Source organism: Sphingomonas sp. P2_B6, assembly GCF_056404755.1.
This window is the reverse complement of the sequence record NZ_JBFUDK010000007.1, coordinates 112489-227184: the sequence shown is the minus strand read 5'-3', so window position 1 is coordinate 227184 and position 114696 is coordinate 112489. Positions and strand designations below refer to the sequence as shown.

General features: G+C 66.3%; 101 protein-coding genes and 2 riboswitches (2 of these 103 cut by a window edge). Of the genes, 46 read left to right on the top strand and 55 right to left on the bottom strand.

The annotated features are described in order from the left end of the window. The 5 genes from AC1DX5_RS12630 to AC1DX5_RS12610 form a co-directional block, all read left to right on the top strand. Nucleotides 1-336, top strand: the 3' portion of a protein-coding gene (locus tag AC1DX5_RS12630) for a hypothetical protein (protein ID WP_465172335.1). The gene continues 150 nt to the left of window position 1, outside the view; the window shows 336 of its 486 coding nt (coding positions 151-486); its start codon lies off the left edge, out of view; it ends in the stop codon at nt 334-336. Nucleotides 337-402: 66 nt separating this feature from the next. Next, entirely contained in the window at nt 403-828 is a 426-nt protein-coding gene (locus AC1DX5_RS12625) for an endonuclease domain-containing protein (RefSeq protein ID WP_478015768.1), read from the top strand. A gap of 2 nt (nt 829-830) precedes the next feature. Then, nucleotides 831-1751 carry a DMT family transporter gene (locus AC1DX5_RS12620; protein ID WP_478015766.1) on the top strand — a complete coding sequence of 307 codons (921 nt, stop codon included), beginning with the start codon at nt 831-833 and terminating at the stop codon, nt 1749-1751. Between the two features lie 31 nt (nt 1752-1782). After that, entirely contained in the window at nt 1783-3150 is a 1368-nt protein-coding gene (locus tag AC1DX5_RS12615) for an MFS transporter (RefSeq protein ID WP_478015764.1), read from the top strand. A 107-nt stretch (nt 3151-3257) separates the two neighbouring features. After that, nucleotides 3258-3713, top strand: coding sequence for a hypothetical protein (locus tag AC1DX5_RS12610; protein ID WP_465172339.1), 456 nt, complete (start codon nt 3258-3260; stop codon nt 3711-3713). A 30-nt stretch (nt 3714-3743) separates the two neighbouring features. Here AC1DX5_RS12610 and AC1DX5_RS12605 read toward each other — a convergent pair whose 3' ends face one another. Further along, nucleotides 3744-4187 (bottom strand): DUF3617 domain-containing protein, encoded by a 444-nt coding sequence (locus AC1DX5_RS12605; protein ID WP_465172340.1) that lies wholly within the window; start codon nt 4185-4187, stop codon nt 3744-3746. 83 nt (nt 4188-4270) lie between these two features. On the opposite strand from AC1DX5_RS12605, the gene uvrB reads away from it, so the two are divergent. The 3 genes from uvrB (at nt 4271) to AC1DX5_RS12590 (ending at nt 7172) form a co-directional block, all read left to right on the top strand. Further along, nucleotides 4271-6463: an excinuclease ABC subunit UvrB gene (gene uvrB, locus AC1DX5_RS12600; RefSeq protein ID WP_465172341.1), complete on the top strand. Its 2193-nt coding sequence runs from the start codon at nt 4271-4273 to the stop codon at nt 6461-6463. 78 nt (nt 6464-6541) lie between these two features. Next, complete coding sequence (locus AC1DX5_RS12595) at nt 6542-6907, top strand: type II toxin-antitoxin system RelE/ParE family toxin (protein ID WP_465172342.1); 366 nt, start codon at nt 6542-6544, stop codon at nt 6905-6907. Continuing rightward, nucleotides 6882-7172, top strand: coding sequence for an addiction module antidote protein (locus AC1DX5_RS12590; protein WP_465172343.1), 291 nt, complete (start codon nt 6882-6884; stop codon nt 7170-7172). The genes AC1DX5_RS12595 and AC1DX5_RS12590 overlap by 26 nt, the downstream gene beginning before the upstream one ends. Nucleotides 7173-7243: 71 nt before the next feature. On the opposite strand, the gene AC1DX5_RS12585 is transcribed toward AC1DX5_RS12590, so the two are convergent. From AC1DX5_RS12585 to AC1DX5_RS12575, 3 genes are read right to left on the bottom strand one after another with little or no spacing between them, the layout of a single operon-like run. Then, entirely contained in the window at nt 7244-7690 is a 447-nt protein-coding gene (locus tag AC1DX5_RS12585; RefSeq protein WP_478015762.1) for a carboxymuconolactone decarboxylase family protein, read from the bottom strand. Then, nucleotides 7687-8088 (bottom strand): cupin domain-containing protein, encoded by a 402-nt coding sequence (locus AC1DX5_RS12580; RefSeq protein WP_478015760.1) that lies wholly within the window; start codon nt 8086-8088, stop codon nt 7687-7689. Before AC1DX5_RS12580 ends, AC1DX5_RS12585 begins: the two co-directional genes overlap by 4 nt. Next, nucleotides 8075-8908, bottom strand: coding sequence for a catalase family peroxidase (locus tag AC1DX5_RS12575; RefSeq protein WP_478015810.1), 834 nt, complete (start codon nt 8906-8908; stop codon nt 8075-8077). The genes AC1DX5_RS12580 and AC1DX5_RS12575 overlap by 14 nt, the downstream gene beginning before the upstream one ends. Nucleotides 8909-8917: 9 nt before the next feature. Here AC1DX5_RS12575 and AC1DX5_RS12570 point away from each other — a divergent pair, with 9 nt between their 5' ends. The 3 genes from AC1DX5_RS12570 (at nt 8918) to AC1DX5_RS12560 (ending at nt 14519) form a co-directional block, all read left to right on the top strand. Next, a complete protein-coding gene (locus tag AC1DX5_RS12570) occupies nt 8918-10078 on the top strand; it encodes a helix-turn-helix domain-containing protein (protein WP_478015758.1) in 1161 nt (386 codons plus the stop codon). A 246-nt stretch (nt 10079-10324) separates the two neighbouring features. Then, on the top strand, nt 10325-12460 hold the full coding sequence (locus AC1DX5_RS12565) for an outer membrane protein assembly factor BamB family protein (RefSeq protein ID WP_478015756.1): 2136 nt from the start codon (nt 10325-10327) through the stop codon (nt 12458-12460). A 505-nt stretch (nt 12461-12965) separates the two neighbouring features. Further along, a complete protein-coding gene (locus AC1DX5_RS12560; protein ID WP_478015754.1) occupies nt 12966-14519 on the top strand; it encodes a PQQ-dependent sugar dehydrogenase in 1554 nt (517 codons plus the stop codon). Here AC1DX5_RS12560 and AC1DX5_RS12555 read toward each other — a convergent pair. Further along, nucleotides 14505-14879: a PRC-barrel domain-containing protein gene (locus AC1DX5_RS12555; RefSeq protein WP_465172351.1), complete on the bottom strand. Its 375-nt coding sequence runs from the start codon at nt 14877-14879 to the stop codon at nt 14505-14507. The two genes, AC1DX5_RS12560 and AC1DX5_RS12555, sit on opposite strands and share 15 nt — an antisense overlap. A gap of 19 nt (nt 14880-14898) precedes the next feature. Further along, a complete protein-coding gene (locus tag AC1DX5_RS12550) occupies nt 14899-16173 on the bottom strand; it encodes an MFS transporter (protein ID WP_478015752.1) in 1275 nt (424 codons plus the stop codon). 117 nt (nt 16174-16290) lie between these two features. Here AC1DX5_RS12550 and AC1DX5_RS12545 point away from each other — a divergent pair, with 117 nt between their 5' ends. The 4 genes from AC1DX5_RS12545 to AC1DX5_RS12530 all read left to right on the top strand — a co-directional run bounded on the left by AC1DX5_RS12545 (nt 16291) and on the right by AC1DX5_RS12530 (nt 19400). After that, nucleotides 16291-16830, top strand: a complete 540-nt coding sequence (locus AC1DX5_RS12545) for a hypothetical protein (RefSeq protein WP_478015750.1) — start codon at nt 16291-16293, stop codon at nt 16828-16830. Nucleotides 16831-16877: 47 nt separating this feature from the next. Further along, nucleotides 16878-17027 (top strand): hypothetical protein, encoded by a 150-nt coding sequence (locus AC1DX5_RS12540; RefSeq protein ID WP_465176042.1) that lies wholly within the window; start codon nt 16878-16880, stop codon nt 17025-17027. A 2-nt stretch (nt 17028-17029) separates the two neighbouring features. Next, entirely contained in the window at nt 17030-17305 is a 276-nt protein-coding gene (locus AC1DX5_RS12535; protein ID WP_478015748.1) for a DUF3175 domain-containing protein, read from the top strand. Between the two features lie 517 nt (nt 17306-17822). Beyond that, the gene (locus AC1DX5_RS12530; RefSeq protein WP_465172356.1) at nt 17823-19400 is read left to right on the top strand and encodes an amidase; all 1578 of its coding nucleotides are present in this window, start codon (nt 17823-17825) and stop codon (nt 19398-19400) included. A gap of 119 nt (nt 19401-19519) precedes the next feature. Here AC1DX5_RS12530 and AC1DX5_RS12525 read toward each other — a convergent pair whose 3' ends face one another. The 3 genes from AC1DX5_RS12525 to AC1DX5_RS12515 all read right to left on the bottom strand — a co-directional run bounded on the left by AC1DX5_RS12525 (nt 19520) and on the right by AC1DX5_RS12515 (nt 21574). Further along, a complete protein-coding gene (locus tag AC1DX5_RS12525) occupies nt 19520-19888 on the bottom strand; it encodes a DUF4345 domain-containing protein (protein WP_478015746.1) in 369 nt (122 codons plus the stop codon). Nucleotides 19889-19920: 32 nt separating this feature from the next. Then, entirely contained in the window at nt 19921-20418 is a 498-nt protein-coding gene (locus AC1DX5_RS12520) for a DUF2721 domain-containing protein (RefSeq protein ID WP_478015744.1), read from the bottom strand. Between the two features lie 76 nt (nt 20419-20494). Continuing rightward, nucleotides 20495-21574, bottom strand: a complete 1080-nt coding sequence (locus tag AC1DX5_RS12515) for a 50S ribosomal protein L11 methyltransferase (RefSeq protein WP_478015742.1) — start codon at nt 21572-21574, stop codon at nt 20495-20497. A 261-nt stretch (nt 21575-21835) separates the two neighbouring features. On the opposite strand from AC1DX5_RS12515, the gene AC1DX5_RS12510 reads away from it, so the two are divergent. Next, on the top strand, nt 21836-22483 hold the full coding sequence (locus AC1DX5_RS12510) for a PilZ domain-containing protein (RefSeq protein WP_465172360.1): 648 nt from the start codon (nt 21836-21838) through the stop codon (nt 22481-22483). A gap of 31 nt (nt 22484-22514) precedes the next feature. On the opposite strand, the gene AC1DX5_RS12505 is transcribed toward AC1DX5_RS12510, so the two are convergent. The 4 genes from AC1DX5_RS12505 to lnt all read right to left on the bottom strand — a co-directional run bounded on the left by AC1DX5_RS12505 (nt 22515) and on the right by lnt (nt 26890). After that, nucleotides 22515-23147, bottom strand: coding sequence for a hypothetical protein (locus tag AC1DX5_RS12505; RefSeq protein ID WP_465172361.1), 633 nt, complete (start codon nt 23145-23147; stop codon nt 22515-22517). A gap of 46 nt (nt 23148-23193) precedes the next feature. Then, nucleotides 23194-23874, bottom strand: coding sequence for a tRNA (guanine(46)-N(7))-methyltransferase TrmB (gene trmB / locus AC1DX5_RS12500; protein WP_465172362.1), 681 nt, complete (start codon nt 23872-23874; stop codon nt 23194-23196). Nucleotides 23875-23983: 109 nt separating this feature from the next. After that, the gene (metK, locus tag AC1DX5_RS12495) at nt 23984-25201 is read right to left on the bottom strand and encodes a methionine adenosyltransferase (protein ID WP_478015740.1); all 1218 of its coding nucleotides are present in this window, start codon (nt 25199-25201) and stop codon (nt 23984-23986) included. A gap of 72 nt (nt 25202-25273) precedes the next feature. Continuing rightward, complete coding sequence (gene lnt, locus AC1DX5_RS12490; protein ID WP_478015738.1) at nt 25274-26890, bottom strand: apolipoprotein N-acyltransferase; 1617 nt, start codon at nt 26888-26890, stop codon at nt 25274-25276. A gap of 144 nt (nt 26891-27034) precedes the next feature. On the opposite strand from lnt, the gene AC1DX5_RS12485 reads away from it, so the two are divergent. Beyond that, nucleotides 27035-27454 carry a VOC family protein gene (locus tag AC1DX5_RS12485; protein ID WP_478015736.1) on the top strand — a complete coding sequence of 140 codons (420 nt, stop codon included), beginning with the start codon at nt 27035-27037 and terminating at the stop codon, nt 27452-27454. Between the two features lie 11 nt (nt 27455-27465). After that, complete coding sequence (locus tag AC1DX5_RS12480) at nt 27466-27768, top strand: polyhydroxyalkanoic acid system family protein (protein WP_465172366.1); 303 nt, start codon at nt 27466-27468, stop codon at nt 27766-27768. Nucleotides 27769-27789: 21 nt separating this feature from the next. On the opposite strand, the gene AC1DX5_RS12475 is transcribed toward AC1DX5_RS12480, so the two are convergent. Together AC1DX5_RS12475 and AC1DX5_RS12470 are read right to left on the bottom strand one after the other, a co-directional pair. Continuing rightward, nucleotides 27790-28275 (bottom strand): winged helix-turn-helix transcriptional regulator, encoded by a 486-nt coding sequence (locus tag AC1DX5_RS12475; RefSeq protein WP_465172367.1) that lies wholly within the window; start codon nt 28273-28275, stop codon nt 27790-27792. 269 nt (nt 28276-28544) lie between these two features. Then, a complete protein-coding gene (locus tag AC1DX5_RS12470; RefSeq protein WP_478015734.1) occupies nt 28545-29870 on the bottom strand; it encodes a PQQ-dependent sugar dehydrogenase in 1326 nt (441 codons plus the stop codon). Between the two features lie 172 nt (nt 29871-30042). Between AC1DX5_RS12470 and AC1DX5_RS12465 the strand changes: the two genes are divergently transcribed. Continuing rightward, complete coding sequence (locus tag AC1DX5_RS12465) at nt 30043-31662, top strand: NAD(P)/FAD-dependent oxidoreductase (RefSeq protein WP_478015732.1); 1620 nt, start codon at nt 30043-30045, stop codon at nt 31660-31662. A gap of 222 nt (nt 31663-31884) precedes the next feature. Here AC1DX5_RS12465 and katG read toward each other — a convergent pair whose 3' ends face one another. Further along, nucleotides 31885-34113, bottom strand: coding sequence for a catalase/peroxidase HPI (katG, locus tag AC1DX5_RS12460; RefSeq protein ID WP_478015730.1), 2229 nt, complete (start codon nt 34111-34113; stop codon nt 31885-31887). 303 nt (nt 34114-34416) lie between these two features. On the opposite strand from katG, the gene AC1DX5_RS12455 reads away from it, so the two are divergent. Then, entirely contained in the window at nt 34417-37425 is a 3009-nt protein-coding gene (locus tag AC1DX5_RS12455) for a TonB-dependent receptor (RefSeq protein WP_478015728.1), read from the top strand. A gap of 71 nt (nt 37426-37496) precedes the next feature. After that, nucleotides 37497-38303: a DeoR/GlpR family DNA-binding transcription regulator gene (locus AC1DX5_RS12450; RefSeq protein ID WP_478015726.1), complete on the top strand. Its 807-nt coding sequence runs from the start codon at nt 37497-37499 to the stop codon at nt 38301-38303. Here AC1DX5_RS12450 and AC1DX5_RS12445 read toward each other — a convergent pair. Together AC1DX5_RS12445 and AC1DX5_RS12440 are read right to left on the bottom strand one after the other, a co-directional pair. Next, nucleotides 38279-39631 (bottom strand): MFS transporter, encoded by a 1353-nt coding sequence (locus tag AC1DX5_RS12445; protein ID WP_478015724.1) that lies wholly within the window; start codon nt 39629-39631, stop codon nt 38279-38281. The two genes, AC1DX5_RS12450 and AC1DX5_RS12445, sit on opposite strands and share 25 nt — an antisense overlap. Before the next feature lie 71 nt (nt 39632-39702). Next, complete coding sequence (locus AC1DX5_RS12440) at nt 39703-41769, bottom strand: phosphocholine-specific phospholipase C (protein WP_478015722.1); 2067 nt, start codon at nt 41767-41769, stop codon at nt 39703-39705. A gap of 621 nt (nt 41770-42390) precedes the next feature. Here AC1DX5_RS12440 and AC1DX5_RS12435 point away from each other — a divergent pair. From AC1DX5_RS12435 to AC1DX5_RS12415, 5 genes are read left to right on the top strand one after another with little or no spacing between them, the layout of a single operon-like run. Continuing rightward, nucleotides 42391-42921, top strand: coding sequence for a DUF4402 domain-containing protein (locus tag AC1DX5_RS12435; RefSeq protein ID WP_465172375.1), 531 nt, complete (start codon nt 42391-42393; stop codon nt 42919-42921). A gap of 30 nt (nt 42922-42951) precedes the next feature. Next, complete coding sequence (locus AC1DX5_RS12430; protein ID WP_465172376.1) at nt 42952-43374, top strand: hypothetical protein; 423 nt, start codon at nt 42952-42954, stop codon at nt 43372-43374. A 26-nt stretch (nt 43375-43400) separates the two neighbouring features. Next, nucleotides 43401-44360 (top strand): hypothetical protein, encoded by a 960-nt coding sequence (locus tag AC1DX5_RS12425; RefSeq protein WP_478015720.1) that lies wholly within the window; start codon nt 43401-43403, stop codon nt 44358-44360. 16 nt (nt 44361-44376) lie between these two features. Then, nucleotides 44377-47058 (top strand): hypothetical protein, encoded by a 2682-nt coding sequence (locus AC1DX5_RS12420; protein WP_478015718.1) that lies wholly within the window; start codon nt 44377-44379, stop codon nt 47056-47058. Next, on the top strand, nt 47055-48056 hold the full coding sequence (locus tag AC1DX5_RS12415; RefSeq protein WP_478015716.1) for a DUF4402 domain-containing protein: 1002 nt from the start codon (nt 47055-47057) through the stop codon (nt 48054-48056). The genes AC1DX5_RS12420 and AC1DX5_RS12415 overlap by 4 nt, the downstream gene beginning before the upstream one ends. 36 nt (nt 48057-48092) lie before the next feature. Here AC1DX5_RS12415 and AC1DX5_RS12410 read toward each other — a convergent pair whose 3' ends face one another. The 19 genes from AC1DX5_RS12410 to AC1DX5_RS12320 form a co-directional block, all read right to left on the bottom strand. Continuing rightward, nucleotides 48093-49070: a phosphoribosylaminoimidazolesuccinocarboxamide synthase gene (locus tag AC1DX5_RS12410; RefSeq protein WP_478015714.1), complete on the bottom strand. Its 978-nt coding sequence runs from the start codon at nt 49068-49070 to the stop codon at nt 48093-48095. A gap of 192 nt (nt 49071-49262) precedes the next feature. Continuing rightward, nucleotides 49263-50189: a hemolysin family protein gene (locus tag AC1DX5_RS12405; RefSeq protein WP_465172381.1), complete on the bottom strand. Its 927-nt coding sequence runs from the start codon at nt 50187-50189 to the stop codon at nt 49263-49265. Nucleotides 50190-50198: 9 nt separating this feature from the next. Continuing rightward, on the bottom strand, nt 50199-50711 hold the full coding sequence (ybeY, locus tag AC1DX5_RS12400; protein ID WP_478015713.1) for an rRNA maturation RNase YbeY: 513 nt from the start codon (nt 50709-50711) through the stop codon (nt 50199-50201). 120 nt (nt 50712-50831) lie between these two features. After that, nucleotides 50832-51065 (bottom strand): hypothetical protein, encoded by a 234-nt coding sequence (locus tag AC1DX5_RS12395; protein ID WP_478015711.1) that lies wholly within the window; start codon nt 51063-51065, stop codon nt 50832-50834. Next, the gene (locus AC1DX5_RS12390) at nt 51058-52053 is read right to left on the bottom strand and encodes a PhoH family protein (RefSeq protein WP_465172384.1); all 996 of its coding nucleotides are present in this window, start codon (nt 52051-52053) and stop codon (nt 51058-51060) included. The genes AC1DX5_RS12395 and AC1DX5_RS12390 overlap by 8 nt, the downstream gene beginning before the upstream one ends. A 312-nt stretch (nt 52054-52365) precedes the next feature. Then, on the bottom strand, nt 52366-53688 hold the full coding sequence (miaB, locus tag AC1DX5_RS12385; RefSeq protein WP_478015709.1) for a tRNA (N6-isopentenyl adenosine(37)-C2)-methylthiotransferase MiaB: 1323 nt from the start codon (nt 53686-53688) through the stop codon (nt 52366-52368). A gap of 97 nt (nt 53689-53785) precedes the next feature. Beyond that, the gene (locus AC1DX5_RS12380; RefSeq protein WP_465176062.1) at nt 53786-54679 is read right to left on the bottom strand and encodes a lysophospholipid acyltransferase family protein; all 894 of its coding nucleotides are present in this window, start codon (nt 54677-54679) and stop codon (nt 53786-53788) included. Between the two features lie 3 nt (nt 54680-54682). Then, nucleotides 54683-55105, bottom strand: coding sequence for a Fur family transcriptional regulator (locus AC1DX5_RS12375; RefSeq protein ID WP_372853105.1), 423 nt, complete (start codon nt 55103-55105; stop codon nt 54683-54685). 115 nt (nt 55106-55220) lie between these two features. Further along, entirely contained in the window at nt 55221-55640 is a 420-nt protein-coding gene (locus AC1DX5_RS12370; protein WP_465172388.1) for a Ros/MucR family transcriptional regulator, read from the bottom strand. Between the two features lie 108 nt (nt 55641-55748). Further along, nucleotides 55749-56225, bottom strand: a complete 477-nt coding sequence (locus AC1DX5_RS12365) for a GNAT family N-acetyltransferase (RefSeq protein ID WP_465172389.1) — start codon at nt 56223-56225, stop codon at nt 55749-55751. Continuing rightward, nucleotides 56222-56869 (bottom strand): tRNA (adenosine(37)-N6)-threonylcarbamoyltransferase complex dimerization subunit type 1 TsaB, encoded by a 648-nt coding sequence (gene tsaB, locus AC1DX5_RS12360; protein ID WP_478015707.1) that lies wholly within the window; start codon nt 56867-56869, stop codon nt 56222-56224. The genes AC1DX5_RS12365 and tsaB overlap by 4 nt, the downstream gene beginning before the upstream one ends. Further along, nucleotides 56862-57458: a malonic semialdehyde reductase gene (locus tag AC1DX5_RS12355; protein WP_478015705.1), complete on the bottom strand. Its 597-nt coding sequence runs from the start codon at nt 57456-57458 to the stop codon at nt 56862-56864. Before AC1DX5_RS12355 ends, tsaB begins: the two co-directional genes overlap by 8 nt. A 27-nt stretch (nt 57459-57485) precedes the next feature. After that, nucleotides 57486-58061 carry a NifU family protein gene (locus AC1DX5_RS12350; RefSeq protein WP_465173885.1) on the bottom strand — a complete coding sequence of 192 codons (576 nt, stop codon included), beginning with the start codon at nt 58059-58061 and terminating at the stop codon, nt 57486-57488. A gap of 94 nt (nt 58062-58155) precedes the next feature. After that, on the bottom strand, nt 58156-59385 hold the full coding sequence (locus tag AC1DX5_RS12345) for a DUF1501 domain-containing protein (protein ID WP_465172392.1): 1230 nt from the start codon (nt 59383-59385) through the stop codon (nt 58156-58158). Between the two features lie 15 nt (nt 59386-59400). Further along, a complete protein-coding gene (locus AC1DX5_RS12340; RefSeq protein WP_478015703.1) occupies nt 59401-60945 on the bottom strand; it encodes a DUF1800 domain-containing protein in 1545 nt (514 codons plus the stop codon). A 164-nt stretch (nt 60946-61109) separates the two neighbouring features. Continuing rightward, on the bottom strand, nt 61110-61952 hold the full coding sequence (locus tag AC1DX5_RS12335) for a phytanoyl-CoA dioxygenase family protein (protein ID WP_478015702.1): 843 nt from the start codon (nt 61950-61952) through the stop codon (nt 61110-61112). Beyond that, nucleotides 61949-62803: a phytanoyl-CoA dioxygenase family protein gene (locus tag AC1DX5_RS12330; RefSeq protein WP_478015700.1), complete on the bottom strand. Its 855-nt coding sequence runs from the start codon at nt 62801-62803 to the stop codon at nt 61949-61951. Before AC1DX5_RS12330 ends, AC1DX5_RS12335 begins: the two co-directional genes overlap by 4 nt. After that, nucleotides 62800-63420: a 7-cyano-7-deazaguanine synthase gene (locus AC1DX5_RS12325; RefSeq protein WP_478015698.1), complete on the bottom strand. Its 621-nt coding sequence runs from the start codon at nt 63418-63420 to the stop codon at nt 62800-62802. Before AC1DX5_RS12325 ends, AC1DX5_RS12330 begins: the two co-directional genes overlap by 4 nt. Further along, nucleotides 63417-65345, bottom strand: a complete 1929-nt coding sequence (locus AC1DX5_RS12320; protein ID WP_478015696.1) for a RiPP maturation radical SAM C-methyltransferase — start codon at nt 65343-65345, stop codon at nt 63417-63419. Before AC1DX5_RS12320 ends, AC1DX5_RS12325 begins: the two co-directional genes overlap by 4 nt. Before the next feature lie 86 nt (nt 65346-65431). Here AC1DX5_RS12320 and AC1DX5_RS12315 point away from each other — a divergent pair, with 86 nt between their 5' ends. The 3 genes from AC1DX5_RS12315 (at nt 65432) to AC1DX5_RS12305 (ending at nt 68540) form a co-directional block, all read left to right on the top strand. Beyond that, on the top strand, nt 65432-65752 hold the full coding sequence (locus AC1DX5_RS12315; RefSeq protein WP_465172398.1) for a hypothetical protein: 321 nt from the start codon (nt 65432-65434) through the stop codon (nt 65750-65752). A gap of 150 nt (nt 65753-65902) precedes the next feature. Beyond that, the gene (locus tag AC1DX5_RS12310) at nt 65903-66283 is read left to right on the top strand and encodes a 6-carboxytetrahydropterin synthase (RefSeq protein WP_465176067.1); all 381 of its coding nucleotides are present in this window, start codon (nt 65903-65905) and stop codon (nt 66281-66283) included. A 184-nt stretch (nt 66284-66467) separates the two neighbouring features. Continuing rightward, nucleotides 66468-68540: a TonB-dependent receptor plug domain-containing protein gene (locus AC1DX5_RS12305; protein WP_478015694.1), complete on the top strand. Its 2073-nt coding sequence runs from the start codon at nt 66468-66470 to the stop codon at nt 68538-68540. 382 nt (nt 68541-68922) lie between these two features. On the opposite strand, the gene AC1DX5_RS12300 is transcribed toward AC1DX5_RS12305, so the two are convergent. Beyond that, on the bottom strand, nt 68923-69783 hold the full coding sequence (locus tag AC1DX5_RS12300) for an aspartyl/asparaginyl beta-hydroxylase domain-containing protein (protein ID WP_465172401.1): 861 nt from the start codon (nt 69781-69783) through the stop codon (nt 68923-68925). Nucleotides 69784-69996: 213 nt separating this feature from the next. On the opposite strand from AC1DX5_RS12300, the gene AC1DX5_RS12295 reads away from it, so the two are divergent. Then, the gene (locus AC1DX5_RS12295; protein WP_478015692.1) at nt 69997-72888 is read left to right on the top strand and encodes a M16 family metallopeptidase; all 2892 of its coding nucleotides are present in this window, start codon (nt 69997-69999) and stop codon (nt 72886-72888) included. 191 nt (nt 72889-73079) lie between these two features. On the opposite strand, the gene AC1DX5_RS12290 is transcribed toward AC1DX5_RS12295, so the two are convergent. From AC1DX5_RS12290 to AC1DX5_RS12280, 3 genes are read right to left on the bottom strand one after another with little or no spacing between them, the layout of a single operon-like run. Next, nucleotides 73080-74864 (bottom strand): AMP-dependent synthetase/ligase, encoded by a 1785-nt coding sequence (locus AC1DX5_RS12290; protein WP_478015690.1) that lies wholly within the window; start codon nt 74862-74864, stop codon nt 73080-73082. Nucleotides 74865-74914: 50 nt separating this feature from the next. Beyond that, nucleotides 74915-76585: a gamma-glutamyltransferase gene (gene ggt / locus AC1DX5_RS12285; protein WP_478015688.1), complete on the bottom strand. Its 1671-nt coding sequence runs from the start codon at nt 76583-76585 to the stop codon at nt 74915-74917. 30 nt (nt 76586-76615) lie between these two features. Next, nucleotides 76616-77662 carry a quinone-dependent dihydroorotate dehydrogenase gene (locus AC1DX5_RS12280; RefSeq protein WP_478015686.1) on the bottom strand — a complete coding sequence of 349 codons (1047 nt, stop codon included), beginning with the start codon at nt 77660-77662 and terminating at the stop codon, nt 76616-76618. A gap of 215 nt (nt 77663-77877) precedes the next feature. On the opposite strand from AC1DX5_RS12280, the gene AC1DX5_RS12275 reads away from it, so the two are divergent. From AC1DX5_RS12275 to AC1DX5_RS12240, 8 genes are all read left to right on the top strand, one after another. Further along, nucleotides 77878-78768 carry a helix-turn-helix domain-containing protein gene (locus AC1DX5_RS12275; RefSeq protein ID WP_478015685.1) on the top strand — a complete coding sequence of 297 codons (891 nt, stop codon included), beginning with the start codon at nt 77878-77880 and terminating at the stop codon, nt 78766-78768. A 224-nt stretch (nt 78769-78992) separates the two neighbouring features. Beyond that, nucleotides 78993-79409: an SUF system Fe-S cluster assembly regulator gene (locus AC1DX5_RS12270; protein ID WP_465172407.1), complete on the top strand. Its 417-nt coding sequence runs from the start codon at nt 78993-78995 to the stop codon at nt 79407-79409. Then, nucleotides 79409-80872, top strand: coding sequence for a Fe-S cluster assembly protein SufB (gene sufB / locus AC1DX5_RS12265; RefSeq protein ID WP_478015683.1), 1464 nt, complete (start codon nt 79409-79411; stop codon nt 80870-80872). The genes AC1DX5_RS12270 and sufB overlap by 1 nt, the downstream gene beginning before the upstream one ends. Before the next feature lie 152 nt (nt 80873-81024). Then, nucleotides 81025-81768, top strand: coding sequence for a Fe-S cluster assembly ATPase SufC (gene sufC / locus AC1DX5_RS12260; RefSeq protein WP_478015681.1), 744 nt, complete (start codon nt 81025-81027; stop codon nt 81766-81768). A 145-nt stretch (nt 81769-81913) separates the two neighbouring features. Then, nucleotides 81914-82666, top strand: a complete 753-nt coding sequence (locus AC1DX5_RS12255; RefSeq protein WP_465176075.1) for a SufD family Fe-S cluster assembly protein — start codon at nt 81914-81916, stop codon at nt 82664-82666. Between the two features lie 168 nt (nt 82667-82834). After that, nucleotides 82835-84016: an aminotransferase class V-fold PLP-dependent enzyme gene (locus AC1DX5_RS12250; RefSeq protein WP_465176076.1), complete on the top strand. Its 1182-nt coding sequence runs from the start codon at nt 82835-82837 to the stop codon at nt 84014-84016. Nucleotides 84017-84025: 9 nt separating this feature from the next. Next, nucleotides 84026-84493 (top strand): SUF system Fe-S cluster assembly protein, encoded by a 468-nt coding sequence (locus AC1DX5_RS12245; protein WP_478015679.1) that lies wholly within the window; start codon nt 84026-84028, stop codon nt 84491-84493. 132 nt (nt 84494-84625) lie between these two features. Then, the gene (locus AC1DX5_RS12240) at nt 84626-84979 is read left to right on the top strand and encodes a HesB/IscA family protein (RefSeq protein WP_478015677.1); all 354 of its coding nucleotides are present in this window, start codon (nt 84626-84628) and stop codon (nt 84977-84979) included. A gap of 42 nt (nt 84980-85021) precedes the next feature. Here AC1DX5_RS12240 and AC1DX5_RS12235 read toward each other — a convergent pair whose 3' ends face one another. The 9 genes from AC1DX5_RS12235 to AC1DX5_RS12195 form a co-directional block, all read right to left on the bottom strand. Continuing rightward, nucleotides 85022-85393 carry a hypothetical protein gene (locus AC1DX5_RS12235; protein WP_465176078.1) on the bottom strand — a complete coding sequence of 124 codons (372 nt, stop codon included), beginning with the start codon at nt 85391-85393 and terminating at the stop codon, nt 85022-85024. Between the two features lie 219 nt (nt 85394-85612). Further along, nucleotides 85613-86677: an alpha/beta hydrolase gene (locus tag AC1DX5_RS12230; RefSeq protein WP_465172415.1), complete on the bottom strand. Its 1065-nt coding sequence runs from the start codon at nt 86675-86677 to the stop codon at nt 85613-85615. A gap of 588 nt (nt 86678-87265) precedes the next feature. Beyond that, nucleotides 87266-87718 carry a MaoC family dehydratase gene (locus tag AC1DX5_RS12225; RefSeq protein ID WP_465172416.1) on the bottom strand — a complete coding sequence of 151 codons (453 nt, stop codon included), beginning with the start codon at nt 87716-87718 and terminating at the stop codon, nt 87266-87268. After that, complete coding sequence (locus tag AC1DX5_RS12220) at nt 87718-88497, bottom strand: SDR family oxidoreductase (RefSeq protein WP_465172417.1); 780 nt, start codon at nt 88495-88497, stop codon at nt 87718-87720. The genes AC1DX5_RS12225 and AC1DX5_RS12220 overlap by 1 nt, the downstream gene beginning before the upstream one ends. 21 nt (nt 88498-88518) lie before the next feature. Further along, nucleotides 88519-88974 carry an N-acetyltransferase family protein gene (locus AC1DX5_RS12215; protein ID WP_465172418.1) on the bottom strand — a complete coding sequence of 152 codons (456 nt, stop codon included), beginning with the start codon at nt 88972-88974 and terminating at the stop codon, nt 88519-88521. Continuing rightward, nucleotides 88971-90923 carry an acetyl/propionyl/methylcrotonyl-CoA carboxylase subunit alpha gene (locus tag AC1DX5_RS12210; RefSeq protein WP_478015675.1) on the bottom strand — a complete coding sequence of 651 codons (1953 nt, stop codon included), beginning with the start codon at nt 90921-90923 and terminating at the stop codon, nt 88971-88973. Before AC1DX5_RS12210 ends, AC1DX5_RS12215 begins: the two co-directional genes overlap by 4 nt. Nucleotides 90924-90925: 2 nt before the next feature. After that, on the bottom strand, nt 90926-91399 hold the full coding sequence (locus AC1DX5_RS12205) for a nuclear transport factor 2 family protein (RefSeq protein ID WP_465172420.1): 474 nt from the start codon (nt 91397-91399) through the stop codon (nt 90926-90928). 35 nt (nt 91400-91434) lie between these two features. Then, a complete protein-coding gene (locus AC1DX5_RS12200; protein ID WP_465176082.1) occupies nt 91435-91776 on the bottom strand; it encodes a hypothetical protein in 342 nt (113 codons plus the stop codon). A 3-nt stretch (nt 91777-91779) separates the two neighbouring features. Then, the gene (locus tag AC1DX5_RS12195; protein ID WP_478015673.1) at nt 91780-93381 is read right to left on the bottom strand and encodes a carboxyl transferase domain-containing protein; all 1602 of its coding nucleotides are present in this window, start codon (nt 93379-93381) and stop codon (nt 91780-91782) included. Between the two features lie 171 nt (nt 93382-93552). Between AC1DX5_RS12195 and AC1DX5_RS12190 the strand changes: the two genes are divergently transcribed. Further along, nucleotides 93553-95610 carry a M13 family metallopeptidase gene (locus AC1DX5_RS12190; protein WP_478015671.1) on the top strand — a complete coding sequence of 686 codons (2058 nt, stop codon included), beginning with the start codon at nt 93553-93555 and terminating at the stop codon, nt 95608-95610. 20 nt (nt 95611-95630) lie between these two features. After that, the gene (locus tag AC1DX5_RS12185) at nt 95631-96269 is read left to right on the top strand and encodes a glutathione S-transferase family protein (protein WP_478015670.1); all 639 of its coding nucleotides are present in this window, start codon (nt 95631-95633) and stop codon (nt 96267-96269) included. Here the strand turns inward: AC1DX5_RS12185 and AC1DX5_RS12180 are convergent. Beyond that, nucleotides 96257-97135, bottom strand: coding sequence for an SDR family oxidoreductase (locus AC1DX5_RS12180; protein WP_478015669.1), 879 nt, complete (start codon nt 97133-97135; stop codon nt 96257-96259). The genes AC1DX5_RS12185 and AC1DX5_RS12180 overlap by 13 nt on opposite strands. A gap of 102 nt (nt 97136-97237) precedes the next feature. Between AC1DX5_RS12180 and AC1DX5_RS12175 the strand changes: the two genes are divergently transcribed. Both AC1DX5_RS12175 and AC1DX5_RS12170 read left to right on the top strand, forming a co-directional pair. After that, nucleotides 97238-98092 carry a helix-turn-helix transcriptional regulator gene (locus AC1DX5_RS12175; RefSeq protein WP_478015667.1) on the top strand — a complete coding sequence of 285 codons (855 nt, stop codon included), beginning with the start codon at nt 97238-97240 and terminating at the stop codon, nt 98090-98092. A gap of 43 nt (nt 98093-98135) precedes the next feature. Next, nucleotides 98136-98223: riboswitch (glycine riboswitch) on the top strand. Between the two features lies 1 nt (nt 98224). Next, nucleotides 98225-98290: riboswitch (glycine riboswitch) on the top strand. Nucleotides 98291-98333: 43 nt separating this feature from the next. Further along, nucleotides 98334-99746: an L-serine ammonia-lyase gene (locus tag AC1DX5_RS12170; RefSeq protein ID WP_478015665.1), complete on the top strand. Its 1413-nt coding sequence runs from the start codon at nt 98334-98336 to the stop codon at nt 99744-99746. A gap of 195 nt (nt 99747-99941) precedes the next feature. Here the strand turns inward: AC1DX5_RS12170 and AC1DX5_RS12165 are convergent, their stop codons facing one another. Next, nucleotides 99942-104141 (bottom strand): translocation/assembly module TamB domain-containing protein, encoded by a 4200-nt coding sequence (locus AC1DX5_RS12165; protein ID WP_478015663.1) that lies wholly within the window; start codon nt 104139-104141, stop codon nt 99942-99944. Beyond that, the gene (locus tag AC1DX5_RS12160; protein WP_478015661.1) at nt 104141-106267 is read right to left on the bottom strand and encodes an autotransporter assembly complex protein TamA; all 2127 of its coding nucleotides are present in this window, start codon (nt 106265-106267) and stop codon (nt 104141-104143) included. The genes AC1DX5_RS12165 and AC1DX5_RS12160 overlap by 1 nt, the downstream gene beginning before the upstream one ends. A gap of 299 nt (nt 106268-106566) precedes the next feature. On the opposite strand from AC1DX5_RS12160, the gene AC1DX5_RS12155 reads away from it, so the two are divergent. Genes AC1DX5_RS12155 through AC1DX5_RS12140 form a run of 4 tightly spaced genes read left to right on the top strand, consistent with a single transcriptional unit; the run spans nt 106567 to nt 111174 of the window. Next, nucleotides 106567-107037 (top strand): MarR family winged helix-turn-helix transcriptional regulator, encoded by a 471-nt coding sequence (locus AC1DX5_RS12155; RefSeq protein WP_478015659.1) that lies wholly within the window; start codon nt 106567-106569, stop codon nt 107035-107037. Continuing rightward, nucleotides 107028-108437, top strand: a complete 1410-nt coding sequence (locus AC1DX5_RS12150) for an efflux transporter outer membrane subunit (RefSeq protein WP_478015657.1) — start codon at nt 107028-107030, stop codon at nt 108435-108437. The genes AC1DX5_RS12155 and AC1DX5_RS12150 overlap by 10 nt, the downstream gene beginning before the upstream one ends. Next, nucleotides 108434-109639 (top strand): EmrA/EmrK family multidrug efflux transporter periplasmic adaptor subunit, encoded by a 1206-nt coding sequence (locus AC1DX5_RS12145; RefSeq protein ID WP_478015655.1) that lies wholly within the window; start codon nt 108434-108436, stop codon nt 109637-109639. The genes AC1DX5_RS12150 and AC1DX5_RS12145 overlap by 4 nt, the downstream gene beginning before the upstream one ends. Beyond that, complete coding sequence (locus AC1DX5_RS12140) at nt 109639-111174, top strand: DHA2 family efflux MFS transporter permease subunit (RefSeq protein WP_478015653.1); 1536 nt, start codon at nt 109639-109641, stop codon at nt 111172-111174. Before AC1DX5_RS12145 ends, AC1DX5_RS12140 begins: the two co-directional genes overlap by 1 nt. 6 nt (nt 111175-111180) lie before the next feature. On the opposite strand, the gene AC1DX5_RS12135 is transcribed toward AC1DX5_RS12140, so the two are convergent. Both AC1DX5_RS12135 and AC1DX5_RS12130 read right to left on the bottom strand, forming a co-directional pair. Next, entirely contained in the window at nt 111181-112728 is a 1548-nt protein-coding gene (locus AC1DX5_RS12135; protein ID WP_478015651.1) for a tryptophan halogenase family protein, read from the bottom strand. Between the two features lie 103 nt (nt 112729-112831). After that, nucleotides 112832-114696: the 3' portion of a TonB-dependent receptor gene (locus AC1DX5_RS12130; protein ID WP_478015649.1), read on the bottom strand. 1084 nt of this gene lie beyond the right edge of the window; the window shows 1865 of its 2949 coding nt (coding positions 1085-2949); the start codon falls outside the window, past its right edge; the stop codon is at nt 112832-112834.

The window sequence follows — 114696 nt, the reverse complement described above, 5'->3', positions numbered from 1 at the left end:
AACATCCAGAACAGCTTCCAGACCAGCCTGACCGCGACGATGGAGCCCGCCGGTGGCGGCACCCGGATCGAGGGCAAGATCGGCACCCCGGCCAGCGCGCGGCTGTTCATGGGGTGCTGGTTCGGGTTCCTGACATTGTTCCTGGGGCTGGCCGGTGGCAGCATGATCGCGTCCGGCGCGCCGCTCGGCGAGATGCTGCCGTTCCTGGCGATCCCGCTCGGCATGATGGCGTTCGGGGGATTGCTCTGGCGGCTGGGCACCTGGACCGCGAAGAAGGACGAAGCGGCGATTCTGGCATTCCTCGCAACAACGGTGGCGGCGCGGGTGGTGGATTGACCACGTCACCTTTCCTCCCCATCGCAGATGGGGAGGGGAACCGCGCTCTTGCGCGGTGGAGGGGAAATGCCGGCCAGCCGCAAGATTGTGGAACGTGCGAGGAAATTACGCCGCGTGATGACGGCGCCGGAGGTGCAACTGTGGCAATGGCTGCGTGGCCGGCCCGATGACTTCAAGTTTCGGCGGCAGCACCCGACAGGGCGATATGTTCTCGATTTCTACTGCCCGGCGGCGCGGCTCGTCATCGAGGTGGATGGGGAAGCGCATAATCGAGGAGATCAGCCCGCGCGCGACATCGAGCGCGACGCGTGGTGTGCTGAGCAGGGCTTCCGGGTCCTGCGCATTCCCGCGACCCTGGTGATGAACGATCTGGACAGCGTTACCCGCGGGATAATGGCCGTATGTCACGAACAATTGTCCCGCCTTCCCCTCCACCATTCGCCGGAAGAGGCGAATGGTCCCCCTCCCCATGCTTCGCATGGGGAGGAATAGGGTTGATCACCTCTCCCATCTGGCTGCCGGCGACCGTCGTCGCCGGCGCGCTGCAGGCGTGGCGGACCGCTGTGCAGAAGCGCGTCAGCCACGGCATGTCGGTGAACGCCGCCGGGCTGGTGCGTTATCTCTATGGCCTGCCTTTCGCCCTGATGCTGGTCGCGGGGTACGAGCTGGTTTTTGCGTCGGGTGGCTTCCCGGCGCTGGGTCATCGCTTCCTCCTGTTCTGCGCCGCCGGCGGGCTGGCGCAGATCGTGGCGACCAATTTGCTGCTCCTGGCATTCGGCTATCGCAACTTCGTCGTCGGCACCGCCTATTCGAAGACCGAGGCCGTGCAGGGCGCCATCCTGTCCTTCCTGCTGCTCGGCGAAAGGCTGAGCCCGCTGAGCTGGGCCGGCATCGGCTGCGGCGTCATCGGCGTGATGGTGCTGTCGACCGGCGGCAAGCGCATGGGGCCGGTGGATTTCCTCCGCGCGCTCGGCCAGCCCGCGGCCTTGTGCGGCATCGCCTCGGGCTTCTTCTTCGCGCTGACCGCCATCGCCATTCGCCGCGCGACGCGGGAGGTGGCGACCCCCGATCCGATCCAGGCCGCGCTGATCGTGCTCGCGGTGACGGCCAGCCTGCAGGTGCTGATGCAGGGCAGCTATCTGATGCTGCGCGAACGCGATCAGGTCCGCACCGTGTTCGCCGAATGGCGTGTTGCGGGGCAGGTCGGGCTGCTGTCCTCGCTCGGATCGGCCTGCTGGTTCACCGGCTTCGCCACCGCGCCGGTGGCGCTGGTGCGCATCGTCGGCCAAGTCGAGGTCGCCTTCACCTTCGCCTTTTCGCGCTTCTATCTCGGCGAGCGCATGATGCGCAGCGAAGGGCTTGGCCTGATCCTGGTGGTGACGGGTGTGGTCCTGGCGCTGGCCGGCGCGTTATAGCGTGAACACCATGAGAACCGGGAGCTGATCGATGACGGACGCGGGCCGGAAGGCGGGGAGCACCGGCGCGCTGATCGCCACCGTGCTCGGGTCGAGCGTCGCGATGATCGACGGATCGGTGGTCAATGTCGCGCTGCCGGCCATCGCGCGCGGCCTCGGCGCCGACAGCAGCGGCGTCCAGTGGATCGTCAACGGCTTCATGCTGCCCCTGTCGGCCTTGGTGCTGATCGGCGGGGCGCTGGCCGACGGGGTCGGGCGCAAGCGGACCTTTCTCTGGGGCTTGCTGGCCTTCGCTATCACCACGCTCGGCTGCATGGCCGCGCCGACGCTCGGCTGGCTGATCGCCGCGCGGATCGGACAGGGGATCGGTGCCGCGCTGCTGGTGCCGGCCAGCCTCGCGATCCTCGGCGCCGATTTCCAGGGCGCGGCGCGCGCCCGGGCGATCGGCACCTGGGCCGCGGCCGGCGCGATCGGCGGCGCGATCGGCCCGGTACTCGGCGGCTGGCTGGTAGACCATGTCGGCTGGCGCTCGATCTTCGCGCTGATCCTGCCGATCGCGGCGGCCGCCTTCGTGATGGGGTGGCGCTATGTCCCGGGCGGGCATGACAAGGATGCAACCCCGCCCGACTGGTACGGCGCGGCGCTCGCCACGGTCGGGCTCGGCCTGCTCGTCTGGGGCCTGACGCTGATGACCGCGCATGATCGCGGCACCGGCGCCGCGATGATCGGCGGCGGCACGATCGCGCTGGTCGCGTTCGTCGCACTCGAGGCGCGGCTTGGCGACCGCGCGATGGTGCCGCTCGCTTTGTTCGGCACGCGGACCTTTACCGGCCTGACCCTGCTCACGTTCCTGCTCTATGCCGCATTGTCGGGCTCGCTGTTGCTGCTCCCCTATCTGCTGATCGCGCATGGCTGGAGCGCGGCGGCGGCGGGCACGGCGGTGCTGCCCCTGCCGCTGATCATGGGCCTCGGTTCCCGCAGCATCGGCGCGCTGGCGGCGAAGGTCGGCGCCAGGCCGCTGCTGGCGATCGGGCCGATGGTGACGGGCGCCGGCTTCGCGCTGTTCGCGACGATGCCGGGTGAGGGCATCGACTATGTCCGCCACGTGCTGCCGGGCATGATGCTGGTGGGGATTGGCATGACGACGGCGGTCGCCCCCCTCACCACGACCGTGATGGCCGCGGTCGATCACCGCCACACCGGCGCTGCCTCGGGCGTCAATAACGCGACCGCGCGGATCGGCGGCATGATCGCGGTGGCGCTGATCGGACTGGTGCTGACCGGCGACGGGCGCGGCGTGTCGCTCGGCGCGTTCCACGGCGCGGCGCTCGCGGCGGCGGCGATGGCAGCAGGTGCGGGGCTGTGCGGGTGGCTGCTGGTGCGGGTTAAGCAGGTCTAGCCCCGCGTTCGTTCGAGCGACGCCGAGGAACCGGGAGGAACCCGAAACGGAGGGGCTTGGGCCCGGCGCGCCGCGGTGATATGCAACCGGCACCGGGGGGAAGGACATTGGCCGAGCGGGTCGCGCTGCGCGGATATGACACGACATTGGATCGCGCCGGGCTGTCGCTCGGCGCGGGTGCCCTGATGGGCGGCGCGTTCGCCAGTATCCTGGTCGCGATCGGCGGGCCGCCGTCGCTGCTCGGCGTCGCCGTCGGGTTCGTCATCGGTATGGTGATTACGGTAATGACGGCGGTCGCGGTCGCCGCGCCCTTGTGGCTCGTCGCGCATGCCCTGAACCGGCGCGGCCCGGCCACCGCCGCGCTGATCGGCGGGCTTTGCGGGGTCGCGCTGTTCCTCGGCGGCCAGACCTATGGCTTCGGCCTGTTCGCCCTGCCCGCGACCGACACGTACACCTTGCTGTTCCGCTGGATCGGCGCGATCGCAAGCTGCGTGATCCTCGCGGGCATGTCGGCGGCGATCGGGCTGGTGATGTGGCGCGTCGCCTATCGGCGGACCGGCTGAACGGCCCGAATCAGGCGCCGCCGATCCGGTTCAGCAGGCGCCGATGCGCCGGGCGACCGTATGCGTCCTGGTCGTCATGCGCATCCTGCCCGTCATCACCGACGTGCCGCTGATGTCGAGCGACGTCGCCGTATAGGTCCCGTTCGACGTGACGGTCATGCCGCCGCTGCCGAAAGTGCAGGCCATCACCCCGGTCAGCCGGCCGCCGCTCGCGTTGAAGCTGGTGTACTGGCACTTGCCCTTGCTCGCCTCCATCACGCTGCGCGGCCCGTTCGCTGCCTGTTGCGGCGTGACGCACGCCGTGGCGACCTGCGGCGGCTGGCCGCGCATCCCGGCGGCTACGCCCGGAGGCCCGCCCTCCATCTGGACGTCGAGAATGGTGACCGTCGTCTGCCATTTGCCCGGCTGGATCGGCAGGCTGCCCGAGGCGGCGAGGAGGAGCAGCAAGGGCGCGGCGGCAAGGAACCTGTTCATCGCATTTTACTCCGAAACGGAAGTGACACGCGACCGATCCCGTTCGTTGCGGGTTGGCGTCTTCCTCCCCATATTCGCTGACTATGGCAATCCAGATTCGCACCAGCCTCGAAGAGCCCGAAACGGGCGTCAGCTTCGTTCCGCATCGGCCCGCGCGCCCGCCCAAGGCGGAGGGCGGCAAGAAGTTCAAGCTCGTCTCCGAATATACGCCCTCGGGCGACCAGCCGACGGCGATCGCCGAGCTGGTCGAACAGACCGAAGCGGGCGAGCGCGATCAGGTGCTGCTCGGCGTGACCGGATCGGGCAAGACCTTCACCATGGCCAAGGTGATCGAGGCCGTGCAGCGCCCGGCTTTGGTGCTCGCCCCGAACAAGATCCTCGCGGCGCAGCTCTATGGCGAGTTCAAGAGCTTCTTTCCCGAGAATGCCGTCGAATATTTCGTCAGCTATTATGATTATTACCAGCCCGAGGCCTATGTGCCGCGGTCGGACACGTACATCGAGAAGGAAAGCTCGGTGAACGAATCGATCGACCGGATGCGCCATTCGGCGACGCGCGCATTGCTCGAACGCGACGACGTGATCATCGTCGCCTCGGTCTCCTGCCTCTACGGCATCGGCTCGGTCGAGACCTATTCGGCGATGATCTTCGACCTGAAGAAGGGCCAGACGGTCGACCAGCGCGAGATCGTGCGCAAGCTCGTCTCGCTCCAGTACAAGCGCAACGACGCGGCGTTCCAGCGCGGCAATTTCCGGGTGAAGGGCTCCAACCTGGAGATCTTCCCGTCGCATTATGAAGACACTGCCTGGCGCGTGTCCTTCTTCGGCGACGATATCGAGGAGATCGTCGAGTTCGATCCGCTGACCGGCAAGAAGGTCGCGAGCCTCGATTATGTGCGCGTCTATGCCAACAGCCACTACGTCACGCCCGGCCCGACGCTGAAGCAGGCGATGGAGGCGATCAAGCACGAGCTCGCCGAGCGGCTGAAGGAGCTGATCCCCGAAGGAAAGCTGCTCGAGGCGCAGCGGTTGGAGCAGCGCACCAATTTCGATCTCGAGATGATCGCGGCGACCGGCAGTTGCGCTGGTATCGAGAATTATTCCCGCTTCCTCACCGGGCGTATGCCGGGCGAGCCGCCGCCGACCCTGTTCGAATATCTGCCCGACAATGCCCTGCTGTTCGTCGACGAAAGCCATGTCACGATCGGCCAGATCAACGGCATGTCGCGCGGCGATCACCGGCGGAAACTGACGCTCGCCGAATATGGCTTCCGCCTGCCCTCGGCGATCGACAACCGGCCTTTGCGCTTCAACGAATGGGAGGCGATGCGCCCCCAGACCACTTATGTCTCGGCGACGCCCGGCGGGTGGGAGATGGAGCAGACCGGCGGCGTCTTCGCCGAGCAGGTCATCCGCCCCACCGGGCTGATCGATCCGCCGATCGAGATCAAGCCGGTCGAGGAGCAGGTGCAGGACCTGATCGTCGAGGCAAAGAAGACGGCGGAGGCAGGGTATCGCACCCTGGTCACGACCTTGACCAAGCGCATGGCGGAGGATCTCACCGAGTTCATGCACGAGGCGGGCATCAAGGTCCGCTACATGCATTCCGACGTCGAGACGCTGGAGCGTATCGAACTGATCCGCGACCTCCGGCTCGGCGTCTATGACGTGCTGGTCGGCATCAACCTGCTGCGCGAGGGGCTCGATATCCCCGAATGCGGGCTGGTCGCGATTCTCGACGCCGACAAGGAAGGGTTCCTGCGCTCCGAGACCTCGCTGATCCAGACGATCGGCCGCGCGGCGCGCAACGTCGACGGGCGGGTGATCCTCTATGCCGATCGTATCACGGGCTCGATGGAGCGCGCGATGAACGAGACCAACCGGCGCCGCGAGAAGCAGCTGATCTACAATGAAGAGCACGGCATCACCCCGCAGACGATCCGCCGCAACATCGGCGACATCATCCAGGATGTGGCAAGCCGCGACCAGGTCACGATCGAGATCGACGAGGACCGGCCGCACATGGTCGGCCACAATCTGCGCGCCTATATCGAGGACCTCGAAAAACAGATGCGCGCGGCGGCTGCGGACCTCGAGTTCGAAACGGCCGGCCGCCTGCGCGACGAGATCAGGTCGCTGGAAGCGGAGGAGCTAGGCTTGCCGGCAGACGAGCACCGTGCCCCGGTGATGGGCCGCTCCAACGAGGGCAAGCCGGGCACACGCAAGACGCGCTACGGCAAGAGCCAGAAGATGCGGATGGGTGGGGGAAGGCGTTGATGTTCTCTATTTGTTCGGATATACTGATTTCCCTCCGCTGACGGAAATCCATTCCGCAGAATCGTCCGGGATGATTGCATGTCCGACGAGTTTGATATTTCCTCGTTTGTCCTGTATAAAGGACAAAAGTACGCGATCGAGCAGTCGGAGGATTTCGGCCGGTGGCTTACCAGCCTGCGTGATCGTGTCGGGCGTGCCCGCATCCTCGCACGGCTTCGGCGCCTCGCCGACGGCAATATCGGGGATGTGAAATCGGTCGGTGAAGGTGTTTACGAACTGAGGATGTTCTTTGGCCCAGGGTATCGGGCTTATTTCATGTACGTCGGCGATGTGGTGGTCCTGCTGCTTGCTGGTGGCGAGAAGGACAGTCAGAACCGGGACATCCGGGCAGCGATTCAATTGGCGGAGCGAGCGCGAGATGGCACTCAAGACGACACCGTTTGATCCGGCGGAATACCTCGAGACCGAAGAGGATATCATTGCTTACCTCGACGCGTCGATGGAGGGCGGCGACCCCGGAGCCATTGCCCAGGCTTTGGGAGATGTGGCGCGGTCGAAGGGCATGACCGAATTGTCCCGTAAAACGGGCGTGGGTCGCCAGGCGCTGTACGCCGCCCTTTCGGCAAACGGCAATCCGACGCTGGAGACGTTGACCTCGGTATTGGCCGCGATGGGGTTGCGGTTGAGCGTCGGCAGGGCGGCTGCCTGATCGCGGCCGCGCGTCTCCGCGTAGATCTGCTGCCGTCGGCATATCGAGTTTGGCGGCAGTCGCCGGCGGGATCAGGGGCGGGCGTCAGGGCCGCGTCGGAAGCTGATGGCGATCCGGTTATAGGCGTTGATGAGACCGATCGACAGGGTCAGATCGGCGACTTCCTTTTCGGAGAACTGCGCGCTGACGGTCGCGAACAGCTCGTCGGTGATCCGGGTACCCGCCACCAGCGTCACCGCCTCGGTCCAGGCGAGTGCTGCACGCTCGCGCTCGCTGAAGAGGGGGCCGGCCTCGCGCCAGGCGGAGACCAGCAGCAGCTTCTCGACCGGCACGCCCGCGGCAAGGAGGTCGCGGCTGTGGCTGTCGATACAATAAGCGCAGCCGTTGATCTGCGAGGCCCGCAAATAGACCAGGTCGACGAGTGCCTTGGGCAGTCCGCAGCCACTCACATACATGTAGACGCCGCCAAGCGCTTTCATGCCGTTCGGCGCCAGGTGCTGATAGTCGAGCCGCATCATGGGTGGCCGTCCGTGATCTTGAGCGGTTCGCCGTCGCTGGAAACGAAGGTCACCAGCAGGCGCGCGGGCCGGGTCGCGCTGGCGTTGGCGGTGAGGAGATGATGCGCGCCGGGCTGCTCGGTCCAGCCCTGGCCCACGCGGTAGGTGCGCGCAGGCTCGCCCGCGAGCCGGCTCCGCACGGTGCCCGCGAGCACATAGGCGTAGACGAAGGCGCTTCCATGCCGATGGGGCGCCGCGCGCGCGCCCGGCGGAAAGGTTACGACAGCCGCCGTGAACCGCTTACCTAGGACGCCGGGAAGCGCCTGCGAGACGAGCGGCGCTACGCTTTCCTCGGGCACCGGCCCGGCGACCGGCGCAGCCAGGAGGAGGAAGAGGGCCGCGACGCTATTGGCGTTCATGGAAGGACACCGGATAGGCCGAATTGCGGATCGTGACCATTGGGTCGGCGATGCCGATGCCCGGCGGCAACGCGCCGGGCAGGAACAGCAGGTCCCGGTCGGCAGCCGCCGAGTTGGACGCGGCCTGGTCGATCGTGATGACGCCGAGCTTCACCAGGCGCCGGTTCTCGGGCCATGCCACCGACGGATCATCGATCTTGTCGGTGGCCTCGCCGATTTGCGCGAACCAGGTGAACCGGACCGGGGCCCTGACGACGCGGGCAGTGATGTCATCCATCAGATAGGTCGGGGTGCGTCCCTGCAGCGCTGCGTCACTGAGATAATGCTCGCCCGCCTGGGGCACGAAGCGATATCGCACGGGCCGGCTTTTCCCCGCCGCGTCGGTGAAGAAGAAGGCGTTGACCCCGAAGAACGCAGTGGTTGCGAAGCTCTCCGGCGGCGGCTTCTGGGTGGTGAAGAAGGTTTTTGCCGCGGCGTGCGACCCGAGGAATGTCTCGAACGGCGTCGGCGAGGCCGTGCCTGCGGGGCTGTGGCCGAGCGCCTGCAGAAGCGTGCTGAACTCTGCCGCTGTCTTCACCGGAAAGCCGTTGAAGCTGTGGTTGACGATGTCGAGGTTCGACCCATCCGCAATCAGGAACTTGACCGCGAAACCGCGCGGGTTGGCGCTGCCGCTGGTATCCGGAATATCCGGCAGGCCCGTGAAATCCGAAAATCGGACGATCACCGGTACCGGGTGCGTGAATACCGCGGCGATCGACAAGCTGCTGGCATCGCGGCTGGGCTCGAAATGGCCCCGCAAGATGACGCCCTTGGTGTGGATGGCACGCGCATGATGGTCGCCAAAGGCCCCATGGAAGTCCTCGACCAGCTGGGCCGGGAGGCGTTTGGGAGGAGCCTGTTCCGTCTGCGCGTTCGCCGAGAGGGAGGCGAAGCCCAGCGCCGCGATCGTGGTCGCCATCAAGCGAATAGCCAAGAAACTTCTCCCCGGTCGTTCGATCGATGCTGCGCCGGCGGGCCGCTCAAGTCTGTTCCCAAATTGCTATTTTGGGCCGATACCGATTTCTGCTCCGGCGGAGTTCTGGTGATGCAACTGGAAGATCAAGGCGGAGCCAAATATGGGGCCAGGGATATCCTGGCCTCGTCCGCTGCTCGCGAGTGGCGGGGACTGGCGGTGGATCATCGCCATCATCCGAAAGGCGAGGTGGGGTCCTTCCAGCCGCTGCATCTGGAAATCGCCATCGCGACGGGATGTGATCCGGATTGCGTCGTCAGCCGGACCGGCGATCGCATCCGCCAGCATACGCGGGTGGAGCCAGGGACACTATGGTTCTGCCCGGCAGGCGTGCAGGAAGACGATATCGTCTTGTCCGAATGGCACGATGCGCTTCACATCTACCTGCCTCCGGCTCGCTTCGTCGACCTTTCCGAGGTGCGCGGCGGCGCGGCCTGTCGTCCCGAGGCCGTACCGTATCTCGGCGGCTTCTATGACGAACGCCTCCGCCGCATCGGCGCGGGGTTGCTCCGCGAGCTCCACGCGCCCAGCGCGGCGGGCTCCGTATTGATCGACACGCTATCGACCGAACTGACCGCTTGCGTCGTCGATAGCTATTCCGCCGACGCGCGCAGCCCGGGAAGCGATGAGGGCGGCCACAAGCTTGACGGCAGACGGCTGCGCCGTGTCTTCGACTATATGACCGCCCATCTCGAGGACGATGTCGGACTCGAGGATCTGGCTCAGGCAGCGTGCTTCAGCACTTTTCACTTCATTCGGATGTTCACCAGCACCACCGGCGTGCCGCCACACCGCTATCTGAGCCGCATGCGTCTCGAACGCGCCAAGACATTGTTGTCGCTGCGGACGATGCCGATCGCCGAGATTGCGCTGGCCTGTCGCTTCTCGTCCCAGTCGTCCTTCACCCGCGCCTTCCGCCGCGCCACAGGAACGACACCGCAGATCTATCGTCAGCAATCATGGTGTCCGCCCCGCTGACGCGTGGGCCGACCGGCGTCCCCGGTTAGCTGCCGCCAGGAGCGGGTCGATCACGGTATTTCGCGTCGATTTTCAAAAGCCATTCACCGATCGGCGCCCTCCGCACGGCGAGCCCAGAATCATATACTATACAATCCCATTGCGTGCGGCGGTGACTCATGCATATTCGCGCCGCCGGCGCTTTCGCGTCGTCCGACGCTCCTGGTGGACCTTGGGCGTTATCATTCGCGCTTGTTGAAAGTGACCATGACGACTCCCATCAGCCGCCGCCAAGCTCTCCTGTCCACCGCTGCCGCACTCGCCGTCGCCCCCTGGGCGGCCCGCGCCGAGGCGCAAGCTGCGCTGACCGGCGGCACCGGTACCGCACCCGCCAAACCGCCGGCGGACACCGACTGGATCGGTTATGGCAATGATCTGGCCTCCACCCGCTATGCCGGCCTGGACCAGATCCATGCCGGGAATTTCAACAATCTGGAGGTCGCCTGGCGGTTCAAGACCGACAATTTCGGGGCTCGCAAGGATTCCTATTTCAACGCCACCCCGACCGTGGTGAAGGGTCGCCTCTACGGGACCGTTGGCGTGGACCGCTATCTGGTCTGCATGGACGCCGGCACCGGGCAGCTCATCTGGACCTACCGCCACGACGAGAAGGGCCGGCTCGGCGCCCGCGGCGGCTCGGGCTGGGGTGTCGGCTATTGGACCGACGGCACGGTCGAGCGGATCCTGTACGTCACCCGCAGCTATCAGCTGATCTCGATCGATATCAAGACGGGCCTGCCCGATCCCGCGTTCGGCACGGGCAATGAAGTGGATCTCCGGCTCGACTGGGATCACGAGGTCGATCCCAAGGCGCCGGTCGTCGGGCTGCACGCGCCGCCCCTGGTGGTGAGGGACACCGTCGTCGTCGGTACCGCGTCGTCCTCGACCGGCCCCGGCTATCTGCGCGGCTTCGACGTGCGCACGGGCAAGCGGAAGTGGATTTTCCACACCGTGCCGAAAAAGGGCGAGTTCGGCTACGACACCTGGATCAAGCCGGGACAGGCCGAGACCGCGACCAACACCGGCGTGTGGGCGATGATGTCCGCCGATCCGGAGCTGGGTCTCGTCTATGCCGGGGTCGAGCTGCCCCAGGCGGACTGGATGGGCCTCACCCGGCACGGCGACGCACTGTTCACCGAGACCCTGGTCGCGCTCGATATCGAAACGGGCGAGCGCCGCTGGCATTTCCAGACCGAGCATCACGGGCTGTGGGATCGCGACATCGCCTGCGCGCCCGTCCTGATGGATGTCCGCCAGGGCCGGAAAGTGATCAAGGCGCTGGCCCTGCCCAGCAAACAGGCCTTCCTGTTCGTGCTCGACCGCGCGACGGGCAAACCGGTCTGGCCGATCCGCGAGGAGAAGGTGCTGCCCGGCGACGTGCCCGGCGAATATTATGCGCCGACTCAGCCCGTGCCGTCGCGCCCGCCGCCGTTCGATCACCAGGGCGTCACGGCTGACGACGTGATCGACTGGACGCCCGAGCTGAAGGCACGCGCGCTCGAGATCATCAGCCACTACCGGCTGGGCGGGCTCTACCGGCCGCCGACCATCGCGAAGCCCGAGGGGCCGTGGGGCACGCTGATGACGCCGGAAAATCAGGGCGGCGCGAACTGGGCCGGCGGCGGCTGCGATCCGGAAACCGGCATCTTCTATATCTATTCGAAAACCGTGCTGCAGAATTACGCGATCAGGCAGCTGCCCAATGGACGTCTTGTCCCCGGAGGCAGTACGTCGCGCGGCACGAACGACAATATGGGTGCGGCCTTTGGCGGATCGGCGAATCCGGGCGGACGCGCGGGGCTCGGCGGGCCCGTCGCGCCCAACGTGAAGGACGGACTGAACGACCCGATCACGCCCGATCTGCTCACCATCGGCGGCATGCCGATCCTGAAGCCGCCTTACGGCCGGATCACCGCCCTCGACCTGACGCACGGCACCAAGCTCTGGCAGGTCGCGCACGGCGAAACGCCCGACTTCATCCGGAACAACCCGCTCCTCAAGGGCGTGACGATCCCGCGCACCGGCCAGTCCGGCATCCTCGGCGTCCTGGTGACCAAGACCCTCGTCATCTGCGGCGACAGCGGCGAATTCACCGACGAGCAGGGGCGCAAGGCGGCGCGATTGCGCGCCTATGACAAGATGACGGGGCACGAGGTCGGCACGGTCTTTCTCGATCAGCCGCAGACCGGCTCGCCGATGACCTATATGCTCGGTGGCCGTCAGCATATCGTGCTGGCCAGCGGGGGTTTCGATGGTGGAGAGTTCATCTGCTACCGCCTGCCAGCGCCTCGTGCGGCGGGGGCGCCGCGAACCGAAGCGCCGCGTCCGCCGATCACGGATTGATCGCGAAGACGGTCTTGTGGACGGTCGATTCAACCACGGCCCGAATCGTCGCATCGTGAGACTAGTCGGCGTTTGAAGAAATGCCGGCTCGCTCTTTCCCATGACGGTTCGGCACCGTTGCCTCGTCCGTCCCTGCTATTGCGAAACACCCCCTGTTAACGGCGCGGGCCTGCCCTGTTATGCGTGACCGCCGCCCTGTTATTCCGGAACAGGGCAGGCGCCATTCAAAACATTGAAATGTATGAAAAATATCTCCAACAAAGTTGGAAATAACAGGGCAAGAAAAAAAATTCACCCTGTTCCACCCTGTTGATGGCCAGGAACAGGGCCGCGGTCGCCTGCCGGCGGCGCCCGGGCTGGTCGGCTTCGGCCGCCGACAACAGCGCCAGTCCGGCGGCGATAGGGCACGGGCCGGAGCAACGGACCGGAAGATCGCGCGTTTGCTGCTTCAGGCGGCCTGAACGCGGGAGGCGTATGATTTCCCGCGCGGCCGTCGGGAAGATCTATGTCGGCCTTTTCATCCCTGTCGCGGCGATCGACCTGCGGCTTCTCGCTCGCCCTGTTGCTTGCCACATCGGCCTGCGGCGGCGGCGGCGGCGGGGGAGGAGGTGGTGGCACGCCGACCCCGACGCCCGCCAACCAGGCCCCGAGCTTCACCTCCGCGGCCACCGCCAGCGTCGTCGAGAACGCCACCGACGCCTATCAGGCGGCGGCGACCGATCCGGACGGCAACCCGCTGACCTACAGCATCGCCGGCGGGGCCGACGCCGCGCGCTTCTCGATCACCGCGGCCGGGCTGGTGCGGTTCGTGTCGCCGCCCAATTTCGAGGCGCCGGCCGATGCCGGGCAGGACAATGTCTACGACGTGCAGGTCGGCGTCACCGACGGGCAGGCAAGCGCCACGCGCGCCGTCGCGATCACCGTCACCAACAGCAAGGAAGGCATTCAGGTCCGCCGCGTCGGTACCGGGTTCAACCAGCCGCTCTATGTCGCGCCGATCCCGGGCGACACCCGCGTCATGGTCGTGGAAAAGGGCGGCAACCTGATCCTGCTCGATCCTGCGACCGGCGCCAAATCGCCGTTCGCCACGATCGAGAATATCTCGACTGACGGGGAACGGGGCCTGCTCGGCGTGGCGTTCGGCCCGGACTATCTGACCAACGGCTTCTTCTATGTCTATGCCACGAACAATGCCGCCGGTGGCAACAATGGCGATATTTCGATTCGGCAATATCGGCGCTTGAGCAACGGATCGGTCAGCCGGTCCAACACTGTCGTCACCATTCCTCATACCGCCAACAACAATCACAATGGCGGGTGGCTCGGGTTCGGACCCGATGGCTATCTCTATATCGCGACCGGCGACGGCGGCGGTGGTGGCGATCCGGGCAACAATGCCCAGAATACCAGTTCGCTGCTCGGCAAGATCCTGCGGATCGAGATCGTCGCCGATCCCTTTGCCGGCGCGTCACCGCGCTATTTCGACGTGCCCGCCGACAATCCCTTCGCCAGCGGCGTCGGCGGCGCGCGCGAAGTCTATGCCTATGGCTTCCGCAATCCGTTCCGCGCGTCCTTCTGGGGCAGCAATCTGCTCATCGGCGATGTCGGCCAGGATGCGTGGGAAGAGCTCGACCTGCTCCGCCCGCAGGACAAGGGCGGCAATTATGGCTGGCGCTTCCGTGAAGGGACGCATGCCTTCAATGGCACCGCGCCTGCTGGACTGATCGATCCGGTGCTCGAATATGGCCATGGCACCGGGCCGAAACAGGGCAGCACGATCACCGGCGGCTATGTCTATCGCGGGCCGGTCGCCTCCCTCACCGGTTCCTATGTCTTCGCCGATTTCATCCGTGGCGGCATCTTCACCGTGCCGGCCAGCACGCTCACGCAGGGCACGACTCTGGGTGCGGCCGGCTTCGAACGTCGCAACGAGGATTTCGCGCCCGATATCGGCACGATCAACCAGCTCGCCTCGTTCGGCGAGGATGCGGCGGGCAATCTCTACCTCGTCGATCTCGATGGCGAGATTTATAGGGTGACGGCGTCACCCACCGCCTAGCGAGAGGTCCTCGATCGCCGTGCCGTAATAACTCGCCACACGATTGGCATAGTCCTGGTCGAACAGTGGCGGGTTGGCGGCCCAGCTTGGCCCGCCCTCGAGCACCTTGCGGTCGATCGTGACGAGATAGATGTCCGCTGCCGGCTCATAAGCGAGCAGGCTGAAGGGCAGGGGATAATAGGCCTTGCCCATGCCCAGGAAGCCGCCGATCGTCAGCACGACATAGGCCGTCCGGCCGGTTCGTTTGTTGATCAGAAACTCGTGGACCGATCCGACCTTTTCGTTGTCGCGCGTTCTCACTCTGATCGTGTCGCTCCGGGTCGAATAAGCGAGAAGCTGCACGGGCTGGTCTTTGGACATGGTCGTTCCTTCAATCGGGTCAATCCTCAAGGATCAAACTCGTGCGCTTCGTTTCCGGCAGCATCAGAAATGCGATCGTCGCGCAGAACAGGATCGCGGTGACATACCAGTAGAAGGCGGATTCGACATGCGCGTTCTTGAACCATAGCGCGACATATTCCGCTGTGCCGCCGAACGCCGCATTGCCGATCGCATAGGGGAAGGCGACACCCAGCGCGCGGATATGCGCCGGGAACAGTTCCGCCTTCACCAGCGCGCTGATCGAGGTATAGGCCGACAGCAGCATCAGCGGCCCGAGGATGATCGCGAAGGCAACCATTGGATCGCGTACCACCGCCAGCGCGCTGAACACCGGCACGGTCACGAGCATGCCGCCCACCCCGAACAGCAACAGCATCGGCTTGCGCCCGAATCTGTCGGCGAGCACGCCGAATACCGGCTGCGCCAGCATGTAGACGACAAGGGCCGCGGTCATCACCTGGGTCGCGGTCTGGATCTCGAAGCCGCTGGTGTTGACCAGGAATTTCTGGAGATAGGTGGTGTAGGCGTAGAAGGTGCAGCTGCCGCCCGCGCTGATGATCATGACCAGCAGGAACTCGCGCGGATGTGCCTTCCACAAGGCGATCAGGCCGGATTTGGGCCGGTCGGCCAACTGGTTCTCGAACGAGGCGGTCTCGGCGAGCCGGCGCCGCAGGATATAGACGACCAGTGCTAGCACCGCGCCGAAGAAGAAGGCGATACGCCAGCCCCATTCCGACATCTCGGTCTTGCTCAGCACCGTCTGCAGCAGCAGCGTGACCGCGAGCGCGGTGAGCTGCCCGCCGATCAGGGTGACATACTGGAAGCTCGACCAGAAGCCGCGCCGGTCGCGCGTCGCCATCTCGGAGAGATAGGTCGCGCTCGCGCCATATTCGCCGCCGACCGACAGGCCCTGGATCATGCGCGCGAGCACGAGAATGACCGGCGCCGCGACGCCGATCACGGCATAGCCTGGCACCAGCGCGATCATCAGCGAGCCCAGGCACATCAGCCCGACCGACAGCGCCAGCCCCGCCTTGCGGCCATGCGTGTCGGCATAGCGCCCCATCCAGTAGGCGCCGATCGGCCGCATGACGAAACCCACCGCGAAGATCGCGCTGGTGCCCATCAGCTGCGCGGTCGGATCGCCCTTGGGAAAGAAGGTCGCCGCGAAATAGAGCGACAGCGAGGAATAGGCATACCAGTCATACCATTCGACCAGGTTGCCGGCCGATCCGCCGACGATGGATTTCAGTCGCTTGGCATCGATCGCCATGGTCCGGTCTCTCCCCATCCGTGTCGCTGCACGGCCCGGCGGCAACAGAGGCGAATTCTCGGGCGCATGCAAGACGGGCGGTTGAGCCGCGCGGCCGCTTCGCCCATAGACGGACGAATGCGTCTGTTCCTGCTCCTTGCCGCCATCGTCTCCCTGTCGGGCTGCGTCGGCACGGCCGCCCCGCCCACCGCGCCCCGGCCCGCCCCGACGCCGGCCTATGTTCCGCCGCCGGCCCCCGTGCCGACCGCGACGCCGGTCGGCAAGGACTGGCGCGACTGGCCGATGACGCCGGGCGACTGGGTGTACCGCCAGGACGGTCGCGGCTCGATCGCGCTGTTCGGCGTGCCCGGCGCCGATGCGGTGCTGACCCTGCGCTGCGATCGGGCCGCGAACACGCTCTACCTGTCGCGCCAGGGCATCGCCGCCGGGCCGGTGGCGCTGACGATCCGCACCTCGACCGCATTGCGCACCCTGTCCGCCGCCCCGACCGGCGGCACGTCGGCCTATGTCGCGGTGGCGCTTCAGCCGCGCGACGGCTTGCTCGACGCGATGGGTTTCAGCCGCGGACGCTTCGTCGTCGAGCAGGCCGGCACTGCCCCCCTGGTGGTGCCCGCCTGGGCCGAGATCGAGCGCGTGACCGAGGATTGCCGGCGCTGACGGGATAAACTCCTGGCCTCGCGCGTTTTTGTCGCGAGGAGAATGCCATGATCCGCAAGCTCAAGTCCGGCGAATACCGCCTCTATTCGCGCAAGGTCGATCCCGACACGCACAAGCGCCGCAACCTCGGCACCTTCGACAGCCGCGCCGCTGCCGAAAAGCATGAGCGCGAAGTCCAGTATTTCAAGCGGCACTGATCATGGCGACGGAGAAATGGTCGCAGGACGTGACCGAGCATAGCGACGCGCTCGACCTGGAGCGCGAGGTGTTCACCTGGCAGGACCCGAAGCGCATCGCCGCCTCGCTCAAGCGATCGGCCGAACGGAGCCTGCGGCGCAGGAGCACGCCGTTCCGCTCCGCGATGTCGATGCTGACCTTCTACATCAACCGCGCCGGGCACGACCTGGATGCGCGGCAAAGGAAGGTGCTGGAGGAGGCGAAGCAGGAACTGCGCGTCGCCTTCGGCAAGGCCTGAGGGCGGGTTGCCCCGGAAGCGGCGCAGGCGGAAGAGAATCGTCGAAAACGCAAAACATTACAAGACTTGTTTATGTGATTCGGATGATTCAAACAGGAGTCGTGCCCAGTCCTGGGTACGGCGTTTTAACAAGCGAAAGGAGGTGATCCGATGTCTCATGGTTCAGCAGTGGGGTCGGTTCAGTTCGTTCGGGGGACGCACCGCTAGCTTTATCGGGATGACGGCGGGGGGTATTCTCCCTCAATCAACGCTGCCGTCTATCGAAGCTGCGGTTCGCATGGTCTCCCGGGCTGGAACTTCCGGCCGCTGACCATGTCAGGAGGTTGCCGGGTCTGCGGACCCGGCAGCCTCTTTTCATATCTGGCGTACGTCACATTTTGGCGCGGGCAGATCGCGTCAAATAATTCGCCATCCCGGACTTGTTCCGGGGTCCATCGTTCCGCATGAATTGTCCCGTGCTGCTTGCGCGGCGCGATGGATGCCGGAACCAGTCCGGCATGACGGGGGTGGGGATCCTATGCGCCTATTCGCTTCGCTTCTGCTTCTCGCCGCGGCAGGCGCCAGGCCCGCCACCGCCCAGACGGTGAAGGTCGAAGAACAATCGATCGACCAGCTCCAGGCGATGATGGCCCGCGGCACGACCAGCGAGGCGATCACCCAGGCCTATCTCGCGCGGATCGCGGCGATGGATCGCAGCGGACCGACGCTACGCTCGGTCATCGCGGTCACCCCCGACGCGATCGCCCAGGCCAAAGCGAGCGACGCGCGCCGCCGGGCGGGCAGGACGCTCGGCCCGCTCGACGGCATTCCGGTGCTGATCAAGGACAATATCGAAACGAAGGAACTGCCGACCACTGCCGGCAGCCTCGCGCTCAAGGACAATCTCACTGGCCGCGACGCGCCGGTGGTGGCCGAATTGCGCAAGGCCGGCGCCGTCATCCTCGGCAAGACCAATTTGTCGGAATGGGCGAACATCCGCTCGACCAATTCGATGAGCGGCTGGAGCGCGATCGGCGGGCTGGTGCGCAACCCCTATGCGCTCGACCGCTCCTCCTGCGGATCGTCGAGCGGATCGGGCGCGGCGGTGGCGGCCAGTTTCGCACCGGTCGCCTTGGGCACCGAAACGGACGGGTCGGTGGTCTGCCCGTCCTCGATGAACGGGCTGGTCGGGCTCAAGCCGACGATCGGGCTGGTCAGCCGCACGCATGTCGTGCCGATCAGCCACAGCCAGGATACGCCGGGGCCGATGGGCCGTTCCGTCAGGGACGTGGCGATCCTGTTCTCCGCGATGGTCGCGGCCGATCCGGCGGACAAGGCCACGAAGGATGCCGCCAAATACCGCGCTGACTTCTCCAAGGGACTGTCGCCCGACGCGCTCAAGGGCCTGCGCATCGCCGTGCTGCGGCCCGAGATGCCGGACGCGATGAAGGCGCCTTACGACGCGGCGCTCGCGGTGCTGAAAGCGGCCGGCGCGGTGCTGGTCGATGTCGAGAAGCCCAAGCTCGACGGCATGGGCGATGCCGAATTCGACGTGCTCAAGGTCGAGCTCAAGGCCGATCTCGACGCCTATCTCGCGACCACGCCAAAGGCCGTGACCACGCGTACGCTCGATCAGGTGATTGCCTTCAACGAGGCGAACAGGACGACCGAGATGCCCTTTTTCGGCCAGGAGATCTTCCTCGACGCAGCGAAGACGCGCGGGCTCGCCGATGCCGAATATCTCGGCGCGCGGGCCAGGTCGCTGCGGCTGGCGGGGGCGGAGGGCATCGACGCGATGCTGAAGAAAGCGAACGCGACGATCCTGGTCGAGCCGACCTATGGCCTGCCCTGGCTGAGCGACAGCGTCTCGGGCGACCATTTCACCGGCCCGAGCGCGAGCGAGATGCCGGCGATCGCGGGGTACCCGCATCTGACGGTGCCGATGGGGCTGGCCAAGGGACTGCCGGTGGGGCTGTCCTTCATCGCGACGGCTTATGGCGACCAGGCGGTGCTGAACGCGGGTTACGCCTATGAGCGGGCGAGCCATGCCCGGGTGGCGCCGAAATACCCTCCCGTCGCGGATGTCGGGCCGGGGCTGGAGGGCGCCTCCAAATAAAGTCCTAAAAAGCCCCTCCCCTTCAGGGGAGGGGTTGGGGTGGGGCAGTCCCGCAAGTGCAACGCTGGATGGCTAGCCGGAGGCCCCCACCCCCAACCCCTCCCCTTAAGGGGAGGGGCTCAAGAAACACTCCACCGCTTCGCCAGCCCCGCCTGCCACAGCATCAGCAACGGCACGACCCCAAGCTCCATCGCCAGCCCGAACACATGCCCCCTGGACGGTATCCCCACCGCCACCAGCGACACAAGCCGCGACAGCCCGCCCGCAACCACCAATGCCCCGAGCAACCGGAACCGCGGTCCCTTGGCTTCGATCCCCGGCACGCAGGTCGCGAACGCCACGCCCACTGCGAAGAATATCCCCGAAACATAGCGGAAATGGCTGTCGAGATCGGTCGGGATCACCGGCGCGTGGCCGAGAAAACCGGGCCCGAACAATATGCTCTGCCCGCCGGTGATCAGCGGCACGAGGCAGGCGATCGCCACCACCAGTTGAAGCGCCCGCTTCTCGGCGGTGACGTTCAGCGTCGGTCCTTTTCGAGCAGCTCGGGCCGGATATGGATCGCGCGGAGCGACATGCGCACTTCGATCAGGAAGGCAGCGAGCGCGGCGATCAGCAGGATCATCGCGAGGATGAAGGACAGGGCGACCACGGTGCCGATATGCAGTCTGGCCAGTTCGGCGACGAACAGCAGCGCGACCACCAGGCAGGTCATCACCGCGCTCGACACCGCCATCACCAGGGCGTTGTTGATCACTGACATGCGCTTGTCGAGCAGCCGCAGCTCCCACACATGGCGGTCATGCTCGGGGCCGGTCGAGCGCGGGTGAAGCGCCTCCACCTGCCGCGCCCGGTCGACCACGCGGGACAGGCGGCCGGCCAGCACGTTGAGCAGCGCGCCGATACCCGCGAGCATGAAGACCGGCGAGAGCGAGAGCTGGATCGTCTGGGCGATCGTCGTGACGGCGGGCGAATATTCCACCCGCGCGTTGTGGCGGCATCCCGCGCGACGGGTCAAGCGCGAACCCGGCGGCGCCTCCGGCGCGCTGGGCTATCGGCGACGCTGCGTGACGTTTCTTCGCGTGCCCCCTGTCCTAATCCCGTTCGACCCAGGTCAAGATCGCGCGGCCGTCATGCGCGGTACCGATCGTGGTCGTTTCGCCGGGCCGCACCGGCACCGCGGCGTCTAGCGGCGTCAGGGTCAGTCCGGAAAAGAAGGTCGCGCCTGGCTCGGGCCGCGCCTCGATCATTGCCTCGTCATCCAGCTCGAGCCTGATCCACCGTGCGATCGTATTGGCCTCGCCGATGCTCGTCGCACGGCAGGCGAGGGTGCGGCGGTCCGACGGCGGAAAGCGGGCCTGCGCGAAATCGAACCGGAACAGCTCGACCTCTTCCGACACGGGGTCGATCCCGGCCGAGCCGATCGGCCTGAGGATGCCGGTCGGCACGAAATCGGCCATCGGGGTCAGGTCGAACCCGCAGGCTGCATCGATATGCCCGGCGCGCGGATAGTCCTGCCAGTCCACCAGCGCGGCGCGCAGGCTCGCTGCCATCGGTACGGCGGGGGCGCCGGGCGCGAGCAGCCGCTGCCGCGCATCGGCGATCGCGCTGAGCGGGTCGAAATCGAGCAGCCCGTCGGCAAAGATGTCGCAAACCAGCAGATCGGCTGGGCGCTCCAGCTCCTTGCCGATCATCAATGCCTGGGAGCGCCGGGCGACGACCTGGATGCGGTCGGCATAGCCATTCCGTTCGGCGAGCTCGCGGGCCATGCGCGCCGCGACCGGGTTATAATCGCAGGTAACGACCTTCTCCGCGCCGGCGCGCGCCGCCATCAGTGCCAGCATGCCGGCGCCGGTGCCGATCTCGAGCACCGTCATGCCGGGGCGGATCGCCCGCCGCAGCGCCGCGTCCCAGGCGGCGTTGCGGCGGGCGTCGTTCATCATCGGCACGTGATAGCCCGGGATCAGCGACGCCAGCAGTCGTCGGCCGCGCATGACGGTCGCCGGATCGTCCCGCCCCAGCGCCATCGCCTCTCGTGCAAGGTCCGCTGCCCGGCGCGGCGCCTTGCGCGCTGCGACCATCTCGGCGAGCCCGACCAGGTTGTACGGGTGATCGGGGCGTTGCCGCAGCGCCGCGCCAATGGTCGCGATCATCCGCTCGATCTCGTCGGTCACTCGATTTCCCCGCGCGGACGGCCCGTCCGCCACTTCCTAGGACAGGGCAGGGCGTAGCGAAAGGCAAGCAAAAGGCGGCATTGCGAGGGTTAATGCCGCGTCCGCCATAGAAATCGCGCCGGTGGGGAAGCGCCGTTAGGGATTTGGAAGGGATCACTGGCCGATAATCCGGCTCCGAGGGGCGTTGTTGTGCTTGAAGAGCGGGGGCGCTTTTCAAGGTCGTGGCGATGTGGACAACGTCGCTCGAATAGGGGTGTCCCGATGCTAGACCATCACGACGACGGCGACTTGACGACGATCTCATTCTCCGATTCGCCGTCTCCGCCCGAGCAGCGGGAAGATCTGCGGCGCGTGAAGGTGCTGCGCGTGGCGCGGCTGCAAACGCCGCGTGGCGAGGAACTGTGTCTGGTCCGCAACATTTCCTCGAGTGGCCTGATGGCCCATATCTATTCGGAACTGAACGTCGAAGAGCCGGTAACCGCGGAATTCAAGTCAGGCCAGCCTGTCGCCGGCCGGGTGCAATGGCGCCGGGATGGCCTGGCCGGGATCGTGTTCGACGAGCCGGTGAGCGCCGAGGAACTCCTCGCCGCCAGGGACGAGCGGCAGCCGCGTGCCCCGCGCGTTGATATCGACGTCAAGGCGCGGATCCGCGTCGGCGTGCGCTACCATGTCGTCGCGCTGTGCAACATCTCGCAGGGCGGTGGGCGGATTTCTCCGAGCGAGGTGCTGGAGGTGGGGCAGAAACTGATCCTGATGGTCAGCGGCCTGTCGCCGATCGCCGGATCGGTCCGCTGGTTGGACAAGGAGCATGCCGGTATCGCGTTCGACACCCCGATCCCGTTCGAAACGCTGGCCCGCTGGGTTCCGACCATGAACGCCCTGGCGCGGCAACGGCAGGACGGCGCCTGAACCAGTCGCGCCCGTCACGCCTTGTTGCCGATCAGGCGCATCCCTCGACATAGGCGAGTTCGGGCATCATGCCGACATGGATCATCCCGACCTTGCCGTCCTCGCCGATCTCGAATCGCACGGCGGGGTCTCCGCTCGATGCATTGGGCGCGGTTAGATATTTCGCCGGCGCGGCCTCATATTTGTGCGGCGTCGCGCGGAAACCCCCGAACCATTTCCGGACGTCGCCTTCGGTCGCCCCGACACCGATGCCCTCCGCCAGCTTGACGTCGGAGCGCTGGCCGACCGTGATCCGCCTGACCTTGTCGCCGGACACGATCGCATAGACGCCGGGATACTCCGGCGACGTCACCGTCCGGCAGGAATCCCCGGTCTCCGCGTTGGTCTCGGCCCAGGACCCGCCGCCGGGCACCGCCTGACCGAGCCGCAACGCGCCGAGTCCTTCGAGGCCGATCACCTTGCCCGATGCCGTTGCGGCCGGGGTCGCGGTCGCCGGCTCCGCCATATTGGTCGCCGGCGCGTCGTGTTGATTCGCCATGGGCGCGGACGGCGCGGTACCGGTCGTTACGGTGCTGGTTTCCGGCTGCCGCTCGGAACCGGACGAACAGGCAGCGACGAGCAGGACGAGGGCGAGACCGATCGGGCGGAGAGCAAGAGGTTTCATCCTGCCCAAACGACCGAAGATGCTCCCGGTTTCCCGCCGCCCCGACCTAGCTGCGGCGATATCGGAAGTACCAGACCTCATGCCCCTGCCGCCGCGCCTTGCGCTCGTAGCGGGTCTCGGGCCAGTCGTCCGGCCGGGTCAGGAAATCGCATGGGTGCGTCGCCTGCCAGATAAAATCGGTCCGCGCGTTCATCACCATCATCGACCAGCGGCAATAGGTCGGATCGTCCGTGCCCAGGCGGAATTCGGCACCTGGCTTCAGCTTGCGCGCGATCAGGTCGAGCGGCCCGTGATTGACCATCCGCCGCTTGGCATGGCGCGCCTTCCGCCACGGATCGGGGTGGAGCAGATAGACACGGTCGAGCGAGGCATCGGGCAGCCGCTCGATCACCTCGAGCGCGTCGCCCATGTGTAGCCGGACATTCTCCAGTTCGCCGTCGCGGACATGGTTGAGCGCGCCGACCACGCCGTTGAGGAACGGCTCGCAGCCGATAAAACCGGTGCCGGGCCGCATCGCCGCCTGACCGGCGAGATGCTCGCCCGCGCCGAAGCCGATCTCGACTTCGAGGGGACGGTCATCGCCGAACAGGCTCCGCGCATCGATCGGCCCGCTCTCGGGCACGCTGATCTCGGGCAGCAGCTCCTCGACGAGCGCGGCCTGACCAAGGCGCAATTTATGCCCCTGGCGACGGCCATAGAGGCGGCGGATGGTGGTCGGATCGTTCATGGTCGGGCGGGCATAGTCGCGTGGAGGCTCGGTGCAAGCCTTCAACGAAAACGGCGCGGTTCCGTCGAAGCGGAACCGCGCCGTCTTGCGCGTCAGTGGGCTGGGCGGCTCAAGCGACGGCGGCCTTGAGCTGGTCGACCAGATCGGTCTTTTCCCAGGTGAAGGAATCGCCGTCCGGCTTGCGGCCGAAATGACCATAGGCCGCGGTCTTCTGGTAGATCGGGGCGTTGAGCTTCAGATGCTCGCGGATGCCCTTCGGGGTCAGGCGGACCAGCTTCGGCAGGACCTCTTCCAGCTTCGCTTCCGGAACGGTGCCGGTGCCGTGCGTGTCGACATAGACAGACAGCGGCTCGGCGATGCCGATCGCATAGCTCAGCTGGATCGTGCAGCGGCGCGCGAGGCCGGCGGCGACGACGTTCTTGGCGAGATAGCGCGCGACATAGGCGGCCGAGCGGTCGACCTTGGTCGGATCCTTGCCCGAGAAAGCGCCGCCGCCATGCGGGGCTGCGCCGCCATAGGTGTCGACGATGATCTTGCGGCCGGTGACGCCCGCGTCGCCGTCAGGGCCGCCGATTTCGAAACGGCCGGTCGGGTTGACGTAGATCTTGGTCTCTTCGTCCACGAAGCCCTCGGGCAGGACTTCGTTGAACACGCCGACGACATAGTCGCGAAGCTCCTTGTAGAGCTCCGGATTGCCTTCGGTGCCGTCGTAGAAATAGCCCGGCGCGTGCTGGGTCGAGACGACCAGCGCCGTCGCGCGGACCGGGACCTCGTTGCGATATTCCAAGGTCACCTGGCTCTTCGCGTCGGGCTCGAGGAAGGGCACGACCTTGTTGTGGCGGTCATACGCCAGCTTCTCGAGGATGCGGTGCGAGTAATAGAGCGTGGCGGGCAGCAGGTCGGGGGTCTCGTCGGTCGCGTAGCCGAACATGATGCCCTGGTCGCCGGCGCCTTCGTCCTTGTTGCCGCTCTCGTCGACGCCCTGCGCGATGTGCGCGGACTGAGCGTGCAGATGGTTCTCGAACGAGAAATTCGCCCAGTGGAAACCGTCCTGCTCGTAACCGATCCGCTTCACGGTCGCACGAACCGCTGCCTCGATCTCTTCCTTCGCTCCGGGTGCCCATTCGTGATTCTCGAACACGCCCTTGCAGCGGATTTCACCGGCCAGCACGACACGGTTGGTCGTGGTCAGCGTTTCGCAGGCGATACGCGCATAGGGGTCCTTGGACAGAAACAGATCGACCACGGCGTCGGAAATCTGGTCGGCGACCTTGTCGGGATGGCCTTCGGAAACCGATTCGGAGGTGAAGAGAAACGAAGCGCGCATCAAATCTACCCTTGGCTGGCGCGGTCCCGGCCCTCCGGAAACCGCATATAAAGCTTTCCTTATATGATTGCCCTAGCGAGCCGACCGGCGGAACGCAACTGCCAGGAGCAGCATTGTCGTCGCGACAAGGGCCGCCATCCAGTTGCCGAGGCGGGAGAACAGCGTCGGTGCCGCCGCCTGGGGCATGGCAAGCTCGATCGCGCCGGCCTTGTGCAGCGCCAGGCTGTCGAGCAGCCGGCCGTCAGCCGCGATCACCGCGGATATGCCGGTCGGAGTCGCACGGATGATCGGCAGCCCCTCCTCGATCGCGCGCAGACGCGCCTGGGCAAGATGCTGGGGCGGGCCCCAGTCGCCGAACCACGAATCGTTCGAAGGGTTGAAGATCACCGCAGGCCGGTGCGCCGGATCGATCACCTGGCCGGAAAAGATGATCTCATAACAGATGTCCATGCCGACATCGCCAAAGCCGGGCAGGGCGATGGTGCGCGGCCTGGGCCCCGGAGCGAAATCCAGGTCGCCCGGCACCAGGCGTTGAAGCCCGAACGCGGTGAGCAGCGGCCGCAGCGGCAGATATTCGCCGAACGGCACGAGATGCGCCTTGTCGTAGCGCGCGCGGATCGTGCCGGCCGAATCGATCGCGAAGACCGAATTGGTCCCCGCGGTGAGATTGCCCGCCCTATCGAATTGCAGCGCGTTGCCGCCGCTCAGCACCATGTCACGCGGACCGAGCAGGGCGGCGATGCGGCGGCGCGTGATCAGGGGCGATCCGCGCCAGTAATAATCGGCCGGATACCCGTCCTCGACGAAGAAGCGCAGCGCGCCTTCCGGCCACACGATCAGGCGCGGATGGGTGCCGGGCGTGCCGGCGAGCGATTCGAGCGCGCGCAGGCTGTTCTCGGCGTAAGCGGGAGTGGGGCGCTCCTCCTCGCCGAGATTGGGCTGGACGATTCGGACATAGGGCGAGTCGGCGGGCAGCGCGGCGGGTGTGGTCTCGATGGGAAGACCCAGCACGGCCAGCACCGCAATGACCATCGCGGCAGCGGCGGGCACGATCCAGCGCGGGCCGGCCGCGAGGATCAGGGTTCCGGCAATCGCCACCGTCAGGCCGGACAGGGCGTAGGTTCCAGTCCAGGCCGCGATCCGCGCCACGCCGAGCATCGGTACCCAGATCGCCGCGAGCGGGTTCCACGGAAAGCCGCTGAGCATCGTCGCGCGCAGCCATTCGGTAATGATCCAGGCCGCGCCGAAGACAAGGAGATAGGCGATGCCCGGCCGCGTCGTCGCGTCGCCCGCCGCGCGCGGGCTCGCCAGGCGCCAGGCCAGTCCGGCCGCGAACATCGGGTAAAGGGCGAGATACAGCGCCGACAGCAGCACGCCGACATAGCCGAGCCAATGCGGCATCGCGTCCTGATAGACAAAGGGATGCTGCAGCCAGTTGATGCCGATCGCGAACTGCCCGACCCCGAACAGCCAGCCGCGCAGCAGTGCCGGTTTCAGCGCGGGCGAATCGTGGATCAGCCCCATCCACAGGGCGAAACACACAAGCGCGACCGGCCAGAGATCGAGCGGTGCGAAGCCCGTCGCGGACAGTGCGCCGAGTGCGAGGGAGAGCAGGGCGGGGCGTGCCGCCGCGGCGCGCCGCAATGCCTGAACCTGATTGTCGAGCAAGGCCTTCCCCACTTCCGTCATGCCGGACTTGTTCCGGCATCCACCGGGCCGCAAGTGCTTCGGTCGTCCGTATGCGGAACGGTGGACCCCGGAACAAGCCTGTCCCGAGCTTCGTCGAGGGATCCGGGGTGACGAACACCGTGGATTGGCGTTATGGCGGGCCTCATGACGCTCCGCCCCTTCCACCTCGCCTTCCCGGTCCACGACATCCCGGCCGCGCGCGCCTTTTACGGTGGCGTGCTGGGCTGCCCCGAGGGGCGCAGCGCCGAGTCCTGGGTCGATTTCGACCTGTTCGGCCATCAGATCGTCGCGCATCTCGATCCCGCGGCGACGCCGGTGGCGGTCGCCAATCCAGTCGACGGCCATGACGTGCCCGTGCCGCATTTCGGCGTCGTCCTCGAAATGGCCGATTGGGAGGCCCTCGCCGAGCGCGTGAAGGCGGCGGGCATCCGCTTCGGCATCGAGCCGCATGTCCGCTTCAAGGGGCAGGTCGGCGAGCAGGCGACGATGTTCTTCATCGACCCCAGCGGCAACGCTTTGGAGTTCAAGGCGTTCGCGGATGACGCGATGCTGTTCGCGCGTTGAGGGATAGCCCGATGACCGACCCGATCACCGTCGATATCCCGCACAAGCTTGGTCTCGCCGCCGCCCGCGCGCGAATCGACAAGGGGGTCGGCAAACTGGCATCCTTCGTGCCCGGCGGTACCGTCACCGAGCATCGCTGGGACGGCGACACACTGATCTTCACCGTGGAGGCGATGGGCCAGCGCGTTGCGAGCCGGCTCGACGTGATGGAGACCAGGGTCCATGCGAGCTTTGATCTGCCGCCGATGCTCCGCCTGTTCGCCGGCAAGATTCGCGACAAGCTGACCGAACGGGGAAAGACGCTGCTAAAATAGCGCCCGGACAGCTGGCGGCCTTCAATCCTTCTCGATTCGAATCACCCCACTGCGCAGCAATTCCTCGGCGCTGCGCGCGTAGATGGTCAGCATTCCCTCCAGAAACGGCTCGAGCTGGCGATCCTGGATCACGCCTTCCGGCAGGGTGACCCCGCCGCGGCTATCCTCGATCAGCAATCCGGCTTCGATCATCCGCGCGACGTGCCGGCGTACCGTCTCGCGCGGCAGGCCGCTCGCCGTGGCGATCGCGTTGCGCGAGATCGGCACGACCCATTCGCGCGGCAATATCGCGGTCCCGGCAAAAGGTTCGGGAATGGCGCGCTCGCGCATCAGCCGCTGGACATTGGCGGTGGACACCGTGGCGTAGATCAGCAATTCGGTTGGGCCGACCGGTATGGCGGCCGAGAGGGTGCGATGCATCGTCAGGAACAGGTTCTGCAGCGAGCTCACGGCGACTCGCCAATTCTCGCCGATCTTGGCCTGGTTGGTGACGACACGATCACTCATCGGCATCCTCTCTCGCGGATAAGGCCATCGTGGCCCTGTTACCCGTTATGGGTAACATCGTGTTTCCTAAACTATCCGTTAGCCATGAGGAAGCTATACCCTTAAGAAAGAACTCGGATTTTGGCACGAGGGGTGCTAATAGTCTTGGGGAGGAGCGCGCGCGCGGCGAAAGCAGCATACGCGCGACACGGGCTGCGGCGGCTTCGGGGGGAGCCGGCCGCAGCCCGATATCCCAGCCCGATATCCCAGCCCGATATCCTTGCCGCGCCCTATTTGGCCGCTACCCGCCAGATCACATTGCCGACATCGTCCGCCACCAGCAGCGCGCCCGTCCGATCGGTGATCACGCCGACCGGACGCCCCTGCGCTTTGCCGTCCTTGTCGAGGAATCCGGTCAGCACATCGACCGGCTTCGCGCCCTTCAGCGGAAAGCCAGTGTCGCCGAACGGCACATAGATGACCTTGTAGCCCGACACCGGCTCCCGGTTCCACGATCCATGCTGGCCGACAAAGGCGCCGTTGGCGAATCGGTCGCCAAGCTTCGCATCGCCGGCAAAGCTGATGCCGAGCGAGGCGGTGTGCGGCCCCAGCGCATAATCGGGCCGCTTCGAATATTGCTGGAGCTGCGGATTGGCCGGCTCCACGCGCGTGTCGGGATAGCCGCCCCAATAATACCAGGGCCAGCCGAAATTATCGCCCAGCTCCACCGCGCTCATATAATCCGGCGCCAGGTCGGATCCGAGCATGTCGCGTTCGTTGACCGTCACCCACAGCCCGCCCGATTTCGGCTCGAACGCCAGCCCATTGGGGTTGCGCAGCCCCGCCGCATAGACCCGGAAGGTCTTTGCCTCGGGATAGACCTGCAGGATGTTGGCGCGGAATCTCTCCGCCTCCAGCCCGTTCTCGGCGATGTTGCTCGACGATCCGACCGTCACGTACAGCGTCTTGCCGTCCGGGTCGGCGATGACGTTGCGCGCCCAGTGATTGCCGCCCGGGTTGAGCTTGATCACCGTCTCTGGCTTCGCCGCGATCTTCGTGTCGCCGTCCTTGTACGGCACGCGGACCAGCGCGTCGGTGTTGCCGATGTAGAGCCAGCCCCCCATCAGGGCCATGCCGAAGGGCGAGTTGAGCCCGGACAGGAAGGTCGTGCGGCTCTCCGCCACGCCGTCGCCGTCGGCGTCGCGCAGCAGGACGATCTTGTTGGGCGAAGGCACGCCCGCGCCCGCACGGCCCATCAGATAGCCCATCACCTTGCCCGTGATGCCGCCGCCCTCGCGCGGCGGCGAGTTGCTCTCCGCCACCAGCACATCGCCATTGGGCAGGCGATAGAGCCAGCGCGGATGCTCGAGCCCGCCCGCGAACGCCGTCACCGCCAGCCCGGCGGCGGGCACCGGCGTCACCCCCTTCGGCCAGCCTACCGCGTCCGCCACCCCGATCGTCGGGAAGCTCTGGATCCGCGGCGGCGTGATCTCGGGCCTGGCGCCGGTGACGGCGTCGACCGGGAGGCGCGCCACATCGGGCTGGCGCAGCCAGAACCAGAAGGCGATCGCCGCGACGATGAGGATTCCGGTGATGATCAGGATATGTTTGCGCATGAGATAAGGTTACGCCAGCGACAGGGGGAAAGGAAGGGGGACGCGCGCTCTACGCCGCCCTTTCGACGTTGTTCCGTGCCTTCCCCATTTCACCTTCGCCGGCGAAGGCGGGGAGGACGGAGCAGCCGCGAGAGGATTGGCCGAACCCCGCATCCCCCGTTATGGCGCACTCATGCTCCGCATCACTGAACTGAAACTGCCGCTCAACCATGCGGAAGAGGCCCTGGCCGCCGCGATCCGCAATCGCCTGCGCATCACGCCGCGCGACCTGGTCCGCTTCACCATCGCTCGCCGCGCCCATGACGCTCGCGACAAGATGGACATCCAGCTCGTCTATTCCGTCGACGTCACCCTGCGCGACGAGGCGCCCGTCCTCGCGCGCTTCAAAAGGGACCGCCATGTCCAGCGCACCCCCGACACCAGCTATCGCTTCCCGGTAAAGGCCCCTTCCGGCTGGAGCGGCAAGCGCCCCGTCGTCATCGGCACTGGCCCGTGCGGCCTGTTCGCCGGGCTGATCCTCGCCCAGATGGGCTTTCGCCCGATCATCCTCGATCGCGGCAAGGAGGTGAAGCAGCGTACCAAGGACACCTGGGGCCTGTGGCGCAAGAGCGAGCTCAACCCCGAATCCAACGTCCAGTTCGGCGAAGGCGGGGCCGGCACCTTCTCCGACGGCAAGCTCTACAGCCGCATCAAGGACCCGCGCCATCTCGACCGCAAGGTGCTGATCGAGTTCGTCAAGGCCGGCGCTCCCGCCGAGATCCTGACCGAGGCGCACCCGCATATCGGCACTTTCCGCCTGGTCGCGATGGTCCAGAGCCTGCGCGAGACGATCGAGGGCCTGGGTGGCGAATATCGCTTCGAGAACCGCGTCGACCGGATCGATATCGCGACTGCCCCGGACGGCTCCCGCCGCGTGACGGGTCTTCACCTTCACACCGGCGACTATCTCGAGGCGGATCAGGTCGTGCTCGCGATCGGACATAGCGCGCGCGACACGTTCCACATGCTCCATGACGAAGGGGTGTTCGTCGAGGCCAAGCCCTTCTCGATCGGCGTGCGCATCGAACATCCGCAAAGCTGGATCGACGACGCCCGCTTCGGCCCCTCGGCCGGCCACCCGATCCTCGGCGCGGCGGATTACAGCCTGTCGCATCACTGCAGGAACGGCCGCACCGTCTACAGCTTCTGCATGTGCCCCGGCGGGACGGTGGTCGCCGCCACCTCGGAGGAAGGCCGCGTCGCCACCAATGGCATGAGCCAATATTCCCGCAACGAGCGCAACGCGAATTCGGGCCTGGTCGTCGGCATCGATCCCGCGCGTGACTATCCCGGCCACCCGCTCGCCGGCATCGAGTTGCAGCGCCACTGGGAATCGCGCGCCTATGTCGCCGGCGGCTCGACCTACAGGGCCCCCGCCCAGACGCTCGGCGACTTCCTCGCCGGCCGCCCATCGAGCAAGCTCGGCACCGTCGTGCCTTCCTATCTTCCTGGCGTCACCCCGACCGACCTGGCCGAATGCCTGCCCGATTTCGCCGTGACGGCGATGCGTGAGGCACTGGTCGCCTTCGGCCGCCAGGTCCCGGGCTATGACCACCCCGACGCGCTGATGACCGGCGTCGAAACGCGCACGTCGTCCCCGATCCGCATCACCCGCGGCGCGGATTTCCAGAGCCTCAACACGATCGGCCTGTTCCCCGCCGGCGAAGGCGCTGGCTATGCCGGCGGCATCCTCTCGGCCGCGGTCGACGGCATCAAGGTGGCGGAAGCGGTTGCGGTGCGCATCACGGGTTAAACCTCGCCCGGTCACACCCTCTCCCGTTCGTTTCGAGCGAAGTCGAGAAACCGACCCGTGCGCTGTTTGGCCTGTTTCTCGACTTCGCTCGAAACGAACGGGGAAGGGGAATCTCGCCAGTTCGTGAGCGCACCCCCTCCGCGCCTCCGCACGAACCAAATAAAAAGGCCGCCGGCGAGGGGAGTCGCCGGCGGCCATGAGCGCTTAAGCTAAAAGAAGGGGTCACACCCGCAGATCGTATCGGTCCGCGTCCATCACTTTGGTCCAGGCGGCAACGAAGTCCTTCACGAACTTCCCCCCCACATCGTTCGAAGCATAGACCTCGGACACCGCCCGAAGTTGTGAGTTCGATCCGAACACCAGGTCAGTCCGCGTCGCGGTCCATCGTTGCTCGTTCGTGTTGCGGTTGGTCCCCGCAAACTCCTCGTCACCGGCTTCGTCGATTTCCTTCCACGCCGTGCCCATGTCGAGCAGATTGACGAAGAAGTCGTTGGTCAGCTGCCCCGGCCGGTCGGTCAGCACGCCGTGCGCCGAGCCGCCATGATTGGCGCCCAGCACGCGCAGGCCGCCCACCAGCACCGTCATCTCGGGCGTGCTCAGCCCCAGCAACTGCGCCCGGTCGATCAGCAACTCCTCGGTCGGCACGCTGAACCGCACCGAGAGATAGTTGCGGAACCCGTCCGCCTTGGGCTCGAGCACGTCGATATTGCCGATTTCGGTCTGCTCGGCGGTCGCGTCCGTGCGGCCCGGCGAGAAGGGCACGGTCACGTCCTGCCCGGCATCCTTCGCTGCCTTCTCGACCGCGGCAGAGCCACCCAGCACGATCAGGTCGGCGATGCTGACCTTCTTGCCCGCCCCGGCACCGTCGAAGTCGCGCTTGATGCCCTCATAGACCTCCAGCACCCTGGCCAGCTTCGCCGGCTCGTTGACCTCCCAGTCCTTCTGGGGCGCCAGGCGGATGCGCGCGCCATTGGCGCCGCCGCGATGGTCCGACCCGCGATAGGTCGCGGCCGATGCCCAGGCCGTCCGCACCAGCTCGGCCACGCTCAGCCCAGATGCCAGGATCTTCTGCTTCAGCGCCGCCACATCGCCGCTATCGATCGGCGTATAGTCCGCCTTGGGGATCGGATCCTGCCAGATCAGGTCCTCGGCCGGCACGTCGGGCCCGAGATACCGCACCTTCGGCCCCATGTCGCGATGGCACAGCTTGAACCAGGCACGGGCAAAGGCATCGGCGAACTGGTCGGGATTGTCCCGGAACCGCTCGTTGATCGCGCGGTACGCCGGGTCCGCCTTCATCGCGATGTCGGCGGTGGTCATCATCGTCGGCAGGCGCCGTTCGGGGCTGTGCGCACCGGGCGCGAGGTCCTCGGGTGCCTGGTTGATCGGCTGCCATTGCTTGGCCCCCGCCGGGCTGCGCACCAGTTCGTACTCGTAGTCGAACAGCATGTGGAAGAAACTCATGTCCCAGGTGATCGGCGTCGGCGTCCACGCGCCTTCGATGCCGCTGGTGATGGTGTGGTCGCCCACGCCCGACTCATGCCCGCTCTGCCAGCCAAGCCCCTGCTGCGCGATATCGGCGCCTTCCGGCTCCGCACCGACCAGCGAGGCGTCGCCCGCACCATGCGCCTTGCCGAAGGTATGGCCGCCCGCGACCAGCGCCGCGGTCTCCTCGTCGTTCATGCCCATCCGGGCGAACGTCTCGCGGATGTCGCGCGCCGACTGAATCGGGTCAGGATTACCGCCTGGCCCTTCGGGATTGACGTAGATCAGGCCCATCTGGATCGCGGCGAGCGGGCTTTCCAGCACCATCTCACGCTCGGGCTGAATGCGCGTCTGGTTGTCGGCATGGCCGACCCATTGCTCCTCGGTGCCCCAGTAAATGTCCTTTTCGGGCTCGAACACATCGGCACGGCCGCCGCCGAAGCCAAAAACAGGTCCGCCCATCGACTCGATCGCGACATTGCCGGCCAGGATCATCAGATCGGCCCAGCTCAGCTTGCGGCCATATTTCTGCTTCACCGGCCAGAGCAGCCGGCGCGCCTTGTCGAGATTGCCATTGTCCGGCCAGCTGTTGAGCGGCGCGAAGCGCTGCGACCCGGAAGAGGCACCGCCGCGCCCGTCGCCGCTGCGATAGGTGCCGGCGCTGTGCCAGGCCATGCGGATGAAGAAGGGGCCGTAATGCCCGTAATCGGCCGGCCACCAGGGCTGGCTGTCTGTCATCAGCGCGGTCAGGTCGCGCTTCACCGCCGCCAGGTCGAGCGTCTTGAACTCGGCCGCATAATCGAAATCGTCGCCCATCGGATCGCCCGACAGGCCGTTTTGCTGGAGGATGTCCAGCGACAGCTGGTTCGGCCACCAGTCGCGGTTGGTCCGCCCGAGAAGGGATCGCAGCGCGGCAGGCTCTTTCATCGGGCAGCCCAGCGGGTCGCCGCTCGTCTTCGCGTCCATGTCGGTATCCTCTCGTGGTTGAACCTTCTTCACGGAACCTAGACTCGGCACCGTGCGGGCGGAAACGACTTAACTCGGTTAGTGCGAACGGGGAAATCGATCAGAGACGAAAGAAGGGGCGGGGGGTGGAAGGGCGCGCCTGACGTAGCCGGCGTGTCGCGTCCTCCTGCTATGGTTGCCGCCCACAGTTTTTGTGCATTTTCTGTCGTATTGTCACAAAAAATCCACAGCCTCCGCATAACGGACCCTCCGTGACGCGGTTTCACCGCGTTTCCGGCTTTAATCACCAAAAGGGGAAATTCGATGTTCCGCTTCACGCGACTTTCGTCGCGCGCAGCTCTGCGCGCGTTGCTGATGCTCGGTTCGACCGCGGTCGTCGTCATGGCGGCGGCGCCTGCCGGCGCTCAGGATTACACCAACATTTCCGCCTCGGGCCGGGTAACCTCGATGGACGGCGCGCCGATCGCCGATGCGCAGGTGAAGATCACCTCCTCGGACAAGGGCGTCAGCCGCACGGCGACGACCGATGGCGCTGGCGCCTATACCATCCCGCAGCTCTCGCCCGGCAATTACGATGTCACCATCACGGCGGACGGCTTCACGGCTTATAGCGAATCCAGCGTGCCGCTGACGCGGGAGACCGGCGGGGCCAACAGCTACCGCCTGGTCCCGGAGTCGCAAAATGGCGACATCGTCGTGACGGGTGCGCGCCAGCGCGTCGCGGATTTCCAGGACATCACCGTCGGGAGCACGATCAATCTTGCGTCCCTCACGCAGCGCGTGCCGATCGGCCGCTCGCTGCGCGACGTGATGCTGCTCACGCCGGGCACTGTGCAGGGTTCGTCGCCCTCGAACGGCGGCTTTGCCAACCAGGTCTCGATTGCCGGCGCTGCGTTCACCGAGAACGCCTTCTACATCAACGGCCTGAACGTCACCGATTTCGTCTCGGGCGGCCAGCCGACCGAAGTGCCGTTCGACTTCTACCAGACGGTCGAGGTCAAGACCGGCGGTGCCCCGGCGGAATTCGGCCGCGCGACCGGCGGCTATGTCGTCGCGACCACCAAGTCGGGCTCGAACGAATATCATGCTAGCGTGACCGGCATCTGGGAACCGGATGACCTGCGCGGCAATGCGCCGTCCACGCGCACCATCGACTACCGCCACGCGACCGCCAGCCGCAAGGAACTGATCCTTCAGGCCAGCGGCCCGATCATCAAGGATCACCTGTTCGTCTATGGTCTCTACAATATGCGCGACATCCGCTCGATGACGCCGCAGGCCAATCAGAACAACGCAACCGGCGTGACGAATACGAGCCCGTTCTGGGGCGGCAAGATCGACGGCTATATCACGGGTGACCATCATTTCGAGTTCACCTATTTCGACACGACCAACGATACGCATAACCGCAGCTACAATTGGGACCGGACCAACCACACGCTCGGCAACAAGACGGGCGGTACCAATGCCCGGGCGGGCGGCATCAATTATGTCGGCCGCTACACCGGCACCTTCACGCCGTGGCTGACGCTGTCGGGCGCGTACGGCGTCAACAAGCTGCGCTCGGGCAATCTTCCGCTCGACACCGTCAATCCGCAGGTCGTCGATTACCGGAAGGACCCGGCTGGCATCCAGATCGGCCTCAACAAGGTGACCGACGCCTTCAGCAGCACCGATGACCAGCGCGAATTCTACCGTGTGGACGCCGACCTGCAATTCCATCTGTTCGGGTCGCACCATGTCCGCATCGGCTACGACCATGAGAAGGACACTCAGGCGCAGACCTTCCAGACGATCGGCGCCGGCGCGTTCAAGATCTTCGCCGTCACCGCCGATTCCGCCGCGCGCATCGGCCTGCCGGTCGGCACGGAATATTATACGACGCGCGTCTATGCCCAGAACGGCATCGCGCATGTCCGCAACGAGGCCTATTATCTGCAGGACCAATGGTCGCTGCTCGACAATCGCCTGCGCCTCGATCTTGGCCTGCGCAACGACCGCTTCAGCAATCAGGGCGTCAACGGCAAGTCCTTCTTCGAATCGGGCAACCAATGGGCGCCGCGCGTCGGCGCTTCGTTCGATCCGCTGGGCGACGGGCGCACAAAGATCTTCGGCTCCTATTCGCAATATTATCTGCCGATGGCAGGCGACATCAACCTGAACGTCGCCGGCAGCCTGGTCACCTACACCCGCTATAACCGCTTCAACGGCGTCAGCGGCGCGGGCAGCATCCCGGCCGAGGGCGCCCCGATCCTGTCAGTCGTCAACACGACCGCCTGCCCCGATACCGGGGTGCGGAACTGCGAAGTTTCGGCCGATGGTTCGGCGTTCAACCCGGCCGGCGCCATCGCCACCAACATCAAGCCGCAGTCGAGCAACGAGTTCATCCTGGGTGCCGAGCATCAGTTCGGCGATCATGTGCGGATCGGTGCCTATTTCACGCACCGCGAGTTGAAGGACGTGATCGAGGACATCTCGATCGACGCCGGCGCACGCGCCTATTGCGTCGGCAAGGGCTTTACCGCCGCTGCGTGCCAGTCGGCCTATCCGGGCGGCAGCCAGTTCGTCATCGCCAATCCCGGGCGCGACGTGACGGTGCAAATCAACAAGCTGCCCGACGGCTCGACGCCGACGGTGACGCTGAAGGCGGCCGACCTGGGCTATCCCAAGCCGAGCCGCAATTACAACGCGCTGACGCTGACCTTCGACCGCAGCTTCGACAAGAAATGGAGCCTGGCCGGCTCCTACACGCTCGCCTTCGACAAGGGGAATTACGAGGGCGGCGTGCGATCGGAGAATGGCCAGCTGGCGATCAACCGCACCGCCGACTTCGACTCGCCGGGCTTCGTCAACGGCGCTTATGGCTATCTGCCGAACGATCGCCGCCACACCTTCAAGGCCTATGGCAGCTACCGTCTGCTCGACATGCTGGATCTGGGCGCCAACGCCGTTCTCCAGTCACCCGTGCATTACAGCTGCATCGGCGCGGTGCCGGTCAATGTCGATGCCTATGCGAACACCTATCACGGCTATGCCTATTATTGTCAGGGCAAGCTCATTCCGCGCGGCACGGCGTTCACCGGCGACTGGCTGACTCAATTCGATGTCAGCGCGGTCGTCCATCTGCCATTGCCCTATGGGGTCGACGCGTCGGTGCGTCTCGACGTGTTCAACCTGTTCAACAGCCATGCGGTGACGTCGTATAACAATTTCGGCGAACTGGGCGACGGATCGGCTAACCCCGACTATCGAGCGCCGGTCAATTATCAGACGCCGCGCTCGGTGCGGCTGACGGCCCGCTTCGGCTTCTGAGGCCATATCGCCGGGGCTGGCCCGCGCGGCCGGCCCCGGGCATCCCGCTTGCAAAAACCCGGACACCAAGCATGGTCGGCCGGAACAGCGGGCTAGCGGGAACAAGCACGATGGAGGGGGCGATAGAGAAACGATCACAACGCCAGCGCGAAATCATGTCGCGGCTGCGAAGCGGACGGACATTGTCGGTGACGGCACTCGCGGCGGATCTCGCCGTGTCGGACGAGACGATCCGCCGCGAACTTCGCGCGCTCGAGGATCATGGGGTCATCATCCGCGAACATGGCGGCGCGCGCATGACGGCGCCGGTCCATGAGGGGCCGCTACATCAGCGGATGGAGGAGAATTCGGACGCCAAGCTGCGCATTGCCCGCGCGGCCGCCGAGTTCGTCCTGGACGGCGCGATCCTGTTCATCGACTCCGGCACGACGAGTTGCTTCATCGCGCGGCAGCTGGTCGACCGGCGGGCGCTGACCGTCATCACCAATTCGCTGCGCGTGGCGAACGATCTCGGCGGCATCAACAACAACCGCCTGTTCCTCGCTGGCGGGCAGATGGACTATGATTATCGCGCCTTCTCGGACCATCACGCGCAGGACTTTGTCCGCGGTTTCACCCCGCACCTTGCGATCCTGTCGGTCGGCGGGATCAGCATCGAGCGCGGGTTGATGGATTTCCATCCCGGCGAGGCGGAGATGAGCCGGATCGCCTATGCCACGTCGAAGCAGGTATTGCTCGGCGCCGATTCATCCAAATTCGGCCGCTATGCGCTGATCCAGACGGCGGCGCTCAACGAGGTCGATATCCTCGTCACCGATCAGCCGCTCGAACACGATTACGCCCGGGCGTTCGCTCATGCCGAGGTCGTTGTCGCCTGACGGTCCTTGACGGCGCGCATCAGCGGCATCCCGACAAGCAGCATCAGCAGCGCGCCCGAACCCGCCACCGCCGCCTGGAGCAGCCAGAAGGACGGTGGCGCCATGCGCTCGTAATAGACGCCGCTGAAGCCGACCCACAAATGCGCGAAGAAGCCGTGCAGGTAGAATAGGCCCATCCAGAACCCGACCAGCCGGCGCGGCGCGACGCCGGCGATCAGGCTCAGGCCGGAGGGCCAGATCAGCACGATCGCGCTGTCGATCAGCAGCAGATAGCAAAGCGCCCATGGCAGCGACAGCGGCGCCCCGCCACTGCTAGCGCTGCCGACCGCGAGGAGCAGATATCCCGCCGCGCAGCACAATCCGCCCACCAGGACCTGCACCACCGGACCGATCGCGATGTCGCGCCGCTCGAGCGCGCGGATCGCCAGTTGCGATCCGGCGATCAGCGCCAGCGTGAAGACGCCGTCGAGCGACAGGAACCAGGCGACCGGCATCGTCCACTCGGCCACCCGCAGGTCGATCCGGGTGCGCGCCCATAGCAGGAAGATGTTGCCGAGCTGCTCATAAGCCGCGAAGCACAGATAGATCGCGGCCAGCGTGACGATCAGCAGCGCGGTCGTGGCGAGCGGCGCGCGCGGCGCGCTTGCCGGCACGGCCACTGCCGCCGCCCGCTCCTGTTCGCCGCCGATGCGCAGATAGAAGACCAGTCCCAGGACGACCGCGGCGATGGCCGCGCCGATTGCGTTGACCGGACCCGCTACCACCGCCACGGCGCCGCAGGCCAGCGGGCCGCAGATCACCCCTGCATTCAGGAAGCCGAGATAAACGGCATAGCCGCGCCGCCGTTGCGCTTCGTCGCGGAACAGCAAGCCGACCTGTGCCGACAAATTTCCCTTCAGCAAGCCGGTGCCGATTGCGAAGGGGATCAGGCCGATCAGGAAGCTGTGCTCGCTCAGCATCATCACCAGGCCGAGCAGCATGCCGACCCCACCGGTCACCACCATCATTCGCCGGCTGCCGATCAGGTCGCCCACCAGTCCGCCGAACGGGATCGAAAGATAGATCAGCGCATTGGCATAGCCATAGAGCTGGGAGGCGAGGGCGATGCTGGAGACCGGGCCGAACAGCGCGGTGCTCGCCGCGCGAACGGCCGACGCCCCGATCACGCGCGACAGGTCGCCCACCAGCACCCGGTCGACCAGGATCAGCACGAGCAGCGACTTCACGCCGTACATGGCGAATCGCTCCCAAAACTCCATCGCCGCAAGCGACAGGAAGCGCGGGTCCAGTATCTTGACGTCCGCCGCCGCGTCTTCGCCCGATTCCATCTCGCCCGCCCTCATCGAGCGGAGCCCTAGGCAGGCTTGGCAACATGATGATGACAGTAGCGGGGGACGGCTCAGCCTGGATGCGGGAAGGCCAAAGCGGGTTCGCTGATGCCGGGCGCGCCGGTCTCGACATGCCCCGCCAGGCGCAGGCGTACCCCATTCTCCGCGGTCAGCATCAGATCGTACCAGCGATGGTCGGCGAGCGTGACTGGCCGTTGCGCTTTCGCGCCCGCGGGCACCGCGACCTGCTCGCTGGTGCCGCGATGGGCGCAGTGCAGCGTCATGGCGACCGCGTCATCGCCGCGATTGGCGAGGCGCAGCGTGCCGCCTGTCCCATCCTCACGCCAGGCGATTGCCGCCTCGACCCGCGGCGCGTTCCCATGGCCTCGGAACTCGCGGTGGAAACCGTCGGGCCCGCGCACGACGATCGCATGCGGCCGGTCCCGGCGGAGCGGCCAGGCTTCCTCGAGCTGCGAGGTCGCGGCGACGGTGAAATAGCGCCAGCCGGAAAACAGGGTTTCGTCCTGCACCCCGAACACAATCCCGACCGACCCCCGATTCTCGAAGCGCAAGGTCAGGCCGGCGTCGGACCAGCTGGGTTCGACGGCGAAGCGGTACGGCAGCGGCCGGGCCCGGCGTGTTCCGGGCTCCTGCGCCGGTACGCCGTTGCCCTTGGCGATCGCCGGTGCAGGGGCGCCGGCGCACAGCCGCTCGGTTTCGGCGATATAGCCTGCGACCGAGGGCAACGCCGCCGCCCAGCCCGTGTCGAGACGCGCTTCGCGCGACACATCGAAGTCGAAGATCGAGGTCAGATCGCCGCACACCGCGCGACGCCAGGGCGAGATATTGGGTTCGGCCACGCCGAAGCACTTTTCCAGGAAGCGCAGCACGGAGGTATGGTCGAAAAGCTGCGAGTTCACCCAGCCGCCGCGCGTCCAGGGCGAGATCACCAGCATCGGCACGCGCGGGCCGAGCCCGACCGGCTCGCCCTGATAGGTCTCGCTGCGCACATCGACATTGCTCGCGCCATAGCTCGGCTCTATCGCCGGCATGGGCGCTGGCACATGATCGAAAAACCCGTCATTCTCGTCATAGTTCAGGATGAAGACGGTCTTCGCCCAGACTGTCGGGTTCGCCGCGAGCGCCGCGACGAGGTTGCCGATCAGCACTTCGCCGAAGGGTACCGGCGCATCGGGATGCTCGCTCATCTGCATCATCGGCACGATCCAGGAAACCGAGGGCAGGCGATCGGCGGCGACGTCCGCGGCGAAGGCAGCGATCAGATGCCGTGCCTGCGTCTTTTCCGGGTCGGCGGGTGCCGCGCCGCCGATCCAGTCGACATAGGCCCGCCCGCGCCGGTAGCGCGACGATGCCGGATCGAGCTTCCGGAACTCCTTGAAATAGCCGAGCGGATTGTCCGAATAATTGGCCAGCTCCTGATAGACGCGCCACGAGACGCCGGCTTCCTCCAGCCGCCCTGCGTAAGTGCGCCAGGGCAGCCCCTCGGTCGCGTCGTCCTTCGTCATGTCCGCGCCGGGGTTGCCGTCGGTGCCGCCATTGGTGACGCAATAAACCCCTTCCTGCCCGACGCTGAGGCCGTTCGTGCCGGAAAAATGATAGAGGCGGTTGGGACCGGTCGGCCCCTGCAGCGAGCAGTGATAGCTGTCGCAAATGGTGAACTGGTCGGCCAGCGCGTAATAATAGGGAATGTCGGCGCGGGTCAGATGCGCCATGGTGAGCGGCCCTTTCTGGTCCGCCCACACGTCCCAGTTGCGCCAGCGCGCCTGGCTGTCCTTCCAGCTATGGTCGAGGCCGGTGAAGCACCGCGCGTTGCTGCTGTCGTAGTCGAGCCGGAACGGCCAGGCGATCTGTCCCCCGTCACGATCCGCGCGGCGTTGCGCCCAGACCGGCTTACCACCCGGCAGCGTTACCGGGCGCGGATCGCCAAAGCCGCGCACGCCGCGCAACGTGCCGAAATAATGATCGAACGATCGGTTCTCCTGCATCAGGATCACGACATGCTCGATATCCGCGATCGAGCCGTGCCCGCCCAGTCGGCGCAACCCCTGTGCCGGCTCGCTGGTGGCGATGGCGGCTCCGGAGGCACCGAGGAGAAAAGCCCTGCGGTCGATCGTCACGCGTGTTTTCCTTTATCTGATCCCGCCGGCGCGGCGGTATTGGTCGAAGCGGCCCCGCAGCTAGCCGCGCTATGTGGAAGAGATGTGACGAGACTCCAGGTTTTTTGGAATTTCTGAGCGGAACGGTCATTGCGTCAACACAGGCGCGTGCCTGCCGGCGACGATGCGCGCTCGCGGTGCGAGGAACGCGGCACCCGCAGCTAGACTAGCGTGAGGTCGAATCGCTGGGAGGTCGAATTCCCGGACGGGGCGCCGGCTCTCGGAACGGCGTTGCATCGGTTTTCCGACCTTTTTTACGCGATTTTTTTCTTGCCTGCATGGAGCGCGAGGACGGCATTTTGGGCCGTATCGGACCTTTTATCCCTGTCTTGTCAAAGGGTTAAGTTGAAAATACCGCGCTGTTTTGGCACAAGTACTGCCACTTGACTAAGTGCATTTGCGGTTTTAGAAATATTCACTGTGGTTGTAATTTAAAAATACAACTCAAGATCCCGCTTCGGATCTTGTCTGGCCGTAGACCATGAATGTGGCCAGGATATTTGCGATCAATTGAATAAGGGCACAGCCTTTTCGGGAAACCGCGCCCATTTGTTGGGGCGGTACTTAGTGGGGATTTGAGTCATGAAGAAGATTTTAGCCGGTGCGTTCATCACCATCGGCCTTGCTGCGGGCTCCTCGGCGGCATTTGCCCAGTCTTCCGCGACAGCCACGGCGACGGGAAGCACGACTATCGTGCAGCCGCTCACCCTGACCAAGAATGTCGACCTCTCCTTCGGCCGTATCGTCAAGCCGAGCACCGGGAGCGGCACCGTCGCCATCGCCAACACGGCGGACGCTGTGACCGCCGGCTCGGGTGCGATCGCCCTGAGCGGCATCACCACGACGCGTGCCAAATTCACCATCGATGGCGAAGGCGGCCAGGTCGCTACCGTCAGCGTGCCGACCAGCTTCGACCTGGCGCTCAGCACGGATGCCACCAAGAAGATCACCATCACGCTCGCGCCGGATCTGGGCGCCACGACGACGCTCAGCAACGCGCTCGGCGCGGCTGGCACCCAGACTCTCTATGTCGGCGGCAATTTCGCACTGCCCTCGACGCAGGTGACCGGTGCCTATAGCGGCACCTTCGACGTGACGGTTGCCTATCAGTGATCCGCTAGCGGATTGTAGGGAACGATGGACATGGGCAAGGACCGCCGCCGGGCAATGCGTCACTGGGCCATTGTCGTGGGGGCGGTCCTTGCGGTGTCACCGCCGTCACCGGTCGTCGCGCAAGGTCAGCGTGCCGCGGCAGGTGGCGCGGTGGAGATAAGTGAAGCCGTCGGTGCCGGGATCGCGTATGACCTGTTGACCGATATCCTCTCCACCGTGTTCCTGTCGGGGCGGACCGGCGATTCCGTGTCGCTGCTTCTGCCCGAACGCTCTGGCTCCGGGAGCCGTCTTCCCAACGAGGTCGTGGTGCTGTCCACCGCTTATTACAGGATGGATGTCGCGTCCGGTGTTGCGCGCGCCATCGTGGCGAACCCCGACGCCAAGGTCGGCCTCACGCCACTACGGGATGGCGGCGGCCCGGACAATTTCCTGGTCCTTGCCCAATTCAACTGACTGCTAGCAGATAGGCACTCGCCGCGATGATCGAGGTTCATGAAGTCCATACGACGCAGGGCCCTCCCGCCCTTGCGCGCGCCGCGGTCGCTGCCACCACCGCTTTCGCCCTGTGCGTCCTGTGCGCCGGCGCTGCCGCCCAGAATGCGTCGCAGACGACCGCGGCGCCACCGCCGCCCGTTGCGGGCGGGGCGGAGACCGGTGTCGCGAACATCAATCTCACGCCGCGCCGAATCATCTTCGATCGCACCAAGCGCAGCGACACGGTCTATGTCTTCAACCAGGGCAATGCCGCCGTGACGGTCGATGTCGCGCTGATCGACAATGTGATGCTGCCGTCCGGCGAGATTCTGCCGGTGGCGCGCGCGGCCGAGAAGGGCCCGGCCGCGGTCGCCGCCGCGGCGTCGGTGCGTTCGGCCAGGCTCCTGCTGCTGGCGGTTCCTAGCCGCCTGACCCTGCCGCCCGGCCAGGGCAGGGTGATCCGAATCCGCGCCAGCCTGCCGGAATCGACTGACGTCGTGGAATATCGCACCCACCTCACCGTCGCCACGCTGCCCACGCCCGATTCCGGCCTCACCGCTGAACAGGTCGCGGCGACAACGAGGGGCGAGCTGGTGTTGAGGGTCCAGTCGATCTTCGGCGTGTCGATCCCGCTTATCGTGCGAACGGGAGCGGCCAATGCGACCGCGACCTTGGGCGCCATTGCGGGGAGGCTGGAAGGCGACAAGCCAGTGCTGGAAATACCGGTCATGCGCCAGGGAACGACGTCGCTCTATGGCGATCTCGAAGTGCGGGCCGGAACGGGCGGGACCGGGGAGGTCGTCGGCCTCGTCCGTGGTCTCGGCGTTTATCCGGAGGTCGACGAACGCCTGGCCCGAATCCCCCTGTCGCGTGCCTTGCGCAAGGGCGAGGCGGTGACGGTCAGCTATTTCACCGCGGACGGCAAGCCTGGCGAGCTTGCCAGAAGGACGTTCACCGTACCCTGAAATGTTGGTCGAGCCTGTGGCATTTGCCCTCCTGGTGGCCGCGCCCGGCCCGTCAGGAGACGGCTGGGTTGCGCCCGCGCAACTCGTAAACGCGTCGGTCCTGTCCGATCAGTTGCTGCTCTTTGCTGTGCAGATCGACCATGCAACTCTGACGGATGCGCTGACTGCCTATGGCGATCCTGCGGACCCGTTGATTCCCTTGGGCGAGCTGTCCCGTCTGCTCGATCTTCCGCTTGAGGTACATCCCGACACCGGGCTCGTGACCGGGCGGCTGGGCGAAAGCCAGCGCGCGCTCACGATCGACCTGTCGGCGGGGACGGCCCGGCTCGGCGGCGGCGTCATCGCCATCGGCCCGGCGGACGTCAAGGTAACGGGTACCGACATCTACCTCAGAGCGTCGCTGGTTCAGCGGCTGCTTCCCATTACCATAATCTCGTCGCCGGAGGATCTGGTGCTGGTCCTGACTGCCACTGAAAAGCTGCCGTTCCAGTCCCGGCGCGAACGGGCGCAGCGCATGGCCGGCCTTTCCGGCCCGCCCGATCCGGCCGATCAGGTGCTGCGCGTCGCCACGCCCTATCGCTGGCTCGGTCGCCCCGCCTTCGATATCGGGCTGGAACTGGGCAACGATAGCGGCCGCGCGCGGCCGATTACGCGGCTGGAAGGACGGATCGCGCTCGACATGGCGCGCGCCAGTGTCACCGGCTATGTCGCGACCGACGATCTAGGACATCTCTCGACGGCGCGCCTGCGGGCCGAGCGGCGATCGATCGACGGCGATCTCCTCGGCCCGCTGCACGCGAGCTTCGTCGCCGCCGGCGATGTCTACACGCCCGCGCAGGCGCTCGGTCCGCGCAGCACCGGCGGCGCTGGCATCACGCTGTCCACCGCGCGGATCGGGGATACCAGCGTCTTCCAGCGTATCGACCTGCGCGGCGAATTGCCGATCGGCTATGATGTGGAGCTCTATGTCAACGACGTGCTGCGCAATGGCGAGCAGGGCGTGAAGACTCAGGGTCGTTACGATTTCACGGATGTGCCGCTGGTGCGCGGCCGCAACATCATCCGCATCGTGCTTTATGGCCCCCGGGGGGAGCGCGCCGAACAGACCCGTGTGATCAATGTCGGGGGCGGTCAGCTCGCTGCGGGACAAACCGTGATCGACGCCGGCATCGTCGTCCAGGACCGGCCGGTCCTTCCGCTGTCGAGCGACGATGTCCTGCCTGGCGAGCGCGACCGTGGTTCAATGCGCGCGGTGCTCAGCCTCGCTCATGGCCTTACCGCGGGATTGACGCTCAGCGCCGGCCTGTCGCGTTATACGGATATGTCCGGCCGCCGGCACGACGTGGTCGCCGGAGGTGTCCGGACGTCGCTCCTCGGCATGTCGGTGCAGGCCGATGCGGCGAAGGACATCGCAGGGGGCGTCGCCGCGTCGCTGGCTGCCGCCGGGCGTGTCGGAGGTCTCAACCTCGTCGCCCGGCACGTCGAATATTCCGGGGTCTTCGCAGACGAGGCCAATGCCATCTGGGACGTGTCCCGGCCGCTCCGGCGCTACAGCGAGCTGGTTTTCGATGTCTCCCTGCCTTTGCCGGGCGGCGCTCGGCTGCCCTTTTCGGGCCGGTTCGACCATGCCCGGTTCGCGGACGGCGGTACCAGTTTTTCCGCGCGGGGCCGCACGACCCTGAGCGTCGCCGATACGCTGGTCGCGCTAGCCAATGATTATACACGCCGCACGGGCCCGGGTTTCAAGGCGGACCAGTTCAGCGGAACCGTCGCCGCCTCGCGTTTCGTCAACTACCGATGGCAATTGCGCGCCAGCGCCGACTACGAGATCAGGCCAAGCCTCACGCTGCGCGACCTGGGGTTGACCGCCGACCGGGCCATCGATGATCGGTATAGTTTGCGTTGGGGTGCGACGCGGGTCTTCGGGCGGGGCGGCGGCACGACGCTGCAGGCTGGGCTCTCGGCGCATTTGCCTTTCGCGGACGCGACCCTTGGGGCGGATTACGCGACCGGCCAACGGCGCTGGCGGGTTGCGTTGCAGCTCAATTTCGGCCTGGTCTATGATCCGCTCGGCCGGCACTATCGCGCGACGGCGCCCGGTCCAGCCAATGGCGGCAGCGCGGCGCTGGTCGCCTTTGTCGACGCCAACGCCAACGGCCTTCCGGATCCGGGCGAGGCGCCCGTCGCCGGCGTCGTGCTGCAGGGCGCGGGCCGCCCGGTAACGACCGACGCCCATGGCCGCGCCTTCGTGACGGGGTTGGGCGACGGGGCCGGCGCCATGCTGCGCGCCGACACGTCCGGTGCCGACACGGTGTTCGTCAGCTCGCCGCCGCAGGGCATCGCCTTTACCCCGAGGGCCGGGGATGTCGCCCGGATCCTCTACCCGATGGTGCCCAGCTCCGAACTCGTCGTCCGCCTCGGTTTTCGACAGAAGGACCGCAGCATGACCGGTCTTTCCGCGGTGCGTATCCGTCTGGTCCCCGTCTCGGGGGCGGCCATATCGGGCGTCACGGAATTCGACGGCTCGGCGGTGTTCGATGCGGTGAAGCCCGGCACCTACCGGATCGAGCTGGATCCGGATCAGGCCGAGCGCCTCGCAATGAGCCTCGCAGCGCCGGTCAAGGTCATGGTCGGCACCGATGGACGAACCCTCGTCGCCGAGGGCGAAATCCTCTTCAACCGGAGTGCGCAACGATGATCCGTCTCCTCTTCTGGGCCATTGTCGCGCTGTATGCCGCCATTGCCTGCGCCGACCCGGCCAGCGCGCAGAAGGTCACCGTTGCCTCGATATCGACGGCTGATTTCGGTAACGTCGCGGCGGCCGCCGGCGGTCAGACCCTCCTGCGGACCGATCCGGCGAGCGGCACGGTCTCGCGGATCTCCGGCGCCGGGACCAGGCTCTCGACCGCGGCGGTTCGGTCGCTCGTCACGGTCGAATGCAACAATTCGAAGAAGTGCGACGACAATGACGTGCTGGTGACGATCACGACGACGAGTGCCCCTACGGGTCGCGCGGCGGCGCTGCAGAATTTCACGGTGTCGACATCGGGCGCAACCGCCGTGATCGTCACGCCACCCGGGAGCGGCAGTTCGATTTCCTTCACCATCGATCCGCTTGGCCGCGGTGAGACCAGGACATTCTGGGTCGGTTTCGATCTACCGGTTCAGGGCAACGACACAGCCGCCGCGACGGGGCTGGCCACGGCCGCCTTCGTCGTGACCGTCTCGCGCACGAATGGCGCTGGTCAGGCAAGCGTTTTGGCGGGCTTGGTCCAGGCGCGCATATTCCGCGCGCTGGCCATCACGGCGTCGCAGAACCTGGCCTTTGGGCGGATCAGCAAGCCTTCGAGCGGGGCCGGGACCGTCAGCCTCGCCCCGGCCAGCGGCGCGGTCACCGTATCGGGCATCGGCGTGAAGGCGCTCGGCTCGTCTGCATCCGCCGCGGGCGCCTTCATCATCAGTGGGGAAGGCGGGCAGAGCGTCTCGGTATCGGTGCCGAGTTTTACCATGACCGGAGCGACCGGCAGCATTACCGTGACCACCAATCCCACCGTGAGCGGCGCGCAGGTGCTCAGCGGCGCGCTCGGCGCAGCCGCCACCTTGCCGCTCCAGGTCGGCGGCAGCTTCAACCTGTCCGCCGCCACGCCGGCGGAAAGTTATAGTGGCAGCGTGACCGTTACCGTGCAGTATAACTAGACCGATGCCTTGACCGGGCACGTTGCCCCGACCCGGTTACTCCTCGAACAACGGTGCCAGCCGCCCGGTAATCCGCTCCAGCACCGTCGCCCCCGCCAGATCGGGCTCGAACGCCTCGCCCGTGATCGTCTCGAACGCCTCGGCATAGATCGCCGAGGTGCCCAGCACGAGCTCCTGCGGAATCGCCGGGATCGGGTCGACATAGGGGTCGCACCGCGCCGCCACCCAGGCGCGGATGAAGTCCTTGTCGAAGCTCTCCGGCCGCTCTCCGGCTGCGAACCGCTCCGCATAGCTTGCCTGCTTCCAGTAGCGGCTGCTGTCCGGCGTGTGGATCTCGTCCGCCAGGATGATCTTGCCGGCGGGGTCGACGCCGAACTCGTATTTGGTGTCGGCCAGGATCAGCCCGCGCTCGGCCGCCATCGTCTGGCCGCGTGCGAACAAGGCAAGCGCGGTGGCGCTGATCTCCTCCCATTGCGCGGGGGTGAGCAGCTTGTGTTCGAGAATCTCGGCCGGGGTCAGCGGCGCGTCATGCCCGCCGTCGAATTCCTTGCTGGTCGGGGTGATGACAGGCTCGGGCAGGGCCTGATTGTCGCGCATCCCGTCGGGCAGGGTCATGCCGTACATGCTGCGCTGGCCCGACCTGTACAGCGTCAGGATCGAGGTGCCCGTCGTCCCCGCGAGATAGCCGCGCACCACGATCTCCACCGGCAGGATGTCGAGCCGGCGGCACAGCAACACATTGGGGTCGGGATAGCCGAGCACATGGTTGGCGCAGATATCGGCGGTCTGCTCGAACCAGAAGCGCGCCGTTTGAGTCAGGATCTGCCCCTTGAACGGCACCGCGCAGAGGATCCGGTCGAACGCGCTCAGCCGGTCGCTCGCGACGATCACCCGGCGCCCGTCCGCCAGATCGTAATTGTCGCGCACCTTGCCGCGATAATGCTTTGGCAGCTGCGGGATCGTCGCATCGTCGAGCACGCGCGTGGCGTAAGCGGCAAGGTCTTGGGGCGACATGCGGGGGTCCTTGTTGGGGCAGGCGGGGCGTTCGTAGAGGAAAACCTGGCTTGCTGGAAACACTCCTCTCCGTTCGTGCTCAGCTTGTCGAAGCACTGTTCTTCCCTTCGGCGGAAGAAAGAACAGCCCTTCGACAGGCTCAGGGCGAACGGGGGTGGGGGAGGCGCAAGGCAGAGCGCAACCGCCCGCCGCTCAGCCCTCGTCGCCCTCCGGCCGCGCCTTGGGCGGGTGCAGCCGCACCCGTTCCACCCGGGTCGGCTCGGCCTCGATCACTTCGATCGTCCAGCCGCTGTCATGCTGGATGCATTCGCCCGCCTGGGGCACATGCCCGGCCAGTACCGCGGCGAGCCCGCCGATCGTGTCGATGTCGCCGTCCACCTCCAGCTCGGTGCCGATCGTCTCGGCGACATCCTCCAGCTCGGCGCGCGCATCGGCTTCCCACGCGCCGCCATCGAGTGGGATCAGCAGCGCCTCGGGCGCGTCGTCATGCTCGTCCTCAATGTCGCCGGTGATCTCCTCGATCAGGTCCTCGATCGTGACGAGCCCCTCGGTCCCGAAATATTCGTCGAGCACGATGGCGAGATGCACCCGCTTCTGCCGCATATCGGCCAGCAGATCGAGCGCCCCGCGCGACATCGGCACGTACAGCGGCTCGCGGATCAGCCCCTCCAGGGTCGCCGGGTGCTCGGCGCCGGTCGCCAGGATGTTGAACACGTCCTTCAGATGAATCATGCCGATGATCGTATCGAGCTTCTCGCGGTACACCGGCAACCGGCTGTGCCCCGCCTCCGCGAACAGCTTGATCAGGGCGTCGAAGCTGGTCTTCTCCTCAACCGCGACGATGTCCGCGCGCGGCACGCCGACATCGCCTGCGTCGCGCTCGCCGAAATGCAGCAGGTTACGCACCATCTGGCGCTCGAGCGGGGACAGGTCGCCGGCCGCGTCGGGTCCGGGCTCGTCCTCATGCGCGTCGATCGCTTCTTCGAGCTGCGCGCGGAGCGAATCATCCCCCGGACCGCCAAAGATGAAGGAGCGGAAGGAGCGCCATATGCTGCCTTCCTGGGTTCCGGCGCCGTCCGCGTCTCGTCCGGTGCCGCTGCTACTGTCGCCTTCGGGCATATTAGTGTGTCAGTCCTCGCGTATCAGATAGGGGTCTTCGAGCCCGAGAGAAGCGAGCGCTTCGGTCTCGATCCGCTCCATCGCCTCGGCCTCATGATCTTCCATATGATCATAGCCGAGTAAATGCAGTGTGCCATGCACGATCAAATGAGTCGCATGATCCTCGATCGGGATATTCTTCTCGGCCGCCTCGCTCGCGCACACGCCGTACGCCAGCACGATATCGCCGAGCAGCACTTCGCCATCGTCCGAATTCTGGTCGATCGTCTCAAGCAGATCGGCCTGCACCATCGGAAAGCTCAGCACGTTGGTCGGCTTGTCCTTCTGCCGGTACTGCGCGTTGAGCGTCTGTACTTCCTCATCGGTGGTGAGGCGCACCGAGATCTCGACGAGCGCCGGCGCGGTCAGCATCTCGCCATGCTCGGTCCGCTCCATCGCTGCGGACGCGGCGCGCAGGGCAAGCGCTTGCCAGTCGGTGGCCTCCGGCCAGGGCGATTCAATCGAGAGGGCTGTTTCAAGCACAGGGCCATATTCCCCGTTCGTGCTGAGCTTGTCGAAGCACTGTTCTCCCCTTTGCGCCGAAGAAAGAGCAGCCCTTCGACAAGCTCAGGGCGAACGGGAGGGAGGAGATGAACATCTCGGTCACGTATCCCGACCTTCAGATGATAATAGCGCCAACTTGATGACGGCCCTTTTGGAGGTGCCGAGCCTAGTGGCGAGTTCCGCAGCGAGGGCAATCACTTCAGCGTCGTCGATCATCCAGCCTTTGCTGGTATTCCCAAGATGCTGCTGGGTCGCCCTCAGCGATTCAAGCTTCCGCACCTGCGCCGTATTTGCGGTCAGCACACGTCGGGATAAAGCAAGCTTGTTATGCATCCACACCCTCATATGCCTCGACGATCCGCCCGACGATCGGATGCCGTACCACGTCGCCCGACCCGAACCGGCAGATCGACAGTCCTTCGACTCCCTCCAGCCGACCGACCGCGTCGTTCAGCCCCGACGCCGCCATGCCGCCGGGCAAATCGGTCTGCTTGGGATCGCCGCACACCACCATGCGGCTGTTCTCGCCGAAGCGGGTCAGGAACATCTTCATCTGCGCCGGCGTGGTGTTCTGCGCTTCGTCCAGGATGATGAAGGCATCGGCCAGCGTCCGCCCGCGCATGAAAGCGATCGGCGCGATCTCGATCTCGCCCGACAGGATGCGTCGTTCGACCTGCTCCGCCGGCAGGCAATCGTTCAAGGCGTCGTAGAGCGGGCGGAGATAGGGATCGACCTTCTCCTTCATGTCGCCCGGCAGGAAGCCGAGCTTCTCGCCCGCCTCCACCGCCGGCCGCGACAGGATCAGCCGCTGCACGCTGCCGGTGATCAGCTGCGCGACGGCCTGTGCCACCGCGATATAGGTCTTGCCGGTGCCTGCCGGTCCGAGCGCGAAGATGATGTCGTTGTTGAGCAGTTCGCGCATGTAATGCGCCTGTGCGATGGTCCGCGGCACGATCGTCTTCTTGCGCGTGCGGATCATGATCTGGGGCCCGCCGACATCTGCGCGGACGATGCCTTCGAGCGTCGGCTCGGCGGACATGGTGATCACTGCCTCGACCAGACCCTGATCGACTCGTTCGCCGCGCACGATGCGATTGTACAAGCCTTGCAACACATCCCGCGCCTCCGCGACCGACTCCGCTGTGCCTTCCAGGCCGACGCGATTGCCCCTTGCCGTGATGTACACGCCAAGCCGGCTCTCCAGCTGCAACAGGTTCTTGTCGAACTCCCCAAACAGCTGCGGCATGAGTTGGGGCTTGTCGAACACGATCTCGGCACGGCTGCGATCACCGGACTGGGCTTGGACAGGCTTGCGGCTCATGCGGTTCCTTCAGGCGGGAGGAAAGGAGGCGACTCACCCGAACGGACCGCGCGGTGCGGTGTTCCGGGGGAGGGGCGAGTCAGCTGCATCCGCCCGCGAGTTTGGCAGAGCGCACGCGCGGTGCACAGAGGAAAACGGGCAACACTGCCGATCTTTCGGCAACGAAGCTCTCCCCTCCCTGCAGGGGAGGGGCCGGGGGTGGGTGGCGAGCGCAGCGAGCTCTCCGAACGTTCCGACAGAAGCGACGATCGGGGCATCGAGCCCCGCTCGCCGCTGACCCACCCCAGCCCTCCCTTGTAGGGAGGGAGTAAGTCATGCCTCGACCTGCACCCGCTCGACACCCGACACCGAATTCGGCCAAGCCGCCTCGATCTCCACCTCGACCATATCCCCGATCGCCCCACCAGACACGAGGTGCACCGATTGCAGCCACGGGCTCTTGCCGATCAGCTGGCCCGGCAGCTTGCCCTTGCGTTCCAGCAATATCTCGCAGGCCCGGCCGACGGTCGCCTTGTTGAACGCCTCCTGGTCGCGGTTGATCGCTGCCTGGAGCCGCTGCAGCCGTTCGTCCATCACCTCGGCCGGAATCTGCTCGCCCATGTCGGCTGCGGGCGTGCCGGGGCGGGGGCTGTATTTGAAGCTGAACGCCTGGGCATAGCCGACGGCGTCCACCAGGCTCAGCGTCTCCGCGAAATCCGCCTCGGTCTCTCCCGGAAAGCCGACGATGAAGTCGCCCGACAGCGCGATGTCAGGCCGTGCCGCGCGGACCCGGTCGAGGATGCGCAGATAGGAATCGCGGCTGTGGCTGCGGTTCATCGCCTTGAGGATGCGGTCGCTGCCCGCCTGCACCGGCAGATGCAGGAACGGCATCAGCTTCGCCACGTCGCGGTGCGCGTCGATCAGGCCCTGAGTCATGTCGTTGGGATGGCTGGTGGTGTAGCGGATGCGCGCCAGCCCCTCGATCCGGTCGAGTTCGCGCGCCAGCGCGTCCAGCCCGCCGGTGCGGCCGGCCGCGTCCTCGCCTTCCCATGCATTCACATTCTGCCCCAGCAGCGTGATCTCGCGCGCGCCGGCATCGACCAGCGCCTTCGCCTCGTCGACGATCGCGGCCCAGGGCCGGCTTACCTCCGCGCCGCGGGTATAGGGCACCACGCAATAGGTGCAGAATTTGTCGCACCCTTCCTGCACCGTCAGGAACGCCGATGGCGGCACGCGGCGGCGGGCGGGCAAATGGCCGAACTTGGTCTCGACCGGCATGTCGGTGTCGAGCGCGGCTTCGCCCCGCGCGGCCTTCGCCACCAGTTCGGGCAGGTTGTGATAGGCCTGCGGGCCGACCACCACGTCCACCTTCGCCCGGCGCACGATCTCCGCGCCTTCGGCCTGCGCGACGCAGCCCGCGACGGCGATCATCGGCGTCCGGCCGTGCTTCCGCAGGCGGCCGATGTCGGAATAGACCTTCTCGGTCGCCCTTTCCCGGATATGGCAGGTATTGAGCACGATCAGGTCGGCGGCATTGGCATCGTCGGTCGCGGTCATCCCGTCGGCGGCCATGAGCTCGCTCATCCGGTCGCCGTCATACATGTTCATCTGGCAGCCGAACGACTTGACGTGGAAGGTCTTGGGGGAGGGTTTCATGATGCGGCGCCTATAGGCCGAGGCAGGCGGTGCCGCAAATCCTCCCCGGAACCGGGGGGGGACCGCGCTCGCGCGGTGGAGGGGGCTTCCGCGCCTGCTATGCCAGCGGCTCGCCCCCTCCACCATCTGCCGGAAGGGGAGGAGCCGGCGCCTCATAGCGCACCGCGTCGACCGCGTAAGCGAACGGCCGAAGCGGATGGCCCAGCGACGCCATCAGCGCTTCCTCGATCCGCCGCCGGCTCTCCGCCGCGATCGCCTTGCGCCCGGGAAAGTCGCGTGGATGGAACGGCTCCAGGAAATGCACCTTCATCCGGAAGGAGCCCCGCCTGGACAACAGGCGCTTGGCATTGTCGATACCGGCCTCGAGGCCGATCCACCCGACTTCCTCGCCCACCGCGCCGTAATCGAGCAATACCGGCTGGACGAGCACGCCCGGCGGAGGCGGTTCGAGCACCCGCAGCATCGGCGTCTTGAACGGCAGCAGCGACTTGCCGTCGGTCGTCGTCCCTTCCGGAAACACCGTGACCGACCAATTGTCGGACAGCGCATCGCGCAGCTGGTTGATCTGCTCGGCCACGCCCATGCGGTTTTCGCGCTTCACATAGACGGTGCGGTTGAGCGTCGAGAGCCAGCCCACCACCGGTGCCTCGCGGATCTCTTCCTTGGCGACGAAGGCAGTGCCGCTCTGCCCGGCGATCGCCAGGATATCGATCCAGCTCAGATGGTTGGAGATATAGAAGACGTCGCGCTTGAGCGGCACGCCGACCCGCTCGACCCGCGCCCCGGAGATGCGGCCGGCCCAGGCGAGGAAGATCCGCGGCCAGGGCGATCCGATGCGGAGCAGGCGCCACAGATAATGGAGCGGCACGGTGACCAGCAGCCCGAGGATCAGCCCCGCGGCGCGCAGGGCGATCCGGGTCCAGCCCAGCGCGTCGATCGGGGTGGGTCTGCCTGCCGCTGCCTCGGCACGCCTCAGGTCGGCGCTGGACAAGGATCAGGACTTGCGGTCGAGAGCGACGCCGTACAGTTCCATGCGATGGTCGACGAGGCGGAACCCCAGTCGTTCGGCGATCGCCTTTTGCAGCTGCTCAAGCTCGGGATCGACGAACTCGATCACCTTGCCGGTCTCGACGTCGATCAGGTGATCGTGATGCGATTCAGGGGCAGGCTCGTAGCGCGAACGGCCATCGCCGAAATCATGACGGTCGAGGATGCCGGCTTCCTCGAACAGGCGCACCGTGCGGTAGACGGTCGCGATCGAGATGCCGGGGTCGATCGCCGACGCGCGGGCATAGACCTTTTCGACATCGGGATGGTCCTCGGCTTCGGACAATACCCGCGCGATGACGCGGCGCTGGTCGGTAATCCGCAGGCCCTTTTCATTGCACAGGGCTTCGAGATCTATCTTGCGTGCCATGGCCCGCATGTAGTCTCTTTGGGCTTATTGATAAAGGGCGACCGACTCGCAATAAGCCGAAGCCCCCCTTCCCGTCGGGGGGAAGGGTCGGGGGACTCCTGAAGCTGATGGCCGGTCAGCGCGTCGTCTTGCGGCGCTTCGTGCCCAGGCCGATCTTCTTCGCCAGGGTGCGGCGCTGTTCGGCATAGTTGGGGGCGACCATCGGATAGTCGGCCGGCAGGTTCCACTTGGCGCGGTACTGTTCGGGCGTCATCTGATAATGCGTCATCAGGTGGCGCTTCAACATCTTGAGTTTCTTGCCGTCCTCAAGGCAGACGATAAAGTCCGGCTTGATCGAGGAACGCACCGAAACCGCAGGTTCCTGCTTCACTTCCGGCACCGGCGCAGCGCCGCCAAGGCCTGCGAGCGCACCATGTACGTTGGCGATCAGCACCGGCAGGTCCGAAACGGCCACGCTATTGTTGCTGACATGTGCTGCGACAATATCCGCGGTCAGCGTTATCAAGGTTTCCTGCAGTTCGCTCTGCGTATCCATTATATTCCTTTCGACCCATTATTCGCTTGCATTGAATTCGCAACCGTGGCGCGCGCTATCCTACTTTGGATCGCCACGTGCAAGTAACAATTGCGAATTGAACCGTTTTCAGGGAAGGTTGCGACGATAGGTATAGGCGTGAAATGCCTGACCCGAGGTACCCCGATAATAGTTACGGCGCTCGCCAACCTTAACGAAACCTGTACCGCGATACAGCTTGATCGCGTCATTGCCCTCACGGACTTCCAGATGGAGAGTAACGGCGCCGGAACCTATGGCATCGGCAATGACGGAACGCAGTAAAGCGGCGGCCACGCCGCGGCGTCGCATCGCCGGAGCGGTCGCGAGCAGCAGCAATTCGGCCTCGTCGGCGACGATCCGCGACAAGGCGAAGCCGGCCGGCGTGCCATCGACCGCCGCGATGGTCAGCCACACGCCCGGCATGGCGAGGATGCCGAGGCACTGGTTGCGGGTCCATGCCTCCCCAAACCGCGGATCGAACGCGTCCTGCATGATCTGATCGACCGGGGTGAGATCGGCGACGCTGCCGGAACGCAATTCGATCATGTTCAGGGTCGTGCTCATGGCGCCGGCGCGAGCGGCTTCGCGTCAGGCGCCCGGCCGTAGATCGGGCGGGGCGGCAGGGTGGCAAGGGGCGCCGGCAGCAGCACCGCATCGGCGGCGCGCGGCAGTGCCTCGGTCAACGGCAGGCGGTCGTCCAGCGCCTTGAGGAAACGGACCCCATTGCCGATCGCCGGTCGCTCGCCGAGCGCCACGAGCGCCACCTCCGGCTTGAGCGAGGCGAGCGCGGAAAGGGGGGCGAGCTGGACGTCGAAAGCCTGCATGAAGACCTCGCCATGCCCGCCTTCCAGCACGACGGCAAGGCTCGACCAGCCCGGATTCTGCGCGAAACCGGCCGCGGCGACCAGCGGCAGCGAGGAATAGCCGAACGCTTCGGCGCCCCAGCCCAGCGCCAGTCCGCGCGCCGCGGCGATGCCGACGCGCACGCCGGTGAAACTGCCCGGGCCGCAATCGACCAGGATACGCGGGGCCCGGCCGCCGCCGGGCAGTTCGGCGATCATCGGCACCAGCCGCTCGGCATGGCCGCGCCCGACCACTTCATGTCGCGCCTCGATCACCACGCCCGCCTCGATCCCACCTTCGATCAATGCGACCGAGCAGGCGGCGGTGGCCGTTTCGATGACGAGGATCCGGCTCGTCTCAGGCAATGATGTTGAACCGCTCGAACTCGGGCCGCGGCAGCCGATCGAAGATCGTTGCGGGGTCGCCATGCCCCAAGGTCGAGATGAAGTTGGACCGCACCGCCGGTGTGTCGGCGAAGAACGCCGCATCGACCTTGCCATTGTCGAAGCCCGACATCGGCCCGGTATCGAGCCCCAGCGCGCGGGCCGCGATGATGAAATAGGCACCCTGCAAGGTCGAGTTGCGCAGCGCCGAGACCTCGCGCAGCTCGCTATTGCCGTCGAACCAGCTCTTCGCGGTCTGGTTGTGCGGGAACAGCTCGGGCAGATTCTCGTGGAAATTGGTATCCATGCCCAGGATCACCGTCACCGGCGCGGCGAGGATCTTCGGGGCGTTCTGCGCGCTGGCGCAGGTGGCGAGCTTCGCCTTGGCCCCGTCGCTCACGCACCACACGAGCCGCGCGGGCAGCTGATTGGCCGAGGTCGGGCCCCATTTCATCAGGTCCCAGATCGCCCGCAGCTCGGCTTCGCCGACTGGCTCGTCGGTATAGCCGTTATAGGTACGCGCGGCACGAAAGATCGTGTCGAGCGCCGCGTCGGACAGCTTCTCGCTCATGCAGAATTCCTCGAAAAGAAAAGGCGATCAGATCGCCCGGACTTCGGTGACCTCGGGAACGTAATATTTGAGCAGCTGCTCGATCCCGTTCTTCAGGGTCGCGCTCGACGAGGGGCAGCCCGAACAGGCGCCCTGCATCTGCAGATAGACCTTGCCCTTGTCGAAGCCGCGATAGACGATGTCCCCGCCATCATTCGCCACCGCCGGGCGGATGCGCGTTTCGATCAGGTCCTTGATCTGAATGACGATGTCCGCGTCTTCCGGATCCTCGGCGAACATCTCGTCCGCGGCGGGAACCGCGATCTCGCCGGCATTGCCGGGGCGGAACAGCGGCATGTTCGCGCTAAAATGATCGAGCAGCAGGCCGAGGACGTCCGGCTTCAGCCCTTCCCACTCCACGCCGGGCGCCGCAGTAACCGAGATGAAATCGCGCCCGAAGAACACGCCGGTCACGTCGCCCAGCCCGAACAGCGCGTTGGCCAGCGGCGAGGCCTCGGCTTCCTCCGGTGTCGCGAAGTCGCGGGTACCCGCCTCCATGACCGTGCGGCCGGGGAGGAACTTGATGGTCGCCGGGTTCGGCGTGGTCTCGGTCTCGATCAGCATGGGTCGCATGTGGGCCGACAGCGCCGCGGGATCAAGGATCGATATGGAAACCCTTGTTCTCGCAATCATCCCCGATCCATCCGGGACGGGGCGATCATACGATCCGCAGATCCACTGGCGCAGTGTCCGGGAAGATCGTCTGCAGCCGCGCGGCATCCAGCCCGTAGTGCCGCGCCAGCAATCCGCCGGTCAGCGCGCGATAATCGGTCAGCACGGGGAGGTCCCGGCCCTGGTTGAGCGTCTCCGGCGCGATTTTCACCTGCGGGCCGACGATCCGCCCGCCGGCCACCCCGCCGCCCATCACCCAATAGACGCTGCCATGGCCATGATCGGTGCCCCTGTCGCCGTTTTCGCGGAAGGTGCGGCCGAATTCGGAGACGACCAGCACGATCGTGCTCGACCACGCCTCCGGCCCGATCTCGTCGGCGAATCCGGCCAGGCCGCGCCCCAGCTCGCCGATCCGCGCCGCGAGGTAACCCTGCGCGGCACCCTGGTTCACATGGGTGTCCCACCCGCCGACATCGACAAAGGCAAGGTTGAACTGGTCGCGCATCAGTCGTCCGATCCGGCGCGCCGAAAGCTCGAAGCCCTTGGGGCTCACCGCGCCGCGATTGGCCGCCATCATCTCCTGGGCGATCGACTTGTATACGGTGTCGCGCACCCTGAACCCCTGCGCCACCGATCCGCCCAGATCGCTGGTGCCGAGACGCTGGCCCTTGTACATCGCCTCGATCAGCTGGGCCTGCCGCGGATCGATCCCGGGCCTGCCCACGCCGTTCAGCGCGATATTCGGAATCGAGCCGCCGCCGCCGCGAAAGATCAGCGGCATCTGGTCGGTAAAGGCGATCGGCCGGTTGCCCGCCGCGGCATCGGTGCCGATCACGTCCGCCAGGCGCGCCATGAAACCCGACTGATAATTGCGCGAGCCGCCGATCGGCTGGCCCAGCTCGATCGTGTCCTGAGTCTCGAAATGGCTCCGGCTCATATCGTCGGTGCCGGCAAAGGGGACGAACGCGATCTGCTTCTTGTCCCATAGCGGCAGGATCGAATCCTTCAGCGCAGGATGCAGGCTCCAGTCGGTGTCGAGCGGCAACGCCGCGTCGGGATTGGCCGGATCGGGCTTCTTCAGCGCCAGCGTCGGCCTGGCGGCCGCATAGAAATCGCTGCCGGTCGGCGCGATGATGTTCGCCGCGTCATAGGCGCCGCGCAGGAACACGACCAGCATCCGCGCGCCTGCCGCCTGCGGCGCGGCGAAGGCGCGTCCGGCCAGCACCAGCGGCGTGGCGATCGCGACGGTCTTGAGCAGGGTGCGGCGGTCGATCATGGCATTTCTCCGGCCTCAGCGGCGCATGAATTCGGGGGATGACAGGAACAGGCTGTTCCACTCGTTGGGCGACGCGGCCTGATCCAGCGCGGTCCGCGTCGGCGCGGACAGGCGATCGTGCAGACCCTTGACCTGCAACGCGTTCTGGAGGCGCGGGAATGCCGGCTGATCGGTCGCGCCGGCCACGGGAGCGTTGAACAGCCCGGCCGGGCTACCGCCGATCTGCCGGGCGATCTCGAAGCGGACGCTGAGCTGGCCGGGCCCGATCCATGCGGCGGAAGTCAGCGGATAGCCGTCCGGCGTCTCGCGCGCATACAGGCCTTCGCCCATGCGGCGGAGCCAGCCGAGGATCGGCGCGCTATTGGCGATCACCCGGTCGTCATGCACCAGGCGTACCGCCGACACCGCATAATGGATCGGGTCCTTGAACGCCGTGCCCAGCGACGCGTCGAATTCGCGCGACCGGAACAGAGTACGCAGTACCGCGGCGATATCGCCGTGGCTGCGCCGGAAGGTCGCGGCCATCCGGTCGACCAGCGCCGCGGGCGGGGCGTCGCCGACGAAAAAGATCGCCAGCCGCTCGGAGATGCGACGGGCCGTCGCGGGCGAGGCGGCGATCAGGTCGAGCGCCTGTTCCACCTCGGCGAACCCCGACCCCTTGATCTTCTGGCCCAGGAACATCTTGTCGCCGAAATCGTGACGGGCCGGATTGAATTCGAACAGCCCCTCGCGGACCAGCAGCGGCTGCTGGGCCGGCTTCAGCTTGGGCGGATCGGGCTTCAGGTCGACGCCTACGCCGGTCAGGATCCGCGCCAGTTCCTGCACATCCTTCTGGGTATAGCCCGAACCCACCCCCATCGAGTGCAGTTCCATGATCTCGCGCGCGTAATTCTCGTTGATATGGCCGGCGCTGTTCTGGCTGTTGTCGAGATAGCGCAGCATCGCCGGATGGCGCAGCGTCGCTTCCAGCAGATCGCGATACCGGCCAAGCGCGTGGACTCGGATCGCCTGGTCCTCATAATCGCCCACCATGGCGCGGATGTCGGCCTTCGCCGCCTGGACGTTGAACTGATTGAACCAGAACCAGGTCATCTGCTCGCGGAGCTGGGCCGGGGAATAGAGGTCGCGCAGGATCGATCGGGTCGCTGCCTGAGTTTCCAGGCCCTGGATGTGCTTGTTATAGGCGACGATTGCCGCCTTTTTCTGATCCGGATCGGTCAGCGCCCGCGCGGCACGGTTTTCCGCGTCGAGATTCACCACCAGCGTCGCCATCGGCGTGCCGCTGATCTCCATCGCGTCGATCTGCGCCTGAGCGGCGACGGGCAGGGGGGCGTTGGCCGGCATACGCAGTTGCGCGTCGATCAGCGCGGAAGCGCCATGCCCGTCCAGCGCCGCGATGGAAGAGGGAGACGCGCCCCAGCTTATCCGGTTGAGCAGCGCCACTTGTCGAGCCGCGCGATCGGGCGGCGCGCCCCCGCCGATCAGCAGCGCCAGCGCCGCGAGCGCGCCCGCGCGACTCAGGGATGGACACAAGGCAAGCCGGCGCAACGCCATAAACATGCAACTCGTTGTCCCGGACGGCTTTCATGGCACCGGGATGATTGCTCCAGGCTTAACGCGCGACGGGAATGGTGGATGCCCGCCGATTTTCGTCGCGTCCCGTCGCGAAATCCCTTCACCGCATCTATCCGCCAGATCAGGGATGATGGGCGTGGCGCGTTGCGTCAGGGTCTTGGCCACGCAACCGGAAAGCGTGGCCCGTCGAGCAGGTCGCCGGTTTGCAGGTTATACCATCCGCGCTCATCTTCGCGTACTTCGGGCAGGTTGAAACGCACGCCGTCGCCGGCAAAACGCAATGCCCAGGAACGGCGCGGCACCGCGCTTTCATTGCCCCCGCTGCCATGGATCGTCGCCGGGTGATGCGCGATGACGTCGCCGCAGCGGATCGGGCAGCGCACGATGCTGGCGGCGTCGGCGATCGCGATATCGCCAGCCTGCTCGCCGCGCGCCCGCCAGCCCTGATGCGACCGGTGCGAACCGGAGATGAATTCGAGCGGCGCGCCGGCATCGCTGACATCGCCGAGCGACACCCAGAGAGAGCATTTGCGGTCTCCCATCATCACGCCGCCGCCATCGTCGTCATGCCATTCGGTCGCCTCGCGGGCGCCGGCTTCCTTCACGAACAGGATATCGTCGACGAAGCGCGCGGTGGTCGATCGCATCAGTCCGGCCGCCAGCGCACCCACCGCGCCCCGCACCGCGAAGTCCCGAACTGCCGGATCTTGCCGGGCGGAATTGAAATAGACGTAGAAATGCCCACGCCGCTCCATTTCCTCCTGAAACCGCGGGGCGCCGAACAGCTCGTCGGGGGTGGTCGGCACGGCCAGCGCAATGGCCTCCTCGGTCACGTCGAGCGCTTCGGACCGGGCGAGCAGTCGCTCGCACGCGCCGACCAGCGGGGCGAGCCAGTTCGGCGACAGGACGTCGCGCAGGATGACATAGCCGTCGCGCTCGAAGGCCTGGATTTCGGCAGGCGTCACGGGGCGCAACGGAGCGAGTCCGGTCATGTCTGTGCCTCCGTCGGAACCGGCCAGGCGATGGCGAAGCGTGGGCCGGACAGCGGCGCCCCATCGGGCAGGCCGTAATAGCTGCGCGCTTCGCGCCGCGTGTCGCGCAGCAGAAAGTGGGCCTGCTCCCCGGCGTAACGGAACGACCAGGTTTCGCGCGTCGATGCGCTGCGATTGGGGCCGGCGGCATGGAGCGTGTCGAGATCGTGAACCGCGATGTCGCCGCACGCAATCGGGCAAGTCAGGATATCATGCGGCGCTCCCGCCGCGAGCGCGTCGGCGGAGAGCCCGCGGTCGCGCCAGCTACGATGCTTGTGGTGCGAGCCGCGCAGATACTGCACCGGCCCGGCTTCGAGCGGCACATCGGCCAGCGATATCCATACCGAGCAGCGTTGCGGCCCCGCGGCAACGCTGCCCCGATCATCGTCATGCCATTCGGTCGGCTCGATGGTGCCGGGTTCCTTCACGAACAGGATGTCGTCGACGAAGCGGACACGCGCCGTGCGCATCAGCGCGGCGACCAGCGCGCCGATCGCGCCGCCCAGCGCAAAGGCCAGCACCGCGGGTTCGTCGCGCGCGGTGTTGAACCGCATCCGGAAATGGCCGCGCGCGGCGAGCGTGCTGGCAAAGCTGGGCGCGCCGAACAGGGCGTCGGGTGGCGGAAGCCCGACACGTAACGTCTCGTCGGTGATGTCGAGCGCCGCGGCACCGCCGATCAGCCTGGCGCAGACGGTGCGCAACGGCGCCAGCGCGTCGGGCGACAGCACCGCGCGCAGCACGACGAAGCCGTCCCGTTCGAACTGGTCGATCTCTTCGCCAGTGGGCAGGCGCAGGGGGATGTGCGCGCTCATTCGGCGGGAAGGCCCAGCTCGGCAAAGGTCTCCTGCCGGATGCCGCAGGGCGCGCAGATCCCGCACGGGACGGGGCCGGCCATATGGCACGACCAGGTCAGCTCGAGTGGCACTCCCAAAGTCAGGGCCGCGCGCACCACCTGCGTCTTGGACAGGCCGGCCAGCGGCGTGCGCAGGTCCGGCGCGGAATCCTGTCCCAGTTTCAGCGCGGCGGCGAAGGCCGCGAAAAAGGCCGGGCGGCAGTCGGGATGGCGCCAGTCCGCCGCGGTCGCGCCGAGATAGATGCGGTCGGCGCCGCGCGCCTCGGCGACGCTCGCCGCGATCGACAGCAGGATGATGTTGCGCGCCGGCACATAATTGGTCGCGGCGGGATCCGGTCCCGCCGCGTCGCGACCGATCAGCCCGCCGCTCAGCCAACCCGCCATGTCGAGGTTCACAATCAGCGTTTCGACCCCGAGCCGCGCGGCGATGGCGGCCAGCCGGTCCAGCTCGATCTGGTTGCGCTGGCCATAATCGATCCCCAGCGCGAGGACCGGCCCGCCCGAACGCGCGGCGAGCGCGATGCACAGCGATGAATCGATCCCGCCGGAAGCGAGCACGATTGAGCCGGCGCTCATCTTCCCGGGCTCCCGGGCAATGCCAGCGCGAGCACTTGCTGACCGTCGCGCATCGCCAGCCCGGCGGCGACGAAGGAATCGACGATCTCGCACACCGCGTCGGTCGAAATGCCGCAGTGGCGCGCCAGGGCCGCGATCGTCGCCGGGGCATCGCTGCAGGCGACGTACAGGGCGGCGGCGGGATCGTCGAAGCGGAAGGAGGCAGGCGCCAGCGCGCTGCGGCGATCCTCGACATGCAGGATGCCCGGCGCCCACCAGAAGGTCAGCGTCGGCCGTTCCCCGGCCTGCCAGCGCGCATTCCACGCCTCGAGCGACCGCACGAGCGGAACATAGGCGGCGTCCGCCAGGCTGCCCTCCAGCTCGCCCGAAAAATGATAGGCGGCGCGCTCGAGATCGACCGCGGCGGGGTAGGTGTGCGCATGGCCCTGCTCCGGCACCGCGCGTCCGCCGCGCACGGGATAGAGCTCGGGGCGCTCGAAATAGGGGCTGAACCGCTCCAGCCCGATGCGCAGGAAGCCGCCCGGCGGGGCGAGGTGGACGATCCGCTTCGCCAGCTGTTGTTGCTCGGCATAATCCTGCTCCGTTTCGCCGGGAAAGCCGAACAGCAGGTTCCAGTGCGTGTCGACGCCATAATGGCGGGTCCAGCGCAGTAGATTGACGTTGGTCACCGCGCGGGTGCCCTTGCGCATCAGGTGCAGCAGATGGGAACTGAGCGACTCGATGCCGGGCTGCACCGCGCGCACCCCGGCATGGTGGAGCAGCCGGATGTCCTGCCGCGACAGATCGGCCTTCACTTCGTAGAACAGCCAGTAATCCATCGACGCTTCGGCGAGCGGCTGCATCATCGAGCGCAGATAGTCGACATTCATGATGTTGTCGGTGGCGTTGAAGGCGAGGCTGCCATGCCGTCCGGCCAGCGTCGCGAGTTCGGCGAGCACGCGGTCGGGCGATTTGGCGCGATAGGTCATGGTGCTGCCGTTCAGGCCGCAGAACCGGCACGTCACCTTTGCCCCCCACCAGCAACCGCGAGAGCTTTCGAACGGCATGTCGACACTGCGGATCGATGCCGGGGTGAGCAGCCCGAGATCGAGCGCGCGATCGAAATATTCGCCGAACTCGGGCACCGGCAGATCGTCCATGCGGTCGAGCGGTATGGCCGGCGGACCGGACGCGATGCTGTCGCCGTCGCGCCACAACAGGCCCGGGATCGCCGAGAGATCGGTGCCGTTGGCCAGCGCGCCGAGCAGCACGGGAAAGGATCGATCCGATTCGCCGCACAGCGCCAGGTCGATCTGCGGCACCGCCTCCATCCACGCCCGGCCCATCGGGCCATCGAAATTGGCGCCGCCGAACAACAGGGTGATGCCGGGATGCAGCGCCTTGAGGCGCCGCGCCAGCGCGAAGGAAGCGACATTCTGCTGGAAGGTCGAGGTGAAGGCGATGACCGAATAGCGCGCCCAGTCGGTCCCCGCGATCAGGCCGTCCAGATAGGCGGGCACCACGATGTCCCGCACATGACGCAGCTCGTCGGCTGTCATCCCCAGCAGGTCGAGCGTCTCCTGGGTAGCCGCGCCGAGATCCTCCAGCATCGTGCCGGCCGGATCGGGCGCGGCGCTGCCAAAGGCATCGCGGGAGAACAGCCAGTCGCCGACCATCGGATCACGCGTACAAGCAAGATGATGATAGCGCGGGACGCCGAGAATCTGCGCGAGATCAAGGTTGAGGTGAAGCGTGTCGACTGAAAATCCGCCGATTCTGGCGATTTCTCCCAAGAGACCGGCCTGAAGTGATGGCCGAGTCGACAGTGCAAATGGCATCACGACGAATGCCACTTTAAAGTCATAACGAAGAGTCAATGACTGATCGGAGATAAATTCGATACAGTTCAAGGAATGGTCGAATCGAACGATTTGCTTTTCATCCATACCTCAGTCATGATGAAGGCCCGGACAGAATTTTTAGGTGAGGATATTGCGGTCCTGGTACATTTTTATCATGAAGGTGGCAAGCGATGCAAAATAGTGACTCAGAACTTTACGCCGTCACCGCCAAGGACATCGAGTCCCTCGCGGAAAGACTTGACGTTCTTGCCGCAAGCATGGGCGAAGGAGAGCGTTCCGCCCTCGCGCGGGTGATCCTCAATGCCGCGACGGCAGCGAAATCCGAAAGGGATCCTATCACCGAATTCAGCGGTCCGTTGGCCAACAGCATCGCAATCGGTGCTAACTATACCAAGGACGGACAAACGGCCCCGGTCGTGCCGATCAGCATTGGGGAGCTCCGGTCGAAGGAGCGGGCGTTCTTTCGCGGCGTCACGCGCTCGCCGGGTTGATCGCATCTCATCGCTGGCGCTGCCTGGCTCTCTCCCCCGGGAGGGCCGGGCGCGTCCTCGCCTGACGGCGATGCGCGCGCACGCCGTCATGCCGGTGCGCCGCTGGTGGCGCCTTTCGCTCCAGTCGCCCAAGAGGATCGGAAGCCGCTGATGTTCGAGCTCAGCAAGCAGTTTCGCTTCGACGCTGCGCATACGCTCGACCGCGCGATCGAAACCGCCTCCAGCCGCAGGATCCATGGCCACAGCTACCGCGCCGAAGTCACCGTGCGCGGGCGGGCCGATCCGGTTACCGGCATGGTGGCCGATCTCGGCCTGCTGGAGCGCATGGTGGCCGAGGCGCGCGATGCGCTCGACCACCGGTTCCTCGACGAAATCGACGATCTCGGGCCGGCTACGATGGAAAATCTCAGCCTGTGGATATGGGGCCGGTTGTCGCCGGTCGTCACCGGTCTTTTCCGGGTAAGCATCTACCGCGACAGCAGTGGCGAAACCTGCTCCTATTGGGGGGAGGCGTTTCAGGGGGACCGCTAAGGGCCACGCCCATCCCGTGCGCAATGTCGCCGGATTCCCGACGGCGCGAGCGCCGCGAGCCCGACTCGGGGAGGAGGCAGCCGGCGCGACGCCTTTCGCCTGATGAGCGCTCGATCGTCGCCCAATCTTGCATACAGTCTGTAAATCGTGCACGCAAAGGTCGGGGCTCGGGGGAGGAACCGCATTGTCGCGTCGCTGGATCGTTGGTCTGTGCCTGTCCTTCGCCGTGCTCGACGATGCGCCGCTCCGCGCCCAGGAAGCGCCGGTTCCGGACGATGCGGCGCCGGTGACCGAGGCCACTGACGGCGGTCGCGTCACCATCTGGCCGCCGGCCTTCTTCGCTGAGTTCCAGCCGACCAATGCGCTCGACATGATCCTGCGCATCCCGGGCTTCACTTATGAACGCGGCGACACTGGCCAGCGCGGCCTTTCGGGCGCGAGTGGCAATATCCTGATCGACGGCCAGCGCCCGTCGACCAAGTCACTCGCGCTCGACGATATCCTGCGCCGCATCGCGGTCGAGGATGTGGCGCGCATCGAGGTGATCCGCGGCAGCGCGCCGGGCGTCGACATGCAGGGCCGCCCGATCGTCGCGAACGTCATCCGCAGGGCAGGGGGCACCTCCTCCGCCGCGGTCGAGCTGCTGACCAAATTCTACGGCGACCACATACCCGCGCGCGTCGCCCGGATCGAGGGATCGCGCGCCCGCGGCAACCTGTCGCTCGAAGGCGCGATCCAGTGGCGCGACGAGAAGGACCAGGGCGCGTCCGGCACCGGCCATGTGATGCGCCGTGACCGGAACGGGGCGCCGGCCAGCTTCGGCACATTCGAGGCGGCATGGGATCGCCGGCTGCTCGCCGGCAACGGCGCGGCGGAATATCGCACCGGCCCGAACTTCTTCCGTCTGAGCCTCAGCGGCGAACTCAGCCATGAGGACCGGCGGGACATTTCCAGGCTCTTCGACACGGCGGGTATCCGCTTCGACGAACGCGTCATCACGGGTTTCCAGAGCAACGAGTTCGCCGCCAGCCTCGATTACGAACGCACATTCGGCAATGCGCTCACGGTGCGCCTGCTCGCGCTCGAGAGCCGGGAGCGCGACACGAGCAGTTCGACCTCGACCGGTCTGTCGCCCATCCAGGTTTCGACCGAAGATGCGCTCGCCGGCGAATCCATCGTCCGCGGCGCCGCTACCTGGCTCCCGGCCGAAACTCTCACCCTGGACGGCAGCGTCGAGCGCGCGTTCAATTTCCTCGATGCGGAGAACACGCTCGAACGCGGCGGGGTGCCGATCATCCTTCCCTCGGCCGATGTCCGGGTCGAGGAGCGCCGCATCCAGGCGCAGATGTCGGCGCGGTGGCAGGCCTGGGCGGAAGGCACGCTCGAGGCGAACCTTGCCTATGAAAGCTCGACCATCGCGCAGCAGGGCGATGCCGACAGCTCGCTCACCCTGCGCTACTGGAAGCCCCGGCTGAACGCGACGATTGCGCCGTTCAAGGACTGGGAAGTGCGGCTGCGCGCCGAACGCACCGTCAGCCAGCTCGATTTCGAGGATTATGCCAGCACCGCCTCGCTCGACACCGGTACCGTCAATGCCGGCAATCCGGATCTGGTGCCGGAACAGGCCTGGGTGTTCGAGGCCGCGATCGAGCGTCATTTCTGGTCACGCGGCGCGCTGACTCTCACCGCCAGCCACGCCGCGATAAGCAATGCCATCGATCTGGTCCCGATTGACGGCCGCTTCGACGCGCCCGGCAATATCGGCAGCGGTACAAGGCAGGAAGCCAAGGCGTCCCTCACCCTCCCGCTCGACCGGCTCGGCGCGCCCGGCACCCTGATCCGCTTCAACGGCGCGCTGCGCTGGTCGCGCGTCACCGATCCGGTGACCCTGGCGACGCGCCGCATCTCCAACCAGCGCCCGACCGGCGGCGACGTCTCGCTGATCAAGGAACTGCCCGCGCTCAAATCGGTGTTCACCGCCGATGTCTTCTTCGGCTGGAAGGAACGCTCCTACCGCATGAACGAGATACGCACCGAGAGCTCGTCGAACGATCCGCTCGCCAAGATCTATTGGGACTGGACGCCGCGCCCGGGCACCTCGCTGCGCCTCCAGGTCGAAAACATCGCCTTCCGCCAGCGCAGCCGCGACCGCATTCGCTTCGACGGGCCGAGGAGCGCGGGGCATGTCTCCGGGTTCGAGCGGCGGACGGCGGTGCTCGACCCGTTCTTCATGATGCGGCTGCGCAGGAGTTTTTGACCGTTGGCCTGACTTCCCCGACTGCAGGACGATTCAAGTTTCCGGCGGGTCATGTCACGCACGCGCCATGAACGATCCCGCCGCCGCAAGACCCGAACCGCGCGCAAGGCTGACTCGAGCAGCGGAAATGTCAGCCCCGATCCGCCACGAACAGGGGAAAGTTTCGCCGGATATCGACGCATTTTTCCGCTGTTATGGCGTAACAGGGAAAACGGCTACCAAGCCGCTGATGCCGCACGAAAATTGTCCGGCGGAAATCCAACATAACAGCGGAAGAAAAAACGAAACTCGAAAAATCCCGGTGCAGCACGCGCAAAGGCACGGGAAAACCGCATCGTCTGACGGGCTGGTCGGGAAAAAGGCGGCGGTCGTCGCCGCTTCCTCAAACGTCGAGCTGCTTCACCGCCTCGTTCCAGCTGTGGATATTGTCCCGCGCTTCCTGCACGAAGGCGGAGCGGCGCACGATGCTCAGAAAGGCGTCGGCGATCCACTTGCCCGGGCGCCGCAGCGGCCGTTCGAACTGGATCAGCAGCACCACGCGCGTGCCGGCCGTGTCGTTCCACACCTCATGGTCATAGGTGTCGTCGAACACCAGGGTCTCGCCTTCCGCCCAGCGCACCACCCGGTCGTCCACGCGCATCCGCACATCGCCGTCGCGCGGCACGATCAGGCCGAGATGGCAGGTGATCAGCCCTTTGGTCACGCCGCGATGCGCCGGGATATGCGTGCCAGGCGCCAGGATCGAGAAGAAGGCGCTGTTGAGCCGCGGGATTTGCGCGACGATACTCGCGGTCTTCGGGCACTGTGCCAGATTGTCCTCGATCGGGTAGCTGTACCCCCAGAGGAAAAAGGACCGCCACATGTTCACCGCAGCGATCGCGCGGTGATCGGGCGAGATGGTCGCGAGGCTCGGCGAGGCGTCGCCCTGCAGCGCGACCGCGATCGCTTCCTCGCGGATCTCGCGCCAATGCGCGCGCAGCAGCGCCGTCCAGGCGAAATCGCGCACGTCGAGCACGGGCTCGTTCGAGACGAGCGAGGAGGAGGCAATCAGCCGGTCGAACAACCCGCGCAGATGCTTGCCATATTTGATGAGCAGCGGCCGGTCGCGTTCCGCTTCCAGCCTGGGCTGGGGATTGGGCACGCCCGAGATCACCGTGAGATCGGGGATGCGCGAGCCGTGCGGGGGCGTCTTGCCCGATTTGCGCCACAAAGCATTCGCGTCCGGTCCGGTTTCGACTCTCATCCGCTACCACGCCTCCGCACGTCACTGGCGACGCGCCGGCCCGGAAAAGCCTCATCTGCGTCGCGATCGAATACACCCCGCAATAATGCGGCAACCGAATCGTTATCGGCCGTGTTCGACCAAATAGTGGCGATGGCGTGGAGTTTAACGGCAGGTTCAGGTTTGCGTCAGCAACGCTGGCCGCGATCGGATTACACCGCTAGGATCGCCTTCATGTATGTAACACCGCGCGCGCTGCGCCTGTCGCTCCTCGCTTCGCTGCTGCTCGGCCTGTCCCCGACGGTCAGCGGCCAGACCGCTCCGGCACCGGTCGCCGGCTCCGGCAACATCGCGAGCCGCGAGGCGTGGCTGTACAAGGGCAGCGACATCGTGCCGGACGCCGCCTGGCGCTTCGGCACGCTGACCAACGGCTTGCGCTACGCGGTGCGCAAGAATGGCGTGCCGCCGGGCCAGGTCTCGGTGCGGGTGCGGATCGATGCCGGCTCGCTGATGGAGCAGGACAGCGAGCTCGGTTATGCTCATCTGATCGAGCATCTGTCCTTCCGCGGCTCCGAGTTCGTGCCCGATGGCGATACCAAGAAGGTGTGGCAGCGGCTCGGCGCCACCTTCGGGTCGGACAGCAACGCGCAGACCACCCCGACCCAGACGGTCTACAAGCTCGATCTGCCCAACGCGTCGGAGGCGAGCCTCGATGACGCGCTGAAGATCCTCGCCGGCATGGTCAGCAAGCCCAACATCACCCAGGCTGGCCTCGCGGCGGAGCGGCCCGCGGTTCTCGCCGAGCAGCGCGAGCAGCCGGGGCCGCAGGTCCGGCTGTCGGATGCGATGAACGCCGCGTTCTTCGCCGGCCAGCCCTTTGCCGACCGGTCGCCGATCGGCCACACCAAGACGCTCGAGGAAGCGACCCCCGAGACGGTCAGGGCGTTCCACGATCGCTGGTACCGGCCGGAACGCGCCGTGGTCGTCGTGTCGGGCGATCTCGATCCGGCGATCTTCGAACGCCTCGTCGCCAAATATTTCGGGGCGTGGCGCGGCACTGGCCCGGCGCCGGCCGAGCCCGATTTCGGCGTGCCCGATGCGAAGCAGCCGACCACCAAGGCGATCGTCGAGCCCGGCCTGCCGACCATGGCGATGATCGCGGTGCTGCGCCCTTGGAAATTCAATGCCGATACGGTGATCTTCAACCAGAACCGCCTGGTCGACATGGTCGCGCTGGCCGTGATTAACCGGCGGCTCGAGACGCGGGCAAGGGCAGGGGGCAGCTATGTCTCGGCCCGGGTCGGGCTCGACGATCCGGCGCGCTCGGCCAATGTCACCTTTGTCCAGGTCGCGCCGGTGGGCGACGATTGGGAAGCCGCGCTGAAGGATGTCCGCGCGGTGATCGCCGACGCGCAGGCCTCGCCGCCGTCCCAGGCCGAGATCGACCGCGAGCTCGCCGAGCAGGGCATCGCCTACAAGACTATGGTCGATACCGCGCGCGCCGATGCCGGCAGCAAGCTTGCCGACGACATGGTCCAGGCCGTCGACATCCGCGAGACGACCACCAGCGCGGCGGTGATCCAGAACGTGTTCCTCGATGCGCGGCGCAAGGGCATGTACTCGCCCGCGCGGATCCTCGCCTCGACGAAACGGATCTTCCAGGGCACCACGACCCGCGCGCTGGTCAGCGTGTCGAAGCCGGAAGAGGGCGCCGCGGCCAGGCTCGCCGCAGCGCTCAGCGCTGACGTGAAGGGCGTCGCCGGCATCCGCAGCACTCAGGCAGCGGTCGATTTCTCGAAGCTGCCGAAGCTTGGTCCCCCGGCCAAGGTGGTGAGCCGCAAGAAGATTTCGGAATTCGGGCTGGAGCAGGTCACCTTCTCCAACGGCGTGCGCCTGATGGTCTATTCGACCACGTCGGAGGATGACCGGGTCTATGTCCGCGTGCGGTTCGGCAAGGGCTTCAACGCGCTTCCGGCCGATCGCGAAAGCCCGGCCTGGGCCGGCGAGTTCGCGCTGATCGCGGGCGGCATCGGCAAGCTCAAGCAGGGCGATATCGACGCCATGGCCGCCGGCCGCCGCATCGGGCTCGACTTCGACGTGGACGACGATGCCTTCCAGCTGGGTGCCATGACCTCGCCGCGGGATCTGCCCGATCAGCTCAGGCTGATGGCCGCCAAGCTGGCCGCGCCGGCCTGGGACCCGAGCCCGCTCGCCCGCGCCAAGACAGCGGTGCTGGCCAATTATGCCGGCCTCGAATCCTCGCCTGACGGCGTGCTCGCGCGCGATCTCGACGGCCTGCTCCGCGGCGGCGATCCGCGCTGGGGCACGCCGACCCGCGAGGAGATCCGCAACACCACGCCCGAGGCGTTCCGCACCCTGTGGGAGCCGCTGCTCGCGACCGGGCCGATCGAGGTGCAGGTGTTCGGCGATATCGGCACGGACAAGGCGATCGACGCGGTCGCGCGGAGCATCGGCGCCCTGAAGCCCCGCGTCGACGATGCGCGGCCGGTGCCGCCGGTGCATTTCCCCGCGCACAACCAGACCCCGGTGATCCGCACCCATGACGGGCCGGAGAACCAGGCCGCGGCGGTGATCGCCTGGCCGACCGGCGGCGGAATCGAGGGCGTCGCCGAGAGCCGCCGTCTCGACGTGCTCGCCGCGATCTTTAGCGACCGGCTGTTCGATCGGCTGCGCTCGGAAGCGGGGGCGAGCTACAGCCCCAGCGTATCGAGCAGCTGGCCGATCGGCCTGCCCTCGGGCGGCCGCGTGATGGCGGTCGGCCAGGTCGCGCCGGCGAATCTGCCGCTGTTCTTCAAGCTCTCCCGCGAGATTGCGGCCGACCTCGTCGCCAATCCCGTCAGCGACGACGAGCTGCGGCGGACCATCGGCCCGATGATCGAGGTGCTCAAGCGCCAGTCGACCGGCAACCAGTTCTGGATGCTCAACCTCGAAGGCGCGACCTACGACCCCCGCCGCATCGCCGCCTTCCGCAGCGTGCTCAGCGACATCTCGACCCTGACGTCGGTCCAGCTGCAGGAGACGGCGCGCAAATATCTGCGGCCCGACACCGACTGGACGCTGGAGGTGTTGCCGAAATCGGTGGCGGGGACGGTCGCCGCCAAGTAACTTTTTCCTCCCCATCGCAGATGGGGAGGGGGACCGCCCGCTTCTTCAGCGGGTGGTGGAGGGGACTTGGAGCGCGGAGACGTGGCCTCGCTCCAAGTCCCCTCCACCATCCTTCGGATGGTCCCCCTCCCCAAGCAAGCTTGGGGAGGAACAGGTGATTTGATTCAACTCACCACGCACCCATGCCATGCCTACCCCTTGTACAGCGCGTCCAGCCGCGGCCCGTACACCTCTTTCAACACATGCCGCCGGATCTTCAGCGAGGGCGTCAGCTGCTCGTTCTCGATCGTGAAATGCTGGTCGGCCAGGATGAAGCGGCGGACGCGCTCGATCACCGAGAGGTCCTTGTTGACCCGCTCGACCGCCGCGCCGACCGCGGTGCGGTAGCTGCTATTCTCCGCCAGCCGCGCGAAATCGCATTTGTCGCCGTTCCGCGCACACCATTCCTGGGTCCATTCCGGATCGGCGACCAGCACCGCGACCATATACGGCTTGCGATCGCCATAGATCATCGCCTGGACGATCTCGGGCTGCAGGGTCAGCATGCCCTCCACCTTCTGCGGCGCGACATTGTCGCCCTTGTCGTTGACGATGATGTCCTTCTTGCGGTCGGTGATCTTGATCCGGCCCTTGTCGTCGATCAGCCCGATATCGCCGGTGTGGAGCCAGCCGTCCTTTAGCACCCGCGCCGTCTCGGCCTCGTTGCGCCAATATCCGTGCATGACCAACTCGCCGCGCACCAGGATCTCGCCGTCCTCGGCGATGCGCACCTCGGTGTTGACCAACGGCGGGCCGACCGTGTCCATGCGCAAGCCTACCGAAGGCCGGTTGCACGAGATGACCGGGGCCGATTCGGTCTGGCCATAGCCTTGCAGAAAGGTCAGCCCGAGCGACTGGAAGAAGATGCCGACTTCGGGCGTCAGCGGCGCGCCGCCCGACACCATCGCCTTGATCCGCCCGCCGAAGCGCTTCTGGATCTTCGGCTTGAGCGTCGCCTTGAGGAACAGGTTCATCGGCTGGTCGAGCAGCCCCATGCGCCCTTCATATTCCTTGGCGCCCAGGTCCTGCGCCTTGCCGAGCAGATAGCTGGAGAATTTGCCCTGCTTCTCCACCGCCTTGGAGATGCGGGTGCGCAGCACCTCGAACAGCCGCGGCACCACGACCATGATGGTGGGGCGCACTTCCTCGATGTTGGAGGCCAGCTTGTCGAGGCCCTCCGAATAATAGATCTGCGCGCCGAGCCCGATCGGAAAATGCTGCCCGCCGGTATGCTCATAGGCGTGGGACAGAGGGAGGAAGGACAGGAACACTTCGTCCTCCCAGCCGAAATCCTCCGAGATGACGGTGCAGCAGCCATTGACGTTATGCAGGATCGCGCCGTGATGCTGCATCACGCCGCGTGGCGCCCCGCCGGTGCCGCTGGTGTAGATGATGCACGCCGTGTCCTCGCGCGTCGCGTTGCTGACCATACCGGACGGATCGGTCTTGTGGTCGGCGATCAGCTTTGGCCAGCTATACACGTCGAGCGTACCCGGCTGGGTGATGCGGATATCCTCGATGCCGATGATGATCTTGGCATTGTCCGCGCGGATCGCGGCGGGCAGCAGCGTCCGGGCCAGCTTGGCGCTCGACACGATCACGGCCTTGGCGCCCGAATTCTCGATGATGTGGCTGTGATCGCGCTCGGTATTGGTGGTGTAGGTCGGGACGGTGATGCAACCGGCGGCCATGATCGCGAGGTCGCTGATGCACCATTCCGGGCGGTTCTCCGCGACCAGCATCACGCGGTCGCCAGGGGCCAGCCCGATTGCCTTCAGCCCGGCGGCCAGGCTAGCGACCTTTTCGGCGGTCTCGCGCCAACTGGTCGGCACCCAGGCGCTGCCGGCCTTGTGCCACAGGAAGGGCTTGTCGCCCTTCTCCCGCGCCCGCGCGAAGAACATCGTGACGAGGTTGGGGAAATGTTCGAGCGTTCGCATTGTCTCTCCCGGGGAGGGGCGCGCCGTGTTCGGCTGCGCCGTTCAGGTTTTCAGGGCAGGTCGCTCAGTGCTGTTCCGACACTCCTTGGGTCCGCCGCGCCGACCCAGCCCCTGGCCGTGCGTTCCGCCGCATTCGCCTTGAGGCCGAGGCTGGATATCACGACCTGATGGCCCAGTCTCTCCAGCGGCTCCTTCATCGGCTCGAGCGACGTGCCCTTTTCGAGGATCAACGTCCGGCCGCTGAAATAGATCAGTCCCTGGCCGATCGACTCCTGCGCGCTCATGCCCCAGTCGAGATGGGCGATCAGCGCCTTCGCGACCTGCATGATGATCGTCTTGCCGCCGGCCGCGCCGACGGTGAACACCGGCTTGCCCTTGGCGTCATAGACGATGGTCGGCGCCATCGACGACAGCGGGCGCTTGCCGCCCTCGACCCGGTTGGCGACGGGCGCGCCTTCCTTCTCCGGCGCGAAGGTAAAGTCGGTCAGTTCGTTGTTGAGCACATAGCCGTTCGCCATCAGCTGGCTGCCGAACGGCCCCTCCACGGTCGATGTCATGCCGACGATGTCGCCGGCCTTGTCGATCGCGATGAAATGGGTGGTGCCGTGGATCTCGTTCTGCACCGCCGCGGTCCGCGCCTGCGCGCCCGGCGGCGTGCCCGCTTCATAGGCCGGCAGGGTCGCGGTGGTGGAGATCAGCATGGATCGCCGGGCGAGATAGGCCGGATCGATCATGCCCTTCACCGGCACCTGCACGAAATCGGTATCGCCCAGATATTTCTCGCGGTCGGCATAAGCGAGTTCCATCGCCTCGCCGATCAGATGCCAGGCGACCGGCGAGTTCGGCCCCATCTTCTTCAGGTCGAAACGCTTCAGCATGCCGAGGATCTCGAGCACCGTCACCGCGCCTGAGGAGGGCGGGCCCATGCCGCAGATCCTGTACGTCCGGTAGAAACCGCAGACGGGCGGCTGCTCCTTGGCTTGATAGGCGGTCAGGTCGGCAAGGGTGATGTCGCTGCTATTGACGGAGGTGCCGGTCGCGGCGGCGACGATCGCCTTCGCGTTGTCGCCGGCATAGAACGCTTCGGGCCCTTCATCGGCGATCCTGCGCAGGATCGCGGCGAGCGCCGGGTTCTTCATCGTCGCGCCCACTACGGGCACCTGGCCGTCGACCGTGTATTGCTTCGCGATTTCCGGGAAGCGGTCCCAGATGCGCGCCATGCCGGCGATGCGGTCGTTCAGCGGCTTGCTGACCTGATAGCCGTCCTCGGCCAGCTTGATCGCGGGGGCGAACAGCGCCTTCCATGGCAGCTTGCCCCATTTCTGGTGAGTCAGCGCGGCCAGCCGGATATTGCCCGGCACGCCGACAGACTTGCCGCCCTGGAACGCCTGGCCGAACGGCATCGGCTTGCCGTCCGCGCCGAGGAATCGCTGCGGCGTTGCGGCGGCCGGCGCTTTTTCGCGGCCGTCGATCGTGTCCATCTTGCCGGTCTTGCCGTCGTGATGAACCAGGAAGCCGCCGCCGCCGATGCCGCTCGATTGCGGCTCGACCACGGTCAGCGCCAGCATCATCGCCATCGCGGCATCGGCCGCGCTGCCGCCTTCGCGCAAAATCTGCCGCCCGGCTTCGGTCGCGCGCGGATCGGCGGAGGTGACCACGCCCTGGGCGGAGGCGACGGGGGAATAGACGAGGATGGCAAGCGCGAGCAGGAGCTTCTTCATGGCTCCGTGGTAGCGGTGACTATCGCTACGTCAACCGGCCCCGACGGCATCCGCGACATGATCATGCCCATCCCGCTTCAGCAGGCCGGCCAGGCCGTGCGCGATCCGGCGCGGCAGGCCGGGGCCCTCATAGACCAGCGCGGTATAGAGCTGGACCAGGCTCGCCCCCGCGCGGATACGGGCATAGGCTTCCTCCGCATTGCCGATCCCGCCGACCGAGATCAGCGGCAGCGTGCCGCCGGTCGCCTTGCGGAAATCGCCCAGCCGCTGCCGTGCGAGCGCGGCGAGCGGCGCGCCCGACAGGCCGCCCGTCTCCGCCGCATGGACGGATCGCAGCCCGGGACGGGAAATGGTCGTGTTGCTGACGATCAGCCCGTCGATATGGTGCGTGATCGCCGCGCGCGCGATCTCGTCGATCGCGGCAGGCTCCAGGTCGGGCGCGACCTTCAGGAACAAGGGCGGCCGCTGGATCGGCAGGCGCCGCGCCTCGTCAGCCGCGGCGAGCAGCTCGGCCAGTGCCGCGCCGTGCTGCAGCTCGCGCAGGCCCGGCGTGTTGGGGGAGCTGATGTTGATCGTGACATAGTCGGCGATCTGCGCGGCTTTCTCCACGCCGTTCCGATAGTCGGCGATCCGGTCCGCCGCGTCCTTGTTCGCGCCGACGTTGATGCCGAGCACGCCGCGTCGCTTGGCCCGGACCGCGCGGGGCAGGGCCGCTTCCAGCCCGCCATTGTTGAAGCCCATGCGGTTGATCACCGCCCGGTCCTCGACCAGGCGGAACAGGCGCGGGCGCGGGTTGCCCGTCTGCGGTACTGGCGTCAGCGTGCCGATCTCCACCGCGCCGAACCCCAGGCCGAAAAATCCGTCGATCGCCCGGCCGTCCTTGTCGACGCCGGCGGCAAGGCCGATCGGGTTGGCGAAATCAAGACCGGCCACCGTGATGCGAAGGCTCGAATCGCCCGGTCCGGCCGCCAGCGGCGTCCCCGCCCGAGCCCATGCCTCGAGCATGGCGATCGTCAGGCCGTGCGCGCGCTCGGCTTCGATGCTGAAAAGGGCGGGGCGGAGCAGGGGGAACATCATCGGGGCGCTTTGGCATCGCCGGGCCCGCGGGTCAAAAACCGGCTGCGACGAAGCTGCGACGAATATGTCCGAATTGGCGCTTTCATCCAATACAGTCAAACCGCACGCTGGTCTAACGCGCTTGCGACCCGAAGAGCTCCCAACGGGGGTCTCTTTCACTTGGGCCCGGCCGGTTTACCGGCCGGGCCTCTTTTCATTGGTGTCGGACCCGGGTAATGTCGTTTCTGTACAAAACAGGGGCGCGTACATTGCCGGACATCCAGCTCGACTACGCGGTCCCGGCTGCCGACTTGGCCGAATACATCACCCTTTTCTATCACTTCCGCGCGGATGTTCCACTGTTCGAGGACACCGAGCGCGCGGATCATGCGCAGATCCGCTTCCGCCTGTCCCCAGGCGCTTCGGACTACACTTTCCCGGACGGCACGCAGCAGGACGCGACCGAGATCCATGTCGTCGGCCCGACCAGCGGCGCGATGGGGGTCCGCTGTGTCGGCCCCGTCTGGGTGCTCGGCATGGGCGTGACCGCGACCGGCTGGGCCGCGTTGATCGGCAACGACGCGTCGAGCATGCTCAACCGCGTGATCGACGCGACCGATCTGTTCGGGGCGCCGCGCCTGCGCGCCGCCGCCAATGCCTTGCGCGCGGCACCCGATATCCCGGCCCGGGTGGCGATCGGCGAACAATTGATCCGCGAGCTGCTGCGCGGGTGCGATCGCAGCGCGACGACCTTCGTCCGCCATGTCGACACCTGGCTGGCGGGCAGCCCCTCGCCCGACATGGAGGATCTGGTTGCCGCGACGAAGCTCTCGCGCCGCCAGGTCGAGCGCAAGTGCAAGGCGCTGTACGGCGCGCCGCCCAAGCTGCTCGCCCGCAAATATCGCGCGCTCCGCGCGGCGGTGGCGTTGGTTTCGGAAAGCCAGTCGGTCGACGACTTGATCGCCCGCGGCTTCTACGATCAATCGCACCTGATCCGCGAAGTGAAGCAGTTCACCGGCCACACCCCGCGCCAGATCAAGGCGGAACCGAGCCTGTTGTCGCAACTGACCATCAGCCAGCGCGTCGCCCTTGGCGGCCAGGTAAGCCCGCTGGTCAGCGACACGTAATCACTTCCTCCCCAAGCTCGCTTGGGGAGGGGGACCATTCGCTTCTTTAGCGAATGGTGGAGGGGGATTGGAGCGAGGTTGCGTTGCCGCGCTCCAATCCCCCTCCACCATCCTTCGGATGGTCCCCCTCCCCAACTGCGATGGGGAGGAACGAAAACAAGGTTGACCCCGGCGCCTCACACCCCCACATGCCCAATCGGAACGAATCAATCCGATTGGACCAGATGCGCCTTTCCAGCCTTGCAGACTATGCGGTCGTGATGATGTCCGCCGCGGCCCGCCATTGCGGCGGCGCGGCGCGGCTCAACGCGACCCTGCTCGCCGAGGAAACCGGCCTGCCGCTGCCGACGGTGCAGAAGCTGGTCAGCCGCCTGTCCGCGGCCGGCCTGATCGAGAGCGCGCGCGGCACCGGCGGGGGCTTCCGCCTCGCGCGTCCGGCCGCCGCGATCAGCCTCGCCGATATCGTCGAGGCGATCGAAGGGCCGATCGCGATGACGTCCTGTGTCGAAAATGGCAGCCATGATTGCTGCATCGAGGAGAATTGCCGGGTGAAGCCGCACTGGAACGCCGTCAACGGAGCGGTGAAGGGCGCGCTCGCGGGCGTGTCGCTCGCCAGCCTGTCGCAGCAGGTGCCGGCATAATGGCCACCAGGAACGCAGAGGCGCATGCCGCCGCGAACAAGACATACGAATGGGGTTTCCATTCGGACATCGAACAGGAATTCGCGCCCAAGGGCCTGAGCGAGGACACCGTCCGCTTCATCTCGGCCAAGAAGAACGAGCCCGAATGGATGCTCGACTGGCGCTTGAAGGCCTATCGCCTGTGGCTGACGATGACGCCGCCCGACTGGGCCAAGCTCAACATTCCCCCGATCGACTATCAGGACGCCTATTATTACGCCGAGCCCAAGGCCAAGCCCAAGATCGGCAGCCTGGACGAAGTCGATCCCGAGATCCTGCGCGTCTATGAAAAGCTCGGTATCCCGATCGAGGAGCAGAAGATGCTCGCCGGGGTCGAGGGCGCGCGCAAGGTCGCGGTCGACGCGGTGTTCGACAGCGTCTCGGTCGCGACGACCTTCCGCAAGGAGCTCGAAGCCGCGGGCGTGATCTTCCGGTCGATCAGCGAAGCGATCAAGGAATATCCCGATCTCGTGCGCAAATGGCTCGGCAAGGTCGTGCCGCAGCATGACAACTATTTCGCGGCGCTCAACTGCGCGGTCTTTTCCGACGGCACCTTCGTCTACGTCCCGGAGGGCGTGCGCTGCCCGATGGAGCTGTCGACCTATTTCCGCATCAATGCGGAGAATACCGGCCAGTTCGAACGCACGCTGATCGTCGCCGACAAGGGCTCGTACGTCTCGTACCTCGAAGGCTGCACCGCCCCGATGCGCGACGAGAACCAGCTCCACGCCGCCGTGGTCGAACTGGTCGCGCTCGACGACGCCGAGATCAAATATTCGACCGTGCAGAACTGGTACCCCGGCGATGCCGAAGGCAAGGGCGGTATCTATAATTTCGTCACCAAGCGCGCGCTCTGCCAGGGCCGGAACTCCAAGGTCAGCTGGACTCAGGTCGAGACCGGCAGCGCGATCACCTGGAAATACCCCAGCTGCGTTCTCGCGGGCGAGAACAGCGTCGGCGAATTCTATTCGGTCGCCGTCACCAACAACCGCCAGCAGGCCGATACCGGCACCAAGATGATCCATCTCGGCAAGGGCAGCCGCTCGACCATCGTGTCGAAGGGCATCAGCGCCGGCCATAGCGACAACACCTATCGCGGCCTGGTCCGCGTCGCCCCGACCGCCGAGGGCGTGCGCAACTTCACCCAGTGCGACAGCCTGTTGCTGAGTGACCAGTGCGGCGCCCACACCGTGCCCTATATCGAGGTCCGCAATCCCTCCGCCCAGATCGAGCATGAGGCGACCACCTCGAAGATCAGCGAAGACCAGATGTTCTACGCGATGCAGCGCGGCCTCGATGCCGAGGCGGCAGTGGCGCTGATCGTCAACGGCTTCGCGCGCGAGGTGCTGCAGCAGCTCCCGATGGAATTCGCGGTCGAGGCGCAGAAGCTGCTGGGGATCTCGCTCGAGGGGAGCGTGGGGTGATCATCCGCTACCGTCATGCCGGACTTGTTCCGGCATCCATCGTGCCCCAGGCGGTGGCAGTGCGGGTGGAGAAATGGACCCCGGAACAAGTCCGGGGTGACGGGCAGTGAAGCCCGATTGTCGGTGCGATTTGAAGGTAAGCTGATTTAACTATGCTCAAGATCGAAAACCTCCACGCCGAGATCGACGGCAAGGAAATCCTCAAAGGCCTCTCGCTCGGCGTGAATGCGGGCGAAGTCCACGCGATTATGGGCCCGAACGGCGCCGGCAAGTCGACGCTCGGCTACGTTCTCGGCGGACGGCCCGGGTACGAGGTCACCTCGGGCACCGTCACTTTCGCGGGCGAGGACCTGCTGGCGATGGCCCCGCACGAGCGTGCCGCCGCCGGCCTGTTCCTCGGCTTCCAGTACCCGGTCGAAATCCCCGGCGTGTCCAACGTGCAGTTCCTGCGCGAGGCGCTCAACGCGCAGCGCAAGGGCCGCGGCGAGGCGCCGCTCTCAGGCGGCGAATTCCTCAAGCTGGCCCGCGCCCAGGCCGACCTGCTGTCAATGGACCAGGACATGCTCAAGCGCCCGGTCAATGTCGGTTTCTCGGGCGGCGAGAAGAAGCGCAACGAGATGGTCCAGATGGGCATCATCGGCCCGAAGCTGGCGATCCTCGACGAGACGGATAGTGGCCTCGACATCGACGCGCTCCGCGTCGTCGGCGACGGCATCAACCGCATCATGCGCGCGCCCGACAAGGCCGTGCTGCTGATCACCCATTACCAGCGGCTGCTCGACTATGTTCAGCCCGATTTCGTGCATGTCCTGGCCGATGGCCGGATCGTGCGCTCCGGCGGACCCGACCTGGCGCACGAACTCGAGCGCGAAGGTTACGGAGCGCTGGCGGCGTGACATCTGGCAGCTTCCGTCATGCCGGACTTGTTCCGGCATCCATCGAGCCTCAGGCGCTGCAGGCTGATATGGCGCGGGCGCCAACCGGCGGCGCATCTGCGGAAGCATGGACCCCGGAACAAGTCCGGGGTGACGGGAAATGAGTGTGGCTACGCTTGCCATCCCCACACGCCGCGACGAAGCCTGGCGCTACAGCGACCTCGACGCGGTCGCCACCATGTGGCCGATTGACGGACCGGAGACGATCCACGTCCCCGCCGGCGAGGAAATCACCCGCCTCATCGTGCAGGATGCTCCAACCGATGCCGTCGCGATCCGCGACTATACCGTCACCCTCGACGCCGGCGCCCGCGCGACCTTTCATGTGCTCAACACCGGCGGCAAGCTCGGCCGCATCGCGATCGACGTGACCCTGCACGACGGCGCGCATTTCGAGCTGGGCGGGGCGATCCTCGGCGGCGGCGAGCAGACGCTCGAGATCGTCACGACCATGCGCCACATCGAGCCGAATGCGACCAGCAACCAGGTCGTGCGCTCGGTGCTCGGCGGGCGGGCGACGGGCAGCTATCTCGGCAAGGTCGCCGTCGCGCGCCACGCGCAAAAGACCGATGCCAGCCAGTCGGTCAAGGCGATGCTGCTGACCCGCACCGCCACCGCCAATGCCAAGCCCGAGCTGGAAATCTACGCCGACGACGTGAAATGCGCGCACGGCGCGACCGTCGGCGAGCTCGACGCGACGGCGCTGTTCTACCTCGCCAGCCGCGGCATCGCCCCGGCCGAGGCCAAGGCATTGCTGTTGCGGGCGTTCATCGGATCGGTGTTCGACGGCGTCGCGGATGCCGGCGAGCGCGAGGCGGTCGAGGCTGCGGCGCAGGCCGCGCTGGAGCGGATGCTGTGAGCAATCTTCGGCATTCTTCTCTCCCTCTCCCAGCGGGAGAGGGAAGGGGCCCGCGCCGAAGGCGTGGGAAGGGTGAGGGCGATCGGAATGGCTAGTCACCCTCACCCTTCCGTCGCTTCGCTCCTCCCTCCCTCTCCCGATAGGAGAGGGAATACGAGCCCCCTCGACGTGCTCGCCGATTTTCCGGCGATCCCCGCGGGCTGGGCCTATCTCGACACCGCGGCCACGGCGCAGAAGCCGCAACCGGTGATCGACGCGATCACCCGCGGCTATGCGGAGACCTATGCCACGGTCCACCGCGGCGTGTACCAGCGCTCGGCCGACATGACGCTCGCCTATGAGGCAGCGCGCAAGAAGGTCGCCCGCTTCATCGGCGCCGGCAGCGCGGACGAGATCGTCTTCGTGCGCGGCGCGACCGAGGGCATCAACCTCGTGGCCGAGTGCTGGGCACGCGAGCAGTTGAAGCCGGGCGACCGCATCCTGCTCTCCACGCTCGAGCATCATTCCAACATCGTGCCCTGGCAGATGGCGGCGGAACGCGTCGGCGCCGTGATCGACGTCATCCCGCTGACCGCCGACCACCGCATCGATCTCGATGCGATGGCCGCGATGATCACGCCCGCGCACAAGCTGGTCGCGCTCGCCCATGTCTCGAACGTGCTGGGCTCGGTGCTCGATGCCCGGCGCGCCGCCGATATCGCCCATTCGGTCGGCGCGAAAATCCTGCTCGACGGCTGCCAGGCGGTGCCGCGCCTTGCAGTGGACGTCGCCGCGCTCGACTGCGACTTCTACGTCTTTTCCGGCCATAAGCTCTACGGTCCGACCGGCATCGGCGTGCTGTGGGCGCGGCCCGAGCTGCTCGACGCGATGCCGCCCTGGCAGGGCGGCGGCTCGATGATCGATCGCGTCACTTTCGCGAAGACCACCTACGCGCCGCCGCCGGGGCGGTTCGAGGCGGGCACGCCGCATATCGTCGGCGCACTCGGCCTGCATGCGGCGATCGACTATGTCGAACGCATCGGGCTCGCCGCGATCCACGCACACGAAACGGCGCTGGTGGCGAAGACGCGCGAGGCGCTGTCGCAGATCAATTCGGTGACGCTCTACGGCCCCGAGGATTCTGCGGGCATCGTCAGTTTCTCGATCGAGGGGGTGCATCCGCACGACATCGGCACCATCTTGGACGAGGAACGGGTCGCGATCCGCGCGGGGCACCATTGCGCGCAGCCCTTGATGGAGGCCCTGGGCATTCCGGCAACGGCGCGGGCAAGCTTCGGCGTCTATAACGGCGCGGCGGATGTGGACGCTCTGGTGCGCGGTATCGAACGGGTAACGAGAATTTTCGGGTAGGGATCTTCGATGAACGAAGAACGCAAGATTGTGGTTGAAGAAGTGGACTCGGTCGAGGCGCCGCCCAGGGCGCGCGTCGATGGCGGGGTGACGGAGACGTTCGAGCGCAAGCGCGACTATCTGGAGGGTTTCCTTTCCCAGAAGCCGCAGGCTCAACCTTCGGGCGAGCCGGGCGGCGCGCTGTATGAGGCCGTCGTCGAGGCGCTCAAGGAAATCTACGATCCGGAAATCCCGGTGAACATCTATGATCTCGGCTTGATCTACGGCGTCGAGGTCACGGATGAAGGCCATGCGGTGGTGACGATGACGCTCACCACGCCGCATTGCCCGGTCGCCGAATCCATGCCCGCCGAAGTCGAGCTGCGCGTCGGTTCGGTGCCGGGCGTCGGTACCGCTGACGTCAATCTCGTCTGGGATCCGCCATGGGATCCGCAGAAGATGTCGGACGACGCCAAGTTAGAGTTGGGAATGCTGTAATTAACTCCCCTCCCGCTTGCGGGAGGGGTCGGGGGTGGGCTCCCGCTCACCGCAAGCGGCTCGTTTGTTGAAGCCGGGCGCCCACCCCTCGGTCCCCTCCCGCAAGCGGGAGGGGAGGAACAAGGAAAGAAGATGGCGACGACGTTGAGGCAACGGCCTGCTGCATTGATCCTGACCCCGACCGCCGAGGCGCGGATCGCGGAGCTGATGGGCAAGGCCCCCGAAGGCGCGATCGGCGTGAAGCTGTCGACGCCCAGGCGCGGCTGCTCGGGCCTCGCTTATTCGGTCGACTATGTGACCGAGGCCAAGCCGTTCGACGAGCGCATCGATACGCCCGGCGGCACCTTGTTCGTCGATGGCGCCTCGATCCTGTACCTGATCGGATCGACCATGAACTGGATCGAGGATGATTTCGCGGCCGGCTTCGTGTTCCAGAACCCCAACGCCAAGGGCGAATGCGGGTGTGGCGAGAGCTTCACCGTATAAAGGGTTCAGCTTCTCGCCGCCTGTCGCTGGAGGTCGCGCCGATCATGGCATGCCGAGAAAAGCGCGCAGCTCGGCATCGCTGAGCGAGCCGTCCGCGTTCGCATCGGCCGCCTTGAAACGATCGGGCACAGCCGCCAGGAACGCATCCTTGGTGACATAGCCCTCTGCGTCCACCTGCGCGCTCGCGAAGGAGGGCTGCATGAAGTCCGGCAGCGTCTCCTTCTTGATCTTGCCCGCATTCGATTGATCGACGAACGTCCACCCCTGTGCCGAAAAGGCGGTCGCCTCGGCCAGGCTCACCTTGCCGTCGGCATTGGTGTCGGCCATCGCCATCGGATCGAAATCCTGGGCATGGGCTGGCAGGGCAGAGCCCGCAAAGGTCAATATAATGGCGGCTGCGAAACCAGGCTTCATGATAGTCTCCCTCTGATGGTCGGTCGTCGTTCGGCTGCGCTAAAGCGCTCTCGGGCTGGATTAATCCCCACCGTTCGGGCTGAGCCTGTCGAGGCCCTGCTCTCCTCTTCCTCGGAAGAAAGAACAGCCCTTCGACAAGCTCAGGGCGAACGGGGAGAGACGATTCCAGCTAACTAAGTTTTGCTCCAGGAATTGCTCCCTGGCTTTGTGTCGGCGTCATCAGCGACCCTTTTCGAAGACGAGATTGCGGCTGAAGAACGGGATCACCTGATCCTGGAACCTGATGGCGACATTGTTGGTGTGGTCGCCGGGATAGATGTCGAAGCCGTTGGCGATGCCATAGCTGTCGAGCACAGTGTGCAGCTTCTCGGCATCGACCTTCAGCCCGTCTTTGTCTCCGACATCGATCGAGATCGCGCGATATTGCCGCAGGTTGCCGATATATTGGTCGACAAAGGCCAGCGGTGCGTTGGCCGCCCATCGCGCGAGCACGTCGGGCTGGGCCACGCCGTCCTTCACCGGCAGGTCGAGATAGAGCGGCGGGTTCTTCGGGTTGGGCGACCATGCCGCGGCGCTCGCCAGCTGCGCTCTCAGCCCGAATGGCAGCTTGGCCGAATCCGCCGGCACCTTCACGGCCGCAAGTGCCGCTGCCGCCTCCGCGTTGAACTGGCCGCCCTGGCGCGCCGACAGGCAACATGGGCTCATCATATAGAGCGCGCCGAACACCTCCGGATGCTTCATGCCGATCCGGCTGGTGCCGTATCCGCCCATCGAATGGCCCGCCAGCCCACGGCTCTCCCGCTTCGCCAGCGTCCGGTAATGGCCATCGACATAAGCGACCAGATCGCGCGCCACGAAGGTCTCGAAGTCGCCGGTCGTCCTCGAGCTGGAATACATCGAGCCGTTGTGAATGGTCTTGCTGTCGGGAAAGACCAGGATCATGTCCTTCGCGCCCTTGGCGAAGCCGCCCTCGATCGTCTGCGGAACATGGATTTCCCTGGTCCACTGGTCGGCACCGATCGAATAGCCGTGAAGGGCATAGACCACGGGATAGCGACGCCGCGGGTTCTTCGCGTAACTGGGCGGCAGCACCACGATGACGTCCCGGTCGGCGGTTTCGCCTTCCAGGTTGCCCATGATCGCCGCTGAATGGACCTTGATGCGTTCAATCGCGACCGGCAGTGCGCCGGCAACTGGCGGCGGTGCGTTCGTCGTCACTTGGGCACCGGCTGCGTTCGCCGCGCAAAGCAGCAATGCGGCACTCACGCCGTAAAACGGTTTCATCTTCAGGCCCCCTCGCGATGGCGTCCATTCTTTGCGGAAGCAGGCGCACGCGGCCCCTCTCCCGATGATCGTATTTCCGCAGGCCGGTTGTTCCGCCCCCGTGTATCAATTTGTCTGTGTATTTGCGTCGAAAGTCAACGATCGGACGCATCTGCTCGCGCTGCCTTTCCGCGACGGCCGGAAGGGCGAGGCGGATAACAGAAGAGAGATGGGAGGGCGATCCCCGCTCGAAGGTCGTGCGAGGCCAACATGGATTAGGTCGGAGTTATCCCACAACGACAGCGCCGCGATGGCTGTTCCAGCGCCGGGGCGGATCGATTCAAATCCGGCGTGAAAGGGGTAATGATCGTGCGGGGTGGAGTTGTATGGCTCCACCCTCGCTCCTTCTCGTCGCTGTATAACCGGATTTGCCCTTCGGGCGCGCATTTCCCTGTTCCGCTCGGCAAAATTCGCTGTTCCGGCATAACAGGGAATTTCGATCAACACATTGTGAATGCTGGACGATTTGGTGAAAACGGTCGAGTCGGCGGCCGGAAAAAACGAAATTCCCTGTTAATTCCCTGTTATTGGTGCAGAAACAGGGAAATCTCAGGCCGGCTTCTTCCGCATCAGCGCGGTCCTGAGACACGAGCACACCTCTTCGTCGCGCTGGTTGATCATGCGGTGGCGGAACGTCACCAGTCCGGCATCGGCGCGCGACTTGCTCTCGCGCAACTCGACCACCTCGGTCTCGCAGCGCAGCGTATCGCCAATGAACACCGGCTTGGGCATCACCAGCTTATCGTAACCCAGGTTCGCCACCAGCGTGCCGAGCGTCGTGTCGCCCACCGACACCCCGACCATCAGCGAGAAGGTGAAGGTGCCATTGACGACGATCCGCCCGAACTCGGTCGCGCCGGCATATTCGGCATCGAGGTGCAGCGGCTGCGGATTATGGGTCAGCGTCGACATCAGCAGATTGTCGGTCTCGGTCACGGTGCGCCGAATCTCGTGATTGATCCGGTCGCCGACCTGCCATTCGTCATAGAATCTGCCGGCCATCAGCTCATGCCTCCCAGGGTCCGTCCCGCGGTCCAGCCGCCATCGGCCGGCAGCACCACGCCCGAGACATAGCGCGCATAGTCCGAGGCGAGGAACAGGCAGACATCGGCGACATCGTCGACCGTGCCCATCCGCCCCAGCGGCACCGACCGGGCCGACTTCGCCTTGGCCTCGGGCGTCGGCGCCAGCCGCTCCATGCCTTCGGTCCCGGCGATCGGCCCGGGCGAGACCGAATTGACCCGCACGCCTTCCGGCCCCCATTCGATCGCCAGCGTCTTGGTGATCATGTCGACCCCGGCCTTGGCTGCGCAGACATGGACCTGGAACGGCGTGGCGATGAACGCCTGGGGCGCCGAAATGTTGATGATGCTCGCGCCGGGCTTGGTCAGATGCTCGTACGCGGCGCGCATGACATGGAAGGTGCCGAGCGTGTCGATCTCGGTAACGGCCTTGAACCCGTTCGAACTGAGCATCGCCGCCGCGACGGGGAAATTGCCGGCCGCGCCCGACACCAGCACGTCGATCGTGCCGCGTTGCGCGCGGAAATCGTCGATCGCCGCCTTCACCGCATCATAGTCGCGCACGTCGAGGCTATAGCCGAGCGCCGGCGTGTTCTCCGACAGCGCCGCCACCGCGGCATCGACCTTGTCCTGGCTGCGGCTGGCAACGGCGAGCGTCGCCCCGCGCCGGGCAAAGGATTTGGCAATGCCCAGGTTGATCCCGCTGGTCCCGCCGAACACCATCACGGTCTTGCCGGTGAAATCGAAGCCGTCGGCCATATCCATCCCCTGGTTTGTTTTTCAGAGCTTCAGCTTGAACCCGGCATGGCTCTTGTTCCAGCCCATTTGCTCGTAAAAGCGATGCGCATCGGTCCGCGTCGACATGGAGGTGAGCTGCGCCATATGGCAGCCGCGCTCGCGGAACAGCGCAACCGCCCATTCGATCATCTGCTTGCCGAGTCCCTGGCCGCGCAGGCTGCTCGCGATCCGCACTGCCTCGATCTGCCCGCGCCAGCCGCCGCGAAAGGCGATGCCTGGCAGGAAGCTCAATTGCATCGTGCCGACCACCGCGCCGTCGAGGTCGGCGACGACCTGCATCTGGTTCGGATCGGCGACGATCGCCTCGAACGCGGCGAGATAGCGCGGATCGAGCGGCAGGCTCGCATCCTCGCGCCCCTTGCTCTGCTCGTCATCGTCGAGCAGCGCGACGATCGCGGGCAGATCATCGGCGGTCGCTGGGCGGAAGATGATGCTCATGCGGCCCGCTCGATCCGGGCGAGCACCGCACCCTCGCTCACCTGTCCGCCGGTCTCCGCGCCAAGCTCCGCCACCGTTCCGTCGAACGGCGCAACGAGGCTGTGCTCCATCTTCATCGCTTCGAGGGTGAGCAGCTTCTGGCCCTTGGTGACGGTGGCGCCTGCTGCGACTTCGACCGCGATGATGCGGCCGGGCATGGGGGAGAGGATGGTGCCGTCAGAAGATGCGCCGACGGCGGTTCCGCGTGGTTCGTAAAGGCGGAAGCTGCGATGTTCGCCGTCAGCAAAGCTGACCGCGGTCCCGTCCCGTTCGAACCCGCCAAAATGTAAACCCGGGCCGGCATAATCGGTATTCATCAGGCTCTGGCCGATGATCGACAAGGCTTGCGAAGTGAACCGCTCGACTAGGTTGCTCTCATGAACGACGCCAAATTCGTCCACCACCCGAACGGGTGCACGGCGCTCGGCATTGAGCCTGAAGCCGAGATTGTTCCAGGGATCCTGCCCTTTCGTGTCGAGTTCACCTAGGTCATAGGCAGCTTCTGCTGCCATGGTCTCGACGGGAAGTTCAGGCGTCGCGAGTTCCGCGAGATGTCGATCGATAAAGCCGGTGTCGATCTTGCCGGCCAGAAAATCAGGATGATCGAGAGCACGGGCGACAAAGGCCAAGTTAGTCCGCACCGGACTGATCTGCGCGGTTTCGCAGGTGGATGCCAGTTCCCGCGCCGCTTCCTCCCGGCTTTCACGATGCTCGATCAGCTTGCCGAGCATGGGGTCGTAGAAAGGAGAAACGACGTCGCCCCAATCATATCCCATGTCCTTTCGTGTGGTCCATTGGTCTTCCCACGGCGTCATGAATTTGAATGATTCGAGCTCGCCGATGGAGGGCAGGAACCCGTTCCGTGGATCCTCGGCATAAAGCCGCGCCTCCATCGCCCAGCCATCAATAGCCAGCTCCTCCTGCCGCTTCGGCAGCGGCTCCCCGCTCGCCACCCGCAACTGCCACTCGACCAGATCCTGCCCGGTGATCTCCTCGGTCACCGGATGCTCGACCTGCAGCCGCGTGTTCATCTCCATGAACCAGATGCGGTCGGCGCGCAGGCCTTCACTGGCGTCGGCGATGAACTCGATCGTGCCGGCGCCGACATAGTCGACTGCCTTGGCCGCCTTCACCGCTGCGGCACAGATCGCCTCGCGCGTCACCTCGTCCATGCCGGGGGCAGGGGCTTCCTCGATCACTTTCTGGTGGCGGCGTTGCAGTGAGCAGTCGCGCTCGAACAGATGGACGACATTGCCTTGGGCATCGCCGAACACCTGCACCTCGATGTGCCGCGGCGAGAGGATGTATTTCTCGATCAGCACCTGTGTGTTGCCGAAGGACGATGCTGCCTCGCGCTGGCAGGACAGCAGCGCGTCGGCGAAATTCTCCGGCGCTTCGACGCGGCGCATGCCCTTGCCGCCACCGCCCGCAACCGCCTTGATCAGCACGGGATAGCCAACCGCCGCAGCCTCCGCCGCGAGCCGCTCCGGCGACTGGTCCTCGCCGAGATAGCCCGGCGTCACGGGCACGCCCGCCGCGATCATCCGCTCCTTGGCGGCATCCTTCAGCCCCATGGCGCGGATGCTATCGGGCTTGGGCCCGACCCAGATAATGCCGGCATCGATCACCGCCTGCGCGAAGTCGGCATTCTCCGACAGGAAGCCATAGCCCGGATGGATCGCCTCGGCCCCGGTGTGCTTCGCAGCGGCGATTATCTTCTCGCCGACCAGATAGCTCTCGCGCGCCGGGGAGGGGCCGATATGCACGGCCTCATCGGCCTGACGCACATGCAGCGCCTTGGCATCGGCATCCGAATAGACCGCGACGGTGCGCACGCCCATCGCCCGCGCGGTGCGGATGATCCGGCAGGCGATCTCGCCGCGATTGGCGATGAGAAGGGATTTCAGCAAGATCAGCCCTCGCAACCCGTGGCGCGCGCGGTCCAGGTGATGTTGACGATCTTCCAGGCGCCGGCTTCGCGGACCAGATCGAAATGGTCGACGCCGCAATGATGCGCCTTGCCGTCGATCAGGAAAATATAGGGCGCCCAGACCATCGCGATGTCGCCGTCGATCTCGATCGCTGGGTTGCTGATGCGCTCCTCATATTTCTCCGGGCCGGGTTTGACCCCGGCGGCGAACTCCGCCCAGCTCATATGGCGGACGGTGCGTGTGCCGTTCGGCGCTTCATTGGCCACGGTCGCGCCGCCCTCGCTACGAAGCTGGGCCAGGATCGCCGCGGAATCGCGTGCGGCCAGCCCGGCGAACAATGCGTTGATCGGCGCCATCACCGCGCCCTCGTCAGTGCCGGGGGGCGGCAGGCCGGTGCCCTTCGGCATCGGCTGCATCGGCGTGACCTGGGCGAGAAGCGCAAGCATCAGGGACATTCACAGGACTCCATGGAAAGGCGTCGTCTCGACGGTCACGATGATATTCCGAGCTCATCGTCCATCGATTCCCAGACGAGGAAGAGCGGATGAGCCGGTTCGTACGCAAAGGCGGCAAAGGCCGCGATCACTTCGTCGATCGTGAACAGCGTGCCACCCGCTGGCCTGACCGCCCGGAAATGGTGAACCGGATCCTGCGATTGCCGTTCGATGACGTAGCCATCGCCCTCGCAGGCGGTCTGCATGTAATCGCCATCCGACAGGGTCAGGATCGCGAAGCTGTTCCTGCTGTCCGGTGCGAGGATACGCAGTTGCGCATCCAGCGTCGCGGCATTGGGCCTTGGGAATACCAGGCCGTCCTCGAGCTCGAATTCCATCGCTTACATCCTGAACACGCCGAACGACGCCTTTTCCGGAATGGGCGCATTCAACGTCGCCGCAAAAGCCAGACCAAGCACATCGCGCGTCTGCGCCGGATCGATGATGCCGTCGTCCCACAGCCGCGCCGTCGCGTGCCAGGGATTGCCCTCGTCCTCATATTTCTGGCGGATCGGCGCCTTGAACGCCTCGGCCTCTTCCTCGGTCCAGCTCTCCGCATCGCGGTGCACCGTCGCCAGGACCGAGGCCGCCTGCTCGCCGCCCATCACGCTGATCCGGCTGTTGGGCCAGCTGAACAGGAACCGCGGCGAATAGGCCCGGCCGCACATGCCGTAATTGCCTGCGCCGAAGCTGCCGCCGATCAGCACGGTGATCTTGGGCACGCTCGCCGTCGCCACCGCGGTGACGAGCTTGGCTCCATGCTTGGCGATGCCCTCAGCTTCGTAGCGGCCACCGACCATGAAGCCAGAGATATTCTGCAGGAACAGCAACGGAATGCGCCGCTGGCACGCCAGCTCGATGAAATGCGCGCCCTTCACCGCGCTCTCCGAGAAGAGCACGCCGTTATTGGCGAGGATCGCGACCGGCATGCCCCAGATATGCGCAAAACCGCACACCAGGCTCGATCCATAGAGCGCCTTGAACTCGTGAAACTCGGACGCGTCGACCAGCCGCGCGATCACCTCGTGCACGTCATAGGGTGCACGGACATCGGACGGGATGATCCCGTACAGCTCCTCCGCATCGAACTTCGGCGCCCGGGGTTCCACCAGCGCGATGTCGGGTTTCCGGTTCTCGGGCAGCGTGGAGACGATGTCGCGCACGATGGTCAGCGCATGCTCGTCATTCTCGGCGACATGGTCGACCACGCCGGACTTGCGGCCATGCGTCTCCGCGCCGCCCAGCTCTTCGGCCGAGATCACTTCGCCCGTCGCCGCCTTCACCAGCGGCGGGCCGGCGAGGAAGATCGTGCCCTGGTTGCGCACGATCACCGTCTCGTCGGACATCGCCGGCACATAGGCGCCGCCCGCGGTGCAGCTGCCCATTACGCAGGCGATCTGCGGAATGCCCTTGGCCGACATGGTCGCCTGGTTGAAGAAGATCCGCCCGAAATGGTCGCGGTCGGGGAACACCTCCGCCTGGTACGGCAGGTTGGCGCCGCCCGAATCGACCAGATAGATGCAGGGCAGGCGGTTTGCCTCGGCGATCTCCTGCGCGCGCAGATGCTTCTTCACCGTCAGCGGATAATAGGTCCCGCCCTTCACCGTGGCATCGTTGCACAGGATCATCACCTGCCGGCCGGAGACCCGGCCGATGCCCGCGATCACGCCGGCCCCCGGCACCTCGTCGTCATACAGCCCGTTCGCGACGAGCTGCCCGATCTCGAGCAAGGGCGATCCCGGATCGAGCAACCGCTCCACCCGGTCGCGTGGGAGCAGTTTGCCGCGCGACGCGTGCCGTTCGCGACTTTTCTCGGACCCGCCAAGCGCCGTCCGCGCGACGTCGGCACGGAGTCGCTCCGCCAATGCCCGGTTATGCGCTGCGTTGGCGCGGAAGGTCTCGCTCTCCGGCGATAGCTTGGTGTCGAGAGCCGGCGCGCTCATGATTTCATCCTCATCTTGGCCCCTGACTAGACAGCGATCGCGCGAATGGGAAGCGACGCTCGCGGCATAAGTCTCTGTGCGGCGGCGCGAGGAAGCGGCGGCGTTGGTATCTGGTGTAACCGAAAACACGGGTGTATCCCCCGCGCCATACACCTTGGAGAGGTCTATCACATGAAGCGTTCAACGATTTTTCTCGCTGCCCTGCTCGCCACCACTGCCTGCACCCAGAGCGCGACCACGCCTGTTGCCGGCACCGCGATCGGCGTCGACGTGGCGGGGCTCGACAAGGCCGTCAAACCCGGCGACGATTTCGACGAATATGCCAATGGCGGCTGGCGCGCCAAGACCGAGATCCCGGCCGATCGGTCAAGCACCGGCATCTTCCTTCAGGTGTTCAACATCGCCGAAGGCCGTAACGCGCAGCTGATCGCGGAAGCCGCCAAGGCCAATGCCGCCGCCGGCACCGACCAGCGCAGGATCGCCGATTTCTACAATGCCTATCTCGACACCGCCGGCATCGAGAAGCGCGGCCTCGCCCCGATCAAGCCCGAGCTGGACGCGATCGCCGCCATTGCGGACAAGACCGCCCTGGCCAAGGCCCTCGGCGCCGATCTTCGCGCCGATGTCGATCCGCTCAACGCGACCAATTTCAAGACCGAGCATCTGTTCGGCCTGTTCGTCACCCAGGCGCTCGACAATCCGGGCCAGACCGTGCCGTATCTGCTTCAGGGCGGCATCGGTCTGCCCGAGCGCGACTATTATGTCTCGGCCAAGCCCGACATGGCGCAGGTCCGCACCGCCTATAAGGCCTATGTTACCAAGGTCTTCACCCTGGCCGGCCTGAGCGATCCCGCCGCGCGCGCCGACCGTGTGATGGCGCTCGAGACAAAGATCGCCACGGCGCATGCCGGCTATATCGAGAGCCAGGACGTCCATAAGGCGAACAACCCGTGGAAACAGGCGGACTTCGCGAAGAAGGCGCCGGGCCTGGACTGGAACGCCTTTTTTGGTGCGGCGGGCCTTTCGGGCCAGCAGGACTTCATCGTCTGGCATCCCGCCCCCACCGCGAAGCTCTCCGCCCTGGTGGCGAGCGAGCCGCTGGAAGCGTGGCAGGACTGGATGGCCTTCCACCACATCAACACCGTCACGCCGGTGCTGCCCAAGGCCTTCGACGACGCCTCGTTCGACTTCTATGGCAAGACGCTGAGCGGCACGCAGCAGGCGCGGCCGCGTGACAAGCGGGCGATCGCCGCCGTGAACAACAGCCTGGGCGACGCGGTCGGCCAGATCTATGTCGCGAAATTCTTCCCGGCCTCGTCCAAGACCGACATCCAGAACATGGTGAAGAACATCCTCGCCGCCTTCGACAAGCGCGTCGAGAATCTGACCTGGATGGCGCCTGCGACCAAGGCCGAAGCGCGCAAGAAGATCGAGACGATGCGCGTCGGCGTCGGCTATCCCGAGAGCTGGCGCAATTACGGGTCGCTGGAGATCAAGGCGGACGATCCGCTCGGCAATCTGCAGCGTGCGCGCCTCGCGGAATACCGGCATCAGCTCGGCAAGATCGGCAAGGCGCCGGACAAGGGCGAATGGTGGATGACGCCGCAGACGGTCAACGCGGTCAATCTGCCGCTGCAGAATGCGCTCAACTTCCCGGCGGCGATCCTTGAGGCGCCGTTCTACGATCCCAAGGCGGACGCGGCTGCGAACTATGGTTCGATCGGCGCGGTCATCGGGCACGAGATCAGCCACAGCTTCGACAACACCGGCGCCGAGTTCGATTCGAGCGGCAAACTGCGCAACTGGTGGACCCCGGCCGACTTCGCGCATTTCAAGGAGCAGAGCGCGGCGCTTGCCAAGCAGTATGACGCCTATGAGGCGCTGCCAGGCCTTCACCTCAGCGGCGAACAGACGCTGGGCGAGAATATCGCCGACGTTGCTGGCCTGACCGCGGCGTACGAGGCGTACCGTGCCTCGCTCGGCGGCAAGGAAGCGCCGGTGATCGACGGGCTGACCGGCGATCAGCGCTTCATGCTCGCCTTCGCCCAGAGCTGGCGCGAGAAGACTCGCGAGAAGTCCACGCGTCAGCAGGTCGCGACCGACGGCCATTCGCCGGGCCGTTTCCGTGCGCAGACCATTCGCAACCTCGATGCGTGGTACAAGGCATTCGACGTGCAGCCGGGCCAGAAGCTGTATCTGGAACCCAGTGCGCGCGTGAAGGTCTGGTAAAAGGACGGGAAGGGCGGACCATGTTGCTGATCGGACAATATGATTCGCCCTTCGTCCGCCGCGTCGCGGTGACGTTGAAGCTCTATGATCTGCCCTATCGCCACGCGCCGCTGTCGGCGTTCGGCGATGTCGAGGAGATCGCGCGCTACAACCCGCTGCGGCGCGTGCCGACCCTGGTCTATGAGGACGGCGTCGCGCTGACCGACAGCGGCGCGATCGTCGATGCGCTCGACGAGATGGTCGGCCCCGAACGCGCCTTCCTCACCCGCCGCGGCGACGATCGCCGTGCCTTGCTCCGTACCTGCGCCTTCGCCGCCGGCGTCGCGGAAAAGGCGGTCAGCCTGGTCTATGAGCGTGCCTTTCGCGACGGGCACAAGATGTGGGTCGAACGCTGCCGTGCCCAGGTGATCGACACGCTCGACCTGCTCGAACGCGAGCGCGCGGCGGCGAAGGACCCATGGCTGCTCGGCGAGACGATGAGCCATGCCGACGTCCTGCTCGGCACGATGCACCGCTTCGTCAGCGAGGCGCTGGCCGATCAGTTCGTCATGGATGGCTGGGTCGCCCTGGGGGAGCACGCCGCGCGGTGCGAAGCGCTCCCCGAATTCGCCGAGGCCTGTCAGGCGTTCAAGCTGACGATGCCGGATCAGGCAGCATAATAGCCGGGCTGGTCGATATCGCTCAGCAGATCCGGGCCGGTCGGCTCCCAGCCGAGCAATGACCGCGTGCGCGCGCTCGATGCCGGAATATCGGCCCCGGCGAAATCGGCGAACCAGCCGAAATGCTCCGGTGTACGCGATTCGACCGGCACGCCGAGCCGCCGCCCGATCACCGCGGCGATGTCCCTGAACGCGACTCCTTCGTCGCCGGTCGCGTGATAGGCGGCCTCGGTGGCGCCCTGTTCGAGCGCCAGCCGGTAGAGGCGCGCGGCGTCGAGCCGGTGTACCCCAGGCCAACGGTTCGCCCCGTCGCCGATATAGGCGGACACGCCTTTCTCGCGGGCCAGGCCGATCAGGAACGGGATGAAGCCGTGGTCGCCAGTGCCGTGCACCGACGGCGCCAGCCGGATGGAGGCGGCCCGCACGCCGCGCGCCGCCAGAGCTATCGCGGCGGCCTCGGACCGGCGCGGGTAGGAGGGGTGCGACGCGGGCAGATCCGCCTCGGTCGCGACCCGGCCCGGCGCGAGCAACGCAAAGCCCGAGGTGACGAGCAACGGCCGGTCCGACCCCATCAGCGCGCTGCCCAATGTCTCGATCGCCAGCTGGTCCTGCCGCGCATTCTCGGCAAACCGGGAGAAATCATGGTTGAACGCGGTGTGGATCACGCCGTCCGCCGCCGCCGCGCCGCCGCGCAGAATATCGAGGTCGTCGAGCGTCCCGGACACGATTTCGGCGCCGGCCGCGGCGAGCGTCGCTGCCTTTTCCGCGGACCGGGCCAGTCCCGTCACCTGATGGCCGGCACTAACCAGTTCCTCGACCACCGCCGACCCGACCCAGCCGGTGGCACCCGTTACAAATACGCGCATCTGCTCATCTCCAGCATTTCGACCCGTCTATTGTCGTGATCGCTCTTATGCAGGTAAAGTAGTGACATTATCCTGGTATAAACACTAACTGGATGCGCCACGATGTCCGACGACAATATGCTCGGCACCTATCTCCGGAACCGGCGCACCAGGCTCGATCCCGCCTCGTTCGGGTTCGCCGGGCGGCGGCGGACCGCGGGGTTGCGCCGCGAGGAAGTGGCGCAGCGCGCCAATATCAGCCCGACCTGGTACACCTGGCTCGAACAGGGGCGCGGCGGAAAAGCTTCGGCCGAAGTGCTCGACCGCATCGCGACGGCATTGACCCTGACCGAGGTCGAGCGCGAGCATCTGTTCCTGCTCGGTCTCGGTCGCCCGCCCGCGGCCCAGTATCGTGGTAGCGATTCGATTACGCCGCGCTTGCAGCGGCTGCTCGACGTGCTGACCTGCAGTCCCGCCATCGTGCGCACCGCGACCTGGGACGTCGTCGCCTGGAACCGCGCCGCGGCGGTCGTGCTCACCAATTATGGTTCGATCCCGCCCGGCCAGCGCAATATCCTGCGCCTGATCTTCTGCGACGATCGCGTCCGCGCGGCGCAGCCGCAATGGGAATCGGTCGCCCGTTTCGTCGTGAGTTCCTTCCGGATCGACGCCGCACGCGCTGGCGCCGATGCCGAGGTCGCGCCGCTGGTCGAGGAACTCTGCCGGTCGAGCCCGGAATTCGCCTCGATGTGGCAGGACAATGAAGTGCGGACCTATGGCGACGGGACCAAGCATCTGCGCCATCCCCAGGTCGGCCTGATCGCCCTGGAATATTCCGCCTTCGCGGTGGACGGCCGGCCGGACCTCAGCCTGATCGTCTACAACCCGGCGACGCCGGACGACCGGGCGCTCATCCAGTCCCTGGTCGACGGATGGGAAGCGCCCGCCACGGAATCCCGCGCTGCCTGGGCATCCTGACCAGCGTGGCGATTGACTTGGCGCGGGCACTCGCTCACCTATCGGTCGTCGCACGGGAGAGATCGGCTTTGGCCGGCGCCGAAGGAGCAACCGCCCCGGAAACTCTCAGGCAAAAGGACCGCGCGACACAGACACTCTGGAGAGTGGTGCCACGGCACCCGCCGACGGGATAGCGATCTCAGGCAAAGGGACAGAGGGGGCATGCAACGGCGCGCACAGCGCCTGACAGGAGCATGCCTCGGTGACCTCACCTCTCGCGACCTCGACTTTTCCGGACCCGCGCTTTCGCCCGATCAGCATCGCCGAGATGTTCACCATCGGCATCGGCCCCTCCAGCTCGCACACGGTCGGGCCGATGCGCGCGGCGGCGGATTTCGCGCGGACCATCCTGGCGTTGCCGGAGCGCGCGACCAGGGTCGGCTGCAGCCTCTATGGTTCGCTTGCGCTGACCGGCATCGGCCACGGCACCGACGTCGCGGTCCTGCTCGGCCTGGCCGGCTGGGAGCCGGAAACGGTCGATCCGGAAACGGCGGCGGCGCTGGTCGCCGGGTTCCGCGCGGACAATGCGCTGCCGCTCGGGCGAGGAGGCGGAGAGGGCGGCTATCCGGTGGCGCTGGACGGCAAGGGCGGGATCGATTTCCATCCCGAACGCTTCGAGCCGGAACATCCCAATGCTCTCGATCTGACTGCCTGGTTCCCCGACGGAACGTCGCAGACGCTGCGCTATTATTCGGTCGGCGGCGGCACGATCCGGCGCGGCGGGGAGCGGCCGGAGCTTGGCAATGTCGCGGTGCGCCATCCCTTCACGTCGGGTGACGAGCTGCTGCTGGCGGCCGAGGCAGAGCATATCTCGATCAGCGAGCTGGTTCGCCGCAACGACACTGCCTGGCGCACCGCGGCCGAGACCGACGCGCTGCTCGACGGCGTCGCCGATGCGATGCGCGCCTGCATCGATCGCGGCATGGTGAAGGGTGGCATATTGCCGGGCGGCCTCAACGTGCGTCGCCGCGCCAAGGGGCTGCACGAAGCACTGATCTCCCGCTCGGAACGCGGCGCTCCGTCGCATACCATCCAATGGGTTAGTCTCTGGGCGCTGGCCGTGAACGAGGAGAATGCGGCCGGCGGTCGCGTGGTCACCGCGCCGACCAATGGGGCCGCGGGCATCATCCCCGCGGTGATCCGCTATTACGAGACGTTCGAGGGCCCGGCGACGCGCGAGGGCATTCGCATCTTCCTCTCGACCGCGGCGGCGATCGGCATGCTCTACAAGACCCGCGCCTCCATCTCGGCGGCGGAGATGGGCTGCCAGGGCGAGGTCGGCGTGGCTTGCTCGATGGCCGCCGCCGGCCTCGCGGCGGTGCTCGGCGCCACCAACGCCCAGATCGAGAATGCCGCGGAGATCGGCATCGAGCATAATCTCGGCCTCACCTGCGATCCGATCGGCGGGCTGGTCCAGGTGCCCTGCATCGAGCGCAACGCGATGGGCGCGGTGAAGGCGATCAACGCCGCCTATCTCGCGCTCGACGGGGACGGCACGCACATCGTCAGCCTCGACCAGGCGATTGAGACGATGCGCCAGACCGGCGAGGACATGCGTTCCAAATACAAGGAAACCAGCCTGGGCGGTCTCGCCGTCAACGTGGTGGAGTGCTGACAGGCAGTTGGATCAATAGGTGCAAGGATCAAACCGTTCGTCCTGAGTAGGGGCTGAGCGAAGTCGAAGACCCGTATCGCAGGACAGTTGGAGCGCATGACGCCTGTTCTTCGATACGCCATTCGACAAGCTCAATGGCTACTCAGGACGAACGGAAGGCGGTATGGGTTTCGGCTCTACACCTCGAGCCGCTCGTCAATAATCCCTCGAATAGCGCAGGTTGATCGCGGTCCCGTTCGATCCGCCGGTCTGGCTCAGGATGCTCAGCGCCTTGGACAAGGCGATCTCGATCTGCGTCGCGGTGAAGCCGCGCGTGTCGGTGACGATCTCCACATAGATGTCGTTGGAGATATATTTGCCCGCGGCGACGGAGGTTCCGCGCCCGGTCGCCTCGTCCGCGCCCAGCACGCGCAATCGATCGATGCCAGAGGCGGAGCGCAGCTTGCCCAGCGGATTCAGCCCGCCGCCCGAGCCGCGCAGCGAATTGAGCGCGGAGGCGAGCTGGATCGCCTGCATCGGCGACAGCTCAGTGATCGAGTTGCCGAACAGGATGCGCGAGAGCAGTTCGTCCTGCGGCAGGCTGGGCGAGGAAGTGAAGGTGATTTGCGGGTTCTGCGCCCGGCCACCGATATTGATGGTGATCGCGGTGCCGGAGAGCGTCGCCGTCGCCCGCATCGACAAGCTCGGGTTCGTCACCGGGCCGCCTTCGAAGCGGATGATGCTGTCCTGGTCGAGATCGAAACGCTTGCCCGCGAAATTATAGGTGCCGCGGACCAGGTCGACATTGCCGATCACCTCCGGCGTGGCCGAGGTGCCGCCTACCCGCAGGTCGGCGCTCCATTCGCTTTCCAGCCCCATGCCGCTGACGAACAGCCGATTGTCGGCACGGATGCGCAGGTCGAGCTTGAACAGGCTGGGCACGCCTGCCGCAGCTTCGGCCGCATCGCGCGCGGCCTGGGCGCGGCTGGTGCCCTTGCGGCGCACGCCCTGCAGTTCGGCGACTTCGGCCGCGCCCTGGCGGATGATCTCGTACCGCACTTCGGGCAGGTTCAGGGTGCCGGAGATCAGCCCGCCATTCGCCTTGCTGTTGGTGACGGCGATCTCGCCCGAGACCGTCGCGCCCAGCGCGTCGCTGCGTGCGAGCTGCGCATTGCTCAAGGTCACCCGGACATCGATCGGGAAGCCCGCATCCGAGCCGAACCCGACGTTGCCGCGTGCTGAGACGGTGCCTTTGCCGGCCCGGCCGGTGAACTCGCTGATCTCGAACCGGTCGTTGGTGAAGCGCCCGGTCAGCTTGATCGCGCTGATGCGGGTGCCATAGGTCTCGTTATCATAGGCCAGCGCATTGGCACGGATCAGCCCGGTCAGCTGCGGGCTGGAAATCCGCCCGGAGAAATCGGCGGCAATGCCGATCTGTCCGGTGAGCGTCTGGTTCGCCAGGCCTGACAGGCTCCACAGCACATCGGCCGGACCGTTATAGCGGATGCCGCCGCCGAGCGGGGCATCCATCAGCGCGGTCATCCAGTCGCCGCCGCCGACCGGCTGCAACCGCACCTGCGCCCGCCCGATCGTCGCACCGCCGCGCTTGATCAGCGCGGCGAGCGCGCCGCCTTCGGGGCGGAGCGTGCCGAGCGCCGAGATGTCGACCGGGGTGGACACGACCGCCGCGCCGGAGCGGGTGAAGCTACGGATGTCGACGCGCAGGTCGGCGCGGGGCACGCCCGATCCGGCCTGGACATAGTCCAGGCTGCCGGTCGCCCGGCCGCCGATGCCCGCGCCGGCGGCAAAGGTGTTGAGGATCGCGAGATCGAAATTGTCGAAGCGCGATTGCAGCTCGAGCGTCTTGCCATAGCGACCGGCCACCCGCACCTGCCCCTGCGGCACGATGATCGCGACCGGCGCGAGCACATAGATGCCGTGCTCGTTCCGGATTATCGCCGGCTGGGCGAGGTGGAAGGGCACAGTGCCTACCTGGCCCTGCGCCGCGACCCGGTACAGGTCGGGCGAGAGCTGGGCGTTGGCGGCGATGCGGAAGCTCGCGCCGCTCTGGCCATTGGCGACGATCTGCGCGGTGCCGCGCCCGCCCTGGTAATTCACCTTGGCGCGCGCCGCCTGGAGGAAGAAACTGCCCTGGCGCACGCCGGCGAGCTGGACATCGGCGAGGATCTCCGGCGCCCTGGCGTAGAGGGTGATCGTCGCCTCGACGATCGCACGCTCGATCACCAGCTTGGCTTGGCCGGGGATATGCGCGCCATTGGCCCGGGCCGAGACCTGCGCGCGCTGGATCTTGCCGACCGCCGACAAAGTGACGGTGCCGGTGATGCCCGACCCATTGGCGGTGAGCTTCCCGATGAACGGCCCGGCGGGCGCCTGGCGGACGGTGCCCGCGAAACCGACCCCGGCGAAGCGCGCGCGGTGGATGTCGATGGTCAGCGGCCCGCCACCGGTGCGGATCAGCACGTCCGCGTTGAACGGCCCATAAGGCGAGCCGCCGGTCGCGACCACGGCATAGCCGGTCCCGGTTCCGCGGATCGTCGCCACGACATCGCTGAGCTGCACGCCGACATTGGGCCGGCTCGCCCGCAGCTTGATCAGCGGGCGCTCGGCGGTGCCCGATATGGCGACCGCCAGCGGGCCATATTGAGTCGAATGGCCCTGCGCGGTGAAGGCGATGCGGCCGTCGGGCACATAACTGCCCTGGCCGCCGGTGAGGCGGAAGCTCGGCGCCGCGACCCGTAGGTTCTGGACCCGGAACACGCCCTTGGGATCGAAGCTGAGATTGCCGACGATCACCGCGCGTCCGCCCAGGAAGTTCTGAACGCCGGCATTGTCGAGCTTCACCGTGGTGACGCCGAACCTTCCCTTCAGCCCGAAGCCGCCGGACGGGACAGTGACCAGGTTCATGTCGGTCGTCAGGTTGATGATGCCGACGCCGTCGATCCGGTAATCGTTGATCCGCCCTTTCAGCCCGGCGCGGTAGATGCCGGTCGACAGGTCGGCGACGACGATCGCGGTGGCATCGATCTGGGGCGAACGGATGCGCAGATTGTCCGACAGGATCGTATCGCCGGAGATCGCGAACGCGCCGTTGATCGTCACCTTGGTCAGCAAGCCGCCGGCCGCCGCGTTCAGCCCGGTGACGCGCGCGATCCGGCCGGTGACGGGCACGATGATGCGGTCGGCATCGACCCGGCTGCGGCCTTCGGCGTAGAGGCCCTGCACCACGGTCTTGTCGAAGCCGATCGCCGCCGCGCTGATCTTGTAGTCGACCAGCGGCCGGACAAAGGCGCCGTCGAGCCGCAGCGACGCGCGCACGTCACGGCCGTTGAGGTTCGGCGCGATCGATCCGGGGGTGAGCAGGCTCGCCTCGACCTGCAATCCCTCGAAGCGGCTCTGCGCCAGATCGATCATGCCGTTCGCCGTGACCGCCAGCCCGTCGGACTTGACCGACAGCTTCGTGTTCGCCCGCCGCTGCGCCAGGGTCGTGGTCAGGTCGACCAGCAGTGCCGGCGCGGTCAGCCGCTCGACCGGCCCGGCCAGGATCAGCCCGGGATGAAGCGGCCCGCGCGCGGTGAAGGTGCCGTTGCGTGCCGTGAGATCGAGCGCGGCCAGCGGCTGGCCGCCGAGCAGCGCCTGCGCCTTGCCCTGCCAGGACGACCAGCTTCCCCGCCCGTCGATCCGCGCGACGAGCGGCTGTTTGAGGCGCGCCATGCCCGCGACGATCCCGCCCGCCGGCGCGTTGAGCCGCGCATCGACGATCAGCCGATCCTTGTCCGGCACCGCATCGAGCACCAGCGCGAGCCGGTCGCCGCCGTCCAGCGCGGCTGCATTGCCGGTGATCTGCGCGCGGCCATCGGCGATATGCGCGACGGCATCGAGCGTCATCAGACGCCGCGTTCCGGTGACGGGCGCGCCGAGCACCAGGCGGTCGACCTTCAGTCTGCCGATATCGATGTCGATATCGGGCAGGGTAGGCGCGTTGGGGTCGCTCGGCACCACTTTCAGTTCGGGCAGGCGGGCAAGGGTGATCAGCGGCGCACTGGCGGACCGAATATCGGCATGGTTGCGGATGAAGGCGAAGGGCCGCCAGTCGAGATCGACTCGCGGCGCGGTGGCGAACACGCCCTTGGGATCGCTGATCTTCAGGTCGCGGATGGTCAGCTTGCCGTAGAGCGAACCCTCCAGCCGGCCGAATTCGACCTTGATGCCGGACGCCGTCTCATAGCCGGTCAGCTTGCCAGCGAGGAATCGCCGGCCCGGATCGGTATTGAGCGCGAACACCGCCAGCACGGCGAGCGCGAGCAGAGCCGCGACGGCGATCGCCACCCATTTGGCGATCCGCCCGACCGGCAAGCGGCGGCGCGGCACCACGGTTTCGACCTCGGTTTCGGCCATCAGAAGGCCTGCCCGATCGAGATATAGATCGCGACCTTCGCTTCACCCTTGCGCCGGCCCAGCGGCGTCGCGACGTCGAACCGCACGGGCCCGAAATTGGTGTAGTAGCGCGCGCCGATGCCGACGCCGTAGCGCAGGTCGCTGAACTTTGGTTGAGTCGAGGCATAGGCCTGGCCCACATCGAAGAACGGCACGATGCCGTAGTCGCCGAAGCGGTACCGCGCTTCGATCGCGCCCTCGACCAGACTGCGTCCGCCGACCGGATCGTTATTGGTGTCGCGCGGGCCCAGCTGTTGATAGCCGAAGCCGCGCACCGATCCGCCGCCACCCGCATAAAGCCGCCGCGACGGCGCGATCGCATCGCGCGGTGCGCCGGCGATCGAGGCGACCCGCACGCGCCCGGCCACCACCAGGCTGTCCGAGACCGGGTAATAGGTGCTGCCGTCCACCTGCGCGCGGACGTACCGGTAGTTGCTGCCTTCGGTCTGCGACGTCTCCGGGCTGATGCGGACCATCGCGCGGAAACCCTTGGTCGGATCGAGCAGGCTGTTCGTGCTGTCGAACGCGAGTTGCCCGTTCAGGCCGAAAATACCGTAATTCTGATAGGCGCGCGTGCCGCTGGCCGGCTGGAACGTGTCTTCGCGCGACCCCAGCAGTTCGAAGCCATAGGCCCAGGTCCAGCGCTTCTGCCAGATCGGGGTGGAATCGAGCGAGATCTTGCCGTTGATGCCGATCGTCAGCGCCTTGTACGCGTCGAAATCCTGCCGATCGGCCGTGATGCCAAGCAGCACCGTCTTGTCGCGCCGCCCGGCATTGGCGCGGCGGAAGGTCGCGGCCACGCCCTGCTCCTGCGTGCCCGCGGTGCCGGTGAAGGTCAGCGATCCTTCCGGGCGGAACAGGTTGCGATGAGTCCAACTCGCCTCGAGCTTGATGCCTTCGCCCGTCGAATAACCTGCGGTCGCGGCCAGGCGGCGGGGCTTGCCGGCATTCTGGGTGACGAGCAGGTCGACCACTTCGGTGCCGTCGGCCGCCGTCCGGCCAGTCTGGCGCGGCTCGACCGCGACGCTGTCGAACAGGCCGGTCGCGACCAGTGCCTCGCGCAAGTCGTTGACCTTCCGGTCGTCATAGAGCTGGCCGGGCTTGAAGCGCGCGAGGATGCCGACGTGCTTCGCGTCGAAGGCGAGCTTGCCCGTCGTCGAATAGGTGCCGAACGAGGAGCGCGGCCCAGTCTCGACCGGCAGCGTATAGGCGCCGAGATGACTCGCATCGTCCAGTTCGATGTCGCGCTGCCCGACCTTGACGAAGGGATAGCCCTGTTGCGGCAATTGCAGCGCGACGCCGCCTTCGGCGGCCTCGATCGCGCTCGCGACGATCGGATCGCCGGTGCGCAGGGCGAGCGCGCTGCGCACCAGACCCGGCGGCACCGTCTCCGGCCCTTCGATGACGATCGAGCCGAGCGTGTAGCGCGTGCCGGGCGCGGCGCTGATCGTCGCGGTGACTCGCCCGGGCTGGTTCTGCACCGGCTCGACCAGCGAGGAGGCCACGCCGTCATAATAGCCCTCGGAGCGGAGCAGGCGCTGGGCGAGCCCCTCATCCTCCTTCGCCCGTGCGGCAATCACCGCGCCATTGGCGCCCTTGCCGTCGCCCTTGTCGAGCGCCGAGAGCGCGCGGAACGGGCCTTCGAGATTGACCGCGTCGAGCCCCTCGACCTTTACGGAGTAGCGCAGCTCGGGCGGGGTGTCGGCAATCTCGGTCTGCGTCGTCGCGGGCGGCGGCTCGACGTCGAAGCCGGCGAGCGGGGGCAGGGGCTGGGTGAGCGCCGGATCCTCGGCGGTGGGCGCGGCGACGGTCTGCGGCGCGGCGGGGCTCGGCGCCGTCGGCTGGGTGGCGGGCGCGGCCGGCATTGCATCGATGCTCTCGATCGGCGCCAGCGGCTGGTTCAGCTCCCCGTCGATCGGCGGCAAGGCTTGCTGGAACTGCGAGTCCGGGATGATCGGATCGCTGCCGGCGGGCGCGGCGGTGTCGGTCTTGGCCGCCTGATCCTGCTGGTCCTTGCGCGCCTGCTCGACCGGATCGGGGCGGCGCTGTGCGGATACAGGCTGCGTAACGGCATACAGGCTAGCCAACAGGACTAAGCTTGAGCTTGAACGCAAAACAGCCTGTCCCCCGGCGCGAATGAATAAAATACCTGCCCTGCGGCGCCTATCGGGCGGGTTGCGTGTGGTTCAGGCACAACCCGGCCATCCCGGCCCCTGTCCTGCTTAACTGGCCGGCAGCCCTAGTGGTTCCCTCCATACGTCGAACCTGCGTCTCCGGCCGTCCCTCATACCAAGGCATGACTCGAAATTTTCCCCGCGCCGCTCACTTGAAACGGCGAGGTGGCGGGCTTATTAGTTGCCGCAGCAACCATTGCCGGAGCAACGACGTGCCGATCTACACGCACGATGAGTTCAACCCCGACATCTCTGTCGGCTATCTGACCAAGCGCATCTTCCAGGCTGCGCAGTTGGGGCTCGAGCCGATCTTCGTCGCGGAGGATGTCACGCACCTGCAATGGTCCGCGCTGGTGTCGATCTGGCTCGCCCGCGGCCTTACCTGTCGTGCGCTCGCGCACGATCTCGGGCACGACAAGGGTGCCACGACGCGTCTGGTCGACTCGCTCGAGGAGCGCGGCTTTCTCGCGCGCGACCGGGACGAAGGCGACCGGCGCGTGATCAATCTCGTGTTGACGGAGAAAGGTCAGCAGGTCGCCGAGCGCTGCATGCACGGCGTGGTCGATCTGTGGAACGGCTGGCTTGCCGACTGGTCGCCGGAGGATGCGGCGCAGCTGATCGGCCATCTCCAGCGGCTGCGGACGACGCTCGAGGCAAGTGTCGGAGACCCATCATGCGCCTGACCGCCCTGGCGCTTGCCACCACCGCCTTGCTGGCGGGCTGTGCGATCCCCGCGTCGCGGCCCGAAGTCGCACCCATCGCCGATTCCGCGCTTGGCCTGACCGCTGCTACCGACGCCGTCTTCCCGGCGATCGCCGATGACTGGTGGCGTTCCTTCGGCGATCCGCAGCTCGACCGGCTGGTCGCCGATGCCCAGGCGGGCAATCCCACGCTGGATGCGGCGCTCGCGCGCGTGCGTCAGGCAAGCGCGATCCTCGCCAGCCAGCGCGCGGACGATGGTCCGAACGCCGCATTCGACGCCCAGGCGCAGGTCGCCCGTCTCAGCGGCCGCTACCAGATCCCGCCGCCTTTCGCCGGCACCACGCGGTTCATCGGCCAGGCCCAGGCCGGGTTGAACTGGAACCTCGACCTTTTCGGCCGGCAAAAGGCCGTGATCGCCGGCGCCCGCGCCTCGACCCGCGCCGCGGTGCTGGATGCGACCGCGGCACGCCTCGCGCTCGCCGGGTCGGTCGTGCAGACCTATATCGAGCTCGCCCGCGCCGAACGCCTCGCAGCGCTCGCGCAGCAGACCATCGCCACCCGCCAGGGCTCGCTCCGGCTGGTGCAGGTCCGCATCCGCAACAAGCTGGCAAGCGATCTCGACGCGCAGGCGGCGCAGACTCTGCTCGCCCAGGCGCAGCAGGCGCTGGTCCGTGCGATGGCGCAACGCGAACTCGCGGCGAATGCACTCGCCGCGCTGGCCGGGCGCGGCGTGGATTATCCCGCGACCATCGCGCCCGCACGGCTCCAGCTCGATGCGGCCCTGCCGCTGCCGGCAACGATCCCTGCTGACCTGCTCGCCCGGCGCGCCGATGTCGCCGCGTCGCTGGCGCGGATTGACGCGGCCTCGCAGGGCCGGCTGGCCGCGCGCCGTGCTTTCTACCCGGACGTCAATCTGTCGGCGCTGGTCGGTCTGCAGGCGATCGGGGTGGGCAATTTCTTCAACGCCGATGCCGGCACGGTGGGCGGCGGCGCCGCGATCCATCTGCCGATCTTCGACAATGGCCGGTTGAGCGCAGGCCTCGCGGGCGCCACTGCCGGGGTCGATGTCGCGATCGCCGACTATAACGAAAAGGTGGTTGGCGCCGTTCGCGAAGCCGCCGATGCGCTCACCCGCATCCGCAGCCTCGCCGAGGATCGCGCGCGCCAGGCCGAGGTCGTGCGCGGCCTCGCCGAGACCGGACGCCTCAACACGATCCGCGTATCGAGCGGGCTCGAATCCCGCCTCGGCCTTGTCGACAATGACGTGCGGCTGCTCGACGCGCAGCAATCCGATGCCAATCTCGCGGCCGATGCCGCCAGCCAGCGGGTCGCGCTGGTCATGGCGCTGGGCGGCGGCTTCGATCCGAAGGACCCGAAATGACCAAGATGGAAAAGATCGAAGTGCCCGCCGAGGCACCGGCCGCTCCCGAGCCCGCCGCTCCTCCGGCGCCGCCCGTCCGCGGAAACCCCAATGCGCGTCGCCGCGGGCTGACCATCCTCGCCATCCTCATCGCCATCGCGGCGATCATCTGGGGCGTATTCCATTTCGTGCTCGCCAAGCCCGAGCAGGAAACGGATGACGCCTATGTCGCGGGCGACGTGGTCTCGATCACGGCGCGCGACCCCGGCACTATCCTCGCCATCCATGCCGACAATACCCAGACGGTGCGTGCCGGCCAGCCTTTGCTCGATCTCGATCCCGCGACGGTGGATGTCGGCCTCGCCGCTGCGGAAGCCGAACTCGCCCGGGCGGTCCGCTCGACCCGGTCGGACTTCTCCAAGCTGAATGAAACCGGCGCGGCCGTCGGCCAGGCCCAGGCCGAGCTTCAGCGCGCCCAGAACGACCTCTCGCGCCGTCGCGGTGCGGCCGCCGAAGGCGCCGTCTCGGGCGAGGAACTCAGCCACGCCGCCGATGCGGTAAAGGTCGCGCAGGCCAATCTCGCGCTCGCGCGCAGCCAGCAGGCCCAGTCGCGCACGGGCGTGCAGGGCACCACCGTCTCGACCAATCCGGCGGTGCTCGCCGCGATCGCGGCCTATCGCCGCGCCGCCATCGCGCACAGCCACATGCACATCACCGCGCCGATCGACGGCGTCGTCGCTCAGCGCACCGTCCAGCTCGGCCAGCAGGTCGCGGCCGGCACGCCGCTGATGGCGGTCGTCCCGCTCGACCGCGTCTGGATCGACGCCAATTTCCGCGAGACTCAGCTGAAGGACATCCGCATCGGCCAGCCTGCCACGGTGACCGCCGACATGTATGGCAGCGGCACGGTCTATCATGGCCGCGTCATCGGCCTCGGCGCCGGCAGCGGCAGCGCCTTCGCGCTGCTCCCGCCGCAAAATGCCAGCGGCAACTGGATCAAGGTGGTGCAGCGCCTGCCGGTGCGCATCGCGCTCGACCGGGGCGAACTTCAGCGCAATCCGCTGCGCGTCGGCCTCTCGGTCAACGCCACGATCGACACCGCGGACGCCAGCGGCGCGCGCGTCGGTGCGCCGGCGCGGCAGGTCTATCATGACGGCGCGTCCGATGGCGGCGACCCCAGGGTCGAGGCGCGCATCGCGCAGATCATCGCGGCGAACCGCTGATGTCCGGCGCCGCCCAGGCGCCGCTCCGGGGCGGCGCTTTAGCCTTGACCGCGTTCGCGCTGGCGCTCGGCACCTTCATGCAGGTGCTCGATTCGACCATCGCCAATGTGTCCCTGCCCACCATTGCCGGCAATCTCGGCGTCAGCAGCGACAATTCCACCTGGATCGTGACGGCCTTCGCCGTCGCGAACGGCGTGGCCGTGCCGCTGACTGGCTGGCTGATGGGCCGCTTCGGCGTTGTGAAGACTTTCAGCGTCTCGGTGCTGCTCTTCACCTTCGCCTCCTTCCTGTGCGGCATCGCCTGGGATCTGCCCTCGCTGATCGGCTTCCGCATCCTGCAGGGCGCAGTGTCGGGCCCGATGATCCCGGGCAGCCAGGCGCTGCTGATCGCGATCTTCCCGCCGCAGAAACGCTCCACCGCGCTCGGCATCTGGTCGATCACCACCCTGGTCGCGCCGATCATGGGGCCGATCCTCGGCGGCTATATCTCCGACAATTATCATTGGAGCTGGATCTTCCTGATCAACGTGCCGGTCGGCCTGTTCTGCGCCTTTATCTGCTGGCAGAGCCTGCGCCGGCGCGAGACGCCGACGCGCAAACTGCCGATCGATCAGGTCGGGCTGATCCTGCTCGTCCTCTGGGTCGGCTCGCTGCAGATGATGCTCGATCTCGGCAAGAATGACGACTGGTTCAACTCGACCCGCATCGTGGTGATGGCGGTCATCGCGGTGATCGGTTTCGCCGCCTGGGTGATCTGGGAACTGACCGATGCCAACCCGACGGTCGACCTGACCCTGTTCAAGAACCGCAACTTCCTGTTCGGGTCGATCGCCTTCTGTCTCGGTTATGCGGTGTTCTTCGCCAACACGCTCATCCTGCCGCTCTGGCTGCAGACTCAGCTCGGCTATACCGCGACCTGGGCGGGTCTCGTCGCCGCGCCCAGCGGGCTGGTGGCGGTGATTCTCACGCCCTTCGTCGCCCGTGCCTCGGGCAAGGTCGATGCGCGCATCCTCGCCTCGATCTCCTTCGTGGCGTTCGGCATCTCCTATTATATGCGCGCCGGCTACACGACTGGCGCGAGCGAATGGGATTTCATGCTGCCCCTGCTCGTCCAGGGCGTGGCGATGAGTACCTTCTTCCTGGCGATGATCACCATCTCGCTCGACGGCATCCCGCCGGAGCGCATCCCGTCGGCGTCGGGCATCTCGAACTTCGCGCGCATCACCGCGGGCAGTTTCGCCGCCTCGATCACCACCACCGCATGGGACCGGCGCGAGGCGCTCCACCAGAGCCATTTGTCCGAAGCCGTCGGCAGCGGCGCGCCGTTCCAGGCAGCGCGCGACGCGCTCCACGGTCTCGGCCTGACCGACGTCCAGGCGGCGGGGGCGATCACGCGGCAGATGGTCGGGCAGGCCTATCTGCTCGCCTCGACCGACCTGTTCCGCCTCTCCGCCTGGCTATGCGTTGCGCTGACCTTCATGGTCTGGCTCACCCGCCGCCCACAACCGGCCAAGGGACCGGTCGCGGCGGACTGACGGCGGTCAGATCGCCTGGAACCCGAACTGCTCGATCTTTTTCAGCAGGTCGCGGTTCCGGGGGAGCTGCTCGCGCATCCGCGCTGCCATGCGCGCATTCTCGTCGATCAGGCGCGCCGCGCGCTGCCGGGTCGTCGCCGTCTCCAGCGGATTGGCCTCGGTCTCATAGCCCATGCCGTACAGCACATATTGGTAGCTCGCGGCCGGGAAGATCTCGTCGAGCCGGTCGAATTCCTCGAAGAACCAGGGCGGCTGGTATTTCCACAGCTGCATCAGCTCCTGCAGCCGCTCCGGAATGCTGGAAGGCGCGACATTGTCGATCCAGAAGGGCGTGTCGCGCCGCTTCGTCAGCACATAATGCAGCTTCAGGAAGTCGATGATCCTGCCCCAGCGATAATGGCAGGTCTCGTTGAAGCGCTTGGCGACGATGTCCATCACCTCGCGATTGGCCGGCATCTGCTCCGCGATCAGCTTGGCCGACAGCTCGACCAGCACGATCGCCGAGGATTCGAGCGGCTCCATGAAGCCGGCGGCCAGCCCGACCGCGACGCAATTATTCTTCCAGAAGGTCTCGCGGTGCCCGGCACGGATCGGGATCTTCCGCGCGGTCAGTCCCTCCGCCGCCGGGCCGATATAGGCGCGCAGCTCGCGCTCGGCGGTCTCGTCGTCGATATGCGCGCTCGAATAGACATGGCCGGTGCCGCGCCGCGTCGGCAGGCCGATGTCCCAGATCCAGCCGGCCGATTGCGCGGTCGAGATGGTATGCGAGGCGATCGGCGCGTCGGGGTCGTCGAACGGCACCTGCATCGCGATCGCGGTGTCGCAGAACAGCACGTCCGAACAATCGCGAAAAGGGACGCCCAGCGTCTTGCCCAGCAGCAGCGAGGCGAAACCGGTGCAGTCGACGAACAGGTCGCCCGGGATGTCGCCCGCCTGTTCGGTGGAGAGGCTCAGGATATCGCCATTCTCGGCCTGGTTGACCGTCGTCACATCGGCCAGCACATGCCGCACGCCTAGGGTCGTGGTGCAATGCCGCTGCAGGAACGGCGCGAATTTTCCCGCGTCGAGATGATAGGCGTAATTGGCGACCGCATCATATTCGGCGGTGGTGATCATCTTGGGGGCAAGGCCGGCCTCGCAGATCGCTTCCTGCGGGCAGACCGCGTCGCTGAAAGTCCGGCCATGGCCGTCCTGCAGCCAGTGCGGCACCAGGTTCACTTCGCTGAACCCCTGGGGCAGCATCAGCGGATGGTAATAGGCGTCGTCCTCCGCGCCTGTCGTCCATTTGGCGAATTTCGCGCCCTGCTTGAAGGCGGCGTCGCATTCGCGGAAGAAATCGGTTTCGGACACGCCCATCTTCTGCAGGGTGGTGCGCATCGTCGGCCAGGTCCCCTCGCCGACGCCGATGATCTTGACGTTAGGCGATTCGATCAGGGTGACGCTGACGTCGCCCGCCGCGATCCGGCCCTTGTGGCGTGCGGCGATGACGCCCGCGGTCAGCCAGCCGGCGGTGCCGCCGCCGACGATGACGATATTGCGAACCGGACGAACCATATCAGTCGGCTACTTTCTTCGCTGTGGCCCGGGCTGCCCCTAGCATGAAAGAAAAGGGGGCCGCCAACCTCGACGGTCGACGGCCCCAGGGGATGCGACCCTCTTAGTAGTGGAAGCGCACGCCGGCCGTGATACGCCGGCCATAGCCGTACGCGGTCAGCAGCTGGTTCTTGTACCGGCCATGCGTGCTGTAGGTCTCGTTGGTCAGGTTCAGCGCTTCGGCGAAGATCGTGAACTGCTTCGTCAGCTCATAGCTCGTGCTGAAGTCGATCTGCGTGCTCTGGTTCACGAAGGTCGGTTCGGCGCCGAACCTGCCATTGTTCTGCGCCTGGCCGAACTGGAGCAGATATTCGTCACGCCAGTTGACCGCGACACGCGCCTGGAAGCCGTATTTGTCGAAAAAGCCAACGAAGTTCGCCGAATTGGCCAGCCCGGTGACGGCGAAGCCGCTCTGGGTGAAGTCGTTCGGATCATAGGGCTTGTTGGTATCGACCAGGGTCGCGTTCGCGTTGAAGCCGAAGCCGCTGTCCCCGAACACGTGCTGCCAGGCGATTTCGACACCCTTCACCGTCGCGTCGGGTCCGTTGACCCGGGCCGAGACGGAGAATTGCGCCGGCAACCCGGTGGTCGGATCGATCACATTGTTGATCGGCTGGCGAGTCACGCCGGCAACGATGAAGTTGCTGACGTTCTTCACGAACAGATCCACCGCGAAATAGGAGTTGCGCTGGTAATACCATTCGGCCGTGAGGTCGAAATTCTCCGACAGATACGGACGCAGCGTCGGGTTGCCGCCGGTGGCCGTGAAGGCACCGATACGCTGGCCGCTGCCCACGTTGAGAACCGGGGTCAGGAAGCCGAGATTCGGGCGAGTCAGCGTGCGCGAGGCATCGAACCGGACGTCGAAATTGTCCGTGAGGTTCAGCTTCATGTCGATGCTCGGCAGCAGATAGGCATAGCTGCTCTTCGTCGTCACCGGCTGGCTGGGCGAGAATCCGACCGACAACAGGGTGGGATCGCCAATGCCCTGAGTCAGCGTCAGCGGCACTTGGCCTACGCCGCTCGAGGTGATGTGAGTGACTTCCTCACGGGCACCCGCGTTGAAGTTGAACTTCATGCCGGCGATCTCGGTTTCGAAGCTGGCGCGGACGAACGCCGCCCAGGTCTTCTCCGTGATGACCTGCACGCTGGCCGGGTTGAGCTTGACGTCGAAGGTGCCCTTGAAATTCGGGCCGACCTGTCCGTCCAGATAGTTGAACCCCGGGATGTTCTTGGTCTGCGGGTTGCCTAGGCTCGTCAGATAGGCCTGATAGTCCGCCGCGGTGTACCGGAGCAGCGACGGCGGCAGATTGCCCGTATAGCCCGGCAGGAAGTTGGCGGTGCTCACCGTACCCTTGAACAGGCTCGCGGGGAGCAGAACGCCCGTCGTGCCACCCGAGGGCGGTCCATAGCCCGCATAGGCCTGCCAGAAATTATTGGCGAAGGTGTCGCTGGTCTGGATCTTGAACTGATCGTCGAGATAGGTCCCGCCGAACTTGATCGAGAAATCGTCCTGCTTCCACTCGCCCGACAGCCGGGCCTGCTTGACGGTATCGGTGTTCTTGTTCGCCGTGTTCACGGTCACATGCGAACCGATGACCGAGGTATCGACCCAGCGCGCTTCGTCGCCGTTCACGCCGTAATTGTTGAGCGTGGGAATCGAATTCGTGCTGTCGCCGGCAATGACGATGCCGAGCGACGGGCCGATGCCGAAGCCATAGCCGACGTCACCGTTGCGGCTGTTGACCCGGCCATCCGGATTGCGCCAGCCCTTGGCATAATTGGCGTCGGCTTCGACCTTGAAGTTGTCGGAGACGTCCCATTTCACGTTCAGGCCGGTCTGGCTGGTCTGCCGGACGTCGCTATTGGTGGTCGCGTTGAAATCGGTCTGGGTGCCGGCCTGCGTGAAGTTGGTCGGCACGCCGTTGC

Bases quoted from the DNA above. Each gene is read 5' to 3' on its own strand.
- AC1DX5_RS12365 (WP_465172389.1), bottom strand. From the start codon at position 56,225: ATGAGCACGACCCTGAACATGATCGAATTGCGTTCCGGCAGCGTCGCC.
- AC1DX5_RS12375 (WP_372853105.1), bottom strand. From the start codon at position 55,105: ATGGCACGCAAGATAGATCTCGAAGCCCTGTGCAATGAAAAGGGCCTG.
- AC1DX5_RS12325 (WP_478015698.1), bottom strand. From the start codon at position 63,420: ATGAGCGCCGGCTCAATCGTGCTCGCTTCCGGCGGGATCGATTCATCG.
- AC1DX5_RS12615 (WP_478015764.1), top strand. From the start codon at position 1,783: ATGACGGACGCGGGCCGGAAGGCGGGGAGCACCGGCGCGCTGATCGCC.
- AC1DX5_RS12505 (WP_465172361.1), bottom strand. From the start codon at position 23,147: ATGAAACCTCTTGCTCTCCGCCCGATCGGTCTCGCCCTCGTCCTGCTC.
- AC1DX5_RS12560 (WP_478015754.1), top strand. From the start codon at position 12,966: ATGTCGGCCTTTTCATCCCTGTCGCGGCGATCGACCTGCGGCTTCTCG.
- AC1DX5_RS12450 (WP_478015726.1), top strand. From the start codon at position 37,497: ATGGTCGGCCGGAACAGCGGGCTAGCGGGAACAAGCACGATGGAGGGG.
- AC1DX5_RS12240 (WP_478015677.1), top strand. From the start codon at position 84,626: ATGGCGACGACGTTGAGGCAACGGCCTGCTGCATTGATCCTGACCCCG.
- miaB (WP_478015709.1), bottom strand. From the start codon at position 53,688: ATGAAACCCTCCCCCAAGACCTTCCACGTCAAGTCGTTCGGCTGCCAG.
- metK (WP_478015740.1), bottom strand. From the start codon at position 25,201: ATGCGCGCTTCGTTTCTCTTCACCTCCGAATCGGTTTCCGAAGGCCAT.
- AC1DX5_RS12315 (WP_465172398.1), top strand. From the start codon at position 65,432: ATGCAAAATAGTGACTCAGAACTTTACGCCGTCACCGCCAAGGACATC.
- AC1DX5_RS12410 (WP_478015714.1), bottom strand. From the start codon at position 49,070: ATGTCGCCCCAAGACCTTGCCGCTTACGCCACGCGCGTGCTCGACGAT.
- AC1DX5_RS12565 (WP_478015756.1), top strand. From the start codon at position 10,325: ATGACGACTCCCATCAGCCGCCGCCAAGCTCTCCTGTCCACCGCTGCC.
- AC1DX5_RS12590 (WP_465172343.1), top strand. From the start codon at position 6,882: ATGGCACTCAAGACGACACCGTTTGATCCGGCGGAATACCTCGAGACC.
- AC1DX5_RS12355 (WP_478015705.1), bottom strand. From the start codon at position 57,458: ATGAGCGAGAAGCTGTCCGACGCGGCGCTCGACACGATCTTTCGTGCC.
- AC1DX5_RS12545 (WP_478015750.1), top strand. From the start codon at position 16,291: ATGCGTCTGTTCCTGCTCCTTGCCGCCATCGTCTCCCTGTCGGGCTGC.
- AC1DX5_RS12205 (WP_465172420.1), bottom strand. From the start codon at position 91,399: ATGTCCCTGATGCTTGCGCTTCTCGCCCAGGTCACGCCGATGCAGCCG.
- AC1DX5_RS12480 (WP_465172366.1), top strand. From the start codon at position 27,466: ATGACCGACCCGATCACCGTCGATATCCCGCACAAGCTTGGTCTCGCC.
- AC1DX5_RS12445 (WP_478015724.1), bottom strand. From the start codon at position 39,631: ATGGAATCGGGCGAAGACGCGGCGGCGGACGTCAAGATACTGGACCCG.
- AC1DX5_RS12455 (WP_478015728.1), top strand. From the start codon at position 34,417: ATGTTCCGCTTCACGCGACTTTCGTCGCGCGCAGCTCTGCGCGCGTTG.
- AC1DX5_RS12140 (WP_478015653.1), top strand. From the start codon at position 109,639: ATGTCCGGCGCCGCCCAGGCGCCGCTCCGGGGCGGCGCTTTAGCCTTG.
- sufC (WP_478015681.1), top strand. From the start codon at position 81,025: ATGCTCAAGATCGAAAACCTCCACGCCGAGATCGACGGCAAGGAAATC.
- AC1DX5_RS12245 (WP_478015679.1), top strand. From the start codon at position 84,026: ATGAACGAAGAACGCAAGATTGTGGTTGAAGAAGTGGACTCGGTCGAG.
- AC1DX5_RS12350 (WP_465173885.1), bottom strand. From the start codon at position 58,061: ATGCTGATCGAGACCGAGACCACGCCGAACCCGGCGACCATCAAGTTC.
- AC1DX5_RS12320 (WP_478015696.1), bottom strand. From the start codon at position 65,345: ATGGATGAAAAGCAAATCGTTCGATTCGACCATTCCTTGAACTGTATC.
- AC1DX5_RS12230 (WP_465172415.1), bottom strand. From the start codon at position 86,677: ATGAAACCGTTTTACGGCGTGAGTGCCGCATTGCTGCTTTGCGCGGCG.
- AC1DX5_RS12415 (WP_478015716.1), top strand. From the start codon at position 47,055: ATGATCCGTCTCCTCTTCTGGGCCATTGTCGCGCTGTATGCCGCCATT.
- AC1DX5_RS12550 (WP_478015752.1), bottom strand. From the start codon at position 16,173: ATGGCGATCGATGCCAAGCGACTGAAATCCATCGTCGGCGGATCGGCC.
- AC1DX5_RS12270 (WP_465172407.1), top strand. From the start codon at position 78,993: ATGCGCCTTTCCAGCCTTGCAGACTATGCGGTCGTGATGATGTCCGCC.
- AC1DX5_RS12165 (WP_478015663.1), bottom strand. From the start codon at position 104,141: ATGGCCGAAACCGAGGTCGAAACCGTGGTGCCGCGCCGCCGCTTGCCG.
- AC1DX5_RS12235 (WP_465176078.1), bottom strand. From the start codon at position 85,393: ATGAAGCCTGGTTTCGCAGCCGCCATTATATTGACCTTTGCGGGCTCT.
- AC1DX5_RS12405 (WP_465172381.1), bottom strand. From the start codon at position 50,189: ATGCCCGAAGGCGACAGTAGCAGCGGCACCGGACGAGACGCGGACGGC.
- AC1DX5_RS12595 (WP_465172342.1), top strand. From the start codon at position 6,542: ATGTCCGACGAGTTTGATATTTCCTCGTTTGTCCTGTATAAAGGACAA.
- AC1DX5_RS12465 (WP_478015732.1), top strand. From the start codon at position 30,043: ATGCTCCGCATCACTGAACTGAAACTGCCGCTCAACCATGCGGAAGAG.
- AC1DX5_RS12340 (WP_478015703.1), bottom strand. From the start codon at position 60,945: ATGTTTATGGCGTTGCGCCGGCTTGCCTTGTGTCCATCCCTGAGTCGC.
- AC1DX5_RS12470 (WP_478015734.1), bottom strand. From the start codon at position 29,870: ATGCGCAAACATATCCTGATCATCACCGGAATCCTCATCGTCGCGGCG.
- uvrB (WP_465172341.1), top strand. From the start codon at position 4,271: ATGGCAATCCAGATTCGCACCAGCCTCGAAGAGCCCGAAACGGGCGTC.
- AC1DX5_RS12555 (WP_465172351.1), bottom strand. From the start codon at position 14,879: ATGTCCAAAGACCAGCCCGTGCAGCTTCTCGCTTATTCGACCCGGAGC.
- AC1DX5_RS12195 (WP_478015673.1), bottom strand. From the start codon at position 93,381: ATGAGCGCGCCGGCTCTCGACACCAAGCTATCGCCGGAGAGCGAGACC.
- trmB (WP_465172362.1), bottom strand. From the start codon at position 23,874: ATGAACGATCCGACCACCATCCGCCGCCTCTATGGCCGTCGCCAGGGG.
- sufB (WP_478015683.1), top strand. From the start codon at position 79,409: ATGGCCACCAGGAACGCAGAGGCGCATGCCGCCGCGAACAAGACATAC.
- AC1DX5_RS12215 (WP_465172418.1), bottom strand. From the start codon at position 88,974: ATGAGCATCATCTTCCGCCCAGCGACCGCCGATGATCTGCCCGCGATC.
- AC1DX5_RS12335 (WP_478015702.1), bottom strand. From the start codon at position 61,952: ATGACCGGACTCGCTCCGTTGCGCCCCGTGACGCCTGCCGAAATCCAG.
- AC1DX5_RS12475 (WP_465172367.1), bottom strand. From the start codon at position 28,275: ATGAGTGATCGTGTCGTCACCAACCAGGCCAAGATCGGCGAGAATTGG.
- AC1DX5_RS12370 (WP_465172388.1), bottom strand. From the start codon at position 55,640: ATGGATACGCAGAGCGAACTGCAGGAAACCTTGATAACGCTGACCGCG.
- AC1DX5_RS12145 (WP_478015655.1), top strand. From the start codon at position 108,434: ATGACCAAGATGGAAAAGATCGAAGTGCCCGCCGAGGCACCGGCCGCT.
- AC1DX5_RS12150 (WP_478015657.1), top strand. From the start codon at position 107,028: ATGCGCCTGACCGCCCTGGCGCTTGCCACCACCGCCTTGCTGGCGGGC.
- AC1DX5_RS12435 (WP_465172375.1), top strand. From the start codon at position 42,391: ATGAAGAAGATTTTAGCCGGTGCGTTCATCACCATCGGCCTTGCTGCG.
- AC1DX5_RS12300 (WP_465172401.1), bottom strand. From the start codon at position 69,783: ATGAGAGTCGAAACCGGACCGGACGCGAATGCTTTGTGGCGCAAATCG.
- AC1DX5_RS12330 (WP_478015700.1), bottom strand. From the start codon at position 62,803: ATGAGCGCGCACATCCCCCTGCGCCTGCCCACTGGCGAAGAGATCGAC.
- AC1DX5_RS12540 (WP_465176042.1), top strand. From the start codon at position 16,878: ATGATCCGCAAGCTCAAGTCCGGCGAATACCGCCTCTATTCGCGCAAG.
- AC1DX5_RS12625 (WP_478015768.1), top strand. From the start codon at position 403: ATGCCGGCCAGCCGCAAGATTGTGGAACGTGCGAGGAAATTACGCCGC.
- AC1DX5_RS12535 (WP_478015748.1), top strand. From the start codon at position 17,030: ATGGCGACGGAGAAATGGTCGCAGGACGTGACCGAGCATAGCGACGCG.
- AC1DX5_RS12275 (WP_478015685.1), top strand. From the start codon at position 77,878: ATGTCGTTTCTGTACAAAACAGGGGCGCGTACATTGCCGGACATCCAG.
- ggt (WP_478015688.1), bottom strand. From the start codon at position 76,585: ATGAAGAAGCTCCTGCTCGCGCTTGCCATCCTCGTCTATTCCCCCGTC.
- AC1DX5_RS12425 (WP_478015720.1), top strand. From the start codon at position 43,401: ATGATCGAGGTTCATGAAGTCCATACGACGCAGGGCCCTCCCGCCCTT.
- AC1DX5_RS12585 (WP_478015762.1), bottom strand. From the start codon at position 7,690: ATGATGCGGCTCGACTATCAGCACCTGGCGCCGAACGGCATGAAAGCG.
- AC1DX5_RS12580 (WP_478015760.1), bottom strand. From the start codon at position 8,088: ATGAACGCCAATAGCGTCGCGGCCCTCTTCCTCCTCCTGGCTGCGCCG.
- AC1DX5_RS12605 (WP_465172340.1), bottom strand. From the start codon at position 4,187: ATGAACAGGTTCCTTGCCGCCGCGCCCTTGCTGCTCCTCCTCGCCGCC.
- AC1DX5_RS12180 (WP_478015669.1), bottom strand. From the start codon at position 97,135: ATGCGCGTATTTGTAACGGGTGCCACCGGCTGGGTCGGGTCGGCGGTG.
- AC1DX5_RS12570 (WP_478015758.1), top strand. From the start codon at position 8,918: ATGATGGTCGCCAAAGGCCCCATGGAAGTCCTCGACCAGCTGGGCCGG.
- AC1DX5_RS12395 (WP_478015711.1), bottom strand. From the start codon at position 51,065: ATGCATAACAAGCTTGCTTTATCCCGACGTGTGCTGACCGCAAATACG.
- AC1DX5_RS12485 (WP_478015736.1), top strand. From the start codon at position 27,035: ATGACGCTCCGCCCCTTCCACCTCGCCTTCCCGGTCCACGACATCCCG.
- AC1DX5_RS12175 (WP_478015667.1), top strand. From the start codon at position 97,238: ATGTCCGACGACAATATGCTCGGCACCTATCTCCGGAACCGGCGCACC.
- AC1DX5_RS12185 (WP_478015670.1), top strand. From the start codon at position 95,631: ATGTTGCTGATCGGACAATATGATTCGCCCTTCGTCCGCCGCGTCGCG.
- lnt (WP_478015738.1), bottom strand. From the start codon at position 26,890: ATGACGGAAGTGGGGAAGGCCTTGCTCGACAATCAGGTTCAGGCATTG.
- AC1DX5_RS12390 (WP_465172384.1), bottom strand. From the start codon at position 52,053: ATGAGCCGCAAGCCTGTCCAAGCCCAGTCCGGTGATCGCAGCCGTGCC.
- AC1DX5_RS12290 (WP_478015690.1), bottom strand. From the start codon at position 74,864: ATGCGAACGCTCGAACATTTCCCCAACCTCGTCACGATGTTCTTCGCG.
- AC1DX5_RS12225 (WP_465172416.1), bottom strand. From the start codon at position 87,718: ATGGCCGGCAGATTCTATGACGAATGGCAGGTCGGCGACCGGATCAAT.
- AC1DX5_RS12295 (WP_478015692.1), top strand. From the start codon at position 69,997: ATGTATGTAACACCGCGCGCGCTGCGCCTGTCGCTCCTCGCTTCGCTG.
- AC1DX5_RS12530 (WP_465172356.1), top strand. From the start codon at position 17,823: ATGCGCCTATTCGCTTCGCTTCTGCTTCTCGCCGCGGCAGGCGCCAGG.
- katG (WP_478015730.1), bottom strand. From the start codon at position 34,113: ATGGACGCGAAGACGAGCGGCGACCCGCTGGGCTGCCCGATGAAAGAG.
- AC1DX5_RS12190 (WP_478015671.1), top strand. From the start codon at position 93,553: ATGAAGCGTTCAACGATTTTTCTCGCTGCCCTGCTCGCCACCACTGCC.
- AC1DX5_RS12345 (WP_465172392.1), bottom strand. From the start codon at position 59,385: ATGATCGACCGCCGCACCCTGCTCAAGACCGTCGCGATCGCCACGCCG.
- AC1DX5_RS12280 (WP_478015686.1), bottom strand. From the start codon at position 77,662: ATGATGTTCCCCCTGCTCCGCCCCGCCCTTTTCAGCATCGAAGCCGAG.
- AC1DX5_RS12135 (WP_478015651.1), bottom strand. From the start codon at position 112,728: ATGGTTCGTCCGGTTCGCAATATCGTCATCGTCGGCGGCGGCACCGCC.
- AC1DX5_RS12430 (WP_465172376.1), top strand. From the start codon at position 42,952: ATGGGCAAGGACCGCCGCCGGGCAATGCGTCACTGGGCCATTGTCGTG.
- AC1DX5_RS12200 (WP_465176082.1), bottom strand. From the start codon at position 91,776: ATGGAATTCGAGCTCGAGGACGGCCTGGTATTCCCAAGGCCCAATGCC.
- AC1DX5_RS12510 (WP_465172360.1), top strand. From the start codon at position 21,836: ATGCTAGACCATCACGACGACGGCGACTTGACGACGATCTCATTCTCC.
- AC1DX5_RS12310 (WP_465176067.1), top strand. From the start codon at position 65,903: ATGTTCGAGCTCAGCAAGCAGTTTCGCTTCGACGCTGCGCATACGCTC.
- AC1DX5_RS12220 (WP_465172417.1), bottom strand. From the start codon at position 88,497: ATGGCCGACGGCTTCGATTTCACCGGCAAGACCGTGATGGTGTTCGGC.